At 34.6% G+C, this 115343-nt stretch carries 102 protein-coding genes and 2 tRNA genes (1 of these 104 cut by a window edge); 41 read left to right on the top strand and 63 right to left on the bottom strand.

Going from position 1 to position 115343, the window contains the following annotated elements; all coding sequences use genetic code 11:
* Positions 1-148: 148 nt before the first annotated feature.
* Genes BC952_RS00995 through trmB form a run of 3 tightly spaced genes read right to left on the bottom strand, consistent with a single transcriptional unit; the run spans position 149 to position 1896 of the window.
* Positions 149-478, bottom strand: coding sequence for an MGMT family protein (locus tag BC952_RS00995; protein ID WP_121363874.1), 330 nt, complete (start codon positions 476-478; stop codon positions 149-151).
* A 50-nt stretch (positions 479-528) separates the two neighbouring features.
* Positions 529-1164, bottom strand: coding sequence for a LysE family transporter (locus BC952_RS01000; RefSeq protein ID WP_121363875.1), 636 nt, complete (start codon positions 1162-1164; stop codon positions 529-531).
* Positions 1165-1218: 54 nt separating this feature from the next.
* A complete protein-coding gene (gene trmB, locus BC952_RS01005) occupies positions 1219-1896 on the bottom strand; it encodes a tRNA (guanosine(46)-N7)-methyltransferase TrmB (protein ID WP_121364896.1) in 678 nt (225 codons plus the stop codon).
* Between the two features lie 341 nt (positions 1897-2237).
* Here trmB and BC952_RS01010 point away from each other — a divergent pair, with 341 nt between their 5' ends.
* Entirely contained in the window at positions 2238-3848 is a 1611-nt protein-coding gene (locus BC952_RS01010; RefSeq protein WP_121363876.1) for a L,D-transpeptidase family protein, read from the top strand.
* Positions 3849-3850: 2 nt separating this feature from the next.
* Here the strand turns inward: BC952_RS01010 and BC952_RS01015 are convergent, their stop codons facing one another.
* Positions 3851-4360, bottom strand: coding sequence for a nuclear transport factor 2 family protein (locus BC952_RS01015; RefSeq protein ID WP_121364897.1), 510 nt, complete (start codon positions 4358-4360; stop codon positions 3851-3853).
* Positions 4361-4373: 13 nt separating this feature from the next.
* On the bottom strand, positions 4374-6830 hold the full coding sequence (locus BC952_RS01020) for an AsmA family protein (protein ID WP_121363877.1): 2457 nt from the start codon (positions 6828-6830) through the stop codon (positions 4374-4376).
* A 498-nt stretch (positions 6831-7328) separates the two neighbouring features.
* Between BC952_RS01020 and BC952_RS01025 the strand changes: the two genes are divergently transcribed.
* A complete protein-coding gene (locus BC952_RS01025; protein WP_121363878.1) occupies positions 7329-8912 on the top strand; it encodes a L,D-transpeptidase family protein in 1584 nt (527 codons plus the stop codon).
* Between the two features lie 92 nt (positions 8913-9004).
* Here the strand turns inward: BC952_RS01025 and BC952_RS01030 are convergent, their stop codons facing one another.
* From BC952_RS01030 to BC952_RS01085, 12 genes are all read right to left on the bottom strand, one after another.
* Positions 9005-9319, bottom strand: a complete 315-nt coding sequence (locus tag BC952_RS01030) for an HPF/RaiA family ribosome-associated protein (RefSeq protein WP_091255890.1) — start codon at positions 9317-9319, stop codon at positions 9005-9007.
* Between the two features lie 135 nt (positions 9320-9454).
* On the bottom strand, positions 9455-9889 hold the full coding sequence (locus BC952_RS01035) for a very short patch repair endonuclease (RefSeq protein ID WP_121363879.1): 435 nt from the start codon (positions 9887-9889) through the stop codon (positions 9455-9457).
* Positions 9890-9900: 11 nt separating this feature from the next.
* Positions 9901-10674, bottom strand: a complete 774-nt coding sequence (locus BC952_RS01040) for an HNH endonuclease (RefSeq protein WP_121363880.1) — start codon at positions 10672-10674, stop codon at positions 9901-9903.
* On the bottom strand, positions 10675-11580 hold the full coding sequence (locus BC952_RS01045) for a DNA-binding transcriptional response regulator (protein ID WP_121363881.1): 906 nt from the start codon (positions 11578-11580) through the stop codon (positions 10675-10677).
* A complete protein-coding gene (locus tag BC952_RS01050) occupies positions 11577-13955 on the bottom strand; it encodes a sensor histidine kinase (RefSeq protein WP_121363882.1) in 2379 nt (792 codons plus the stop codon). Before BC952_RS01050 ends, BC952_RS01045 begins: the two co-directional genes overlap by 4 nt.
* 4 nt (positions 13956-13959) lie before the next feature.
* The gene (locus tag BC952_RS01055; protein WP_121363883.1) at positions 13960-15177 is read right to left on the bottom strand and encodes a DNA cytosine methyltransferase; all 1218 of its coding nucleotides are present in this window, start codon (positions 15175-15177) and stop codon (positions 13960-13962) included.
* A 353-nt stretch (positions 15178-15530) separates the two neighbouring features.
* Positions 15531-17633 (bottom strand): prolyl oligopeptidase family serine peptidase, encoded by a 2103-nt coding sequence (locus BC952_RS01060; RefSeq protein ID WP_425269342.1) that lies wholly within the window; start codon positions 17631-17633, stop codon positions 15531-15533.
* 675 nt (positions 17634-18308) lie between these two features.
* Positions 18309-20516 (bottom strand): TonB-dependent receptor, encoded by a 2208-nt coding sequence (locus tag BC952_RS01065; RefSeq protein ID WP_121363885.1) that lies wholly within the window; start codon positions 20514-20516, stop codon positions 18309-18311.
* A 111-nt stretch (positions 20517-20627) separates the two neighbouring features.
* Positions 20628-20975: a hypothetical protein gene (locus BC952_RS01070; RefSeq protein ID WP_121363886.1), complete on the bottom strand. Its 348-nt coding sequence runs from the start codon at positions 20973-20975 to the stop codon at positions 20628-20630.
* Between the two features lie 101 nt (positions 20976-21076).
* Complete coding sequence (locus BC952_RS01075) at positions 21077-22066, bottom strand: aspartate-semialdehyde dehydrogenase (protein WP_121363887.1); 990 nt, start codon at positions 22064-22066, stop codon at positions 21077-21079.
* A 213-nt stretch (positions 22067-22279) separates the two neighbouring features.
* Positions 22280-22696, bottom strand: coding sequence for a large conductance mechanosensitive channel protein MscL (mscL, locus tag BC952_RS01080; RefSeq protein ID WP_091172689.1), 417 nt, complete (start codon positions 22694-22696; stop codon positions 22280-22282).
* A 93-nt stretch (positions 22697-22789) separates the two neighbouring features.
* A complete protein-coding gene (locus tag BC952_RS01085; RefSeq protein ID WP_121363888.1) occupies positions 22790-25231 on the bottom strand; it encodes a bifunctional UDP-N-acetylmuramoyl-tripeptide:D-alanyl-D-alanine ligase/alanine racemase in 2442 nt (813 codons plus the stop codon).
* A 222-nt stretch (positions 25232-25453) separates the two neighbouring features.
* On the opposite strand from BC952_RS01085, the gene BC952_RS01090 reads away from it, so the two are divergent.
* Positions 25454-26059, top strand: coding sequence for a hypothetical protein (locus BC952_RS01090; protein ID WP_121363889.1), 606 nt, complete (start codon positions 25454-25456; stop codon positions 26057-26059).
* On the opposite strand, the gene BC952_RS01095 is transcribed toward BC952_RS01090, so the two are convergent.
* The 5 genes from BC952_RS01095 to BC952_RS01115 all read right to left on the bottom strand — a co-directional run bounded on the left by BC952_RS01095 (position 26054) and on the right by BC952_RS01115 (position 30337).
* Complete coding sequence (locus BC952_RS01095) at positions 26054-26668, bottom strand: porin family protein (RefSeq protein ID WP_244200074.1); 615 nt, start codon at positions 26666-26668, stop codon at positions 26054-26056. The genes BC952_RS01090 and BC952_RS01095 overlap by 6 nt on opposite strands.
* Before the next feature lie 521 nt (positions 26669-27189).
* Positions 27190-27276, bottom strand: a tRNA-Ser gene (locus tag BC952_RS01100).
* A 61-nt stretch (positions 27277-27337) separates the two neighbouring features.
* Positions 27338-28366 carry an asparaginase gene (locus BC952_RS01105; RefSeq protein ID WP_121363891.1) on the bottom strand — a complete coding sequence of 343 codons (1029 nt, stop codon included), beginning with the start codon at positions 28364-28366 and terminating at the stop codon, positions 27338-27340.
* The gene (locus tag BC952_RS01110) at positions 28356-29492 is read right to left on the bottom strand and encodes a 1-acyl-sn-glycerol-3-phosphate acyltransferase (RefSeq protein WP_121363892.1); all 1137 of its coding nucleotides are present in this window, start codon (positions 29490-29492) and stop codon (positions 28356-28358) included. Before BC952_RS01110 ends, BC952_RS01105 begins: the two co-directional genes overlap by 11 nt.
* A gap of 65 nt (positions 29493-29557) precedes the next feature.
* Positions 29558-30337, bottom strand: a complete 780-nt coding sequence (locus BC952_RS01115) for a TatD family hydrolase (RefSeq protein ID WP_121363893.1) — start codon at positions 30335-30337, stop codon at positions 29558-29560.
* 137 nt (positions 30338-30474) lie between these two features.
* Between BC952_RS01115 and BC952_RS01120 the strand changes: the two genes are divergently transcribed.
* The gene (locus BC952_RS01120) at positions 30475-30915 is read left to right on the top strand and encodes a retropepsin-like aspartic protease (protein ID WP_121363894.1); all 441 of its coding nucleotides are present in this window, start codon (positions 30475-30477) and stop codon (positions 30913-30915) included.
* Between the two features lie 55 nt (positions 30916-30970).
* On the opposite strand, the gene odhB is transcribed toward BC952_RS01120, so the two are convergent.
* The gene (gene odhB / locus BC952_RS01125) at positions 30971-32209 is read right to left on the bottom strand and encodes a 2-oxoglutarate dehydrogenase complex dihydrolipoyllysine-residue succinyltransferase (protein ID WP_121363895.1); all 1239 of its coding nucleotides are present in this window, start codon (positions 32207-32209) and stop codon (positions 30971-30973) included.
* 82 nt (positions 32210-32291) lie between these two features.
* A complete protein-coding gene (locus BC952_RS01130) occupies positions 32292-35066 on the bottom strand; it encodes a 2-oxoglutarate dehydrogenase E1 component (RefSeq protein WP_121363896.1) in 2775 nt (924 codons plus the stop codon).
* 120 nt (positions 35067-35186) lie between these two features.
* On the opposite strand from BC952_RS01130, the gene BC952_RS01135 reads away from it, so the two are divergent.
* Positions 35187-35729 carry a hypothetical protein gene (locus tag BC952_RS01135; protein ID WP_121363897.1) on the top strand — a complete coding sequence of 181 codons (543 nt, stop codon included), beginning with the start codon at positions 35187-35189 and terminating at the stop codon, positions 35727-35729.
* 42 nt (positions 35730-35771) lie between these two features.
* On the opposite strand, the gene BC952_RS01140 is transcribed toward BC952_RS01135, so the two are convergent.
* Together BC952_RS01140 and BC952_RS01145 are read right to left on the bottom strand one after the other, a co-directional pair.
* Complete coding sequence (locus BC952_RS01140) at positions 35772-36125, bottom strand: hypothetical protein (RefSeq protein ID WP_121363898.1); 354 nt, start codon at positions 36123-36125, stop codon at positions 35772-35774.
* Between the two features lie 157 nt (positions 36126-36282).
* Positions 36283-37257, bottom strand: a complete 975-nt coding sequence (locus tag BC952_RS01145; protein ID WP_121363899.1) for a polyprenyl synthetase family protein — start codon at positions 37255-37257, stop codon at positions 36283-36285.
* A 211-nt stretch (positions 37258-37468) separates the two neighbouring features.
* Between BC952_RS01145 and BC952_RS01150 the strand changes: the two genes are divergently transcribed.
* From BC952_RS01150 to BC952_RS01170, 5 genes are all read left to right on the top strand, one after another.
* On the top strand, positions 37469-37990 hold the full coding sequence (locus tag BC952_RS01150) for a YceI family protein (RefSeq protein ID WP_121363900.1): 522 nt from the start codon (positions 37469-37471) through the stop codon (positions 37988-37990).
* Positions 37991-38145: 155 nt separating this feature from the next.
* On the top strand, positions 38146-38742 hold the full coding sequence (locus BC952_RS01155) for a TetR/AcrR family transcriptional regulator (RefSeq protein WP_121363901.1): 597 nt from the start codon (positions 38146-38148) through the stop codon (positions 38740-38742).
* Positions 38743-38744: 2 nt separating this feature from the next.
* Complete coding sequence (locus BC952_RS01160; RefSeq protein WP_121363902.1) at positions 38745-40085, top strand: TolC family protein; 1341 nt, start codon at positions 38745-38747, stop codon at positions 40083-40085.
* A gap of 5 nt (positions 40086-40090) precedes the next feature.
* Complete coding sequence (locus tag BC952_RS01165) at positions 40091-41152, top strand: efflux RND transporter periplasmic adaptor subunit (protein ID WP_121363903.1); 1062 nt, start codon at positions 40091-40093, stop codon at positions 41150-41152.
* Between the two features lie 69 nt (positions 41153-41221).
* Positions 41222-44395 carry an efflux RND transporter permease subunit gene (locus BC952_RS01170; RefSeq protein WP_121363904.1) on the top strand — a complete coding sequence of 1058 codons (3174 nt, stop codon included), beginning with the start codon at positions 41222-41224 and terminating at the stop codon, positions 44393-44395.
* Between the two features lie 712 nt (positions 44396-45107).
* Here BC952_RS01170 and BC952_RS01175 read toward each other — a convergent pair.
* The 16 genes from BC952_RS01175 to aspS form a co-directional block, all read right to left on the bottom strand.
* A complete protein-coding gene (locus tag BC952_RS01175) occupies positions 45108-46478 on the bottom strand; it encodes an NADH-quinone oxidoreductase subunit N (protein WP_121363905.1) in 1371 nt (456 codons plus the stop codon).
* Positions 46479-46491: 13 nt separating this feature from the next.
* Positions 46492-47934, bottom strand: a complete 1443-nt coding sequence (locus BC952_RS01180; RefSeq protein WP_121363906.1) for a complex I subunit 4 family protein — start codon at positions 47932-47934, stop codon at positions 46492-46494.
* A gap of 9 nt (positions 47935-47943) precedes the next feature.
* A complete protein-coding gene (nuoL, locus tag BC952_RS01185) occupies positions 47944-49827 on the bottom strand; it encodes an NADH-quinone oxidoreductase subunit L (RefSeq protein WP_121364898.1) in 1884 nt (627 codons plus the stop codon).
* A 6-nt stretch (positions 49828-49833) separates the two neighbouring features.
* Positions 49834-50154, bottom strand: a complete 321-nt coding sequence (gene nuoK / locus BC952_RS01190; RefSeq protein WP_066079401.1) for an NADH-quinone oxidoreductase subunit NuoK — start codon at positions 50152-50154, stop codon at positions 49834-49836.
* 1 nt (position 50155) lies between these two features.
* Positions 50156-50668 carry an NADH-quinone oxidoreductase subunit J family protein gene (locus BC952_RS01195; RefSeq protein ID WP_113664537.1) on the bottom strand — a complete coding sequence of 171 codons (513 nt, stop codon included), beginning with the start codon at positions 50666-50668 and terminating at the stop codon, positions 50156-50158.
* Positions 50668-51213 (bottom strand): NuoI/complex I 23 kDa subunit family protein, encoded by a 546-nt coding sequence (locus BC952_RS01200; protein ID WP_091172451.1) that lies wholly within the window; start codon positions 51211-51213, stop codon positions 50668-50670. The genes BC952_RS01195 and BC952_RS01200 overlap by 1 nt, the downstream gene beginning before the upstream one ends.
* Before the next feature lie 115 nt (positions 51214-51328).
* Complete coding sequence (nuoH, locus tag BC952_RS01205) at positions 51329-52381, bottom strand: NADH-quinone oxidoreductase subunit NuoH (protein WP_121363907.1); 1053 nt, start codon at positions 52379-52381, stop codon at positions 51329-51331.
* Positions 52374-53423, bottom strand: coding sequence for an NADH-quinone oxidoreductase subunit G (locus tag BC952_RS01210; RefSeq protein ID WP_121363908.1), 1050 nt, complete (start codon positions 53421-53423; stop codon positions 52374-52376). The genes nuoH and BC952_RS01210 overlap by 8 nt, the downstream gene beginning before the upstream one ends.
* An 18-nt stretch (positions 53424-53441) precedes the next feature.
* Complete coding sequence (nuoF, locus tag BC952_RS01215; protein WP_121363909.1) at positions 53442-54809, bottom strand: NADH-quinone oxidoreductase subunit NuoF; 1368 nt, start codon at positions 54807-54809, stop codon at positions 53442-53444.
* A gap of 1 nt (position 54810) precedes the next feature.
* A complete protein-coding gene (locus BC952_RS01220; protein ID WP_121363910.1) occupies positions 54811-55341 on the bottom strand; it encodes a complex I 24 kDa subunit family protein in 531 nt (176 codons plus the stop codon).
* Positions 55342-55390: 49 nt separating this feature from the next.
* On the bottom strand, positions 55391-56629 hold the full coding sequence (locus BC952_RS01225) for an NADH-quinone oxidoreductase subunit D (protein WP_121363911.1): 1239 nt from the start codon (positions 56627-56629) through the stop codon (positions 55391-55393).
* A gap of 35 nt (positions 56630-56664) precedes the next feature.
* The gene (locus BC952_RS01230; RefSeq protein WP_091172435.1) at positions 56665-57186 is read right to left on the bottom strand and encodes an NADH-quinone oxidoreductase subunit C; all 522 of its coding nucleotides are present in this window, start codon (positions 57184-57186) and stop codon (positions 56665-56667) included.
* Between the two features lie 3 nt (positions 57187-57189).
* Positions 57190-57738: an NADH-quinone oxidoreductase subunit B gene (locus BC952_RS01235; protein ID WP_066335808.1), complete on the bottom strand. Its 549-nt coding sequence runs from the start codon at positions 57736-57738 to the stop codon at positions 57190-57192.
* Positions 57739-57820: 82 nt separating this feature from the next.
* On the bottom strand, positions 57821-58186 hold the full coding sequence (locus tag BC952_RS01240; protein ID WP_113636412.1) for an NADH-quinone oxidoreductase subunit A: 366 nt from the start codon (positions 58184-58186) through the stop codon (positions 57821-57823).
* 287 nt (positions 58187-58473) lie between these two features.
* Complete coding sequence (locus BC952_RS01245; protein ID WP_007137066.1) at positions 58474-58668, bottom strand: cold-shock protein; 195 nt, start codon at positions 58666-58668, stop codon at positions 58474-58476.
* A 132-nt stretch (positions 58669-58800) separates the two neighbouring features.
* Complete coding sequence (gene aspS / locus BC952_RS01250; protein ID WP_121363912.1) at positions 58801-60546, bottom strand: aspartate--tRNA ligase; 1746 nt, start codon at positions 60544-60546, stop codon at positions 58801-58803.
* 227 nt (positions 60547-60773) lie between these two features.
* On the opposite strand from aspS, the gene BC952_RS01255 reads away from it, so the two are divergent.
* Positions 60774-61121, top strand: a complete 348-nt coding sequence (locus BC952_RS01255; protein ID WP_121363913.1) for a toxin-antitoxin system YwqK family antitoxin — start codon at positions 60774-60776, stop codon at positions 61119-61121.
* A 225-nt stretch (positions 61122-61346) separates the two neighbouring features.
* Positions 61347-62063, top strand: a complete 717-nt coding sequence (locus tag BC952_RS01260) for a DsbA family oxidoreductase (protein WP_121364899.1) — start codon at positions 61347-61349, stop codon at positions 62061-62063.
* Positions 62064-62297: 234 nt separating this feature from the next.
* On the opposite strand, the gene BC952_RS01265 is transcribed toward BC952_RS01260, so the two are convergent.
* On the bottom strand, positions 62298-62957 hold the full coding sequence (locus BC952_RS01265) for a hypothetical protein (protein ID WP_121363914.1): 660 nt from the start codon (positions 62955-62957) through the stop codon (positions 62298-62300).
* Between the two features lie 403 nt (positions 62958-63360).
* On the opposite strand from BC952_RS01265, the gene BC952_RS01270 reads away from it, so the two are divergent.
* The 6 genes from BC952_RS01270 (at position 63361) to BC952_RS01295 (ending at position 67107) form a co-directional block, all read left to right on the top strand.
* On the top strand, positions 63361-64635 hold the full coding sequence (locus BC952_RS01270) for a Y-family DNA polymerase (protein ID WP_121363915.1): 1275 nt from the start codon (positions 63361-63363) through the stop codon (positions 64633-64635).
* Entirely contained in the window at positions 64626-65066 is a 441-nt protein-coding gene (locus tag BC952_RS01275; protein ID WP_091172423.1) for a LexA family protein, read from the top strand. The genes BC952_RS01270 and BC952_RS01275 overlap by 10 nt, the downstream gene beginning before the upstream one ends.
* A gap of 40 nt (positions 65067-65106) precedes the next feature.
* Positions 65107-65367 (top strand): AbrB/MazE/SpoVT family DNA-binding domain-containing protein, encoded by a 261-nt coding sequence (locus tag BC952_RS01280; protein ID WP_121363916.1) that lies wholly within the window; start codon positions 65107-65109, stop codon positions 65365-65367.
* Positions 65357-65680: a type II toxin-antitoxin system PemK/MazF family toxin gene (locus tag BC952_RS01285; protein ID WP_121363917.1), complete on the top strand. Its 324-nt coding sequence runs from the start codon at positions 65357-65359 to the stop codon at positions 65678-65680. The genes BC952_RS01280 and BC952_RS01285 overlap by 11 nt, the downstream gene beginning before the upstream one ends.
* Before the next feature lie 95 nt (positions 65681-65775).
* Positions 65776-66255 carry a hypothetical protein gene (locus BC952_RS01290; RefSeq protein ID WP_121363918.1) on the top strand — a complete coding sequence of 160 codons (480 nt, stop codon included), beginning with the start codon at positions 65776-65778 and terminating at the stop codon, positions 66253-66255.
* A 90-nt stretch (positions 66256-66345) separates the two neighbouring features.
* Positions 66346-67107, top strand: a complete 762-nt coding sequence (locus BC952_RS01295) for a hypothetical protein (RefSeq protein ID WP_121363919.1) — start codon at positions 66346-66348, stop codon at positions 67105-67107.
* A gap of 14 nt (positions 67108-67121) precedes the next feature.
* On the opposite strand, the gene BC952_RS14790 is transcribed toward BC952_RS01295, so the two are convergent.
* Complete coding sequence (locus BC952_RS14790; RefSeq protein WP_167445663.1) at positions 67122-67268, bottom strand: hypothetical protein; 147 nt, start codon at positions 67266-67268, stop codon at positions 67122-67124.
* A tRNA-Leu gene (locus BC952_RS01300) sits at positions 67232-67311 on the bottom strand. Before BC952_RS01300 ends, BC952_RS14790 begins: the two co-directional genes overlap by 37 nt.
* Positions 67312-67601: 290 nt before the next feature.
* On the opposite strand from BC952_RS01300, the gene BC952_RS01305 reads away from it, so the two are divergent.
* The 7 genes from BC952_RS01305 to bioB all read left to right on the top strand — a co-directional run bounded on the left by BC952_RS01305 (position 67602) and on the right by bioB (position 75285).
* Entirely contained in the window at positions 67602-68543 is a 942-nt protein-coding gene (locus BC952_RS01305) for a ribose-phosphate pyrophosphokinase (RefSeq protein ID WP_121363920.1), read from the top strand.
* 43 nt (positions 68544-68586) lie between these two features.
* Positions 68587-69198, top strand: coding sequence for a 50S ribosomal protein L25/general stress protein Ctc (locus tag BC952_RS01310; RefSeq protein ID WP_113636383.1), 612 nt, complete (start codon positions 68587-68589; stop codon positions 69196-69198).
* Positions 69199-69482: 284 nt separating this feature from the next.
* The gene (pth, locus tag BC952_RS01315) at positions 69483-70157 is read left to right on the top strand and encodes an aminoacyl-tRNA hydrolase (RefSeq protein WP_121363921.1); all 675 of its coding nucleotides are present in this window, start codon (positions 69483-69485) and stop codon (positions 70155-70157) included.
* Positions 70158-70310: 153 nt separating this feature from the next.
* Positions 70311-72344, top strand: a complete 2034-nt coding sequence (locus BC952_RS01320; protein WP_121363922.1) for a T9SS type A sorting domain-containing protein — start codon at positions 70311-70313, stop codon at positions 72342-72344.
* A gap of 97 nt (positions 72345-72441) precedes the next feature.
* Positions 72442-73371: a bifunctional riboflavin kinase/FAD synthetase gene (locus tag BC952_RS01325; protein ID WP_121364900.1), complete on the top strand. Its 930-nt coding sequence runs from the start codon at positions 72442-72444 to the stop codon at positions 73369-73371.
* Between the two features lie 94 nt (positions 73372-73465).
* Positions 73466-73921 carry a hypothetical protein gene (locus BC952_RS01330; RefSeq protein ID WP_121363923.1) on the top strand — a complete coding sequence of 152 codons (456 nt, stop codon included), beginning with the start codon at positions 73466-73468 and terminating at the stop codon, positions 73919-73921.
* A 278-nt stretch (positions 73922-74199) separates the two neighbouring features.
* Positions 74200-75285, top strand: coding sequence for a biotin synthase BioB (gene bioB / locus BC952_RS01335; RefSeq protein ID WP_091172407.1), 1086 nt, complete (start codon positions 74200-74202; stop codon positions 75283-75285).
* A 66-nt stretch (positions 75286-75351) separates the two neighbouring features.
* Here the strand turns inward: bioB and BC952_RS01340 are convergent, their stop codons facing one another.
* Both BC952_RS01340 and BC952_RS01345 read right to left on the bottom strand, forming a co-directional pair.
* Entirely contained in the window at positions 75352-79206 is a 3855-nt protein-coding gene (locus tag BC952_RS01340) for a T9SS sorting signal type C domain-containing protein (protein WP_244200075.1), read from the bottom strand.
* A gap of 237 nt (positions 79207-79443) precedes the next feature.
* Positions 79444-83604, bottom strand: a complete 4161-nt coding sequence (locus tag BC952_RS01345; protein WP_121363925.1) for a T9SS sorting signal type C domain-containing protein — start codon at positions 83602-83604, stop codon at positions 79444-79446.
* 402 nt (positions 83605-84006) lie between these two features.
* Here BC952_RS01345 and BC952_RS01350 point away from each other — a divergent pair, with 402 nt between their 5' ends.
* Positions 84007-84504, top strand: a complete 498-nt coding sequence (locus BC952_RS01350) for a regulatory protein RecX (RefSeq protein ID WP_121363926.1) — start codon at positions 84007-84009, stop codon at positions 84502-84504.
* Between the two features lie 24 nt (positions 84505-84528).
* Here the strand turns inward: BC952_RS01350 and BC952_RS01355 are convergent, their stop codons facing one another.
* The 8 genes from BC952_RS01355 to BC952_RS01390 all read right to left on the bottom strand — a co-directional run bounded on the left by BC952_RS01355 (position 84529) and on the right by BC952_RS01390 (position 91249).
* On the bottom strand, positions 84529-85683 hold the full coding sequence (locus BC952_RS01355) for a beta-ketoacyl synthase N-terminal-like domain-containing protein (protein WP_121363927.1): 1155 nt from the start codon (positions 85681-85683) through the stop codon (positions 84529-84531).
* A 91-nt stretch (positions 85684-85774) separates the two neighbouring features.
* Entirely contained in the window at positions 85775-87046 is a 1272-nt protein-coding gene (gene bioA, locus BC952_RS01360) for an adenosylmethionine--8-amino-7-oxononanoate transaminase (protein WP_121363928.1), read from the bottom strand.
* Between the two features lie 85 nt (positions 87047-87131).
* Entirely contained in the window at positions 87132-87749 is a 618-nt protein-coding gene (gene bioD / locus BC952_RS01365) for a dethiobiotin synthase (RefSeq protein WP_121363929.1), read from the bottom strand.
* Between the two features lie 55 nt (positions 87750-87804).
* Positions 87805-88419 carry a hypothetical protein gene (locus BC952_RS01370; protein ID WP_091172393.1) on the bottom strand — a complete coding sequence of 205 codons (615 nt, stop codon included), beginning with the start codon at positions 88417-88419 and terminating at the stop codon, positions 87805-87807.
* Entirely contained in the window at positions 88409-88912 is a 504-nt protein-coding gene (locus BC952_RS01375) for an RNA polymerase sigma factor (RefSeq protein ID WP_091172391.1), read from the bottom strand. Before BC952_RS01375 ends, BC952_RS01370 begins: the two co-directional genes overlap by 11 nt.
* A 7-nt stretch (positions 88913-88919) precedes the next feature.
* Positions 88920-89795, bottom strand: coding sequence for a TraB/GumN family protein (locus BC952_RS01380; RefSeq protein WP_121363930.1), 876 nt, complete (start codon positions 89793-89795; stop codon positions 88920-88922).
* A gap of 46 nt (positions 89796-89841) precedes the next feature.
* On the bottom strand, positions 89842-90042 hold the full coding sequence (locus BC952_RS01385) for a hypothetical protein (protein WP_121363931.1): 201 nt from the start codon (positions 90040-90042) through the stop codon (positions 89842-89844).
* Positions 90043-90115: 73 nt separating this feature from the next.
* Entirely contained in the window at positions 90116-91249 is a 1134-nt protein-coding gene (locus tag BC952_RS01390) for an aminotransferase class I/II-fold pyridoxal phosphate-dependent enzyme (RefSeq protein WP_121363932.1), read from the bottom strand.
* Positions 91250-91398: 149 nt separating this feature from the next.
* On the opposite strand from BC952_RS01390, the gene BC952_RS01395 reads away from it, so the two are divergent.
* The 3 genes from BC952_RS01395 to BC952_RS01405 are packed head-to-tail and all read left to right on the top strand — an operon-like array spanning position 91399 to position 92593.
* Positions 91399-91872, top strand: coding sequence for a hypothetical protein (locus BC952_RS01395; protein ID WP_121363933.1), 474 nt, complete (start codon positions 91399-91401; stop codon positions 91870-91872).
* A gap of 5 nt (positions 91873-91877) precedes the next feature.
* Positions 91878-92381: a DUF2975 domain-containing protein gene (locus tag BC952_RS01400; protein ID WP_121363934.1), complete on the top strand. Its 504-nt coding sequence runs from the start codon at positions 91878-91880 to the stop codon at positions 92379-92381.
* Positions 92382-92383: 2 nt separating this feature from the next.
* Positions 92384-92593: a helix-turn-helix domain-containing protein gene (locus BC952_RS01405; RefSeq protein ID WP_121363935.1), complete on the top strand. Its 210-nt coding sequence runs from the start codon at positions 92384-92386 to the stop codon at positions 92591-92593.
* A 164-nt stretch (positions 92594-92757) separates the two neighbouring features.
* Here the strand turns inward: BC952_RS01405 and BC952_RS01410 are convergent, their stop codons facing one another.
* The 7 genes from BC952_RS01410 to BC952_RS01440 all read right to left on the bottom strand — a co-directional run bounded on the left by BC952_RS01410 (position 92758) and on the right by BC952_RS01440 (position 103901).
* A complete protein-coding gene (locus BC952_RS01410; protein WP_121363936.1) occupies positions 92758-93039 on the bottom strand; it encodes a FoF1 ATP synthase subunit delta/epsilon in 282 nt (93 codons plus the stop codon).
* Positions 93040-93119: 80 nt separating this feature from the next.
* Complete coding sequence (atpD, locus tag BC952_RS01415) at positions 93120-94631, bottom strand: F0F1 ATP synthase subunit beta (protein ID WP_073352327.1); 1512 nt, start codon at positions 94629-94631, stop codon at positions 93120-93122.
* A gap of 251 nt (positions 94632-94882) precedes the next feature.
* Positions 94883-96433 (bottom strand): SGNH/GDSL hydrolase family protein, encoded by a 1551-nt coding sequence (locus BC952_RS01420; protein ID WP_121363937.1) that lies wholly within the window; start codon positions 96431-96433, stop codon positions 94883-94885.
* Between the two features lie 29 nt (positions 96434-96462).
* Complete coding sequence (locus tag BC952_RS01425) at positions 96463-99222, bottom strand: TonB-dependent receptor domain-containing protein (RefSeq protein WP_121363938.1); 2760 nt, start codon at positions 99220-99222, stop codon at positions 96463-96465.
* 399 nt (positions 99223-99621) lie between these two features.
* Complete coding sequence (glmS, locus tag BC952_RS01430) at positions 99622-101469, bottom strand: glutamine--fructose-6-phosphate transaminase (isomerizing) (RefSeq protein ID WP_121363939.1); 1848 nt, start codon at positions 101467-101469, stop codon at positions 99622-99624.
* 9 nt (positions 101470-101478) lie between these two features.
* The gene (gene bamH / locus BC952_RS01435; RefSeq protein ID WP_121363940.1) at positions 101479-103074 is read right to left on the bottom strand and encodes a BamH family beta-barrel-assembly machinery protein; all 1596 of its coding nucleotides are present in this window, start codon (positions 103072-103074) and stop codon (positions 101479-101481) included.
* A gap of 20 nt (positions 103075-103094) precedes the next feature.
* Complete coding sequence (locus BC952_RS01440; RefSeq protein ID WP_091172376.1) at positions 103095-103901, bottom strand: glycogen/starch synthase; 807 nt, start codon at positions 103899-103901, stop codon at positions 103095-103097.
* A gap of 108 nt (positions 103902-104009) precedes the next feature.
* On the opposite strand from BC952_RS01440, the gene panC reads away from it, so the two are divergent.
* From panC to BC952_RS01500, 12 genes are all read left to right on the top strand, one after another.
* Entirely contained in the window at positions 104010-104858 is an 849-nt protein-coding gene (gene panC, locus BC952_RS01445) for a pantoate--beta-alanine ligase (RefSeq protein WP_121363941.1), read from the top strand.
* Between the two features lie 14 nt (positions 104859-104872).
* On the top strand, positions 104873-105223 hold the full coding sequence (panD, locus tag BC952_RS01450; protein ID WP_121363942.1) for an aspartate 1-decarboxylase: 351 nt from the start codon (positions 104873-104875) through the stop codon (positions 105221-105223).
* 265 nt (positions 105224-105488) lie between these two features.
* Positions 105489-106694: an alpha/beta hydrolase gene (locus tag BC952_RS01455; protein ID WP_121363943.1), complete on the top strand. Its 1206-nt coding sequence runs from the start codon at positions 105489-105491 to the stop codon at positions 106692-106694.
* Positions 106695-106698: 4 nt separating this feature from the next.
* Positions 106699-108060, top strand: coding sequence for a DNA repair protein RadA (radA, locus tag BC952_RS01460; protein WP_121363944.1), 1362 nt, complete (start codon positions 106699-106701; stop codon positions 108058-108060).
* A gap of 34 nt (positions 108061-108094) precedes the next feature.
* The gene (locus BC952_RS01465; protein WP_121363945.1) at positions 108095-108934 is read left to right on the top strand and encodes a helix-turn-helix domain-containing protein; all 840 of its coding nucleotides are present in this window, start codon (positions 108095-108097) and stop codon (positions 108932-108934) included.
* 88 nt (positions 108935-109022) lie between these two features.
* A complete protein-coding gene (locus BC952_RS01470; protein WP_121363946.1) occupies positions 109023-109571 on the top strand; it encodes a YbhB/YbcL family Raf kinase inhibitor-like protein in 549 nt (182 codons plus the stop codon).
* Between the two features lie 4 nt (positions 109572-109575).
* The gene (locus BC952_RS01475; RefSeq protein WP_121363947.1) at positions 109576-110022 is read left to right on the top strand and encodes an OsmC family protein; all 447 of its coding nucleotides are present in this window, start codon (positions 109576-109578) and stop codon (positions 110020-110022) included.
* A 10-nt stretch (positions 110023-110032) separates the two neighbouring features.
* Positions 110033-110434, top strand: coding sequence for a GlcG/HbpS family heme-binding protein (locus BC952_RS01480; protein WP_121363948.1), 402 nt, complete (start codon positions 110033-110035; stop codon positions 110432-110434).
* Between the two features lie 172 nt (positions 110435-110606).
* Positions 110607-111131, top strand: a complete 525-nt coding sequence (locus BC952_RS01485) for a hypothetical protein (protein WP_121363949.1) — start codon at positions 110607-110609, stop codon at positions 111129-111131.
* 117 nt (positions 111132-111248) lie between these two features.
* The gene (locus BC952_RS01490; protein ID WP_244200076.1) at positions 111249-111653 is read left to right on the top strand and encodes a hypothetical protein; all 405 of its coding nucleotides are present in this window, start codon (positions 111249-111251) and stop codon (positions 111651-111653) included.
* 44 nt (positions 111654-111697) lie between these two features.
* Entirely contained in the window at positions 111698-112138 is a 441-nt protein-coding gene (locus BC952_RS01495; protein WP_121363950.1) for a hypothetical protein, read from the top strand.
* A 203-nt stretch (positions 112139-112341) separates the two neighbouring features.
* Positions 112342-114309 (top strand): transglycosylase domain-containing protein, encoded by a 1968-nt coding sequence (locus BC952_RS01500; protein WP_121364902.1) that lies wholly within the window; start codon positions 112342-112344, stop codon positions 114307-114309.
* Positions 114310-114357: 48 nt separating this feature from the next.
* On the opposite strand, the gene BC952_RS01505 is transcribed toward BC952_RS01500, so the two are convergent.
* On the bottom strand, positions 114358-115343 hold the 3' portion of the coding sequence (locus BC952_RS01505) for an aldo/keto reductase (RefSeq protein WP_121363951.1). It continues 52 nt past the right edge of the window; only the last 986 of its 1038 coding nucleotides appear in the window; its start codon lies off the right edge, out of view; its stop codon occupies positions 114358-114360.

Genomic DNA, 115343 nt, shown 5'->3' on the forward strand with positions numbered 1-115343 from the left:
TTTCAGATTACAAAGATACTATGAAAAGTTCTTATTATAAAGGATTTGTATCGCATTTATTGATCCGCAAATTGAGACTGATTATTGGCGAATTTTAAAGTTTTTATATAAAAAATTTCTTGTGGCAACGATCTGGGACTGCAGTGAATTATTCAAGTCGAACCATTGGTTCCCAGAAATGTTTTTCGAAATCTACAATTTGGTTATCCACCACAACAATTCCTTCGTTTTCTAATAGCTGTTGCATCAGATTAGTACCGTCAAAATGCAATTTACCGGTGAGCAAGCCCTTTCTATTCACCACACGATGCGCCGGAACATCGTCCAGATTATGAGATGCATTCATTGCCCAACCCACCATTCGAGCAGAACGAGCCGTTCCTAAAGCCTTTGCAATAGCCCCATAAGATGTTACTTTTCCGTACGGAATTTGTCTGGCTATGGCATATACTCTTTCAAAAAAATTATCATTCGACATGGTTTCTAAATCTAATAAAAAGACATTCTATTATCACTTTAGTTATAAATCTACTTCAAATAATAACGAATAATATTAATTAAAGTAATCAAGGAAATCAAACCAGTAATGCTGCCTATGATGGTATTCATATTACGCATCAAATAATCTGTTTTGTCCTGTATTTTCTGAAAGAAAGTAATATAAAAATAAAAAACAACAAAAGACCCCAATACTACCCCTGTTACAAAAATAAAAACATGGGTCATATCAAAATAAAATAAATTGTATGAGGCTAATGTGACACTTACAAAAACATAGTAAGGAATAGGGAAAAAGTTAAGAGCCGAAAGCAACATTCCTAAAAAAAAGCGTGTGGTCGTACTCTTTTTTTTAATCTTCTCTTTTTTCTTTTTGGGCTTTTTTGCAATCAGTAAAAAATAGACAGTCAAGACTGCAAATATCCCAAAGCCAACTTCACGCAATAAAACAATCACATCAGGACGCTGTTTGATGAATTGCGCAAATAATAGAGCAAGTGCTGCCTGAAAGAAGATTACAATTACCGCACCTAAAACAAACCAATAAGCACTTTTCTTTCCTTCCTTGATATTCACTTTAGCTGCTGTCATATTGATCAACCCAGGTGGCGTAATCCCTACAAAAGCAGTAATAAAACCCAATAACAAAGAAGTGATTAAATTCATAGGCAAAGTGCAAATATTCAAAAAAAGGAACTTATTCCAGATATAAATGTAAATTTATTCTTTAATTTTAAATCGAATATACGTAATTGCTTTGTTAACTTCCAAATATTGTTTTTCATAAAATGTCTGAAAAGCAGTCACTTCCTCCGGACTACCCTCGTTTACATACACATTATGATTGGCATATAAAACTTCGTGTCCTTCTCCATGCAATAACCCCAGTGTATAGCCGTGCATGAATTCACTATCCGTTTTTAAGTTCACAACACCATCTTTCTTAAGGATTTTTTTATACAACTTCAAAAACTCCGAATTCGTCATTCTGTGTTTCGTACGTTTGTATTTGATTTGTGGATCCGGGAAAGTAATCCAGATTTCGTCCACTTCATTTTCAGCAAAAATATGGTTAATCAATTCGATTTGGGTTCTAATAAAGGCCACATTATGCAATCCGGTATCTACAGCCGTTTTTGCACCACGCCAGAAACGGGCTCCTTTAATATCAATTCCCACAAAGTTCTTATTGGGATATCTTTCGGCAAGACCCACAGAATATTCTCCTTTTCCACAGCCTAATTCCAGCACTAATGGATTTTCATTTTTGAAGAAATCCGAATTCCATTTCCCTTTCAACGGAAATAAATCGCCCACCACTTCTTCTCTTGTTGGTTGAAAAACATTGTTAAATGTCTCGTTTTCCTTGAATCTCTTTAATTTATTTTTACTTCCCACTTTTTTAGAATATTTCGGCAAAATTAAGGAAATATATAAGACTGGATGACCTACAGAAGAAAAAAAACACGCTAGAACTGTTGATATTAAAAAATTATTTAATTAGCTGCCTTTTCTAACAATGATATCTTTAACTGGCGCATTGATTTCACTGAATAAATTAAAAGAATTGTTTACAATTAATGGCTTTTCTAATTTGACATCAATCAGAAACTAGATTACCGTGGTATTGAAAACAAATAGTATTAATATTAGTTAATATTACTGAAATAGAGTTAATTAAAGTTATATTTTTATCCATACTATCTATTTTTTTTACCTTTATAGAAAATAATTTAGCCATGAAAAACTTCGTTTTATCGGTTGCTGTTATTTTATTTGGTTTTTCATTTGCCAATGTTTCCAGCATTAGAAATAAAAACCTGATGGCTGACAAAACTTTTCCTACCCAAGAATTAAAAGAATCAATATTTGATAAATCAAAAATAGCCATTGACAGCACGATTGTTTACCGTTTTTTTAAGAAATATAATAATTTAAAAAAATACAAATCAGATGTTATTGCTTTATACAAAAAACGAAATTACAATGCTATTTGGCATGACCACGAAGGACTTATCGAGTTTGCCAATTTGCTATATTCTAAAGTAAATCTATTGGAGGAAGAAGGCTTAAAATCACGTCTAGCCTACAAAGACAAGATTGACGGGATTTTTAGCGACGCATCCGTCAATGATTTGTCCCAAACCGACACAGAACTGCTTTTGTCCTCCATGTACGTGTTTTATGCTAAAAAAGTATATGACGGAATTGATGCTGAAAAAGTCAAAGAAATGGGATGGTTTTTACCTCGAAAAAATCTGTCGTACGAGAATCTATTGGATTCTTTATTAGTTGATCCTGAATTATTACGTAAAAATGAACAACGGCTCTTTGGACAATATTACAAACTGCGCGATGTTTTAAAAAAATACCGACAAATACAAAAAAACGGAGACTGGAATCCCATAGCAATCGATTCTTTGGACAAAACATACAAACCAAGTGATAGCGCAACAACCATTGGACAAATCAGGCAGCGTCTTGCCATTACCGGAGATCTAAAAGCCGATTCAAAAAGCAATGTCTACGATGCCGAATTGATGGCTGGAATAGTGAATTACAAAAAACGAAATGGCTTCAATATAGATTATCTGATTGCCTCTAAGCATATTCAACGCATGAATATTCCCATCGAAAAACACATTAAAACCATAATAGCCAACATGGAACGCTGTAGATGGATTGACCCAGCATTAACAAAAACGGACGAATACATTATTATAAACATCCCTTCGTATCGGTTTTTCTTTAAAAAAAATGGTAAAAACGAATTGGAATCCAAAGTTTTTGTAGGCAAAAATATGACCGAAACTATTGTTCTTAGTAGCAGTATTAGCAAAATAGTATTCAGTCCGTATTGGAACATCCCGAAAAGCATCATTGAAAACGAAATAAAAGATGCGATGGCTCTGGATGAAAACTATCTGGCCAAACATAATATCGAATGGAACAAAGGGAATGCAAGGCAAAAACCGGGACCTAAAAACTCCTTGGGACTGATTAAATTTGTGTTTCCAAATTCAGAAGACATCTATTTACACGATACACCATCTAAAGATTTATTTCAATACGAGTACCGAGCATATAGCCACGGCTGCATCAATTTAGAGAAAGCAAAAGAATTGGCACTGTTGATTTTAAAAGACGACCTCGATTGGCCTGTCGAACGCATCAATGAAGCAATGAAAGGAGAAAAGGAAACAGTGTGCATCCTGAAAAAGAAAATTCCAATCCACATTGGATATTTTACCGCTTGGGTTAATGATTCCGGAGAAATAAGTTTTTATAACGATATCTATTTAAGAGACGACCGCCTAGCCGAATTGCTATTCGCCGATGACATTAAATAAAACTATTGTTTGGACTGTAACGTTTTTATCATCGCATCTTCCAGAGAAGTCTTAACTTTTATGACTTCATTCGAATTTTCATTTGGAATCGTCATCGACAAAACGTACTGTTTTATTTTCCACTCGTTCCCTATTTTTACCAAAACACCTGAACCACGACAAATTTTCATTTGGGTATTCAACAACTCGTCAAACCAAGCCGTTTTACCTGTTGCATCAAAATAAACATGACGTTCCAGAGCCGTAAAATTCCACGCTTTCCCTTTGTCAAAATGCGGTTTTGCATACGCTTGAAAAGCTTTTTTATTCCAATTCTCAGTCGCATCAGTACCAATGAAAACAGCATCATCAGCCATTAACGCGAAATAATCCTCATAATTGGCATTTGCTGCAGCTTTGTGCCAAGAATCTAATGTGAGATTGATATTTGCTTTTGAAATTGTTTGGTTCTCCATCATGCTTTTGCAACCTGATAAAGTGAGAACGATAAGAATTGCTAGTAGTTTTTTCATGTGATTTAGGTATTTATTCATGGTTTTTATTCCATCTGATTTTTATTTTTCCATCAACGTCAACCGCCAGTAGATGCAATACAATTCCTTTGGTTCTATTTTCAGCTCTCTCCTTTTTATCCGTGATACCCTCATCCTTTTTTGGATTTCTAAGCGGAATAGTCATCGCTAGATTTGTCCCTCTATTAAACGAATAAACGCCGTTTACATCTAAGTTTAAAACGCTGGAACTTACTTTCAAATCATTTACATGTACTAAATCGCCATTAATTTTAAAATTTCCTGACAAATCCCTAAACACTATATTTTTGACGTTCCTAAAAGGAAAAGCGAATTTCGCAATATTTGTGATGGGTTCAAAATCAATTAAAGCCCCTTGGATTACATCAAATTTTGCAGCTCCGGAAAGCGAGTTTGTTTTTAATTGCCCGCCGGAAAGCAGCGTTCCTTTCAATGATGCCGAGGCAGACAGAAATCCTTTTATATTTTTAGGTTTAAAGGATTCAATCCCAAAATTATTCAACGAAGTCAGGAATCGGGCAATATCCACCCGATTGATTTTTGCATTGGAATCCAGAAGGAAGTTCTCGCCATTTGGAGCCAATTGTCCGTCAAAAGAAATCGTTCCACCAGAACTTTGAACCAATCCATTTTTTACAATTAATTTATTGTTCTGCAATAAAATCGTGGCTTTCGCATTAGTCGCCTCGAGTTTACTATACACCATTTTATCCGCTTTAACATGTAACGCCATTTGGCTTTTTTCAATCACGGAATACAATTCATCTGAAAAATCATCTTTTTTATTCTTGGTCTTTGGAGCTTTTTTTCCAGTACTTGTGAAAATACCCACAAACTGTTTCACATCTAGAAAAGGCGCATAAATATCCCAATTAACAAGCATTTTTTCAGGATTTTCATAATACAACGTCAGGAAATTATCAATTTTACCTTCCATAAAAACCGAGTTGCGACGGTCTTTAAAATTAATTTTCTTAATCAATAAAGCTTGTTCTGTAAAATCAAGCTGAATGTCTGTTTTTACGAAAGTCAAATTCCGCGGACCATAATTTACCGTTGCATTTTTAACGGCTACACTTCCCGTGAACAACGGTTTTTGTATTTTTAAATCTCTAATGTCAAATTTGAAATCCAAATTCACTTTGGCCTGACCATCAGAAAAATGCATTAAATCCTCATTGACTATCTCATTCAATCTGGAAACTGGAAAATCCGATTTAAAAGTTCCTGCCGCTGTGGTTTTCTCAAAATTAGAAATGATTCCGATTGGAATTGTAAACGGAATGGTTTTATATTTTCCCGAAAAATCCGTCAAAGTAATCGTCGAATTACTGTCGTTACAGCCCGCTCCTTTTTTATATTGATTGGTGAATGTGGCACCAAAACTACAATCAGTGATGATTCCGTCCGGTATCGTGAGTTCATTATTTTTTATTTTCGTAGTCACCACAATCTCCGGATCTCCTGCAGCATTCATGTCGCCCACAATTGTACAGCCCACATTTATCGACTTTTTCAAATCAAATTGATTGATTCGGTTGCTGATATTAGCACTCAATAATTCAGAAGCGTCTTTCCACAAAATGTTAGTTTTAATCGCAATATCAAAAGGAGACTTGTTTTTATCCAAACTGAAATGCGCGTTAATGTCGAAAAGTTCTTCTCCTATTTCAAGATTTTCGGTTGCTACACTAATTTGATTTTTTTGTTCCGAAAAGTCAACAGCCAAAACACCTTCAACGATTTTATCTTGGATAAAACTACCTCTTTTGGTATTGAAAGCCATGTTTTTAGCAAGCGTTTTCACATACAAATTAGTATGCCAATTGTCCCCATTAAAATCTATTTTACTTCGCAAAGCCAAAACATTAAAATCAAACAACTTATTACCCATTTGATTTTCTGAGATGAAATGCACTTGGTCTAAAACAATTTCATTAATGGTGGAAGTAGTCGAACTTTCTGATTTTTTGCCTTTTGGCTTTGGTCTAAAAATAGCGGTATTAACGATTCCGTTCTTTCCTTTAAACAAATGCAAAGTCGCTTTTTTAATTTCAATTTTATCAATATTAATTTCATTTGAAAGCAAATCCCAAAGATCAATCCGAATCTCAATTTGTTCTGCTTTAAGCAGCGTACGCTTGTGAACAGCCCACAAACTATCTTTCAATTCCACTTGACTTAACGCCAAAGTCATATTAGGAAAACCCTTTAAGAACTTATATCTAATATCGCCAATATCTATTTTTCCAGTAATATTTTCATTTATTTTAGCATTAATCTGGGTAATAATTTCCGTTTTATTATTGTTGAAATAAAGCGCCAAAAGCGCAGAAGAAAGCATAAAAAACGCAATTACTCCCAAAAAGAAAAAACCAATTCTCTTGATTATTTTTCTAAAACTCGCTGTTTTAAAATTTGTTTTTGCGTTCTGCCAAAATTGATTCATCTGAATTCCTTTACTGGTTTTAAATTAAAGATAGCAAAATAACTAGTTTCCCTACCGATTTGAATCTACAAAATGTGATTCGGTTTTTTAAACATTCTTTTGAGTAGAGTAATTTTTGAGGTATAAAACTTCAGAAAAAATTTGCAATAATTACACACTCAAAAAAAAGATACTAAACTCTAAATTAATGTCTTACTCTATCCAAATAAAAGATAAAAACAGCAAAATAACTACATTAAATAGGACTATTGTTTTCATAATTTTTGGATTTTTAAAATTAATTTGATGAGGAAAGATTAATGAGCGTTGTAATAAAAAATACACAACTGCCTTAATAATAATTACTTAGAATTAATGTTTCTTCAAAAAACGCTTTCAGATTAACGATAAATTTTCAATTGTCAAAAACGTCACCGACTTAACGCTAGTAGTACGGCACTAGTTTTGCATTATTTTTGCACCGCTTAAGATGAATTCTCAAGAATAAAATGTCAAACTATGAAAAAATTATTTTCACCAATACTAATTATTGTTTTTACAATACTATTTACAGCCGTTTCCTGTAAAAAGAAAGCAAATCTGTCAGAAAATCAGAGCAGTTCAAAAAATATAGAAAATGCCACTTTCGACAGTACGCAGGTAGCTACTTTTTTCGAAAAACATCCCAAATTAAAGATGTATCAGGCAGATGTTGAAAAACTATATCGCAAACATCAATTTCATTATATCTGGTATGATAAAGACGGTCTTAACGAATTTGCCGGAGTATTATACACAAAAATCAACAATTTCGCTCAGGAAGGAATTCAAACCGTTATTCCTTACAGCGATCAAATTGATGACATTTATGATGACACTAGTGACATTCAAAAAGCAGATCTTGATATCGAACTTTTAAGTTCAGCGTTGTATTTTTTCTATGCTGATAAAGTGTATGACGGTATCAGCACTCAAAAAACTAAGGATTTGGAATGGTTTTTACCTCGAAAGAAACAATCTTATGTTAGTTATTTAGATTCGCTTCTTATAGATCCTTCGTTAATAAACAAGGAAGAAAAAGGCGTTTTGAAACAATATTACTTGCTGAAAGACGCTTTGCAAGAATACCGTGTCATGCAGAAAAAGGGCGGTTGGAAAACCATTGCTTTGGACCCAAAGGTTAAATCGTATAAACCGGGCGACAGTGCTGCTATAATTGCGCAAATCAGAACACGATTATTGGTTACTGGTGACATTTCAAGAGATTCTAAAAGTGCTGTTTATGACTCAGAATTAGAAACATCCATTTTGAAATTCAAAAAACGAAGTGGTAATACTATCGACAAAACCATTCTGCCGGAACACATTAAATACATGAATATACCTGTAGCTGAACGTATCAAAACCCTTATGGTCAATATGGAACGCTGCCGTTGGATTTCGAATGATGTTACTAAATCAAAAGAACTTATTGTCGTGAATATTCCTGCTTATGAATTAACGTTTTTCAGAAATGGAGAACCTGAATTAATATCTAAAGTTGTAGTAGGGAAAGTTTTGCACAAAACAGTGATTTTTAGCGCCCCAATGAAACATATCGTATTCAGACCGTATTGGAATGTTCCAAAAAGTATTTTAAATAATGAAATACTGCCCGCCATTGAAAAGAACCCTAATTACCTGGAAGAACATGACATGGAATGGAAAGACAGTTATGTCAGACAAAGACCCGGACCTGAAAACTCATTAGGACTGGTGAAGTTTTTGTTTCCAAATTCAAATGCTATTTATTTGCATGATACTCCATCCAAAAGTTTATTTGGCAAGGAAGACCGCGCTTTCAGCCATGGTTGTATACGTGTGGCTAGACCAAAAGATCTTGCCAACGCTATCATGAAAAATGATAAAAAATGGAGTCCTGAAAGAATAGAAACCACGATGAACGGCGGCGAGGAATACTGGTACACGTTAAAGAATAAAATTCCCGTTTACATTGGTTATTTTACTGCTTGGGTAAGTGACGATGGTGTTGTACATTTTTATGAAGATGTATACAAAAGAGATGGAACTCTGGCTTCCTTACTATTTCAAAATCAAGCTTAGAGCGATTCAAAAGAATAAGAAGCAAAAAAAAAATGACACTGTCTTTATTCGACATTGTCATTTTTTTTTGGTATTTCCCAAAAGGCAACTATTTAATAGGTTTTCTTTTTTTCGAAAGTTGTTTCCAACACTTTTTTGATTTTGTCTAAGGCTCCGTGAAAGGCTTTTTCGGTAGTATCCGCATGATTGGTAACCGCTACAGGCTGCATGTTATTTGGTCTTGCTTCGATCAGGCATCGTTTGTCGTTTACGCCACCTTTATCGCTGTTTTCGTCACCAAGGTGTACTTCTAAACGGGTTATTTTATCTTCAAAACGTGCTAAAGTCGTTGCTATTTCATCCGCAATATACGCTTTCAAACGTGCGTGTCCTTCTACATTGTTGTCTGTGTTGATTTGTACTGTCATGTTTTTATATATTTAATGTTCTCTTTCAAATTTACAGATTGAAACACAAAAAACCGAACCAATTAATAAAACATTGGGAAAATAAAAGAGAGAAATTATTGTGTTGAGGAAGGGAATTAAATTCTGGTTTCAAGTTTAGGATTGTCTTTCCTGATTTTGTCTCGAAATAATTTCGGATTGGATTGTAGCTGCGCAATCTTCCAGATTTTTTTCTATTTGTTCACTCCAGAAACGAAGCACTTTCCAGTTTCGTGATTCGAGATAATTGTTGACTTCAATGTCTCTTTGGATGTTGCGTTCTATTTTCTTTTGCCAAAACTCTGTATTGGTTTTCACGCGGTCTTTTTGGGTTTCCCAATCTTTGCCGTGGAAGAATTCACTGTCTACAAAAATAGCAATTTTGAGTTTTTTGAATGTTAAATCTGGTGTCCCGAAAACAGTTCTGTTGTTTTTACGGTAACGATAACCAAGATTCCATAGCGCTTTTGCCAATCGGACTTCAGCTTTGGTGTTCGTGCTACGAATAGCTCGCATGATATTGCTTCTCTGTTCTTTGGAAATCTTTTCCATTGTGGAGATTATTATCTATCAAAGATAGTATCTAAATGGTATTCCAGAAATTCTTTCCGAGGCAAATATTTTATGGGATTCGTGATTTTTAGATTTTCAATAGAAGCAAAATGGCTTTGGTAAAAAGAAGTTTCTTTTTTCTTTTTTAAATTGGCGGACAATATCACTTGGTAATTTTGATTAATTCCTATTAATCCTTTATCGAAAGCTTTGTCGTAAAGTGCCGAAAGACAAATACCGTTCTCAGGATTTAATCTTTCATTTTCATTTTTTGACCAAGGAACAATATGGCTTGCCAAAAGCAACTCTGGAATATCGATTCCTGTTATGGCGCATTTTGTTGTGTAATTTGTTAAAACCATTTGTCTAAAAACCGATTGATTTACTCTCGTTTTTACTTCTCGAATGACCGTTTCCCCTTTTAATCCTTTTAAGTCAAAGAGAATATCTTGGTATTTGCTTTCTATGGAAGTATTTTCTTTTTGAGCGAGAATTTGTTCACTTAGAAAGACTAACTCTTCTTGGTTGTGGAAGAATTCATCCCAAATAGGTTTTACCTGATTCATTCCTCCTTTTAAACCACCAACCCCTCTTTCTTGATGATAGGGATCAACACTGGCAAAATTCCCCAACCGCATACCAATAGAACTTGGCGTTCTCCCTAAAAGTTTAGCGAGCTCAATAATTTCAGGAGTACGTTTGTGCATTTTACCAAAAGGTAATTTGAGGTACAAGTTAAATGCGAGAATAAGTTCTTCGCGTGTCCATAGGTTTCTTGGTTGCATTTAACCAATTTTAGATTGAAGATTTTCTAAATTTTCTTTATGAATATTTATATTTTTTCTTATATCTCTACATTTATCTTCATTAAAGTCAATTCCATCTTTTTTATCTATAAAATATTCTCTGCCAGTCCCTTCGTCTTTAACAAAAACAGCATGAGCAAATTCATTCCTAACTTTTATGATATTTATTCTAAATTCCTTAATGAAATTTGGCACACCAATAGAATCTGCTATTTCTTCAATTGCACTTGCCCTTTGAGATGAAGAAAAAAGTATAGGCTCAGACAATACTTTATTGAAGTTATTGTTTTTTTTATATCTCTGTGATTTATCTAGTTTTTCACTATGAAAGCTAATGAGTTCATCTAGTACTCTATCAATGATTTTTTGATGTTCAGTTTTACTAATATAGTTTTCTACTATTTCTAGCATTTGTGCATCAAGGCTACTTACCTCATTCATAATCATCCCTCGCATTGCAACAATATTCTGAAATTTTTTTATAGTTTGGTTAATTACTTCCAATATTTCATTCTCCAATTCTTTGTAGTCACCTCCTGTTAATTGAAAAAAAGTTATGCGATTATTACTATAAAGTTTTATGTCTTTTAAATCGCTATTTGCTGAATAAAAAAATATTTCTGTGAAATTATGTTGACTGTTTCTAATAAAATCAATTACTTGATTACCAAAAGTACCTTCATCTAAAGAATAATCAGTTATAATTATATCAAATTCTTTTTTAATAGAAAATATCTTCACAAACTCATTGTAATCTTCAGCTTCAATGATGTTGCAATTAAAATATTGCCCCAAAAGAAACTCTTTTGTTTCTGCTAATATTTTTTGAAAAGGACGTTCTTTAATTCTATCATCAACCCATAAAATATTGTAATCTAATTTCATAATGGAAATGTTATTATAAATTCAACACCTTTTTCAAAATCATTATTTATTCTTATTGACGCACCTAATTTTTTCAAGGTCTCTTTTGTTTGATAAAGTCCTATTCCTGAACCATTTGTTTTGGTATATCCAAAGTCAAATATTTTATCTTTAATCTCTTCGGGAATTCCGTCGCCATCGTCTTTAAAATAAAGTACAATATCGGATTTAGTTTTAACCCATTTAATAAATATATTTTTTGAATTCGCTTTTTTTGAATTACTAAATAAATTATCAAATAAAACTGTTATTTCTAATGGCCTAAACTTAATTTTATATCCTATATTTTCTAAAGGTTCAAATACTATTTTAATTGGTCTTTTTTGATGTATGAATGAATTGATTGGAATATAATTGTTTACAACATAATCATATGAAAACTGAACTATATCTTCTGTTATTCTTTCACTTTCCATGCTAAATCCAGCATTTGTTACAAATCTTGAAGCACTTAATATTTTTTTAACTTCTAGATTAATATTAAGAACTTCTTCAATTAATTTGTCTTTGGATAAATTGCTGTTTATTGATTTTACTAACTCATCAAGACTAAAAGTTATGTTCCCAGCAGTATGAACTATTTGATGCTGTAATGTTAATAAATCTTTTTTATCTCTATGGTTTATTGAGTTGTCAAATAGTTTTTTTGAAATTTCTTCATTTAATTCTTTTGAAAGTTTTTCGTTCTCTATTAACTTTTCAAACGCTTCTGCTTCTGCTTCATCTTTTACTTTACGAAGATCTTCAATTTTTTTCTCTGCTTTCTTAATTGTACTAATAACATCATCTTTATTAAAAGAATCAGTTTTTATTTGTTCGGTAAGATTGCTTAATACTGTATTTATAGAGTTTTCCGATTTTTTATTTAAAATGCTTAAAATTTCATCCGAAACCTCAAATCTTATAACATTTTTTGAATTTGTTAATCCGTTTAATAATTTTCTTAAGTTATCATTAATATCATAAATTTTCTCATTTTCTTGACCTTTGTTTTTTACAAAAATATTATCAAAATTGATAAATTCTTCTGGAGAAAGTGAATTTCCCCAGTCAGTAACATCGATAATATATTTCTCTAATTTTTTTAATGTTTCATAAAACCAATTTTCTAAATCAAAATAAGTTTCAGTTTTTATTAATCCATCGCCTCTACTGGATGTTTCTCGAAGATTATTATTTTTCCCTTCTATTGAAATATAACCGATAACTTCTCTAGTACCTAAATATCTACTATGTCCTTGGGCTTTTCTATTATCCATTTTTAATGGATCTTTAGCTCTTTCTCCATAAGGAAAAATCCTAAGACCATTTTTGTAAACAAAAATATGACCATATTCAACTGGCTGTAAACCCATTCTCCTACTAAAAGTTGATTTGGCAGATACATTCAAATAATAAATTGAAAAATTCAAGTCTGTAAAGTTTTCAAATGGATTTTCTTCAGTTACTGAATATACCATTTTACCCGCTTCAAATAAAGTTGTAATTATTTCAGAATCAGAAACTTTAGACTCAATGTAGGTAGTTTTTATACCTAAAGCATCAAAAATAAGATTTTGAATTTCTCCGTTTACGACCTTTATATATTTTACTAAATTTGGATCAATGGGACTTTTAGGATGATTTACTTGTTTCTTGTTTTTTAGAATCTGTTCTTTATCATTTTCAAGTTCTTCTTTAACTTTTAATACTATATTAAATGAATCATTTTCATTAATTGTATTAGGATTTATTAATCTTGAAAGAGCATCTTTTAACTGTAGAAATTTATCTCTATTCCATTTACTTTTTAGATTCGTAATCTCAAGAACAGTACCGTGTTCAATATCATAATGACTTTCTTCAATTGTTTCCTGTAATACTGTTATATTAACAAATTCATCTTTAATATCTCCTTCAAATTTATTCCAGTCAGTTATTAAAACTTCTACTTTTGGATTTAGTTCTTCTTTTATGGTTTCTAAATAAAGATTACTTCCAAGTCTATCACAAGAGAAGCGACCAATACCTTTAGCTCCTGCGTAAGCTCTTTTTACTTTAATTTTGTCTCTATAGTCATAATTATCTTCCTCTGTTCCTTCAATTTTTGCAGAATATGCTACAAACAACCATTTATTTATAAGATCGTCATAGTTCATTCCTTTACCATTATCCTTGATAATTATTTTTGCTCTACTAGAATAAATGTTTTCAAATATAATTTCAACTTTTGTTGCGTGAGCATCATAAGCATTTTTTACTAATTCAAAAACAGCAATAAAATCATCATTGATTAAATCACTTCCAATAATATTCTTTAAAGCAGAACTAACTTTGAATGATAATGGATTTTGCATTCTTTTAAATAAGTTGTTTTAGAATCAATCCACTTTGTTCACTAAAAAGTGGCGGAATTGCGTTTCCTATTTGTGTATATCTTGGTACTTCTTGCGTTCTTAATTTTCCACCTGTAGTATATTTCCCTTGAAATTTATACCAGTCCGGAAATGATTGAATACGTGCATATTCACGAACCGTCAAAATACGAGGTTCAGAATAATGAATATAATCATCTGGAAGAGTAGTAATTGTTGGAGTTTTATCAATACTATTCAGAGGAATAACTGTACGTTTTTTAATGCTATATTTCTCTTGAATTAATTTACTGATGTTTAAATTTCTTCTGTCTTTAGTTTCTTCAAGTATGTTTTGGAATCTTTCAATAATTATTGAAGAATGTTTTGGAAAACGGTGACTATCCGCTATTTTGTTCTCAACACCTTCACGCATAAGTTTTTGATAATTCCCTTTTTGCTTTCCGTAAACCCCAGATTGAAAACTTGGATATTCAGGAGTTTCTTCTAATCCATTTTTCTTAAATAAATCAGAAATTGCATCCTGAAGATTTGTCTTAACATTTAATCCTTTTTGTTTCAAAAAGTCAAATCGATTTTCTTCTAAAGAATCAAAAAAACTTTCTGCTTTTTCTTGTGTAGCATTTTTCAAAGTCTTTTTTATTCCCACAAGAATAAAACGGGTTCTTTTTTGAGGAACTCCGTAATCACCAAAATTAACCAACTGTCCTTTCACATAATATCCGGCTTCATCAAGTTTTCGAGTCACTTGTGAAGAATAAGCAACTCCTTTTTCTTTATTTTTCTTAAATTCCATTGTAAACCCCTTCACATTTTCAAAGAAAATAATTTTAGGTTCAACAATTTTAACAAAATTAATATAAGAGTTTATAAGGTCATTTCTTAAGTCAAACTCATTTCGCTTTCCTGCCATAGAAAAGCCTTGACAAGGCGGTCCTCCCGCTATCATTGTCACTTTTCCTTTGAGTTTTTCTAATTTAGAATTGTAGCTATCAAGTACTGAATTTATCTCTAAAGCCTTTGTAGGCAACCATTTTGGCCAATCAAAATGATTTTTATTTTTAATTAAGTTGTGTTCTAAGGTTTTAAACGCATCAGGACTTTTCTCTACAGCAAAAATGCCTTGCCATCCTGCTTGATGCAACCCTAGTGATAATCCGCCACAACCCGCAAAAAGATCTATATAGGTAAATTTATTTTTCATGAAAATTTGTAAAGCATTCAAATTTATCAATAAAAAAAATATTAACCTGGATTTAATTCTAAAATCTTCTTATGTAAGTAAAATTTTATATGAAAATTTGATAATCACAAAAAAAACGCTACTCTTTCGAATAGCGTTTTTTAAACTTTTTATCAATTTATGATGTGATTGCTTCGTTTCTCGCAATGACAATCTTCTGAGGAATCAAATGCCCTAGCCCTGATAGCAGTAAAAATCCTTTATATCCGCCTTTTCGGCGGATATAAAGATTGTAACGGATAGCAGGAAATAGCTCCTCCCTTCTCCCGAAGTTTCGGGATCGCTCAGGGTAAAATCCTTATCTACAATTGTTGTTATTCCAACTCTGGCAATAACACCACTCCCATGTTGAATAAGGTAAAGGCCTGAATATCGACATTTTCCTGAATGGTTGCCGCCACAGATTTTCCAGCGCCGTGTCCTGCATTGATGTCAATACGGATTAGGGTTGGGTTTGTTCCGGTTTGTTTTTCCTGTAATTCGGCAGCAAATTTGAAACTGTGCGCCGGCACTACTCTATCATCGTGATCGCCCGTTGTGACCATGGTTGCCGGGTATTGAATCCCTTTTTGTATGTTGTGTACGGGAGAATATCCCTTGATGTAGTTGAACATTTCCTTGCTGTCCTGCGCCGTTCCGTAATCATACGCCCAACCTGCTCCTGCAGTAAAGGTGTGGTAACGCAACATGTCCATCACTCCCACTGCCGGTAAAGCAACTCGCATCAAATCCGGACGTTGCGTCATGGTAGCACCCACAAGCAATCCTCCGTTTGATCCACCACGAATGGCCAAGTATTGTGAAGACGTATATTTTTGAGCAATCAAGTATTCAGCCGCTGCGATGAAATCATCAAATACATTTTGTTTTTGCATTTTGGTTCCCGCATCGTGCCATTTTTTCCCGTATTCGCCACCACCACGTAAATTAGGCACGGCATAAACACCTCCGTTTTCCATCCAAACGGCATTGGCAATACTGAAACTTGGTGTCAAACTCACGTTGAATCCTCCGTAACCGTAAAGCATCGTTGGATTTGTTCCGTCGAGTTTCAATCCTTTTTTGTGGGTTATAATCATCGGGATTTTGGTTCCGTCTTTAGAAGTATAAAATACTTGTTTAGACTCGTATAGTTCGCTGTCGAAATCTACTTTTGGTTTTTCATACACAGCCGAAGTACCTGTTGCTGGTTCGAATGAAAATATAGAACCCGGAGTGATGTAATTTGTGAAAGAATAATACAATGTTTTTTCTTTCTTCTTCCCGCCAAAACCACCGGCAGTTCCTACGCCAGGCAATTGGATTTCACGTACCAGTTTCCCGGAATAATCATATTGTTTCACCACCGAAACGGCATCTTTCATATAATTAGCAAAGAAATATCCGCCACCTGTTGATGGAGACAACACATTCTCCGTTTCTGCAATAAAATCTTTCCAGTTTTCCGGTTTCGGGTTGCTGACGTCCACGGTAACGATGCGTTTGTTGGGCGCATTCAAGTCGGTTTCTATGAATAATTTTCCGCCTTCGTTTTCGATGATATTGTTGTCACTTTTAAAATTGTCCACAATAGTCACAATAGGACTGTTGGGCTTTGTCAAATCTTTGATGTACAACTCGTTTCCGTAGGTAGAATTAGACGCTGTGATAACCAAATAACGATCATCTTCGGTCACGCCACCGCCTACATAACGGCGTTTTTGGTCGGCACCAAAAATCACTTTATCGTCTTTTTGTGCGGTTCCTAACTTGTGGAAATACAGTTTATGTTGGTCGGTTTTTGCCGATAATTCGCTTCCTTTTGGTTTGTCATAACTGGAATAGTAGAAACCTTCGTTTCCTTTCCAAGAAACTCCGCTGAATTTCACATCGACAATCGTGTCTTCAATAATTTTTTGGGAAATGGCATCCATGATAATTACTTTTCTCCAGTCGCTTCCGCCTTCTGAAATGGCATAGGCAACTTTAGAACCGTCTTTGGAGAAATCCAGTCCGCCAAGCGAAGTGGTTCCGTCCTTAGAAAAAGTGTTTGGGTCCAAGAACACCGTTTCGGTTCCTTTGGCGTCTTTTCTGTACAACACCGATTGGTTTTGTAAACCGTTATTTTTATAGTAATACGTGAAATTCCCTTCTTTGAAAGGCGCGCCTATTTTTTCATAATTCCACAGTTTTTCCATTCTTGCTTTTAACACATCACGAAACGGAATTTGTGCCAAATAACCATAAGTCACTTCGTTTTGGGCTTTTACCCAAGCACCCGTTTCAGCAGATTTGTCGTCTTCAAGCCAGCGGTACGGATCCGGAAGCTTGGTATCGAAATACACATCAACCGTTTCCCCTTTGGTGGTTACGGGATAAGTTACCTGTTTTGGTTTTTGGTTTTGGCCAAAAGTCGCCATTGCAGAAGATACAGCCATTATTAAAAAAGTTTTTTTCATATGTTAATATTTATTGTTTTTCATAGGTCATATGTAATTGTTTCACCTGTTCGCTATGCTCGAGTTGCATATCATAATTGGTGCTTGCGACCCAATTACCATAATGCTCATTTCATTAGATTCTGTTTTAGGTTGTTACAAAAATAAGGAAATAGTTAGTGTTGTAAAGATGGGAAAGTCTTAAATAAAACCAAAAAAAACGCTACTCTTTCGATTAGGATTTACTTTCAATAAGAAAACCACTGCTACTTATATGCTGATAAAATTAAACATATAAGTCATGTAAGTTAAAAAAGCTTGATTAATAAATAATTGATTTTAACGACAATACAACAACTACTTATATGACTTATATGTTAAATAATTAAATACTTAGGTCATGTAAGTTAAAAACGCTTCTATTTTTAATAACATTAGCTTTCAACATGAAAACGACAATTGCTTATATGCATTATATGTTGATTAAAATTAAACATATAAGTCATGTAAGTTAAAAAGCTTGATTAATAAATAATTGATTTTAACGACAATACAGCAACTACTTATATGACTTATATGTTAAAAAAAATTAAACATATAAGCCCTGTAAGTTAAAAACCAAAAAAACGCTACTCTTTCGAATAGCGTTTTTGTTTTTTTGCTGAAACAAATGAATTACAAATTAAAATTAACACCCAAAACGATGTTTCTTCCAATGTTTGGAATGCCATCTGTTTTTAGACGGGAAAGATGCGCAATGTATCTTTTATCAAATAAATTATTCCCGTTGATATTGACATCAAAAGCGGTTTTACCCAGTTTTACTGTTCCGCCAAAACCTAAATTCACTAAGTTATACCCATTCGTTTCTGTTTCAAATCCACTTACATTTTTTTGATTGAACGTGCTGGAAACATTCAAAGTTGCAAAACCATCTTCCAACCAGTTTTTGATTTTGAATTCGGTTCTAATGGTGTTATTCCAATTGTTAGCAGGGATTAACGGCAAGTAATCTCCGTTTTCTTTCTCGCCGGTTACGGTTTCGAAACTGGTTTCAAAATGCAACCAATCCAATGGATGCGGATGAAAATGCAATCCGATTTCACCTCCGTATAATTTGGCGTTATCCTGAACATAATCAAAAACGGCATTTTCGTCAATCACTTCTCCTGTTGGCGAAGTGTAGATATAATTGTTGATGTGATTGTAAAATCCGTTTACAAAAAACTCAAAATGATCCGTTTTGTATTCTAAATTCAAATCCGTCTGTACGTTTTGCTCCGTTTCTAAATCGCTGTTTCCTACTTCATAGCGATTCGTTCCTTCATGCACTCCATTTGAAGTTAACTCAGCTAGATTTGGCGCCCTAAATCCAGAAGCAACATTCAAACGCAATGTCAAATCATCGGCAAGATTGGTTTTGTAACCCAACGACGCATTAAAACTGTCGTATGATTTATCGATGGCTTCAAAAGAACCTTCTTCTCCGGCAATTCCCTGTGCATCCGTAGTAATATTTCTATTGTCGAAACGCAATCCGGCTTGCAACACATTTGTATTCCACTCATAATTAGCTGTTCCAAAAACACCAAAATCATTCGTTACCGCATCCGGAATTAAATATTCTTCTCCTGAATTTGTGTTGGTTTGGTGCATTCCCTGAACGCCCAGAATGGTTTCTATTTTTCCCATTTTTGGTAAATGGTATTTTGCATTGTAATTAAATGTCTTCAGTTTCATGTGTAAAACGGCCACATTGCTGTCTTCAAACTCACTTCGATCATTAGCAACATACCCTAAATCAAGATCCAGTTTTGATTTTTCGAAAAAGAAAACATTGTTTAAACTCAATAAATGATTGAAAACACCTTGTTTTGGAAATCCGGTTTTCTTGCTAGTAGATTGGTCTGCTATCCCATCTTCCGGAATTCCTAAATCCAATTCATTGTAATTGTAACGCAATACACTTGAAAATTTAGCATTGCTGTAGCCAATTCCTGTTTTAAAATCGGTTTCATTGTAACGGGTATTTGTTACTCGGTCACCATCTGCAATTTTATAATCAGAATGCGTATTGTAACTTCCGCGAGCCATGAATTTCCAATTGTCAGTAGATGTTTTCAAACCCAAAGAAGAACTGCTTCCGGCAGTATTCGAGAAATATTTTTGACTGAAGTTCGCTTTAAAAGTATTCGCATCGGCAAATTTTTCTGGGTTAAAATACAAAACACCACCCAAAGCATCGGAGCCGTACAACAACGAAGCCGGTCCTTTGATCACCTCAACGCTTTCTATTCCTGAGTCGTTCAATCCCAAACCGTGTTCGTCACCAAACTGTTGATTTTCTATTCGAACGCCTTGCGAATACACCAAAACACGATTCCCACTCAACCCACGAATTACTGGTTTCCCAATAGATGTTCCGGTAGAAACCTGAGAAACTCCCGGAATAGTAGCCAATCCTTCGATTAAAGTAGCGGTCCCTTTTCGTTGCAAATTTTTGATACTTTCGTGCTCCACTTTCATCACGTTTTGTGATTGAATTTTATTGAAAGCGGTGGAAACAATAACTTCGTCCATTTCGAAAATTGCTTCTTCGAGAATAATATCAAGTGTGTTTTCTTTTTGAAGACTGTTTATGGTTTTATTTTGAGTTGCAAATCCTACGAACGTAAAGCTGATTTTTAAGTTTCTATTTGGCAGATTTGAAAAAGTATATTTTCCGTTTTCATCTGTTGTGGTTCCTTTATGCAATTCTGATGCATAGACTGAAACGCCTTTTATGGGTTGGTTTTTTAAATCGGTCACGGTTCCCGAAAGGGTATTTTGCGCTTGAAGCATCGCCGAAAACCCCAAAAATAGGGCTATAATAAATTTTTTCATTGAAAATGATTGTATAGTTTTTCCTCTCCCCAGCCCTCTCCAAAGGAGAGGGAGCCGAGGCTGGAATTATTTAGTAAATAAAAAGAGATTCGTGCTGAAATAAATTCAGCTTTAACTATTTACTGGTGGACCTCGAAGGGAATACAAACTGCCGGAGAACGAAATAACTGTTTCCGCTGCAGTAAAAAAATAAGGGATTTCTTCAATAGTGGAGTACAATTGATAGGAGAAATCTTTTGGGGTAATGTAACTTCCAAAAGCAAATTCACAAACATAACAATGCTCTAATTTGTGATGTTGGTGCGTGATTTCAGTATCTGTAACATTGTATTTATGGTGACACTGCTTTTGCGTAAGCTGTTTTTCTAAATGCTCATACGTATGCCAAGACTGGAACAGCATTGAAAACAATACTGTAACAACCAGAGAAAGACTTAGTATGAGTTTATTCTTTTTCATTCGAGCCAAAGGTAATAAAAACAAGAAAAAAAGAAAACCATTTGTGTCACAAAATATATTTTTGCGAAACAAATGGTTTCATTTTAAAAATAAAAATTGATTTACACCAATTTAGCTGCAATCAAATATTCAGCAATTTGGATTGTGTTTGTTGCTGCTCCTTTTCTCAAGTTATCTGCAACAATCCACATATTCAATGTATTTTCCTGGCTCTCGTCACGACGAATTCTACCTACAAAAACCTCATCTTTTCCTTGTGCGTACATTGGCATTGGATACGTATAAGTATCGTTATTATCCTGAACTACTACGCCATCGGTATGATGCAAAATGTTTCTTACCTCGTTTACGTCAAAATCATTTGAGAATTCTACGTTTACCGCTTCACTGTGACCGCCCACAATTGGCACACGAACCGCAGTTGCTGTAATGGCAATCGTGTTGTCACTTAAGATTTTTTTGGTTTCACGAACTAGTTTCATCTCTTCCTTGGTGTATCCATTTTCTTCAAATGAATCACATTGTGGAATCGCATTTCTATGAATTGGGTACTTATAAGCCATTTCACCTTGAACACCTGCGTATTCATTTTCCAATTGTTGTACTGCTTTTACGCCAGTTCCAGTGATGGATTGGTACGTAGAAACAATCACACGTTTGATGTTGTATTTTTTGTGCAAAGGGGCCAAAACCAATACCATTTGTATCGTAGAACAGTTAGGATTTGCAATGATTTTATCGGCTGCAGTCAATTCAGCTGCATTGATTTCCGGAACGATTAATTTCTTGGTCGGGTCCATTCTCCAAGCCGAGGAATTATCGATAACCGTTGTTCCTGCTGCCGCAAATTTTGGAGCCCATTCCAGTGAAGTGTCGCCACCTGCAGAGAACAAAGCAATATCTGCTTTCATATCAACAGCCGTTTGCATGCCTACTACTTTATATTTTTTGCCCTTGTATTCAATCTCTTTTCCTACTGATCGCTCAGAAGCAACCGGAATTAATTCTGTTACAGGGAAATTTCTTTCTGCTAAAACTTTCAACATTACTTCGCCAACCATTCCAGTAGCGCCTACAACTGCTATTCTCATCTTATATTTTTATTATTGAATATTAAATTTGAAATACAAAAGTAACTAATATTAAAACCAAAACAAGCGGCTTCACAAAAAATAACAAAATGTTATAAATACAACAAATCATTATTTCCTATTATTAAACAAAAAGAAAAACCGCCTCAATTACGAAGCGGTTTAGTCCTGAAATGAATTCAGGATAAATTAGAATATATAGTGTAGCGGAAATTACTTTTTCAATAAATCTCTTATCTGAGTCAATAATTCTTCTTGTGTTGGTCCAGCCGGAGCAGCTACAACAACCACTTCTTTTTTCTTCGCTTTCTCAGCAGCTCTTAAAATCACAAAAACAAAAAATGCGATAATAACAAAGTTAATAATTGCTTGCACAAGATTTCCATAAGTGATAACTGCCGCTCCTGCTGCTTTTGCTGCAGGTAAATCAGCATAACTATTACCGTCTAAAGTGATGAATTTCTGGGTAAAATCGATTCCACCAGTTATCAAACCTACTATTGGCATAATGATATCATCCACAGCGGATCCAACAATTTTACCAAATGCACCCGCTATAACAACAGCAGTTGCCAAACTTAAAACGTCTCCTTTCATTAAAGAAGCTTTAAAATCACTGAAAAATCCCATAATTTATCTTTTTAGGTTAAAAATTCATTTCTTCATAAGCGAATTTAATAAAAATTTTAACATAATTAACAGTCATTTCCTCTAGTTTAGCTGTTAGCGATAAAATACCCGTTTCACACGCTGCGAAATACTGGTGAGAATTTCATAGGGAATGGTATTTAATTTTTCGGCGATAAAAGATACCGTTGGGTTTTCCCCAAAAATAAGTATAGAATCGCCCTCTTTACATTCGATTCCAGTAACATCAACCATAAGCATGTCCATGCAAATACTTCCAACTATATATGCTTTGGTATTTTTTATCATTACAAATCCTAATCCATTTCCCCAACCTCTGGAAATTCCATCGGCATAGCCAATAGGAATAGTGGCAATTTTTGTTGGTTTTTCGGCTATAAACCGGCGGCCATACCCTACACTTTCTCCAGCTGCAATCGTTCTTATTTGCGAAATCACCGATTTCAGCGTACCCACATTTTCGAGTTGTTTTTGTTCTTCGGCGTCATTTGAAACGCCGTACAATCCAATTCCCAATCGGACCATATCATATTGTGAATCTGAAAAATTACTGATTCCCGAGGTATTTAAGATGTGTCGCAAAGGTTTTATATGCAACTCAGACATCAATTTTGATGATAATTTTTCGAATAAATTAATTTGTGAATGAGCAAAATCTATGTGTTCGAGATCATCACTCGTGGCCATGTGTGACAGAATACTTTTTATTTGAACTGTAGTATTTCCTTTCAGCGCGGCTATTAGCTCATCAATCGTGTTTTCCTCAAAACCCAGTCGGTGCATTCCCGTATCAAATTTAATATGAATTGGGAAGTGCTCTAAATTTTTCTGTTTCGCTATTTTCAAAAACGCATAAAGTCCTTTCAAGCAGTAAATTTCCGGTTCTAATTGATTTTGGATGATGGCCGAAAAACTCGTATTCTCCGGATTCAGCACCATAATAGGCACCTGAATCCCTCCATTTTTCAATGAAATCCCTTCATCGGCAAAAGCCACTCCTAAATAATCAACCTTATGATATTCCAGTAATTTGGCAATTTCGAGTCCACCATTTCCATAACCAAATGCTTTTACCATCACCATAATTTTCACTTTTGGCTTTAGCTTTGATTTAAAAAAATTCAAGTTGTAGCTGATTGCATTTAAATTGATTTCCAAAACCGTTTCATGTGTTTTCTCTTCTAGCAAATACACAATTTCTTCAAACTGAAACGATCTCGCACCTTTTATCAAAATGGTTTCATTACCAAAATCGAGGTTTTCAAAATCAGCTACAAAGGCAGCAGTATTTTCGAAAGTAATACAATTCGTAAATTTATTTTTAAATGCCGAAATGGTTTCTCCAATACCAATAACGCGGTCAATTTTATTGGAAATAATCAACTCAGAAACTTTAGCGTAAAGCGCCTCCGTAGACAAGCCACTTTGAAAAATATCAGACAAAATCACCGTTTTTTTCTTGTATTGTTTTTGACTTTCTAGAAAATCCAGTGCAATTTTCAACGACTGAAAATCCGAGCTGTAACTATCATCAATAATACTGCAATTATTGATTCCATTTTTGACTTTCAAGCGCATTTCAACCGGATACAGCAATTCCATTCGGTTTTGAATGGTGGCTGCATCGTATTCAAAATACAACAAAACCATCAAACAAGAGATGGCATTTTCGACCGAAGCCTCGTCTTGAAAAGGAATTTTTATTTCAAAATGGTCCTGACCGAATTCAATATTCAAAACAGTCTTTTCTAAGACGCTTTTTTTAGCAACAAAAACAGATGCAGTTTTATCCACAAAACTCCAGGAAAACGTTTTGATTTCCGGATTGATACAAGCGTCAATAATTTTATTCTTTTGATAAATTAAAACGCAGGAATGTTCAAAAAGCTTTAATTTTTCAGTTATTTTTTCTTCTGTAGTTGTAAACCCTTCATCGTGTGCAGTTCCAATATTCGTGAGAATTCCAATGGTTGGCTTAACAATCTCCTCCAATTTATCCATTTCAGAACGAGTGGAAATACCCGCTTCAAAAATCCCTAAATTGTGTTTTTCATTAATCGCAATAACGGACAGCGGAACACCAATTTGGGAATTATAACTCTTTGGACTTCGGATAACGTTATAATCAGGACTCAATAAAAAATTGAGCCATTCTTTTACTATTGTTTTACCATTGCTTCCAGTCAGCCCGATAATAGGGAAATCAAAAAGACTGCGATAGTTGGCAGCAAATTGTTGTAAGGCGATAAGTGTATTTTCAACAACATAAAAATTAGCGTTCTCCTTACAATCATCCGGAATATGGGTCACAACAAAGTTTTGAACGCCATTATCAATTAAATCTTTGATATAAAAATGTGCATCAATGTGAGCGCCAACCAATGCAAAGAACACCGTATGAGGGCCGTTCTGCAATGAACGACTGTCTATAGAAACACTGTCTAAGGTTACATTTTCTTGATTACTAATATATTTTGCGGTGATTCTTTGAAGGCTATTTAAGATTTTTTGACTCATGGAAATAAAAGAGATTGAGGTGAATTTCTTTTCTGGAAAAAATATTTATTATAGTTCTTATTGCTCTATAACTTTTCCAAAAATACCACTTCTTTTCAAAACGAGAACCCAGTTATACTATAATTATGAGTACTATCGTTTATAAAACATAAACAAACAACAGGATTATACGACACTGTTTTTGACAGATTGCTTATATTTGTTTTTGAAAAAAAATAACTCTTGAAAAAAATTCTTCCCTTTTTCTCTTATGTTTTCCATCCGATATTTATACCGGCAATGGCCACCTTATTCTATCTTTTTTTGAATGGAACTGAATTTGTGAGCCAAGAAAAACTACTTGTTTTTTTTCAAGTTGTGATTGTAACCTTATTTATTCCTGTGTTAGCATTCTTACTTTTGCGCGCAACAGGAATTATAGATTCTATAATGGTTTCCCAAACATCCCAGCGCAAAATCCCATTAATTCTGCATTGTTTTTTGATTATCTTATTAGTTCGAAATAACATAACCATAGATCGCTATCCAGAGTTGCACTTTTTCTTTTTGGGAACACTATTAAGCACTTTATTGGCACTCATTCTAGTGTTTACCAATATAAAAGCGAGCCTTCACATGATTGCGATAAGTTCGATAACAGTATTTATTATTGGGTTGAGCATGCATCTTCAAATTCAGATTACATTTACCATTGCAGTACTGATGCTTTTAAATGGTTTTGTAGCTTCTTCCCGCTTGGAGATGAAAGCACACACCTATCCAGAGCTAATTATAGGGTTTGCCTTGGGAGCAATTTCACAGTTACTGTTGTTAATTTTATGGCTATAAAATGTAAAATATAACCCCAATATTCAATGCTTTCATGTTAATAGATTCATCATTGATTTTTGCAGATTTAAACAATGAATTCAATCCATAATAAACGTACACATTTACCGTATTATAGCCTGATGATATATAAGCCCCATACTGTAATTTATTAAAATCTTTATTCCCAGAAACAATGACTTTGTCCTGACCGTTATTGTAAATAGATCTGTCATAAATTAAATAACTGAACTTCATTCCTCCATAAATTCTCCAAAATTTATGACTTCCATAAGTGGATGTTCTCCATCTAAACTCAATAGGAACATCAACTAATAATTGAGAAAACTTATTTTTATCATACTCCGTTTCGGAATCGATGAAAGTATAAACCGGATTTTCAGCCGATGATGAAATAGCAAGATTCTGATTATAATTATTATAGGTTAAACCGATACCGGATGCTATTGCGATAGTTCTATTTTTATTGATGGGCATATCTCTTAAAAAACCCAATGATAAACCCGAAGAAAATTTACTTTGGGACAACCCCGACGGCTTATGCATCAATGTATTATAGGTTATTGAAAAATAAAACTGATCTTCTCGATACAAGGAGTCAACTTTCATAACGAGAGTATCTTGAGTTGTTGTATTTTCTTGGGAAAAAACAGTAGCAACCATTAGCATTAGAAAACAACTAAGAAAAATTCGCATATTTTTTTGGATTTAAATTGTTTAATGGTCGTTCAAAACACATTTCAGGTTTCAATTTTCATTATAAAGCTACAAATATACCATTTTGATGCTTTTTTGATAAGTAATAACAACAAATAATACGTTTTGAAACTACAGTACTGAAAACTGTTACAGATTCCAATTAATAAACTTTTTTACTTGACAATTCGTATTGGGTAACTACTATTTATTTACAAAAAATAAATGCATTATTCCGCCACAGATTTACGGATTTTTTAATAGCAAAATTAGTAACAACTGCATTGATCCCAAAAAGGGCGGGTCACAAAGAAAGTAATGCTTGGCATTTCATGCATGACACTTTTTTGTTTTATACCCTTAGAAAAACTAAAAAGTTTGCGGCGCTATAAAACAAAAAATGCTCCCCTTTCAGGAAGCATTATTTTTTTTTGCAGAGAGGATGGGATTCGAACCCACGATGCAGTTACCCACATACTAGCTTTCCAGGCTAGCTCCTTCAACCACTCGGACACCTCTCTATTTCATTTGAGGTTGCAAATAACAATAAAAAAAATGAGTTAGAAAAGTAAAATCTAACTATTATGCTATTTCACCTCGCAAACCAGTTTCAAAAATAGTTTTAAAGTCTTTTTGATCTATTTTTTGGCCTAACAAATACATTAATTTAGTGATTGCAGCTTCAGTTGTAATATCCTTTCCGGAAATCACTCCAATTTCCTTCATTCCTGTACTGGTCTCATATTGCCCCATACTCACGCTTCCACCTGCGCATTGAGTAACATTGACAATGTATAAACCTGAGGTAATTGCTTTTCTTAATAGGTTTAAAAACCAATCTTCCGTAGGAGCATTTCCAGCTCCGTACGTTTCTAAAACAATTCCTTTAAGATTTGGAATATTTAAAATAGCGGCTAAAACAGCTTCGCTAATCCCTGGAAACATTTTTATAATCGCAACGTTGTTATCCAAGTTTTTATGAACCTTGAATTCTTTATTTTCGTTTTTAGGCAGGAATAACTCGGAGTTTAATTTTAAATGCACGCCAGACTCCACCAATTCAGGATAATTTGGTGAGGTAAATGCTTTAAAATGTTCCGCATTAATCTTTGTGGTTCTATTGCCTCTATATAATTTATATTCAAAATAAAGACACACTTCGCTGATAACTGGTTCATCATTGTTTCGCAAAGATGCAATTTGAATAGCAGTAATTAAGTTTTCTTTAGCATCGGTACGTAAATCCCCTATTGGTAATTGAGATCCGGTAAAAATCACGGGTTTCGATAAATTCTCGAGCATAAAACTCAACGCCGATGCCGAATATGACATGGTATCGGATCCATGAAGCACCACAAATCCGTCAAATGAAGTGTAGTTATCCTCAATAATGGTTGCCATTTTAGCCCATTCTTCAGGATTCATATTCGAGGAATCAATTGGATTTTCGAAAGAAATGGTTTCGATTTCACAATCCAATTGTTTCAATTCTGGAATGCGTTGTAATAATTTACTAAAATTGAAAGCTTTGAGCGCTCCCGTCTCAAAATCTTTTCTCATACCGATGGTTCCGCCAGTATAGATTAAAAGTATTTTGGCTTTATACAACATCGTGATATTTTAATTTATTCACAACCGGATTAGCATACATCGCTAGAAAACCGTCTAAGGCAACAGGATTGTCATGATCAATTCGCATTTCAAGTCTGCGCTCGAATAATGATTTTTCATTTTCGGTATACAAATGTGAGAAACGATTAGTCTTATTTACAATATCAAAGGCGATGAAATTTGTTGGCCACAATTTATAATTGCTCAATATGGCATCGTCAATGACTTGTGCCAAAGCAACAATTTGCTTATTGGAACTGTCATTTTCAGTTTTGATGGCTTCAATTTCTGTATCTAAAACTTTGCCTACATGAATGTGGATTCTTTTCTTTTGTCCCAAAGCACCGCTAAGAATCGTCATGAAATCTTCATTTTTCTCTTTAACGTATACTTCATTGTTGGCTTCAGCCATTAATTGAGGCATTTTCAAAGCGTCAGTAGGATCGTATTCATAAGAAATAGAAACGGGTACAATTTTTATCTTTTTGAAATAATCCATCAGGTTTTTTTCATCAGAACCCATTCCAAGCATTTTCAAAACACCAGGATTGGTCTCATCATTACCGTCTTTTGTTCTTCCTTCGCGTTGCGCAATCCAAACGGAACGGTTTTCATGCAGCAATAAATTCCCAATATATTCTGCCAATAGCTTTGAACTTTGCAGCATTTCCCTTGGCGTTAAGCCACGTTGCACCAGAAAGTTCCGGTTCAGTTTTGCTAATGTATTCAAAAAAGCTTTTTTGACTAAATTATCGCCAATCGCTGAAGCAGTCATCACTAAACCATGCTCAAACAAAGCCGTATTCAACAACGTTGTGTCTAAAAGAATATCGCGATGATTGGATATAAATAAGTAAGAAGTATTGGGTTCTAAGTTTTCAAAACCGGAAGTGGTCAATCCTTCAGAGCTTTTCTCGAGCACTTTTTGTACCGATTTGTAAATGAAATTACACTGAAAATCACGAATAGAATGCGTTTTGCGAAGTTGTTCTTTCCAAACTTCATCCGCAACATCCGGGAAAGTAAAATTCATCAATGCTTTCATCATGGGATGATTAACTACATTATGAAGTGCTTCGTTTATTTCGGAATCATAAAATGGCCGAATAGCATCAAATTTCTGCATTTTGGTTCTCAATTTTTGTGTGGGCAAATGAACAAAAAAAATATCAAAATAAGGTAAATTCTACTTTAAATCCCAAAAATAGCTTTAGAATTCTCTGTGGTGACCGCCGCAATTTCATTTGCCGAAAGGCTATAAATTTGCGCTAACTTATCCACTACATTAACGATGTAACTACTTTCGTTTCTTTTACCTCGAAAAGGAACTGGGGCTAAATAAGGAGAATCTGTTTCCAGAACTATGTGTTTTAGGTCTATTTGGTTCAGAAACTGGTCGATTTTTCCGTTTTTAAAAGTCGCTACACCGCCTATTCCTAACTTCATGTTATACGAAATCGCTTGCAAAGCTTGCTCATAAGTTCCTGTGAAACAATGAAAAATACCAAATAATTCAGGTGATTTTTCTTCCTCCAAAATTTCAAAGATTTCATCAAAAGCTTCCCGGCAATGAATCACAATAGGCAATTTGTACTGTTTCGCTAATTGTATTTGCCTTTTGAAAGCGATTTGTTGCTGTGGCAAATGGGTTTTGTCCCAATACAAATCGATTCCTATTTCGCCAACCGCATAGAATTTTCTTTTGGCCAATTCATTTTCCACATGTTGTAATTCCTCAACAAAATTGTCTTTTACATACGTTGGATGCAATCCCATCATCAAAAAAACATTTTCAGGATGATTTCTCTCCAATTCATACATTGCTTCCGTGCAAGTAGAATCGATTGCGGGAATAAAAAAACGCGAAACACCAGCATCAATAGCGCGTTGTATCATTTCGTTTCTATCTTGATCAAATTCCTCTGAGTATAAATGGGTGTGCGTATCGGTAATTGTACTATTTGTTTCCAAGTGTAAAGTTTAAGGGTACAAAATTACAAGAATAAAACTTGTCGAAAAAATGGTTTTAAAAAGATTCGTTGGATTCGTTCCATAACTCCATGTATCTTTGTAAAACAGAAAAAATTACTGAAATAAATTCGGCATAAATGAAGAACCTCCACGATATCCTTAAAAAAGAAAACTACAAAAAAGTAAAATTTAAAATTACTAAAACACAACATCTTTTGATAAAGGCGAAAATCAATGGTGTTTCAGGGAATTTTATTCTGGATACAGGCGCTTCAAACAGTTGTGTAGGATTTGAAAGTGTCGATTTGTTTCTCTTGGAAGCAAAAAAATCCAAAACGAAAGCCGCTGGTGCGGGAGCCACCGGAATGTTTACCCAACTGGCTTTAAAAAATCAATTGCAGCTTGGTTCTTGGAAGGATTCAAATTTTGAGATTGTTATTTTTGATTTGTCTCATGTAAATGAAGCGCTAACACAGCACAAAGCAAAACCGGTCCATGGAATTATAGGTGCTGATATCTTGATGAAAGGAAAAGCGATTGTGGATTATTACAATCATTATCTATATTTGCTGAAATAAAAAATCCTATTTAGAAAAACTAAACAGGATTTTTTTATATTCTAAAACCTTAAAACTATAGTTCTAAAGCTTTTTTAGGATTGTTATCCATCAATAATTCCATTGGGTTTTCTAATGCTTCTTTTACAGCTACTAAGAAACCTACAGACTCACGACCATCAATAATTCTGTGGTCATAAGAAAGTGCTACATACATCATTGGGTGAATTTCCACTTTTCCGTTTACAGCAATTGGACGATCGATAATGTTGTGCATTCCAAGAATTCCAGATTGTGGAGGATTGATGATTGGTGTACTCAACATACTTCCAAAAACACCACCGTTAGTAATCGTAAACGTTCCTCCAGTCATATCATCCACTGTGATTTGACCATCACGCGCTTTGATTGCTAATCTTTTAATATCAGCTTCAACTCCACGGAAAGTCAAATTCTCTGCATTACGAACTACAGGAACCATTAATCCTTTTGGTCCTGAAACTGCAATTGAAATATCGCAAAAATCGAAAGCAATCTTATGATCACCATCCATCATTGAGTTTACATCTGGGAATAATTTTAACGCTCTAGTTACTGCTTTAGTAAAGAAAGACATGTATCCTAAACCAATTCCGCCATGTTTTGCTTTAAATGCATCTTTGTACTCATTACGCAAGGTGTTGATTGGCGTCATGTTTACTTCGTTGAAAGTAGTCAACATCGCTGTTTCGTTTTTAGCAGCAACTAATCTCTCAGCCACCTTACGACGCAACATCGATAACTTAGTACGCTCCGATCCACGAGAACCACCTGTAGGCGTCCCCATTGAAGGCGCTGCATTTACGGCATCATCTTTAGTGATTCTTCCGTCTTTTCCAGTTCCTGTTATAGAAGCTGGCGCTATATTTTTCTCGTCTAATATTTTTCTTGCCGCTGGAGATGGAGTTCCTGAAGCATAAGTCGCTGCTGGAGCTGCTGCTACCGGTGCCGCTTTTGGCGCTTCTGCTTTAACTTCTGCTTTTGGTGCTTCAACTGTTTTTGTAGCTTCAGCAACTGGCGCATCACCTGATGGTTTTACTCCGTCAGTATCAATGTGACAAACTACTGCTCCTACTGCTACTGCATCTCCTTCTTCTGCTTTTAAAGTAATGATTCCGCTTGCTTCTGCTGGCAATTCTAATGTTGCTTTATCAGAATCAACCTCAGCAATTGCTTGGTCTTTTTCTACATAATCTCCGTCTTTTACCAACCAAGTTGCAATTTCAACTTCCTTTATAGATTCCCCTGGTGATGGGACTTTCATTTCTAAAATCATCTTTTTTTTGTTTAAGGTTTGAATTGTTTAAAGTTCAAATTCACCCGAGAGCAACTTTAAACCTTAAACTTTAAACTAATTTTTATCTGTATAAATTTTTATCAAAAACCATTCGTAAAGCATCAGCCTGACGGCGTTTTGCTCTTGTATAACTACCAGCTGCTGGAGCTGCGTATGCTTTTAGTGAAGCCAATCTCCATTTTACTAAATCGAAATTCATCAACATAAAGCTATATGCTCCCATGTTTTTTGGTTCTTCTTGTGCCCAAACATAATCATCAGCGTTTGGATATTTAGCAATAATTTCTTTTAATTGTTCCACTGGCAATGGGAATAATTGTTCGATTCTAACAACCGCAACATCATTTCTACCCAGATTTTCTCTTTCGGCGGTGATGTCATAATAGAATTTTCCGGTACAAAAAACTAGTGTTTTCACCTCGTCTTTATTCACTGTTTCATCATCGAATGTTTCTTGGAAACTACCTGTTGCAAATTCTTCAACTGAAGAAACCACTCTTGGATCACGCAATAAACTCTTTGGTGTAAACACAATAAGCGGTTTACGGAAGGTTGTTTTCATTTGTCTTCTCAACAAGTGAAAGAAGTTGGCAGGTGTTGTACAATCCGCAACATACATATTATGTCTGGCGCAAAGTTGTAAATAACGCTCCATTCTGGCTGATGAATGTTCAGCTCCTTGTCCTTCATATCCGTGGGGTAATAATAAAACAATACCGTTCTGGTTGTTCCATTTATCTTCTCCACAAGAAATGTATTGGTCAATCATAATTTGAGCTCCATTACTGAAATCTCCAAACTGTGCTTCCCAAATGGTTAGTGTATTTGGGTTTGCCAAAGCATATCCGTAATCAAATCCTAACACTCCATATTCAGACAAAAGAGAATTGTAAATATTGAATTTTCCGGTTGCACCTTCTAAATTACTCAATAAAGTAACTTCTTCTTCTGAATCTTCCACTTTTACAACGGCGTGACGGTGAGAGAATGTCCCACGCTCCACATCTTGTCCGGAAATACGAACATCGTATCCTTCTTTTAAAAGTGAACCATACGCTAAATGTTCGGCCATAGCCCAATCCAGCTTATTCGTTTCGAAAAACATTGTTTTTCTATCGTTGATCAGTTTTTGAATTTTGCTTATGAATTTTTTATCTGTTGGCAAGTTACAAATTACATTTGCTACCTCAGTAAGTCCTTCTTTTGGGAAAGTAGTGTCTACTTTTTTAAGCATTTCAACATCAGAAACCTGCTCAAAACCTTTCCACTCATTTTTCATGAACGGGGTAATAATAGTCAAATCTTTTTTACGGGATTCTTCTAAGTTAATTTCAAGGTTTGATTTGTATTCTTGCTCCAAGCCTTTTACAAAAGTGTTGTCAATTACTCCGTCAGCAAGTAATTTCTCCATGTAAATATCTCTTGGATTCTTGTGCTTAGCAATGATTTTATACAATACCGGCTGTGTGAAACGAGGCTCATCACCTTCGTTATGTCCGTATTTTCTATATCCTAATAAATCGATGAAAACGTCACGTCCAAATTGCATTCTGAAATCCAAAGCAAATGACATTGCGTGAACAACAGCTTCAGCATCATCCGCATTTACGTGCAATACTGGCGAAAGTGTCACTTTAGCAACATCCGTACAATAGGTAGAAGAACGTGCATCAAGGTAATTAGTAGTAAAACCAACTTGGTTATTGATTACAATATGGATAGTTCCTCCGGTTTTGTAACCGTCCAACTGTGCCATTTGCACAATTTCATAAAGAATTCCCTGACCAGCAATTGCGGCATCCCCGTGAACGGCGATTGGCAATACTTTAGAGAAATCGTCTGGGAAATATTTGTCTTGTTTCGCTCTTGTAATTCCTTCGATTACTGCACCTACAGTTTCAAGGTGCGAAGGATTTGGAGCCAAATTGATATTGATTTTTTTACCTGTGCTAGTAACTTTATCAGCGGTAAGTCCTAAATGGTATTTTACGTCTCCGTCAAAATATTCCTGGTCATAATCCTTACCATCAAACTCTCCAAAAATGTCCTGGGTTGATTTGCCAAAAATATTTGCCAAAACATTCAAACGGCCACGGTGTGCCATTCCCATAACAAATTGCTCTACTCCTTTTTCGGCTGCTTTTTCAATTAAAGCATCCAAAGCCGGTATGATTGATTCTCCACCTTCAAGAGAAAAACGTTTTTGACCTACATATTTAGTATGCAAAAAGTTTTCAAAAGAAACAGCTTGGTTTAATTTATTCAGAATCGATTTCTTTTCTTCCAAAGAAAATTTAGGTTGGTTGTCATTATAACCTAATTTTTTCTGAATCCACTCTACCACTTCCGGTTTACGGATATACATATACTCCACCCCAATGTGCTGGCAATATATAGTATCTAGGTGTGTGATGATTTCCTGAAGCGTACAAGGCTGAATATTAATCACCTTAGCGGCATCAAAAACAGTATTCAAATCTGCTGACGAAAGTCCGAAATTCGTGATTTCTAATGTTGGCGATGTTGTACGTCTTTCTCGAACCGGATTTGTTTTAGTGAACAAATGACCGCGAGAACGATATCCATCTATTAGCTTTAATACGTTGAATTCTTTTTGAAGCTTTTCAGAGACCAAACTTACATCCGTATTATTAGAGGCAAAATTTGCTATTTGTTCAACAGGGTTTTCCTCATTGTAAGTCGTCATTCCAAAGTCGAAACCCTGAAAAAAACTTCTCCAACTTGGCTCTACGCTATCTGGATTCTCTAAATATTGATCGTATAATTGTGCGAAAAATTCTGTGTGTGCTGCGTTTAAAAATGAAAACCTATCCATAATATTTAGTGAATATACCTTTTTTGTTAAAATAGTTTGGCAAAAGTACGATAATACAATAAATTTATAATTTATTTTAAGATACTTTTACATTGAATATTGTTAAAAAACCAAAAACTTATGACAAAGAATGGCTTTTTGAATCATTCCAAAATCTTTTTGGCGCTAATTGCTTTGTTTTTTTCAAGCTGTGTATTTGCGCAACAAAATGATATGCAACCAGAAATGGAAAATCAGTTTTGGCGAAATGTGCAATTTGGAGGTGGAATCGGATTAGGTTTTGGTTCTGGCTACACGGATATTTCTTTGGCACCAAGCGCCATTTATAATTTCAATGAATATGTAGCTTTAGGCGTAGGTTTACAATATAAATATTTAAAACAAAGAGATTTTTACGCTTCCCATTTGTACGGCGGTAGCGTTATAGGTCTTTTTAATCCGATACCTGAAATCCAACTTTCGGCTGAACTGGAACAATTAAGAGTCAATGTAAATCTGGATGGATCCAATACTAATTCACAGGATTACTGGAATACCGGATTATTTATTGGCGCAGGTTATCGATCCGGAAGTGCGACAATTGGTGCCCGCTACAATGTTTTGACTGACAAAAATAATATTTACGGCAGTGCCTTTATGCCATTTATTCGAGTGTATTTTTAAATCCTATTTCTTAATATTTAAGGAATCCAAACTGAAAAAATATTAACGATATTTATTCCTGAACCAAACTTTTTGCCATTCTCTTTTTAGAATCAGAAAAGCGACTTGTTCCGCCAGAATTACTAAATCAGAACCATCTAGTTTTTTTATTTCTTCTTCGGAAACATCAATTATGTACAATAAATTGAGATATTCAGCAAATTTATACTGAATGAGTCGGTAGATTTTTTCATGAAGCTGTAACTTCAATTCAGCAGGAGAAATACTCAAAGGAAAATCGATTGCTTCGTTAGCCAAATTAAAATCCTTATTCATTTGTTCGATTAATTTCAAGTATAAATTTTCACCTTCGGCTTCAGTAAGTAGTAAATCGGTATTTTTTGGAACTATAAACATTTGATTTCAGATTGTTGATTAACGAATTTAGATTTTTGATTTTAAGAAACTCTCTAAATGTTTGATTTTTTTGAATTATACTGATTCTTGAAATAAACCATTATTTACCCGAAGCAAAACTTCTGCGATCAAAAATCGTTAATCTACAATCAAAAATCTAAACTTTCCTTCCCATTAAGTTCTCACCAAAAGCCTTCAACATTTCTTTTTTCTCTGTGCTGATATTCATTTTATCCAAAGTTTGAAAAGCCTTAAACGTAAAATCCTGTATCGCATCCTGAGTTGCTTTTGAAGCACCAGAACTATTGAACAACGCTTTTACACGTTCAATTTTATCGGTATTATCTTCTGGCTGAATCGAAAATAAGCTTTTCAATTCCTGCGCTTCTTCTTCATTTGAAAATGCAACTGCTTTGAGATACAAATAGGTTTTTTTGTTCTCAATTATATCACCGCCCACTTGTTTTCCAAAGGTTTCCGGATTACCAAAGGCGTCCAGAAAATCATCCTGCAACTGGAAAGCTAAACCTAAATTTAATCCAAAATCATAAATTAAATTAGCATTTTCAACAGAAGTTTCCGCAATTATCGCCCCCATTTTCATAGCTGCTGCCACTAAAACTGCGGTTTTATATTGAATCATTTTCAAATATTCCGCAATGGTTACATCGGTGCGCTCTTCAAAATCAACATCCCATTGTTGCCCTTCGCAAACCTCGAGTGCCGTTTTGCTGAACAACTTTGCTAAATCCCTAAATATTAGAGGCTCGTATTGTTCGAAATATTGGTACGCTAAAATTAACATTGCGTCGCCTGATAAAATTCCAGTGTTTAAATTCCATTTTTCATGCACGGTTTCATGTCCTCTGCGCAAAGGAGCATCATCCATAATATCATCATGTACCAACGAAAAATTATGAAAAACTTCGACAGCCAAAGCAGCAGGAAGCGCTTTCTTGTAATCTGCATCAAAAACCTCCGCACTCATTAAAGTAAGCACCGGACGCATTCTTTTTCCGCCAAGATCTAAAATGTAATGTATAGGCTCATATAAATTTCTAGGTTCTTTGGTTTCGTATTGTGATTGCAAATAATCCGAAAGGAACTCCTGATACTGAAAAATGGTATGCATAAAATAAATTTTCGGCTAATTTACAGTATTCAATTTGCATTACAAACTCCGTTTCATTATCAAATGTTAAATAAATAAAAATACAGTGGAAACTATTTTGGTATTCAAAGTTTCCGTCTTACATTTGCACTCGAATTTAACAATTCAAATCCTTACATACTTTTTTAAATGATTGCGAAATCAATTAAATTTTAATACACCCGAATGAATTATGAAAACTAAATGGACAATTGACTCCAACCAATCTGATGTTTTGATTAAAATGAGGCATTCAATTATTGCTTATTTAGCGGGAACCATCAACAAATTCAACGGGCATATCGATATTGAAAACAATGAAATTGAAGACGCCTCTATCGAATTTTCATTGGATGTAAACAACAAGGACGGAAAACTGGAACAAATAGACACGCATTTAAAAATGAATGACCTGTTTGATGTCACTGAATACCCTATTATTAGTTTTAAGTCGACTTCATTCGAAAAAGTAAATAAAAACATCAATTTCTTGAAAGGGAATTTGACTATCAAAAACATTACAAAAGTCGTGGAATTAGATGCGGAATTCATCGGAATAAATGCTTACAATGGCGATCAGAAAGCAGCATTTGAAATAACAGGTAAAATTAACCGTAAAGATTTTGGACTAACCTTTAATTCTTTCAATCAAACCAATGGCTTGGCTTTAGGACAAGATATCAAACTGATTGCTAATCTTGAATTTACGGTTTAACTAATCAATCTAAACTAAATGTTAAATAATTACAAATTAAAAGGAAACTATTTTAGTCTTCAAAGTTTCCTTCTTACATTTGCACTCGATTTGATTAGTCCACCTTCACAATAGAACTTAATTAAAACATACTGAAACTATTTCAGCAAAAAAAGATGAAAGAAAAAATTATAAATAAAGCAAAAGATATGTTTTTGAGACTTGGTTTCAAAAGCATAACAATGGATGATATTGCTGGTGAAATGTGTATATCAAAGAAAACAATTTATAAATATTTTGCCAATAAAGAATTGTTGATACACGAAAGCACACAATTGCTTCACAAGGAAGTTCACGAAATCATCACCGAAATTATCTCTCGAGATTACAATGCAATAGAGGAAAACTTCCAGATTAGAAAAATGTTTGCTGATATGTTCAAATCTACGGACACCTCTCCTATTTATCAGCTAAAAAAGCATTATCCAGAAGTATATGAAAAGGCTTTAGAGTATCAAGTTCAAGAATGTGAAAGCTGCTTTAAACAAAACATTGAAAAAGGAATTGCTCAAGGCTTGTACAGAAAAGATATCAATATTGACGTCTATGTTAAACTTTATTACGCTTTAATTTTTACCATTAATGAAAATACCCGTTCCGAAAGAGAAGCTGCGGCCTTAGAAATGGAAGCACTAGAATACCACACCCGAGCAATGGCGACAGAAAAGGGAATTGCCGAATTAGAAAAAAACTTACTTAACCCAATTACATAACAATGAAAAAAACAATTCTTTTTATAATCTTAACATTTACTCTTGGCGTCAATGCCCAGGTAGTAAGAACACTTACGCTCAAAGAGGCAATAAATTACGCTTTGGAGAATAAAGCCGATGCCAAAAAAGCAAAACTGCAAGTGGAGAACAGCGAATACCAAATTCAAGAAGTGCGCTCCAGAGCGTTGCCACAAATATCAGCAAACGGAAATTTGACTTACAATCCTGTGATTCAAACTACTGTAATTGACGGAGCTGGATTTGGACAACCAGGAACAACTATTCAGGCCGCTTTTGGACAAAAATGGGTTTCAACAGCAGGTGTTTCTTTGACTCAAGCGATTTTCGACCAAACGGTTTTTACCGGTTTGAAGGCGGCAAAATCTACTAGAGAATTTTACCAAATCAACAACCAGTTGAGCGAAGAACAAGTAATTGAACGCGTAGCCAATAATTATTACCAAGTTTATGTTCAAAGACAAAAACTGACAGTTATTGATAGTACTTACAAAAATACCAATAAAGTAAAAGACATTATCAAAGGGCAATTTGACAACGGATTAGCTAAGAAAATTGATTTGGATCGAATTTTAGTAAAGATTTCAAACATCAATACGCAACGTCAACAAGTGCTGAATGCGGTACAAATTCAGGAAAATGCGTTGAAATTTTACATGGGAATGCCGATAGAAACTCAAATTGAGATTCCACAAACTGCATTTGAAGTAGGACCACAAGCACTATCTGAAATTCCAAATACATCTAACAGAACGGAATATTTGCTTTTGAAGAAACAAGAACAACTTTTATTTTATCAAAAAAAGGCTGTTGAAGCTTCTTATTACCCAACATTATCATTGAACGCCGGATACAATTATATCGGTCAAGGTCCAAAAATGCCTATTGGAGGGAAACCTGCTGATGGAGTTTATTGGTCAGATTTCTCTTCGATTGGATTGAATTTGAAAGTGCCAATTTTTACTGGATTTGGTACTCGTGCCAAAGTAAGACAAGCCGATATTGAAATTAGAACTGTTCAAGAAGATTTAGTTGACACTAAATTGGCGCTTGATCTGGCTTTCGCCAATGCAAAAACGCAAATTGATAACAGTTTAACTACCATCAACAATCAAAAAGAGAATGCACAATTAGCCAAAGAAGTTTTAGACAATACTAGAAATAATTATGTTCAGGGATTAGCTTCTTTAACTGACTTATTGGATGCTGAAAACTCTTTGACGGAAGCACAAAACAACTATACATCGGCCGTACTGGAATACAAACTGGCAGAAATACAATTAATCAAATCAAAAGGAGAATTAAAATCACTTATAAATAACTAACTAAAATGAAAAAAAACATACTAATCGTTGTAGCAATCGTAGCCAGTTTAGGCATTATCGGATATGTATTAATGAATAACAAAAAGGAAAACGAAGCAAAAACTGCTATTGTAGCGGAGAAAAATGCCAGTATTTCTGTTAAAGTTGCAACGGTAAAAACCGAAGAAGTTTCCCTTGATTTTGTAGCCAATGGAAATTTTGCACCGCTACAAGAATTGAGTTTTTCTGCTGAGAAGCCAGGAAGAGTAGTTCGTGTTTTAGTTGATGAAGGGGACAGAGTGCGTATTGGTCAAACATTGGCAATTGTAAGAAGCGAACAAATCACAGCTGATTTACAAACTGCACAAGCATCCTATCAAAATGCTTTGACCGACTACAGTCGTTTTGAAAATGCTTTCAAAACTGGCGGTGTGACTAAACAACAATTGGATCAGGCAAAATTGAATTTAGTAACTTCAAAATCAAGATTGCAACAAGCAAAAGTGAATATTGGCGATACGAATATCAAAGCGACAATCAACGGAATTGTGAATAAAAAATACATTGAGCCAGGATCTGTTCTTGGTGCGGGAACTCAATTGTTTGACATTGTAAATGTGTCAAAATTAAAATTGAAAGTAAATGTAAATGAAAATCAAGTTGCAGGTTTAAAAGTAGGAACTACCATTTCTGTAAAAGCAAGTGTGTATCCAGATGCAACATTCTCTGGAAAAATCTCGTTCATCGCTCCTAAAGCGGACGCAAGTTTGAACTTTCCTGTAGAAATAGAAATTGCAAATAATGCAGCAAATGATTTGAAAGCCGGAATGTACGGAACTGCTGAATTTTCTGCAAATCAAGGAAAACAATCGTTGATGATTGTTCCTAGAAATGCATTCGTAGGAAGTGTAAGCAGCAACGAAATATTTGTAATCGAAAATGGAACTGCTAAACTGAAAACGGTTACTGCAGGAAGAATTCTTGGTGATAAAGTAGAAATTTTAAACGGACTTTCAGAAGGTGAAACTGTAATTGTTACCGGTCAAATCAACCTTCAAGACGGATCTAAAGTGGATATTATAAAATAAGTCTCAAAGTCGAAAGTCTTAAAGAAACTGATTCAAGTCCAAAGCTTTAAGATATAAAAACATAAATATATGAAATTAGCAGAAATATCCATAAAACGTCCTTCCTTAGTCATCGTATTGTTTACGATACTAACCTTAGGAGGATTGTTCAGTTACAGCCAGTTGGGCTACGAATTGATTCCAAAATTTGAAACCAACGTGATTTCGATTGCAACGGTTTATCCCGGAGCATCACCTAGTGAGGTCGAAAATACCGTTACCAAAAAAATTGAAGACGCGATTTCCTCTTTAGAAAACATAAAGAAGATCGACTCTAAGTCCTTTGAAAGTTTATCCTCGGTTTCGATAACACTGACATCAAATGCTGATGTTAATATTTCGATGAACGATGCGCAGCGAAAGATAAATGCCATCATCAATGACTTACCGGATGATGCGGAAGCCCCTTCCCTAAACAAGTTTTCTTTGAGCGATTTACCAATTATGACCATTGGTGCGAACGGAAAAATGGATGAAGTTGAATTTTATGACCTAGTTGATAAAAAATTAGCGCCCGTATTATCTCGTGTACAAGGAGTCGCACAAGTAAACATTACCGGTGGACAAGAAAGAGAAATTCAAGTCAATCTTGATGCTGTAAAAATGCAGGCTTACGGACTTTCGGTACCGCAAGTACAGCAAAACATTTTATCCTCCAACTTGGATTTCCCAACCGGAAACATTCAAACTCGGGAACAAAAAATATTAATCCGCTTAGCTGGAAAGTATAAAACCGTTGAGGAGTTAAGAAACTTAATTGTGTCCTCAAGAGGTGGAATCCAAGTTCGTTTAGGCGATGTTGCAGATGTACAAGACACGCAAAAAATTACGGAGAAAGTGGCTCGTGTGAACCAGAAAAGCGCAATTATTTTACAAATTATTAAGCAATCTGATGCCAACGCAGTTGCGGTAAGTGAAGAATTGGTAAAAACCATTGCGAAACTGGAAAGAGAATATAAAACTTCCGAATTAAAACTACAAATTGCCAAAGACAGTACCATTTTTACCCTTGAAGCAGCTGATGCCGTAGTGCACGATTTACTTATTGCGGTACTTTTAGTAGCCTTTGTCATGTTATTCTTTTTACACAGTATTCGAAACTCATTGATAGTAATGATTTCGATCCCAGCATCGTTAATTGCTACTTTTATTGGAATCTATTTAATGGGTTATACGTTGAACTTGATGAGTTTATTGGGACTTTCACTTGTTGTAGGAATTCTGGTAGATGATGCTATTGTGGTTCTAGAAAACATTTACAGGCACATGGAAATGGGCAAAAACAAAGTTCGAGCTGCCTATGATGGTACGGCCGAAATAGGTGGAACTGTAGTATCAATTACGCTTGTAATTGTAGTTGTATTTTTACCAATTGCATTGAGTTCTGGTCTGGTTTCTAATATTATTACGCAGTTTTGTGTAACAGTAATTATATCTACTTTACTATCATTAGTGGCATCATTTACTATTATCCCTTGGTTATCATCTAGATACGGAAAATTAGAACATATTGAAGGTAAAAACTTTTTTGGAAGAATCATTCTTGGTTTTGAAAGTTATTTAACCCGTTTCATCAATTGGATCTCTGGATTACTGACATGGTCTTTGGATCATTACAAAACAACACTTGCCATTGTTTTAGTTTTATTCTTCAGCTCAATTGCATTGGTACCAGCAGGATTTATTGGTGGGGAGTTCTTTGCAGCATCGGATAGTGGTGAGTTTTTAGTTCAAATCGAAATGCCAAAAGATGCATCTTTAGAACAAACCAACTTCATGACGCAAAAAGCAGAGGCCTTTTTAGACAAAGAAGATTTTGTTCACAGTCAATTTACTATTGTGGGTCAAACTAGTGGTGGTATGGGGGCTTCACAATCAACTGCTTATAAATCAGAAATTAACGTGAAAATGGTTGAATTAGACCAGCGAGATGAACCTGCAAATGTTTACGCTGCAAAAACCAAACGTAAATTAGAAAAATTATTAGTTGGCGCAAAAGTAAAAACGGTTCCCGTAGGTATTTTAGGAACAGCTGAAGATGCTACTTTAGGACTTATTGTAACGGGTCCAGATGTAGCAAGTGCTATGAAATTTGCTATTGCTGCCGAAAAAGAATTGCGCACTATTCCTGGAGCCACAGAGATTGAATTATCGGTAGAAGACGGAAATCCTGAAGTTAGCGTAAAAGTAGACAGAGATAAAATGGCCGCACTTGGTTTGAGTTTACAAACGGTGGGTATAACCATGCAAACGGCTTTTAGCGGAAATACCGACGGGCGTTTTAGAGCGGGCGAATACGAATACGACATCAATATCAAGTACAATGCTTTTGATAGAAAAAGTATTGCTGATGTAAGCAACTTGATCTTCATAAACGACTCTGGTCAACAAATCGAGTTAAATCAATTTGCAACCGTTACGGAAGGTTCTGGTCCAAGTCAATTGGAACGTAGAGATAAAACAGCGTCTGTAACTGTTAAAGGCCAAAATGTTGGTGTCTCTTCTGGAACGATAGTATCACAATGGGAAGAAAAAATTGATAAATTAAAGAAACCCGTTGGTGTAGACTATATTTGGGGGGGACAAAAAGAGAATGAAACTGAAGGTTTTGGAACATTAGGAATTGCTTTATTGGCTGCTATTATCTTGGTTTACCTTGTAATGGTTTCGTTATATGACAGTTTCGTGCATCCATTCGTAGTATTATTTGCTATTCCGCTTTCATTTATTGGAGCATTACTAGCATTAGCATTAACGAATAACACCTTGAACATCTTTACAATTCTTGGAGTCATCATGCTTATTGGTCTGGTATGTAAGAATGCGATCATGCTTGTTGATTACACCAACCAACGTAGAGCCGCTGGTGAAACCATTAGAACCGCATTAATTCAAGCGAATCATGCGCGTCTTCGTCCAATTTTAATGACAACAATTGCAATGGTTTTTGGTATGTTCCCAATTGCATTAGCTGCTGGAGCTGGAGCCGAATGGAAAAATGGTTTGGCATGGGTAATTATTGGTGGATTAATAAGCTCCTTATTCCTAACCTTGATTGTCGTTCCAGTAATTTACGAAATCATGGAGAAGCTAATTGCTAAATTCTCTAAAGGAGAAAAAGTTGATTACGAAGCGGAAATGGTTGCTGATTATGACCACATCGAGTTAAGCGAAGATGGTTTTAATCCAAAACATACGGTATAAAACGTAATTATTTAAAATGTAAAACCTGTTCATTTGTTTGAACAGGTTTTTTTATTTATGATTGAAAAGATAAATCTTGAGGATAACTTGTTCAAGCAGAAATGCAATAAAAATTAATATCGCAGTTGAGTGTTCATTTAGAAATATAATTATTTCACCATTTATGTTTATTTACAAAGTGTTTTTAAAACATTGTATATTTTTCGATTAGAAATATTATTCCTTAATTTTCAATTAAAAACACATTCCATCAAGCCCAACAGAGGAAAATATCGATTACTATTTCTAGTATGTTTTACTAAAGTGTTATATCATTTCAATTACCCGCCTGTTTGCGAATCTTTCCTTATCGAATAATCAACTTTAAATTGCCAATTAAAAAGCGCCTTATCCGCATCTCAATACTCTTTAAGCCATCTTTAAAGCAAAGTAACTAGCATTTCTGGTTCAAACCAAATTGTATAATACTCCAGCGCTAACATGATTTAATTTTATTATAAAATCAAAGTTGGATTTTGATTAGTTTACTATTTGATGGATTAAGAATCTCTCTTAAATCCAAATAAAATAAGTTTGCACATCCAAAATTTAAGGTAAATTGAGAATATTTTAGATTAAAATATATCATCTTACTCTTAAAAATAAAGGTATATCATAGAAAAACCATCAAAATTGCTCTTGATGGTTTTCTGTATATTTTTAAAACTTTGGTTTATGCCAATAAATCCAACACAAATGAAGGGTACAAACCTAATGCGATATTCAATACAATTGCAATAACAGCAACAGCATAAATAATAACGGGAGTTCCTTTTCGTTCTTCATTTGGTTCTTTGGTATACATCGCCAAAATTAATTTGAAGTAGTATCCAACGCTAATAATAGAGTTCACTACTGCTACGATTACTAAAGCCAAGTAACCCGCTTGAATCGTTTGATTGAACAAAACCAACTTAGCAAAGAATCCGGCAAAAATTGGAATACCAGCCATCGAAAGTAAAGCTGCCGTAAGAATAGCTGCCAACAATGGATTTGTTTTTCCTAATCCATGGAAATTAACTACATCTTCGTTATCTCTATTTTTACAAACGTATAAAATTACACAAAAAGCGGCAATTCCAGATAAAGAATACGCTGATGCATAATACAACAAGCTTCCTGCTGATGTAGACAAACTCAATAAAGTCATCAACATAAAACCAGCATGAGAAACCCCTGAAAAAGCCAACATACGTTTCACATTCGTTTGTCTCAATGCCATAATATTACCAACGGTCATCGAAGCCATAGAAATAATAACTACTACCATTTTGAATGACTCTGAAACATCAGCATTCATTACTGATAATAATTTATACAAAGTTGCCATAGCAACTACTTTGGCTAAAGTACTCATCAATGCTGTTGTCAATGCCGGAGAACCTTCGTAAACGTCAGGTGCCCAGAAATGGAATGGAACTGCAGCTACTTTAAATAACAATCCGATAGTTACCAATACAATTCCGATTGGGAACCAAACCGGTAACTCAGCTGATTGTGATAATTCACTGATTTCCGTAACATCAAAACTTCCCATAGCTCCGTAAATTAAACAGATACCAAAAAGAATAATTCCCGAAGCAAAAGATCCCATCAAGAAATACTTCATTCCCGCTTCGTTACTTTTTAAATTCATACGATCACTTGCCGCAAGAATATACAGCGCAATTGATAATACTTCAATTCCTAAAAAGAACATTGCTAAGTTTCCAAAAGAAACCATTGCTACTGCTCCTGCCAATAAAAATATTTTTATGGCAATATAATCAGAGATTTTAGATTGATGATTTTCGTAAAAATTATGTCCCAAAGCCACCAAGAAAATGGTAAGCACAATAAACAAAGACGAAAAGGTACTTGAAAATTTACTCACAACAATCATGTTATTGTAGTAACTCTCCGTAGAATTAAATTCAGATATCGTTAAACCCAACACTCCCAATAATCCAAGTATTGTTATTGGAACAATGGCTTTCCTTAAATTAAAAATTTCAAATAAAAGGCATAAAACACCTAATCCTATTATAGCTATTAATGTATTCATTTTTTTATTTGACTTAGTTAATTCGGTTTATTTGAGTTAAAATTTCTTCCAGACTTGGCGTAATCAAATCGGTAATTGGTTTTGGATACATCCCAAAAAAGAACAAAACACCAATTATAAGTACCAATGTTATTCCTTCATTGACAGTCACATCAGCAAAAGGCTTTGTATTTGTTTCTCCCAACATCGCATGTTGAAACATTTTCAACATATAATACGCTCCTAAAATTATGGTAGTTCCTCCTAAAATGGCAAACCAAATATTAATTTGTGAAAGACTGTATAAAACGGTGAATTCTCCAATAAAGTTAAAAGTAGTAGGCAAAGCAACAGATGCTAATACCAAAATTAAAATCATCGAAGTGAATTTTGGTGATTGCGTACGGATACCGCCCATTTCAGCAATGGCTCTGGTTTCGTATCTTCTGAAAATAATTTCAGCTGCATAAAACAATCCAACAACTACAAATCCGTGTGCAATCATTTGTAAAACTGCTCCACGCAATCCGTCTAAAGTCAAAGTGTACGTTCCTGCTGCTATTAATCCAACGTGTGCCAAAGAAGAATAGGCTAATAATTTCTTTAAATCTTTCTGTTTCAAAGCAACTATAGAACCGTAAATAACACCTGCAATTCCAAGTCCTATGAAAATATACATGTACTCTTTGGCTGCCAATGGCGCCAATGGCAATTGCCAACGAATAACACTATATAATCCCATTTTTAGCATGATACCAGACAAAAGCATTGTCCCAACAGTTGGTGCTTTTTGATACACATTTGCTTGCCAAGTGTGAAAAGGAATTAATGGAATCTTAATCGCATATGCTAAGAAGAAAGCCAAGAATATCCATAATTGCTCGTTTGCTGTTAGATTCAATTTGTATAAATCTTCTAATAAAAGGCTTCCTGCTTTTTGATACATGTAAACAAAAGCCACTAACATAAATAAAGAACCTGCTAAGGTGTAGATAAAGAATTTAACTACTGCTTTTTTGCGTTCTTCTGTGTCTCCGTTACCCCAAATTAAAGCGATAAAGTAAATAGGAATCAACGATAATTCCCAGAAAATGTAATACAAAAGACCGTCTGATGCCAAGAATGTTCCTGCCATTGCAAACGACATAAACAAGATTAACGCATAAAATGATTTTGAATTTTTATAGTCATTTCCAAAAGAGGAAAATATAATTATTGGAGTCAAAACTGTGGTCAATAAAAGCATTGCCATTGATAATCCGTCTGCTTTTAGAGCAAAAGAAATATTAGGTTGCGTAATCCACTGATTGATGAAACTGATATTTTCACCTAAATTATAGTGATTTAATAATACAATAGAAGCGCCTGCAGCAGCTAATCCAAAGAACAAAGCCACTTTTGAAGCCAGTTTATCGCCTGCAAGAAAAGTTGCAAACGCACCAACCAAAAGTATAATTAATATTAGAGATACATTCATAGTATAAGATTATTGAGCTAAAAATAAATAAGAAACAATGGCACAAAGCCCTAATACGAAAACAAAAAGATAAAGACCAATGCTTCCATTTTGAATTTTCTTTCCTTGGTAACTTATTTCGTTGGTAACTTTTCCGAATCCAAAAACTAAAGCTGACAAACCTGTTTCTACAGTGTCTCTGAAAAAACGAGACAAGAAATTAATTGGTTTAACAAAAATAACGTCATAAAATTCATCAACATAATATTTATTGTAAAGCACTCTAGAAAATCCTGTGATTGCAGCATCTTCAGTCGGAACTGTATTTTGTTTGATATATTTGGCGTAAGCAATACCAATTCCTACTAATCCACCCACAACAGCAATAGCCATCAAGATATATTCAGTAGTTCCTAAATGGTGTTCAGCGGTTGCTAATTTTGGTAAAATTGGAATCAAATATTCATTCAACCAACTGTTTCCTGGTAAACTGATCAAACCACCGATAGTTGCCAAAATTGCTAAAACAATCAAAGGAATAGTAATCAAAGAAGGACTTTCATGCAAATGGTGTTTTTGTTCTGCGGTTCCTCTGAATTCTTGGAAGAACGTTAAGAACATTAAACGGAACATATAAAAAGCAGTCATTATAGAAGCAACCGAAGCCACAACCCATAACGGAATATTATGATGGAAAGCCACTAATAAGATTTCGTCTTTCGAGAAAAATCCTGAGAATAATGGTACTCCAGAAATCGCTAATGAAGCAATCAACATCGTAGCAAAAGTAATTGGCATTGCTTTTTTCAAGCCGCCCATATTTCGCATGTCTTGTTCTCCGTGCAAAGCGTGAATTACAGAACCTGAACCCAAGAACAAACAAGCTTTGAAGAAAGCGTGCGTGATTACGTGGAAAACAGCCACTTCATAAGCGCCTAAACCTAAAGCCAAAAACATTAATCCCAATTGAGAAACGGTAGAATAAGCCAATACTTTCTTGATATCATTTTGAACCAATCCAATCGTAGCAGCAACTAAAGCAGTAACAGCTCCAACTATAGCAATTATCGATTGCACATCTGGAGTCAAATCAAATAAGAAATTTAATCTTGTAATCATAAAAATTCCCGCAGTAACCATCGTAGCCGCGTGAATCAATGCCGAAACTGGTGTTGGACCTGCCATCGCATCCGGTAACCAAGTATACAATGGAATTTGTGCTGATTTACCACAAGCTCCAATGAATAAAGCGAAAGCAGCAACAGAAAGCCAATACATATCAAGATTCGTTGCACCAGCAATAGCCGTTTTTAAAGTAGCATAATCTAAAGTTGAGAATAAATTTCCAAGAATGAAAATTCCAACTAACAACCCTAAATCACCGATTCGGTTCATGATGAATGCTTTCTTTGCAGCGTCATTGTACTCTTGGTTTTTATGCCAAAATCCAATTAACAGATAAGAACAAAGACCTACGCCTTCCCAACCAATGAACAATACTAATAAGTTACTTCCAATTACTAATGTAATCATGAAGAATATAAACAGATTTAAATACGCGAAAAACTTGTGCATATTTTCATCATCGTGCATGTAACTGATGGAATACAAATGAATCAAGGACCCAATTCCAGTTACGAAAAGCAACCACAAAATAGACAATTGGTCTAATTGAAATCCAAAATCAACATTGAAATTACTGATTTGGATCCAGTCAAAAAGTGAAATACGAATTCCTTCCGGTTTTGCCGCTATTCCCCCAAAGAAGTAAGCAGTTGCAATAAAAGAAACCAAAACCGAAAGCGTTCCTATTATTCCGGAAAGTGATTTTCCAAGGCTTTTGCCAAAGAAAACATTGATTAAAAATCCTAAAAAAGGAGCGAGAACTAAAACTAAAGCTATATTGGTATTCATTTCCATTTATCCTTTTAAGTTTTTTAAATTATCGATAGTAATTGAACCTAAATTTCTAAAGATAGAAACCAGAATCGCCAATCCTACCGCAACTTCTGCCGCAGCAACAGCCATCGAAAAGAACACAAAAACTTGTCCTTGCGCATCTTGATGATAGGTCGAAAATGCTACAAACAATAAGTTTACTGCATTCAGCATAATTTCAATTGACATAAATACGATAATGGCATTTCGTCTGTACAACACTCCGAAAACGCCAATACAAAAAAGTATTACGCTTAGGAATATATAATTTTCAATACCAATGTGGTTTAAAATATTGTTCATCTTATTTTTGCAATTTTTCTTTTTTAGACAATAAAACAGTTCCAATCATAGCAACCAACAGTAATATAGAAGCAAATTCAAACGGAACCATATATTCATTCAGCAAGATTTTACCCAATACTTTTATAGACTGATAATCTTCACCGGTAGTTACGTATTCTCCAACAATAGGTTTTGAATTGATAAAAATGGCAATCAAAACTAAACAAATCAAACAAAAAGAAACAATAGCTCCTAATCGCGTAATTCTTGGTCGGTGTACTTCTCTTTCCTCATTTAAATTCATCAACATGATGGTGAATAAAAACAAAATCATAATTGCTCCAGAATATACAATAATATGGACTATCGCCAAGAATTGAGAATTCAATAATAGATAATGACCTGCAATCGAAAAAAAACAAATCACTAAATAGATAGCGCTGTGAATCGGATTTCTGCTAAAAATTGTCAAAAATGCGGTTGCTAATGTGATAGCAGCCAATACACAAAAAATTATAAGTATCGTAGACATTAGTTAGCGTTTTTAAGTTGAGCGTTTTTCATTGCCATTTCAAGCGGCATGACCAATTTATCTTTTCCAAAGATAAAATCTTCTCTTTCATAACTGGAAGGAACCAATACTTTAGAAGTCGTCAGGTAAATTGCATCTTTCGGACAAGCCTCTTCACACAATCCACAAAAAATACAACGCAACATATTGATTTCATAAATCGACGCATATTTTTCTTCTCTGTACAAATGTTTTTCATCTGCTCTGCGCTCTTCAGCTTTCATCGTAATCGCTTCTGCAGGACAAGACAACGCACATAAACCACAAGCCGTACAGTTCTCACGACCTTGCTCATCACGTTTCAACATGTGCTGACCGCGATACACCGGACTCATTTCACGTACTTGCTCCGGATATTGAATCGTTACTTTTCTGGTGAACAAATGCTGAATCGTAATTATCAAACCTTTGACAATCGCAACAAGATACATTCTTTCCCAAAAAGTCATCTCCTTGTTAGAGACCTGCTTTTTTCTTCCCGATAAGGATATACTTTCTATTGACATTTTTTATTTTTATTTGAAGCTTAATCCTGCTATTCGTTTCAATCTTTATTGTTTTCAAAGAAAAAACAATAAAGGATTTCCACTGCTATCAGGGCTAGGGCTTTTTCGGTACTAATTAAAATCCTAAATAAGTAGCAATTTCTGCTCTCAAAATTACAATTCCAGTAATTATAATATTAATGATTGACAATGGAATTAAAATTCTCCAACCCAAATGCATCAATTGATCGTATCTGAATCTTGGAATAGTCCAACGAACCCACATATAGAAAAAGATGAATCCACATAATTTGATAAACAAAGCACCAAATCCTAAAATGTTGGCAATATTTACACCCCAATTTTCAACCACCCAACTCATTCCAGGATAATTATATCCTCCAAAGAATAAAACCGCCAAAATCGTAGAAGAGATAAACATATTCGCATATTCAGCAAATAAGTAGAATCCCATTTTCATAGATGAATATTCGGTGTGATATCCTCCAATTAATTCACTTTCGCATTCCGCTAAGTCAAAAGGAGTTCTGTTTGTTTCTGCAAAAGCACAAATTAAAAATATAATAAAAGATAATGGTTGGTAGAAAACATTCCAGTTCATACCTGCTTGTTGCGCCGAAATTTCCCTTAAACTCAACGTTCCGGTCATCATTAACAAAGCAATCATCGAAAGTCCCATGGCAACTTCATAAGATACCATTTGCGAAGCAGCACGAACCGCACCCATCAAAGAGAACTTATTATTAGATGCCCAACCACCAATCATTATTCCGTAAACACCCACTGAAACAACTCCAAAAAAGTATAATAATCCTATGTTTAAATCAGTTGCCTGCAATAAAATATCTCTTCCAAACAAATGCAGCCTGTCTCCCCAAGGAATTACGGCACTAGTCATTAAAGCGGTACTCATTGCGATTGCAGGACCTACAAAAAACAAAAATCTGTTAGGAGTATTTGGTTCAAATTCTTCTTTAGAAAATAATTTCAAACCATCAGCAAGCGGTTGAAACAATCCGAAAGGACCTGCTCTGTTTGGTCCAACACGATCTTGAAGCCAAGCGGCAACTTTTCGTTCAGCCCATGTGGAATACATTGCCATCAACATTGTCAAAGCAAAAACTGCAATAATGATGACACTTTTTTCTATGATAAATACATTATCCATTATTACCCAAGTTTTTTTGATTAATAATGTCTTCTTCTGTCAATGGAATTTCGACCATGCTTATTTTCTTACGGTCTTCTTCTCTACCTAAAAGGATATTTTCTTCAGTAGCGATTTCCACTTTTTGTAATTTTCTGTTGTATTTATTTTGGTTGATAACCGAATCTTTTTCAAATGCTCTTGGTCCTTCAATAGTCCAATCTGCAATGTCTTTGTGGTCAAAACGACATCCATTACAAATAAATTCATCCACTTCATGGTACTCATCTTTTCTTCCGGTAACACGTTGGATTTCGTCACCAAACATCCAAACAGTAGTTTTCCCAGAACAGGTAGGGCAATCTCTATGCGCATTATAAGGCTTGCTGAACCAAACTCTAGATTTAAATCTAAATGTTTTATCAGTTAAAGCTCCTACTGGACAAACATCAATCATATTTCCAGAAAACTCATTATCAACCGCTTTCGAGATACAAGTTGATATATTAGAATGATCTCCTCTATCCATTACTCCGTGTACACGATCGTCAGTCAACTGATCTGCAACCATTACACAACGGTAACAAAGAATACAACGGTTCATGTGTAATTGAATATTTGGACCAATATTTTCTGGCTCAAAAGTTCTTTTTTCTTCGATAAAACGAGTTTCTGATTTCCCGTGCTCAAAGCTTAAATTTTGCAAATCACATTCTCCTGCCTGATCACAAACAGGACAATCTAATGGGTGATTAATCAATAAAAATTCCGTTACAGATTTTCTGGCTTCGGTTACTCTTGGTGAAGATTTGCTGTTCACTTCCATTCCGTCCATACAACCGGTTACACAAGATGCCATTAATTTAGGCATTGGTCTTGGGTCGGCTTCACTTCCTTTGGAAACTTCAACTAAACAACAACGGCATTTTCCACCGCTACCTTTTAGTTTAGAATAATAGCACATCGCTGGCGGAACTACTTCTCCACCTATCATACGTGCTGCCTGCAGGATTGTTGTTCCTGGTTCTACTTCTATGCTTTGACCGTCTATGGTTACTTTCATTTTCTGAAATTCTTGACTTTATACGATTACTTTAGAAACTAAATGCTTTACTTTTTCAAAAGGTTCAGCAACAAAATGATTTCTATGTTTTATTTTTTCCGGGAAACGAATATGGTATTCAAACTCTTCTCTAAAATGACGAATTGCTGCTGCCACTGGCCAAGCTGCTGCGTCACCTAAAGGACAAATGGTATTTCCTTCAATTTTACTTTGAATGCTCAAAAGCAAATCGATATCTTCTTCACGACCGTGACCATTTTCGATTCGGTGCAATACTTTTTCCATCCAGCCTGTTCCTTCACGACACGGAGAACATTGTCCACAACTTTCATGGTGATAAAAGCGAGAGAAATTCCAAGTATTACGAACGATACAAGACGTATCATTATAAACGATAAATCCACCTGATCCTAACATAGATCCTGTAGCAAATCCACCGTCACTTAATGATTCGTATGACATCAAACGATCTTCACCGTTTGCCGTTTTATAAATTAAATTCGCAGGTAAAACGGGAACAGAACTTCCTCCCGGTACAAATGCTTTTAAAGGTCGGTCAGAACTCATTCCACCTAAATATTCATCAGAATTCATGAATTCGTAAACACTTAAACCCAATTCAATTTCGTAAACACCTGGGTTTTTGATATGCCCAGATGCTGAAATTAATTTGGTTCCTGTAGAACGACCAATACCAATTTTAGCATATTCTGCACCTGAATTATTTACAATCCAAGGCACAGCGGCAATTGTTTCTACATTATTTACAACCGTTGGATTTGCCCAAAGTCCTGAAATAGCAGGAAAGGGTGGTTTGATACGAGGATTTCCTCTTTTACCTTCCAAGGATTCGATTAATGCAGTTTCTTCACCACAAATGTAAGCTCCGGCACCACAATGAACATAAAGTTCTAAATCGTATCCTGAACCTAATATATTTTTACCCAAAAATCCAGCAGCTTTTGCTTCATTAATGGCTCTTTCCAATATTTTATAAACCCACATGTATTCTCCACGAATGTAGATATAAGATAGGTTTGCACCCAATGCATAACTGGAAGTAATCATTCCCTCAATCAATAAATGAGGAATAAATTCCATCAAATAACGGTCTTTGAAAGTTCCCGGTTCAGATTCATCCGCATTACAAACTAAATGTCTTGGTTTTCCTGATTTTTTATCAATAAAACTCCATTTCATTCCTGCTGGGAAACCTGCTCCACCACGACCACGTAATCCTGAAGTTTTCACTTCTTCGACCACTTCGTCTGGCGTTAATGTTTTTAAGGCTTTTTCTACTGAAGCATAACCACCGTTTTGACGGTACACTTCGTAGGTTTTAATTCCTGGAATATTTATTTTATCTAATAATATTTTTTGTGACATATTATTTATCGTGTAATATTATTGTATCGTTTTTGCAATCTTCAATTAACTGGTCGATTTTTGCTGCTGTCAAATGCTCTTTGTAAAAATCGCCTAATTGCATCATCGGAGCGTAACCACAAGCACCTAAGCATTCAACTCCTCTAACTTCAAAAAGACCGTCTGGCGTAGGCTCCCCTACTTTTACACCTAATTTCTCACAGGTATAATCCATTAAATCCTCTACTCCATTCAAACAACAAGGAGAAGTTTGACAAAATTCAAACATGTATTTTCCAACTGGTCTTTGGTTGTACATCGTATAAAACGAAACTACTTCGTAAACTTCAATTGGTTTAATCAAAAGGATTTCGGCTACTTTATTCATTAATTCAATACTCAACCAATTCTCGTGAGCATCTTGAACTTCATGCAAAACAGGCAATAATGCCGATTTTCTTTTGTCTTCAGGATAATGACTGATTAATTCATTGATGCGGGTCATCAATGCTTCGGTCATATTTATTTCTTGTTTGTGATAAGTTCTTTCCATTTTTTTTAAATCTGAAATCTAAAATCGTTAATTAACAATCTGATATCTTTTAAGCGTCTAACTCTCCGGCAATAACATTTAAACTTGACAAAATAACAATTGCATCCGATAGTAATGAACCTTTAATCATTTCTGGATACGCTTGGTAGTAAATAAAACAAGGTCTGCGGAAATGCAATCTATAAGGAGTTCGACTTCCGTCAGTAACCAAATAAAAACCTAGCTCTCCGTTTCCACCTTCAACAGGATGGTATATTTCAGCAACTGGAACAGGAACTTCACCCATAACAATTTTGAAATGGTAAATCAATGATTCCATACTTGTGTATACATCTTCTTTTGGAGGAAGGTAATAATCCGGAACATCAGCATGAAAGTCATTCCCTTCCGGCATTTTTGCCAATGCTTGACGAATGATACTCAAACTCTCCCAAACTTCGGCATTACGAACACAAAAACGATCGTAAGTATCGCCTGATTTTCCAACAGGAATAATAAAATCAAAATCTTCGTAAGAAGAATAAGGTTGTGCTACACGAACATCATAATCAACACCTGCAGCACGTAAATTTGGACCTGTAAACCCATAAGCCATAGCTTGTTCAGCAGTTATTGCTCCAACATTTACAGTTCTGTCAATAAAAATTCTATTTCTTTCAAATAAGTTTTCAAATTCTTTCCAAGCTGCTGGAAATTCTTCTAAAAACACATCTAATTTTCTAAAAGCTTCTGGTGACCAATCTCTTTCGAAACCACCAATTCTTCCCATATTCGTTGTTAAACGCGCACCACAAATTTCTTCGTAGATTTCGTAAACTTTTTCTCTAAATTGGAACACGTATAAAAATCCGGTATACGCTCCGGTATCCACACCAAGGATTGAATTACAGATAATATGATCCGTGATTCTTGCCAACTCCATTACGATGACTCTCAAATACTGTGCTCTTTTAGGAACTTCAATATCCAATAATTTTTCTAATGTCATCCACCAACCCATATTATTTATTGGAGATGAACAGTAGTTCATTCTATCAGTAAGAGGCGTGATTTGGTAAAAAGGACGATTTTCGGCGATTTTTTCAAAAGCTCTGTGAATGTAACCAATGGTTGGTTCCGCTTCCAATATTCTTTCTCCATCCATCAACAAGATATTTTGAAAAATACCGTGTGTAGCTGGGTGAGTTGGCCCTAAATTTAGGATCGAAAGCTCGCTTCCATCTTCATTTAGTTGTTCTTTTATTCTTTTAGCATAGCGATGCTCTGGTGGTAATAATAGTTCTGACATTTATTTAATGTGAAAAATTATAATAGTGTGTGTTTTTAATAATTGTCTGTTGTTCTTCCAAAGAAACGGTCATCTTTATCAGTTCTTCCGCTGTCTTCCATTGGAAATTCCTTACGCATTGGAAAAGAAATCATTTCATCCATATTCAAAATACGTTTCAATTGTGGATGACCAATAAAGTTTATCCCATAAAAATCATACGTTTCTCTTTCCATCCAGTTAGAACTTAAGAAAATATTTGATATCGTTTTTATTTCTGGATTTTCACCGTTGATAAACGCTTTAATTTTAATCCTTTTGTTTTCGTACCAATTATGTAGATGATATACCACTGCAAATTGATGGTCAACATCATTGTCAGGATAGTGAATCCCGCACAAATCAGTTAAAAAATGAAAACGTAATGTTGGGTCATTTTTCAAAAAAAGAATGACCGCCGTAATTTTATCAGCAGCAACTTCAAATGAAAATATATCTTTTTCCTGATTGAATTCAAAAACAGCTGAATCAAATGTTTCAACTAATTTTTCTTGGATTTGTATCGTTTCTAGCGCCATTATTTATTTGATGTTATAAGAAGCTAATAATTCTTGGTATTCAGGAGAACTTCTTCTTCTTACTGATTCCGTTTTAACCAATTCTTGCAATTTCATAACACCGTCAACAATTTGTTCTGGTCTTGGCGGACAACCCGGAACATAAACATCAACCGGAATTACTTTATCAATCCCTTGCAAAACAGAATAAGTATCAAAAATTCCACCAGATGAAGCACAAGCTCCAACAGCGATAACCCAACGAGGTTCTGACATTTGTTCATAAACCTGACGTAAAATTGGCGCCATTTTTTTCGAAATCGTCCCCATTACCATTAGCATATCCGCTTGACGAGGAGAAAAACTCACTCGTTCCGAACCAAAACGTGCCAAATCATAATGCGAAGCCATCGTTGCCATAAATTCAATACCGCAACAAGATGTTGCAAAAGGCAAAGGCCACAATGAATTTGCACGAGCCAATCCCACAACATCGTTCAGTTTTGTAGCGAAGAAACCTTCACCAACAACACCTTCCGGAGGGGCAACCATATTTATATTTGAATCACTCATTTTGTATTTTTTTTGAATTATAAATTCTGAATCAATAGTAAACCTATTTTAAAATTCAAAATTCAGCATTTAAAATAAATCTTTACTCCCACTCTAACGCTTTCTTTTTGATGATGTAAAAGAAACCCACCAAAAGCAACATCATAAAAATCACCATTTTCACCATTCCTTCCATTCCCAATTCCTTGAAGTTGATTGCCCATGGATACAAGAAAATCACCTCAACATCAAACAAAACAAACAAGATGGCTACTAGAAAATATTTAACTGAAAAAGGAATTCTCGCATTTCCAACAGATTCAATACCACATTCAAAGTTTTTATCCTTTGCTTCAGACGAACGTTTAGGACCTAATTTACCTGAAACCAATATAGTACCAACAACAAAACCTACAGCCAAAATAAACTGCATGAGAATTGGAATATAATTTAATTGATCCGATTGCATATTGTGTGTTTTTTGATTAAGAGTAAGTCGCAAAGATAACTTTCAAATTATTAAATAACAATTAAAACTTAAAAATACATCCTAACTATATCGATGTAAATTTACAATTTTTATTAATTATAAATAAGAAAAGGCCATTTTCTTAAGATGTGTTTAACGTTTATTTTATTTAACAATCTTAAATACTACGCTTATTTTTTCGGATTTTATAGGTACAAAAAAAAACGTTCCGATATAAATCGAAACGTTTTTACCATTCGTAGGCAAAAAAAATTAATTTTTTATGCTTAGATAACTGCTACTTTCGCAGCAACTTTTCCTTTTCTTCCTTCTTCTTCTTCATAACTTACTCTGTCACCTTCGCGTAATTCTTCCGCGTTGATTCCTGATGCATGAACAAAAATGTCTTTTCCTGTTTCTTCGTCTGTAATGAATCCGTAACCTTTAGACTCATTGAAAAATTTAACTGTACCTGTACGCATTGTAATTGTAATAATAATTTATAATGAAGCAAATGTAATATTTAATATAATACGAAATGCTATCTTCTGTTTTTATTTTGTAAAAATATTGATATTCAACGTTTTCTAACAAATTATTCCGACCAACTACAACTAAGCTAATTTTATATGCAGCTCTTTTAACTGTGATTCATCAATTACAGATGGCGCATCGATCATAACATCCCTTCCGGAATTGTTTTTTGGGAAAGCGATAAAGTCCCGGATTGTTTCTTGCCCTCCAAGAATAGCAACCAATCTATCCAATCCAAAAGCTAAACCTCCATGAGGTGGCGCACCAAACTGAAATGCATCCATCAAGAATCCGAATTGCGCTTTCGCATCTTCCTCTGTAAATCCCAAATACTTAAACATTAATTGTTGTGTAGCTTTATCATGAATACGAATTGAGCCTCCGCCAATTTCATTTCCATTCAAAACCATATCATACGCATTGGCACGAACTTTCCCTGGGTCTGTTTCTAATAAGTGCATATCTTCCGGTTTTGGAGAAGTAAACGGATGGTGCATCGCATGGTAACGACCACTTTCTTCATCAAATTCCAATAATGGAAAATCAACCACCCAAAGCGGCGCAAATTCAGCTGGATTTCTTAATCCTAATCGAGTTGCTAATTCCATACGCAATGCACTTAATTGTGCACGAGTTTTATCAGCTGGACCAGAAAGTACAAAAATCATATCTCCGGGTTTTGCACCAGTGATTTTTGCCCATTGTGTTAAATCGTCTTGATCATAGAATTTATCTACGGATGATTTATAGGTTCCATCTTCATTACATTTTACATAGACCATTCCGGATGCACCTACTTGAGGACGCTTAACCCAGTCAATTAATCCATCAATTTCCTTGCGAGTATAATTTCCAACTCCAGGAACTGCAATACCAACCACAAATTCCGCAGCATTAAAAACCGGAAATTCTTTGTGTTGTGCTACTTCATTTAATTCTCCAAACTCCATTCCGAAACGGATATCCGGCTTGTCATTTCCGTAGGTTTTCATCGCATATTCATAGGTAATTTTTGGGAATTTCTGTACTTCTATACCTTTTATTTCTTTTAATAAATGTCTTGTCAATCCTTCGAAAACATTCAAAATATCTTCTTGTTCCACAAAAGCCATTTCGCAATCGATTTGTGTAAATTCCGGTTGTCTGTCAGCACGTAAATCTTCGTCACGGAAACATTTCACGATTTGAAAATATTTATCCATTCCACCTACCATCAACAATTGTTTGAACGTTTGCGGAGATTGCGGCAATGCATAAAACTGTCCTTCGTTCATTCTGGAAGGGACCACAAAATCTCTAGCCCCTTCGGGAGTAGATTTAATCAAATACGGCGTTTCTACTTCACAGAAATCCAAATCCGAAAGATATTTACGCACTTCCATGGCTACTTTATGACGAAACATCAAACTATTTTTCACCGGATTTCTTCGAATGTCAAGGTAACGGTATTTCATTCTGATGTCTTCGCCACCATCCGTTTCATCTTCAATTGTAAAAGGAGGCGTAAGTGAAGCGTTAAGAATAGTAAGTTGAGTAACTAAAATTTCTATTTCACCGGTAGCCATGTTTTTATTTTTGGCTTCACGCTCAATAACAGTTCCTTTTACCTGAATTACAAATTCACGACCAAGAGTTTTAGCCAGTTCAAAAACTGATTTTTCTGAACGACCTTCGTCGAAAATTAATTGCGTAATTCCATAACGGTCGCGTAAATCAACCCAGTTCATAAATCCTTTATCACGTGATTTTTGAACCCATCCCGCAAGTGTAACTTCTGTATTAATATGTGAGGCATTCAATTCGCCACAATTATGACTTCTATACATTATTCTAATTTTAGATTGTTTTGCCTTTTAGGCTCGGGTGCAAATTTAGGACTAATTATGAATAATGAATTGAGAAATATCATTTTTTAGTGCGAGATTATTATTGAAAATTTAATTTCCAATGTTAAGTTTTTATTCAATGTTACTAAATTGTTAACTTAAAGTTCTATTAATGTAAAATCTTTTATATATTTGTTAAGCTATTATGAATTTAAAATCTAAACGATATGAAAAAATATATAATTTTAACCGCATTACTCTTCTCAGGAATAGCATTTGCTCAAGAAAACAATCCAAAATTAGAAGCTGTAGGTGAGTTAGTAAAAACAACTTACTACTTTGAAAACGGAAAAGTACAACAAGAAGGTTTCTTTAAAAATGGAAAACTGGAAGGAACTTGGACTTCATACGATACAAATGGAAACAAAAAATCTATTGGTAATTATGAAAATGGTACTAAAACCGGAAAATGGCTTTTTTGGAATGACAGTAACTTAAGCGAAGTAGATTATTCTGATAACAGAATCGCTTCTGTTAAAACTTGGAAACAAGACGCTTTAGTAACTAGAGACTAAAAAAACATTTATTAAAACATAAAAGGCTTCCAATATTAGTATTTGGGAGCTTTTTTTATGCCCAATTCTTACTGCTTTAAAGAAACACTAGCAATTGAGAACTCCGAAGACCAACCATTCGCCTTTCCTAATAAAAACCTAAAATAAAAACAGCTAAAATAACATTTGCTTAATTTTGCGTCCTAACAACCCCTTTGGCCTAGCCAAAATAAAAGCAATATGGAAATGGGAAATGAATTAAAAATACAAATTTGGTCGGATGTAATGTGTCCTTTTTGCTACATTGGAAAAAGAAAATTAGAAGAAGCGTTATCCCAATTCGAGAATAAAGACTCTGTTGCTATAGAATGGAAAAGTTTTCAGCTAGACCCTAGCTTTTCAGCAACACCAAATGAGAGCATTATTGACCATCTGGCCGAGAAATACCAAAAAAATACAGACTGGGCTAAAACTATGGTACAAAATATGACGCAAAATGCAAAAGCATCAGGATTAGATTTTCATTTTGAAAAAGCAATTCTTGCAAATTCATTGCATGCACATCGTTTGTTGCATTTAGCAAAAAAGCATCATCTTTCCAACCAACTAGAGGAAGTACTATTCAAAGCATATTTAACTGACGGTAAAAATGTAAATGATTTAGTCACCCTGAAAGAATTAGGTCTGGAAGTGGGTCTGGAATTCGAAGCTATTGAAGAAGTTTTAAACTCTAATATGTATGCCGATGCCGTACAGCAGGACCAGGAAGAAGCTCATGCTATTGGCGTAACTGGCGTTCCGTTTTTTGTAATTGATAATAAATATGCTGTTTCAGGCGCACAACCTTCTGAGGTATTTCTGAAAACTTTAGAAAAAGCATGGGAAGAAGGTCAATTTCGTTCTAAAATCATCCTGCAAAACACAACTGACGGAACTAGTTGTGGAATTGACGGCTGTGAATAAAACAAGTCTCACTAAACGATTTAATTCTGTAAAATAGATTTCCCGTTTGAATATTCTGAGTGATGATGATTTGTAAATTGCAGGAATTAGCCCTGATAGAAGCGGCATCCTTTTTAGAAGACTATTTTTCCTAGCCTTCTAAAAAGATACAGCCGATAGCAGGAAATAGCTTCAAACAAAAATCCCGCTGATACGAATATCAACGGGATTTTTTAAACCAATCATTTAAACAAACTAAAATCTTTTATTAATGCTGATATCTACACTTCCTACTACTCTAGCATCTTGTTTTTTGACTTTTGGGTCATTCGTTCTATAGTAATAGTCATCTTGATCGCTTGAATTTTGGCCATTTCCATATTCATAATCGTTGTTTTGGCTGTATTCGTAGCTTCTACCACCTTTTACAGCTCCTATTGTATCAACAATTTGACCACGAAGGTTGTAGACAATCTGTAAACCCCCTACTTGTTCTAATGCATAACGATTGTACGTCATGTAAACAGACCCAATTCGTTTTACTCTGTCGTTAGCATCATAGTTAATAAACACATTTCCCACTTGTCTAACTCGACCCCTGTTATCGTGTTCTACCTTTACACCATAATTCCCGTTTCGAATATTGGCTGGCGCACCATACGTTTTGTTTACACCATTTTTTCTGTTTGATTTGTAATACACATCTCGACCAGTTGTAGGGCGAGTATTAAAATCCAATTGTCCGTCAGGGAACACGAAGAACTCAATTCCTCTTTCTGTAAAAACAATTGGGTCGGCATTTCTAAAATCTACTGGAGATCTTCTTTCGACAGAAAAATCGATTTTTTCTGCTGCGTTTGCTACACTACCTCCAAATACGAAGATACTAGCTACTAAAAAGGTAATTTTTTTCATGATATATCTATTTTGAATTTTGCCTACTCTTGAGCTTTTCGGCTTTCGCTTTTTTACTTATTTGATTAAGTATATTCAAGTAGCATGCCAAAGATTTGAATCATGGCTTTATGGTTTTAAAGCATTAATCCACTTTTAGAATTTAAAAAACTGGAATACAGCTATTTATTTATTTTAAAAACCAACAATAAATACTATTTCATGAAAAAATATTAAGTATTTTTTAATACAAATCCCATCTCATTGCCTATTTTTTGTTGTTCTTTTGGATAAAAAAACACTTCAAAAAAGAAAACGAACCTAATTTTTAGCTCCATTTTTTATAAAAAATATTTATCAACATTGCTTTAAAATTAACTTTTGTTACTTAGACGCAATCATCGATATTGAGTAATTTTGTATCATGTACGCTTTAGTCGATTGTAACAATTTTTATGCTTCCTGCGAACGTGTTTTTCAACCGAAATTCAACGGAAAACCGGTTGCGATATTATCAAATAACGATGGCTGCGTGATTTCCAGAAGCAATGAGGCCAAATCCGCGGGAGTTGCTATGGGCGTGCCAGCATTCCAGATTAAAGAATTGGCAAAAGAAAAAAATATACAGATCTTTTCGTCAAATTATGCATTGTACGGCGATTTAAGCAATCGCGTAATGGCAATTTTAGCTCAGTTTACACCTAATGTAGAAATTTATAGTATCGACGAAGCTTTCCTAAATTTTGATGGTTTGACTATTTCTGACTATCATGATTATGGAATCCAAATGAAAACCCGCGTACAAAAATGGGTTGGAATTCCCGTTTGTATTGGTTTTGCTCCCACAAAAGCATTGTCAAAAGTAGCCAATAAAATCGCTAAGAAATTCCAAGACAGAACACAAGGCGTTTATGTCATTGATACCGATGAAAAACGCATCAAAGCCCTAAAATGGACTAAGATTGAAGATGTTTGGGGCATTGGCTATCGGATGAATAAAAAGATGAAAGCCAAAAACATTGTAACTGCTTTAGATTTTATTGCACCACAACATGAAGCTTGGATCAAAAAAGAAATGGGTGTGATTGGTTTACGTTTAAAATACGAACTCGAAGGAAAATCAGTTTTAGATTTAGAACCTATTGCTGACCAAAAGAAAAGCATAGCAACCACCCGAAGTTTTCCAAAACAAATTGCTGATTTTGATTTGCTGCGCGAACGTGTAGCGACTTTTGCAGCAGTTTGCGCAGAGAAATTGCGAAAACAAAACTCCTGCTGCCATACTATTATCGTGATGTTAGTGGTTGATAAACATACGGTTAAAACCTCAAAATACTATTTTAACATGGCGATTACATTGCCTTATGCATCAAATTCTACCTTGACGATTTCGAATGCAGCCATAGATATCTTGAAAAAACTGCACAAAGGAAATGAAACTACAAAATTCAAGAAAGCAGGTGTAATCGTTACTGCGCTTATTGATGAAGACAAAAAACAACTACAATTATTTGACGAAGAGAATCCAAAACATTTAGCGCTAATGAAAGTGATGGATCGTCTCAACAATAAAATTGGAGATAAAAAAATAAAATTAGCCACACAAAACTTAGGCTTAACATGGAATATGAATCAAAATCATTTGTCGTCTAAATACACCACTAATTTCAATGAGATACTCGAAATCAAATGTCAATAAATAAAGATCAAAAACTAACATTTTTCAATCCCAATTTTGATAGTAAAATCAAAATTCCATTCATGAAAGGTGGCGTTTCGGCAGGATTCCCGTCACCGGCAGCTGATTTTATGGAAAACAACATTGACTTAAATAAAGAGTTAAGCGAAAATCCCCTGGCTACTTTTTACATCAAAGTCAAAGGCAACTCGATGATTAATGCCGGAATAAACGACAAAGATGTCTTGGTCGTTGACAGAAGCATAGAACCAAGAAATAATGCTATTGCAATTTGTTTCATAGACGGAGAATTTACCGTAAAACGGATACAAGTAGCACAAGACTGTTTGTACTTGATGCCTGAAAATCCCAATTACCAACCCATAAAAGTAACAGAGGAAAACCAATTAATCATCTGGGGAATGGTTACTTATGTGATAAAAAAAGTATAAAACCACAAAAAGTAACCACAAAAGTAATTACATTTGTTAGATGATAAAAGTCCGCCAAACACAAATTATAAAAATAGGCAATTCTAACGGGATTAGAATTCCTAAAGACTTCCTTAATGCATTAGGAACCAAAGAGGTTGTCTTAGAACTATCAGACAACACTTTAATTATTAAGCCCATAAAAACTACCACACCACCACGAAGCGAATGGGAAAGCATCCTAGCTAAAATGAAAATAGAACCCGAAGACGATTTCAACGATTTTGATACCACCCTCACAGATGGCATAGATGATTTATAAAAAGTGGGATATTGTATTGGTCGATTTGAACCCAACTAAAGGAAGTGAAATATCAAAAATAAGACCGTGTTTAGTAGTTTCTCCGAACAGTGTCAATACATACATGAACACTATTGTTGTAGTCCCGTTTACCTCAAAACCCAAAGGATATCCGTTTAGAATACTGACAAATCACAAAAACATTGAAGGCGAATTGTGTTTTGATCATATTAAAAGTATTGACAAAAGCCGTGTTGTGAAAACTGACGGCAGCATTGCAAAAACGTTGCGAACAGCTATAAATAATTTGTTGTTTGAGTTTTTCAACGAGTAAAATATCTCAACATTCACCTCCTTTACGGAAAACCTCAAAGTGAATGATTTTTAATGGGTTACATTTGGATATTATTAATCTAAATCTTTAAAACAATGAAAAAAATGTTATTGTTCCTGATATTTATCACAAATATTTCATTTTCTCAAAACAAAAACTTCACAATTGAAGACAAATTAATTTTTTGGAAATTAGTTTATGAAGATTCAACAAATATCTCCGAATTAAAAAACAATCCACGTTTAGAATTTATTACAGACTCAACAGGATACATTAAAAAGACAAATTTCAATGATAAAAAGGTTAGACAATTGATTGCAGAATTTAAAGTTCAATCTAAAAAAGGAAAATACCGAGTTTCTGTTTGTAACATTAAATTCTTTACAGAACCAATTGGAATTAATTCAGGAATGTTTAGTACTCAAACAATTTCAGAATATACAATTGAAGAATCTTTAATCAAAAAGAATGGTACAATAAGAGAATCATATCTTGGGTACAATTTGACCGAAGCTCTTAACCCTCATTTTACAGAATTATTTACCATTAAGAAAAGAATTAAATCGGATTGGTAAAAAGAATAAATCTGATGAGATTTCACTGTAATCAAATATTAAAATAAAGCCTAGTCCTACAATTATCTTTCCCCTTAATGTAAAGTCACAATGGAAATATTCAAATGGTTATTTGGTAAGGATAACAAAGATGTCAAAAAAATTGAAAGGAAAGAAAGTAATGATTTCAAAATTACAGAAGCTGAAAATGAAGCACTATGTCCATATTGTAAAAATTCATTAATCAAATTTCCATCTAGAAAGACAAAATGCCCACATTGTAACAACTATATTTTTGTACGGAAATTAAATGATTATAGACTTAAAACTCTTGTTACCCAAGAGCAAGTAAAAGAACTTGAAATAGAACAAAGAAAGAATTATTCAAAGAATAGTAGACTAAGAAAACTAAAGGAATTCGGAGTTACAGAGGATGAATTTATCAAAAGAAAAGATGAACTTTATTTAAAGTCTGGAATAGAAATCAATGAGGACAATGCCTTTTGGTCTATTTTTAATGAATTATTGATTAAAAATGTGGCTGATTTTAATCAACTGAGAATAGATTATTATTCAATGGCAATTTTTCTTCACGAAGAGGGGAAAGATAATTTTAAATTATTACAACTAAGCGCAAAAGCTACATTAGACAGTTTTCAATTAAGTAATTTAGAATTTAAAGTTCAAATTGTTGGGTGTTCAGATTCGTGCGAGACTTGTAAAAAATTGAATGGAAAAATTATGTCGATGGAAGAAGCATATTTACTCCCTGTACCTTGCAGAAAATGCACTCATAGAATTGGATTTTGTAGATGTTTATATTGCGCGGTGTCCAGTCGAGATAGTGAAGGAATGTTAATACTTAAAAAATAAAACATCGTCCACAATTATTTTTCTAGAATTGCCTCAGAATTGCATTCGATAGCAACAAACAACATATCCCTAAATCCCTTGTGACGCAAAACCAAAAAAACCGCTTCTTTCGAAGCGGTTTTTGTACCCGGAGCCGGAGTCGAACCGGCACGGTTTCCCACAGGTGTTTGAGACCAGCGCGTCTACCAATTCCGCCATCCGGGCTTAGCAGACATGAAATAACGACAGTTATTTCAACGCAATAAAAGATGTGATTGTGTTTAAATCAACCATCAATTCCTTTAACACGGTGCAAATGTAAAAAATAATATTAAATGTTCAACAAAAAATACTTAATTTTTTCCTTTCAGAGTTGAATAAATTTTATAAATTTGCACCTCGTTAAAAACACAACACACAACTAACTACACCCGAGGCAAATACGCACACAAGGCTTTAATCAATAGACAAAGCTAAACTGTATGGAGCGCAGCGGAATAAAAACAACAAATTAAATGTCACACCTAGAACCAGAAGCTAAAATTTTTGCTTGTTCACAAAGTGTATATCTTGCTGAGAAAATAGCAGAGCAATACGGAATCCCTTTAGGGAAAATCACCATGTCAAAATACAGCGACGGTGAATTTCAGCCTTCTTATGAAGAATCTATCAGAGGATTACGTGTTTTTATCGTTTGTTCGACTTTTCCAACGGCAGATAATCTGATGGAATTATTATTGATGATTGATGCTGCAAAGCGTGCTTCGGCAAGACACATCACCGCAGTAATTCCTTATTTTGGTTGGGCAAGACAAGACAGAAAAGATAAGCCAAGAGTTCCGATAGGAGCTAAATTAGTGGCTAAATTATTAGAAAGTGCTGGTGCAACAAGAGTAATGACTATGGATTTGCACGCCGATCAAATTCAAGGATTCTTTGAAAAGCCAGTTGATCACCTTTTTGCATCGACAATATTTTTGCCATATGTAAAGAGTTTAGGATTAGACAATTTAACAATTGCTTCTCCGGACATGGGTGGTTCTAAAAGAGCTTACGCTTATTCTAAATTTTTAGAATCTGACGTAGTTATATGTTACAAACAAAGAAAAGAGGCCAACATTATTGACACCATGGAATTGATTGGTGAAGTAAAAGGTAAAAATGTAATCTTAGTAGATGACATGATTGATACCGGAGGCACTTTGGCGAAAGCCGCTGATTTAATGATGGAAAAAGGAGCATTGAGCGTAAGAGCGATTTGTACCCACGCAATTTTATCTGGTGATGCTTACGAAAAAATAGAGAATTCTAAATTATTAGAATTAATCGTTACCGATTCTATTCCGTTGAAGAAAGAATCAAACAAAATAAGAGTGTTGAGTTGTGCGCCACTTTTTGCTGAAGTTATGCACATGGTACATCATAACAATTCCATTAGTGGAAAGTTCATAATGTAACCCCAAACAAGTAATATTATTTAATAACTATATTTTTTTTACAATGAAATCGATTACAATTAAAGGATCAGAAAGAGAAAGCGTGGGTAAAGTTGCGACTAAAGCCCTACGTAATGCTGGATTGGTTCCTTGCGTATTATACGGAGGAAATCAGGCAGTTCATTTCTCAGCAGAAGTTATGGCTTTCAAAAACTTGGTTTACACTCCAAACGCTCACACAGTTGAGATCGATCTTGGAAAAGGAAAATCATTTAACGCTATTTTACAAGATATCCAGGTTCACCCGGTATCTGACAAGATTTTACACATTGACTTCTTTCAATTATTTGATGACAAAGAAATCACTATGGAAGTTCCTGTAAAAGTAGTTGGAACATCTAAAGGAGTTCTTGCTGGTGGTGTTTTACGTTTGAACACTCGTAAACTTAAAGTAAAAGCTTTACCAAAAAATCTTCCAGATTTTATTGAAGCTGACATTACTCCACTTGAAATGGGAAACAAATTGTACGTTACTAAATTAGTGAACGACAACTACAAATTGATTCATCCTGACAACACTGTTGTTGCTCAAGTAAGAATCTCTCGTGCAGCTATGAAAGCAGCTCAAGAAGCAGCAAAAGCAGCGAAAGCTCCTGCAAAAGGAAAGAAAAAATAATATTTTTTCAATCATTCAAGAAAGCATCAGTTGTAAAACTGGTGCTTTTTTTTGCGCATTACTTTTTGTCATTGCAAGGAATGAGAAATCTCATTATCCTGTTTTAAATTATTAGGAGCACCACTACTCCTTTTCATAACAACTTTGCTCCTGCTGTCCGTTATATCCACGCAAAAAAGCGTGGGATGTCACTTCCATCAGGGCTATTCAGAACTATTTTACCCTCAATAACGATTTTCTAAAAATCTAATAATCAAATACTCTAATTAGTTTACTTTTGCAGTATGATAAAATGGATTTCAAATTTATTCTCGTCAACAAAAACAGAAGACAATACAGATTACATTAAACCAGAGGTTCACGAACACCAAAAAAACAATATAGAAAGCGTGAGTAATAAATTTTTAATAGTCGGACTCGGCAACATTGGTGCTGAATATGTAAACACAAGACACAACATCGGTTTCAAAGTTGTGGATTTCCTAGCTCGCAAAGAAGCCGTCTCTTTCGAAACAGTAAAACTGGGCGCACTGGCCCAATACAAATTCAAAGGAAGAACTTTTCTGCTTTTGAAACCCAACACTTATATGAATTTGAGCGGGAAAGCCGTTCAATATTGGATGGAAAAAGAGAAAATTCCATTAGAAAATATTTTGATTATTACTGATGATTTGAATTTACCTTTTGGAACAATCCGAATCCGACAAAAAGGAAGTGACGGAGGACACAACGGACTTAAAAACATCAATCTTGTCCTAAATACTCAGAACTACCCAAGATTCCGGTTTGGGATCAGTGATGAATTCAAAAAAGGGAAACAAGTTGATTATGTCCTGGGAGAATGGGATGATGCTGAAAAAACCGCACTTCCGGAACGACTGGAATTGGCTTCAGAGATTATAAAATCTTTTGGAACAGCCGGATTGGAAAACACCATGACCGCATTCAACGGGAAATAAAAGATTCATAATGTAAATGAAAAAGAAAAATTATCTAATTTTATCCAATCACATTACTTTTTAAATTTCAAGAAAGCACTATCTAAAACCATAATTAGATTCAAAACAACTCATTACAAAAGCAGATTCATTTACGTCCAAAAAACTGATATTATGAAAAAAATTACTTTTCTATTATTACTCTCATTATTTTCAATCAACTGCACTTTTGCGCAGGCGACTACTACTAATGAGATCCTGCTTTTTGGTAAAAATAAAATCACAAAACAAGGTTCCGTAATTCGCTGCGCATCTACGGAATATGAAGAATACTTGAAATCCAAAAATCCAAACGTACTATCGACATCTGAATTTGAACAATGGATAACACCAAAGATCATACTTGAAAAAAACAAAAAAAAGAATACCTCAAAAGGACTCAAAACAAATGCAGTCATCACGATACCTGTTGTGATTCATGTAATTCATAGTGGTGACATTTTAGGCGTTGATGAAAACATATTTGATGAACAAGTAATTTCGCAAATCCAAGTCCTTAACGATGATTTCAGAAGGAAATCAGGCACTCCTGGTTTTAATACCAATCCCGTTGGAGCTGATGTAGAAATTGAATTTGCACTTGCAAAGCAAGATCCATCTGGCGTATTATCAAATGGGATAAATCGTGTAAACTTAGGACAAGAAAGCTGGTCAACTACTGATATAAATGACGTTTTAAAGCCCCAAACACAATGGAATCCTGAAAAATATCTAAATATTTGGGTGGTGAATTTTAGTAGAACCGATTTATTAGGATATGCACAATTCCCAAGTGGCTCAGGACTTTCTGGATTAAATCAAAACGAAGGATCAGCAAATACTGATGGCGTAGTAATTGGCTATAAATTTTTTGGTTCTTCAGATTATTTTCCTAACGGAACGTATTCTTCCAATTATGACAAAGGGAGAACAACTTCACACGAGGTAGGACATTGGCTAGGATTGCGTCACATTTGGGGAGACGGTGGATGTGATGTAGACGATTTTTGTACAGACACTCCAAATGCAGGACAAGAAAACGCAGGATGCCCAACAGGAGTAGACTCTTGTCCAACTTCGCCAGGAATGGATATGGTTGAGAACTACATGGACTATACTTATGATGCTTGTATGAACATTTTTACTGCAGATCAAAAAACACGCATGATTACCGTTATGAACAACTCCATCAGAAGAGTCTCATTACAAACTTCAGACGCTCTTACTCCCGGAGTAATTTTTGAAAGTGATGCCTCCACTATGATTGTTAACTTAAACATTAATCCATGCAGCAATACGTTCTCGCCAATAATAAAAATTGTAAACAAAGGGAATGCAACATTGACTAAAGCATCTTTTACTTATGGAATAGACAACAACAATTTACAAACATTCAATTGGACCGGTAATCTTACGAACAACGAATCACAAAATATCACACTAAACAGTTTGACTACAAGTGGCGGTAATCATAATTTTAGCACTAACATAAACAGCGTGAATGGAATAACAGATCAAAACAATGCCAATAACACTGAAACCTTAAATTTTGATATTGTAAAGAATTACGCAAACAATACCGTGAACTTCACATTACAAATAGATCGCTACGGAACTGAAACCACATGGAAACTAACAAATTCAGCCGGATTGACATTGTATGAAGGAGGTCCATATACCAACACTGCTAAAGACATCGCACTTCCAGCACCATTCAAAACAAGTTTTAATATTGCTAGTAACGACTGCTATACTTTTACAATAATTGACAAGGAGGAAGACGGAATCTGTTGTGATTACGGAAATGGATCTTATACAATAACGACCCCTACAGGAGAAATAATTGCAACTGGAGGGGAATTTGGAGCGAGTGAATCAAAAAGCTTTAGAATTGGATCATTATCAATCGCTAATGTAGAAAACTTAAATTCGGTTTATCTTTATCCGAATCCCACCTCAAATATATTAAACGTAGCTGTTGAAAATAAGTTAGAAACTCCGGAAGCCTATACTATTATCAATACTTTAGGTCAAATTATAAAATCTAAAAAAATCGAATCAACTGAGGATCTTCAAATAAACGTCTCCAATTTATCTCAAGGTATTTATTTTTTAAAATTATCAAAAAGTCAATCCGAAACCAAAACAATTCGATTTATTAAAAAATAAAAATTATTTTATAACTAAAAAAGGATCGAACTTTTCGATCCTTTTTTAGTTATATCAAATAGATACCTTAAATTTGCGCTTTTATAAAACACTTGCTTTGAAGATTTTTCATTCTATAAACGATTTCACTTCCACAAAAAAAACAATCCTAACGTTAGGAACCTTTGATGGAGTTCACATTGGTCACAAAAAAATTCTGAATAAACTAACCCAAAACACGGAGAACGAGAAATACGAAAGTCTGGTACTTACGTTTTTTCCTCATCCAAGGATGGTTTTACAGGAACATTCTGATATAAAATTACTCAACACTATAACTGAGAAAATTGATTTGTTGGAAAAAATTGGCATAGAAAATCTTGTGATTCATCCTTTTGACGAAACTTTTTCGAGATTGACTGCCGAAGAATTTGTAAGTACTATTCTCGTTGATCGATTTCATATCCAAAAGATAATTATTGGTCACGATCACCGCTTTGGAAGAAATCGAACTGCAGATATTGATGATCTTATCGCTTTTGGAAAGCAGTATGATTTTGAAGTAGAACAAATATCAGTTCAGGAAATTAATGAAATATCAGTAAGCTCAACAAAAATCAGAAATGCATTATTAGAAGGAAACATGGCATTGGCCAATGAATATTTAGGATACGAATACGTTCTGACCGGAATCATCATCAAAGGAAAACAATTGGGAAGAACCATCGGTTTTCCAACGGCTAATTTAAAAATCGAAGAAAATTACAAACTGATTCCACAAAATGGAGTTTATATTGTAAAAAGCATAATTAATGAACAAACCGTTTTTGGAATGATGAACATTGGATTTAATCCTACTGTTGACGGACAAAAACAATCCATTGAGATTCATTATTTTGATTTTAATGCTGATTTATACAATCAAAAAATCAGCGTTTCAATACTACATAGAATTCGTTCCGAACAAAAATTTGAATCGGTTGAGTTACTGAAAGAACAACTTGAAAAAGACAAAAAAACTACACTCAACTACTTGAATAAATTTTAATTTTTTAATAAAACATTACTATTTTTTCTGTAAATTTGAAGGTAATATTCTGTTTATCATTTAGATATACTTTCTAACTTTTAAAAATAGTCGTATGAAACTTCCAAAAGAAATAGTAAACGGATTCATTATTTTCATCGGCATTGGCCTTTATTTCTTATTAATGGAACTTTTAGGCCTTGCCGATATGTATTTCCTGCGTCTGTTCAATGTCCTATTTGTATTTTACGGAACTAATAAAACGTTAAGAAGTAATTTCGCCGAAGGTAAAATTATACTGGTTTCTAATGCAGTCTCTGCTCTGTTTACATCGCTTTCAGGAGTGTTTTTGAGCATTGCTGGGTTAATTATTTATAGCTATATAAAAGGAGGTGACATTTATATTGAATCGTTATCAAAAACATTCTTATTTGGCGGCAATCCATCCGTAATGACGTATTCCATTTCTCTGTTATTTGAAGGAATCGTATCTGCCGTAATCGTAACCTTCATGCTTATGTTATACTGGGACACTCGCTATTCTTCGGACAAGCATGGCGCTGAATCTTAAATTTTTATCCTTACTTAATTCCAATACCACTTCCCAAACGAGCATCTCCTATTGTTTTTACGGCGTTTATTTTTTTATGTTTTATAAATTATATATTCCTTCTGTTTAATAAATACCTTCGGATAAAGTAATTGAATAACACTTTATAAAATTCTGAAACGCCCGCATACAACAGCCTACCTTTAACCAAAAAATATTTTACAAAAGGCTTTTCAATAGTATTACATTGGTTCTTTAGAACAATTTAACTACTTTTGACCCATCAAAAAATCGTATCAATGAGTATTACAAAACACAATTGGACCAAAGACGAAATTATCGCAATATATAATAAACCTATGATGGATTTGCTTTACGAAGCAGCGTCTATTCATAGAGAGCATCACGATCCTAACGTGGTTCAGGTTTCTACTTTACTTTCTATAAAAACAGGTGGATGTCCAGAGGATTGTGGCTATTGTCCACAAGCCGCAAGATATCATACTGAAATTGAAGGGAATGATTTAATGTCAGTTAGCCAAGTGAAAGCGCAAGCTTTGCGAGCAAAATCAAGCGGATCATCCCGTGTATGCATGGGAGCGGCTTGGAGAAATGTAAAAGATGGCCCTGAGTTTGACCAAGTTCTTGAAATGGTTCGCACCATAAACAAACTGGATATGGAAGTGTGTTGTACCCTTGGGATGATCACTGAAAATCAAGCACATCGTTTAGCAGAAGCAGGTTTATATGCCTACAACCACAATTTAGATACCTCTGAAGAATATTACAAAGAAGTAATTTCAACCCGCGGATTTGAAGACCGTTTGCAAACAATAGAAAATGTTCGTAAAACAAACGTTACTGTTTGTAGCGGTGGAATAATCGGGATGGGAGAAAGCATTGAAGACCGAGCAGGAATGCTTGTAGCACTTTCTACGTTAAACCCACAGCCAGAATCAGTCCCGATAAATGCCTTGGTTGCCGTTGAAGGAACTCCGATGGAAGAAGAAAAACCAGTTGAAATATGGGAAATGATACGAATGGTGGCAACAACCAGAATCATCATGCCGGAAACCCAAGTACGTCTTTCTGCAGGAAGAATGAACATGAGCCGTGAAGGTCAAGCCATGTGCTTCTTTGCCGGTGCCAATTCAATTTTTGCGGGAGATAAGTTATTGACTACTCCAAATCCTGATGTAAATGAAGACATGAAAATGTTTGAGATGTTAGGTTTAAATCCACAAAAACCATTCACAAAAGTTTCTCAACCACAAACTGTTGAAGCGGAAGATTCTCAATTTGCTCCATTAGGTGAAAAACCAAAATGGTCAAGACCAGGACACACTATCGAGAGAAATCTTGAAGCATCCGGTAAAGAAAAATAAACTTTATTTTGAATAAATATACAAAACCATCTTGGCTCACAAGATGGTTTTTTTATGCTTCTTTCTCTAATACATTATTTTGTTGGTAACAGATTGGCCATTCTGCAAAAGTATTTTCACCAACAAGACTTGATGCCCAATAAGCAAATTCAACACTGATAAATACGTAGCGTTTATTTCTTTTTTTTGATATATTTTTCTTCCTGACAAATTGTATATTGCAACCTCATCAATGGATTCCTTGGTTGAATTAATTTGCAACATCATGTTTTTACTTGATACAAACACGAATTCTTTATTATTAGTAAACTCCAGCGAAGTCAAGGTTTTATCTATATAACGCAATATAAAACGATCATCAAATGTTCCTACAGTAGTATTAAAAGCATAACTCCCATTTGTTATATCAACAATACTATTATTAAATTTATCCTCAATAAAAACATTTTGATTTGCTAGAAGACCATCCACATGATCAATTTTAATCTTAAAATCCCCTGCTATCTTAACTTTGAAGCCTAATTTTATTTCGTCGGTTTCACTAAATGGCAATGATCTTCCTTGAATTACTAAATTCTTATGTTGATTAATACTATAAAAATCTAAATACTCATTCCCATCAAAACTCTCTCCATCAAAGGAACTATCAAAATCATTAGTCGCTCCGGATGCATATCCTATTAAAACCTGTTTGAAAGCACCTTCCTCATTAGTCAAATTCAACCACATACGATGTTTCTCAATCTCATTTAATTTTAATTTTTTAGGTGAACTTGATTTAAAAAAATTCGAATTTTGCCCAACCACGCGCATACTGTTGTTAAAAATGGCTGATCCTCCACCATTAATACTGGTCACAAAAAAGGATTGACCAGCCGCTATTTTACCATCAGGAATTGTATTATTAACACCCAAATTTGTAGCTTTTGTTCCTGCTCCACCTAATAAATTATAGGACGCATAATCATTTGATGCATATGCATTATTTGTAATTGGCGTATTATGTGTCCAAAAATATAGTGTCCCATCAATGATTTTTTCATTTAATTTCAAAAAGAGGTTCGTATCTATAGCCGATGGATAGGGATTTCCTATGAGATTTGAAGTATCTGTTATACTTATAGGAACTGAGACAATCCCATTATTAGGAATGCCTGAAAAAACCCCTTCATAAATAGCTGGAACTGTTGTTGAAAAACTTTGAGGACCTCTTATGATATATCCTTTACCGGACTCCATTACGTTCATTGGTGATTCATTGCTCCATGAATCAGAAGCTGCATTAAAGGAAAAAAACTTATCCGAAAGGGTATCAGGAGAGACATCAATCAATCTTTGGCCAGAAACGGGAGAAGACCAATAGGTATAATCAAATTTGACTATTGGAGTTGTTTCGCGTTTATAGACAACTAGCCCTGTATTTGTTATTTGATCCTCAGATTGAAAAAGTGAGGCATTATTTTCCAAAATTAATGTTCCCAAACCCGAATAATCAAAAACTAAACCCAACGTATTTCCATTTGGAACACCAACACTAATTCCTGAACTGATAGCACATGAACAAGCATTCACAGAATTTAAAACAGGATAATTTCCATTGAAAACTATTCTTTTTTCTGAAGAAGGCAAACCATTATTCCAGACTAAACCATCCCAAACAGTAGTATCCAAACACAAAAGTAACCGAGCAGCCCGGTGTTTTGTCACACCCGAAACAGAATTGAAATTGCCTGCTATCATGACTTTATTATCCGGAGTAAAACACATGCTATACAGCGGACTATTTAAATTAGCCGAGAAAGTACCATCAAAAGCACCAGCGGGCAAAAGTCGAATCATCCGTTTTACAGAAGTTCCGCTGTAAGTACCAGAGAAAGTTCCACCTACCAAAATCCGTTTATCCGGCTGAATTAAAATAGCTCTGACATCTCCGTTACTAAAGCCAGTTCCAGCAGCAAAACCCGTATCTAAACTTCCATCAGAATTCAATCTTAGCATTCGTTTTGCTGCAGATCCATTATAATTTAAAAAGGACCCTCCAATTAATAACTTCCCATCTGATTGTATGGTTATACAATACACATTTTTATCAAAACCTGAACCTGTAAAAAAGCCATTATCCACACTACCATCCACATTTAATCGTACGATACGATTTTGGACAATTCCATTAAAAGTCAAAAAACGACCGCCTAAAACTATTTTTCCATCGGGCTGAACAATGACGGACTCGACGATTTCATCAGCCCCCAAACCACTATTAAAGCTCGAATCAAGAGTTCCGTCCGAAAACAAACGTGCTATCCTATTTACCGACACTCCGTTACACTTTGTAAAATTGCCTCCAACGATGATTTTCCCATCTGCTTGTAAGGCTATTCCATAAATTTGACTGTTAAAACCCAAACCTGTATTAAAAGAAACATCAATGGAACCATCTGATAAAATTCTGGTAATTCTATTCACTAAAACCCCATTATAATTCAAAAAATTACCTGCTATTATAATTTTATTGTCAGGCTGGACAATCGCATTTTTGATTAATCCATCAGCGCCAGAACCAGAAACATTAAAGGACGGATCAATTGAACCGTTATTTAATAAACGTGCTATTTTTGGAGCGCTGAACCCATTAAATTTAGAAAAATTACCAACCACAATAGTTTTAGTATCGGATAAAGAAATGACCTTATAAACGGAATTGTCAAAACCAACACCAGCAGTTAAATACCCAATATCTAAAGCCCCAAAAGCATCAACTTTCGCTAACCTGCCTTGATTTTGGGAATCAAAAATAGAAAAAGAACCTCCAACATACCAGGAACCACTTAATTCTGGTGCTATAGTGAGAATAGTTCCCGAAGATGGCCCTGAGCTACTATCAAATGTTAGATTTATAACACCATTGGGTTCTAACAGTACCAATCGGTTTACGGCTATTCCATCATAGGTCCCGGTAAACGAACCACCTAAAATAATTGAACCAATAGTACTGATTTTGATAACTGAAACACCTCCATTACTAAAACCTAATCCAGCAATGAAACTGACATCAATAGAACCGTCATCATTTAAACGAAGTATTCTGTTATTTGGAAGATTATCGTATTTTGTGAAATCACCTCCAATCAAGATTCTTCCATCCGTTTGAACGGCCAGAGTTTTAATATCATCATCAAAACCAGTTCCGGTAACAAAAGTTACATCATTACTACCGTCCCCATTTAATCTAATTATTTTATTTGAAAGGATTCCATTGAACAAAGTAAATGATCCACCAAGAATTATTTTACCATTAGATTGAATTTGTATGGCATAAATAATACCATTGGCACCAGTTCCGGTTACAAAGGTGGTGTCCAAATTTCCATTGGCTAAAATTCGTGCAATTCGAGTTACATTATTTCCGTTATAATTAATAAAACTACCGCCTATAATAATACTCCCATCAGATTGCAGCGCAAGACTATAGATTACTCCAGAACTAGAAGCAATACTGGTATTAAAAGTCATATCAAGAGATCCATCAGTATTTAACCGAAGTAGTCTGTTAGTAGTTTGACTATTAAAGAGTGTAAATGAACCGCCAAGGAGTATTTTCCCATCTGGCTGAATCAAAGAACAATATACTTTTCCATTAATTCCAGTGCCTAAATTAAAACTAGAATCTTTAGTACCGTCCGGAAGCAATCTACATAAGTAAGGAGTAGCAGCACCATTAAAATTTAAGAAATCGCCTCCTACAATTAATTTTCCATCAGATTGAATCGAAACAGTTCTGACGGTATTATCAAAACCATCTCCTAATAACCCATCATCATAGGTGTTAAAAGTGGCATCAACTCTCCCTTCTTGACAAGAAGCTGGATTAAAAATGGAAAGACTAAACACAACAACGAAGCAAAGAAGTTTTGATTTCAAATTTACAATGGATTTAAGATTTTGCTAACTACACTAATACGCACTAATACAAGTGTTTACTAATTTCACATAAAAATATAGACAATCCTAATTCTACGCAATACCCACATTTAGTGATATTTAGCCTAAACCGCCAAATTATTTATATTTCTCATTTTTAACTCCATTTTAAAAAAAAATCCCATTCTGTTTTCATCAGAATGGGATTTAATAAAAAATTAAAAATACTATTTAGTGCTAATAACTAACTTTTTTAGCTACTACCTGGCCATTAGTTAAGACAACTTTTACGATTACAATTTGATTCTTTAATGTAATATTTGAAGTGCGGAATTCATTTACATCCTCAAGTGTTTCTTCAAATACTTTTTTACCCAATAAATCAAATACTATCACCCGTTTCATCGTTTCAAATTCAGATTTAATTTTTAATTCGTTCTTCTCTTTAAAGACTACAATTGTTTTTTCTTGGCTTTCAAAATCACCCGTTCCAAGTGTTTTATCATTGTAACGCAACACAAAACGCTCATTAAAAACTCCTTTCTCAGTTGTAAAATTATATGGTGATTCTTTTAAATTATGTATAATACCTAGCATTTTATCTTCAAGAAATACGTTTTGAGTTGTCAAGAATCCATCTGTTTGAAAAATAGTAATAGTGAATGCTCCTGCAATAGTTGTTTTATAACCCAACGGTACCTGATCACTTTGTAGAAATGGCAGAGCCCTCCCTTGAATTACAAAGTTTTTATCCTCAAATACACTATAAAAATCAACAAATGTATTCCCATCAAAACTTATTCCGTCAAATGTTCTCTCATACTCATTTGTTGCTCCCGTTACGTAGCCTATTAGTGTTTGTTTAAATGCACCTTCTTTATTTGAAAAATTCAACCACAACCTGTTTTTATCAAAACTTGCATTCTTTTTTGATTTTGAGTTAGACCTAAAAAATTGTGAATTTACGTTTCCTATCAATCGCATCGTATTAGTAAAATTAACCGTTCCAGGTACAATACTAGTTGCAAAAAAACCTTGACCAGAAGCAATTTCCCCTGAAGGAATTGTAGGTATAGGATTAACATCACTAGCTGCAGCGGTCCCAACTCCTCCCAATAAATTATAGGAAGCATAATCATCTGAATCATAAATATAGTTAGAACCACTTGGAGCTATATCCGTATTATGGGTCCAAAAATATAGCGTTCCGTCTAATACGTCTTCATTCACCTGTAAAAACAAGTCTGCATCCAGCGCAGATGGATAAGGATTCCCAAGAAGATAGGAAGCTTCACCTGTTGCCGTTATAGCAACTGGAATAGTTCCATTGTGTGGCACGCCAATAAAATTAGCACGATAGGTCCCTATTGGATTTGGCGCATAATGATTTTGTGGTCCACGAATAATGTACCCAACACCTCTTTCCATTACTTTTGATGAATTTTCCTGTTTCCAGTTGTTGTTAACAGCATCAAAAGACATGTACTTATCCCATAAAGTATTTGGAGATGTATTGTATAAAGTTTGTGAAGAAACAGGTGAAGACCAATAGGTATAATCGAATTTATCTACAGCTGTCACTGTTTCCCTTTGATAGGTTATATTTCCCGAGTTTATAGTAGGGTCTTCATTAATTTGAACTAAGCTTGCGTTGTTTTCGAAGGTTAATGTACCACCAGAAACTTTTAATTCATTAGTCAAGGTCAAGGTCTTATCAGACCTAACAATTACATTTCCTAAAGTCACCTCACATGAACATGCAACTAAATCTGTAGTCTGGCTATAATTTGCATTAAAAATAAGCTTTTTATCACTATTCGGCAATCCATTTGACCAAGCACCATTCCAAACAGTTTCTTGTAAAGAATCAATTTTTACTACTACTGGATTAGAAGCAGAACAACCATCAATTGATACCGAAAAAGTATATGTGCCCGGTGCCAGTCCTGAAACAGTGGCTGAAATCCCTGTACCTGTAATTGTTGCTGTAGAAGTACCACTTTGCATTAAAGTCCAAGTCCCTGCTGACGGCAAATTATTTAAAATCACACTGGCGATAGGAACGTTGCACGTTACCGGCGTAATTGTTCCTCTTGTTGGCGCAGCTATATTTGCTGTACCAATGTTTATTGGAGAACTTAACGAACAACCTATTGCATCTGCATAATTCAAAATATATGTAGCCGAATCTAAACCGGTTCTATTTAAAGTGGTTGCACCATCTGTCCAAGATAAATCTAATATATTTACATCAACTACATTAGCCCCTGATTGATACAAATCAATTGTTTTTGAATAAATTAAATTATCAGATGAGTCAAACAACTCCAATAGCATATTTTGCCCTCTTTGTGAACAACAATCAGTGCGATTGTAGATTCTTATATTATCTAAATTTTTTCCTGATCGCAAGTCTATTTGCACCCACTCATTAATGTTGGATGATGCACTATGCCAAAAAGTATTTCCTGTTATGACACCATTATTTATGTTTGAGGGTATGTAATTAGGCCCGGAGCTATTCTGCCATACAGATGATCCTGTTGCAACAGACCCTAATGACGAAAGAGCAACATTAGTGCCTGTAAAAACTTCGAGAGCTTGAATTTCTGCCACTTGTTGATAAGCATCAACATTATATTTCTGGGTTAATTTAATGTAACGTATATTTGTTAATCCTCCTGAAAGTGTAGGGAAAATAGAACCATTATTTGCCGTAGAACAGGTTTCGTCAACTTTGTTTGGAGTGATTGTTGGAGTACTATTTACTGTAATTGTTGTAACCGCTGAATTCACAAATGCACAACTTCCACTTTGAACTACTGCTCTAAATTGTGTTGTTGCATTAAGTACTCCTGATGTATAGGTTGCTGAAGTATTTACTATATCTGTCCAAGTTGAAAATGGACTTACAGATGATTGCCATTTTGTTATTGTTCCTGTGTACCCTTCCAAAGTCATCATTCCACTAGTGCTTCCTGAACATATTGTCATTCCTCCTGTAACTGTGCCTCCAACTGGTGTTGAATTTAAGTTTATTTGAATTACAGCCGATGTACTCGAACATCCCCCTGAAGTTACAACTCTTCTGAACCAAGTATTTTGTGCTAAAGTGCCAGAAACATAATTAGTCTCATTATTAATTCCTGCTGCAGCTGCAAAACCTGAAGTTGCACTACTAGTACTACTTTGCCACTGGTAACTATAAGTACCCGACCCACCTGAAGGTATACTACCTGTAATAGATACAACACTTCCATTACAAATAGGTTGGACATATGAAGCTACCACATACAAACGCTTTGGCGTACCACTACATGGATCTGTAAAAACGCCATTCGTAGCGGGAATAGCACGGTTGTTATTTCCTAACAAATAACTCTCTGTTACAGATTGACTTGTTAAAGCGTTACAATTACCCAATACAAAATCAGGGGCTGCTCCATTAGGAGTTCCATAACTAGCAAAATTCACTGTAGAAAAATAGGTTCCTACAGGAGCATTAAACACAGCATTTGCATTTTCTGTAGCTGTAACACTTACTTGTCCTGAGGTACCGTTTGTGTAATTTAAGTTATTTTCACTTATACCAAGACTTACAGTAAAACTAGAAGTACTTGTTGCTGTCCCACCAGGAGTAGTTACTGTTATAGCTCCAGTAGTGGCTGTCGCAGGTAATTGAGCGGTTATTTGTGTGTTACTATTTACTGTATATGAGCTCGCAGGGATACCATTAAAGTTTACGGCAGTTGCTCCAGTAAAATTTGTACCAGTAATGACTACTGAAGATCCAGATGCAGCACATGCTGTGTTTGGTGTAAAGTTTGAAATAGATGGTATTGAAAAACCCGTCAAAGTAATATTATCAACTATCAAAAATGTATTAATATTAGGATTATTGTTGGATTTGTAAATATAAATCCAAACAACTGATCGGTTATTAGTAGCAGCAGGCAATACAGCACTATTAATTCCTCCTCCAGTCGTTGGAACATAGGCAGGTGCAACAGTAGATATTGTTGCACCATTATCTATACTGTAACGAATATCGAAACTATTTATATTGGTATTATTTGTACTATTACAGTACGAAAAAGTCATGTTAGTGAATCCCGTAGTATTAACTGCTATTCGATAATAATCATTAATATTCCATCCATTAGCCGCTAGTGATGATGACATCCCAGTTCCACAACTATTATAATTTGCATATTGAAGGTTCTCTAAACCAAACTGAGCAATTATTGGTGTACCAACTGTATTATTTATATTTGGGGTAGTTGCTGTTTCAAAATTAAATTGAAAAAGAGTTGTTTGTCCACTAGACACAATGGATAACAACATAAAAAAAATAAAAAGAAGAAATTTTTTATGTAGTAAAAGTAATTTTTTATTCATGTGGTATTATTTTTATATGTCTTGATGCTAAATTCAACAACTTCTCTTTGATTTTATCAAAAAAAATTAAAGAAATGAGCTAACATGGCAATATCGTTCCGTATTTTAAATAAAGCCCAATTTAATCGACCAAATACAAAATAATCTGTCAAAATACACTTTTACAACCAAGTGAAATCTTTTGGAATTCATCTTGAAAACAAACTATTTCTTAGCCTGAACTTCCTCTACGACAACCTCTTTTGCTGAAAACTTAATTTCCTTTTTTATCATAAGAAACAACAAAAAATAAATTCATGTTTACCACTTGGATCACAATGGATTTAAAGCCTTATTTTTGAAATTGAATTCCGTATCTATTTTACAAATTGAAGCACAAAGAATCATTTTAAAATCAAAAAAATGAACCCAGTTTACTCCATAAAAGAAGCCATACATAAAATAGAACATTTTTGCGCCTATCAGGAGCGCTGTCACGAAGAAGTAGTTCAGAAATTAAGGAGCATGAAAATGGATCCTGATGAAATCGACACTATTTTAGTTCATCTGATCAAGGAAAATTTTCTAAATGAAAGTCGTTTTGCCTGTAGTTTCGCTAGAGGAAAGCACCGAATTAAATTTTGGGGAAAAATCAGAATTGTCAACGAATTGAAATTTCGAAAAATTACACAATACAATATAAATCTGGCACTCAAAGAAATCTCAACCGAGGAATATCTATCCACTTTTCACACGCTGGCAAAAAGAAACTGGGAATCCGTGCGAGAAACCAATTTGATAAAAAAACGTAAAAAATGCTGCGATTATTTATTGCGCAAGGGATTTGAGAGCAATTTGGTTTATGAAAAAATTAAAGAGCTGGAGAATTTGAACACAGATTACAAGGATTTAACGGATTAGCACCCATTTTAAACTTTTTAATTCTTACAAACTTAAAAGAATACTCACCGCATTCCCCCCAAAACCTACCGCATTAATCAGTACTTTTTTAATAGATTTTGTTTGTATTTGTACTTCCGCAAAGGGTACTCCGATAAATCTATTGTGTTGCATCATCATAATAGCAAGTTCCATACTCAAAATCCCTGATGCTCCAAAAGTGTGACCAATCTTCCATTTATTGGTAGTCAATAAAGGCAGGCTTTCGCCAAAGATTTTTTCTATCGCTTTATATTCTGTCAAATCACCTTTTATGGTTCCCGGTGCATGCATCACAATGACATCTACTTCGGACAAATCAGTATTTTGCAACGCCATTTTCATGGATTTCTGAAAACAACTCGCTTCTGCAGAAATAGAAATATTATGTTCCAATATCTCCGTAGCATAACCAATTCCTTCGATGTAAGCCAAGGCATTCGCTTTTTTCCCTATTTCGAGACAACACACAGCAGCGCCTTCGCCAAGAATCATGGTATTTTGCTTTTTGTCTAAGTCAAGAGCGCGATTGGGATAATCCTCGTTACTATTCGAATAAATTTTCAAAGCGCGCATTTGGGCAATCGTAAAATCAGTTAATGGAGCTTCACTTCCACCAACCATAAATTTATCAGCCATTCCAGCACTTAACCAAGCCACACCATTTAAAACTGCATGCAAAGCTGTCGAGCAAGTTATAGAGTGCGAAATTTCAGGGCCGGAACTTTGCAAATCATGACTCACCCACGAGGAAATATTCCCCAAAGTTGTCGTAGGAGAAGCCAGTGTATGTGCTTTCCCCGTTTCTAAATAGTCGCGATAGTGTTTTTCGAATAAATCAGTGGCACCGCGAGACGAACCAATGTTGATCCCGAAAACATCGTTTTGTGTCCAACCCGCATTTTGCATAGCTTGACGCGAAGCTGCCATAGCATACAAAACTGACTTATCTAAAGACTTATACTTAATATCTGACACTCGTAAGTCAGCAACTACATCTTCAGAGTCTGTATCCAACTTAGCAACAAAAGTTTTCTTATCGTCTAAAATATGTTCAGTAAAACAATGATTGTGATTGAGATAATTTTCCCAAATTATTTTTGAGTCAGCACCCAACGGTGAAATGGAAGCTATAGCGGTTATGGAGATTATTGTTGACAAGATATTTATTTTTATTACAAGGAGATTAACAAACAAAATCGTTGTTGATCTTCGTTTTTCTCTGAATTTCTGTGAAAAAAATTATGCGAATTTAAACTATTTCTAACGCCTTTTCAACCACCTGATATACTTTTTGCAATTGCTCATCAGTTATGATGTAAGGGGGCAAAATGTATACTATATTCCCAACAGGACGCAGAATCACTCCATTTTCTATAAAAAAATCATAGAGTTTATTGCGCAAAGTTCCATAGTAACTGGCTGAACTTTCGGTTTTTATTTCTAAAGCAAAAATGACTCCCAACACACGAGTTGTAACTACTTTTGGATGATTTTTTATATGTTCTTGAAATTCCAAATGATTTTGATTGACACGGACTATATTTGTTTGCATTTCATTGGTTTGCAACAACTCCAAACTAGCCAAAGCCGCAGCACAACCTGTTGGATTAGCTGTAAAGGTGTGTCCATGAAACAATGCTTTATTAATATCGTCATCATAAAAAGCATCGAATAAATCCTGAGTAAAAGTCGTAATCGCCATAGGAATAGTTCCTCCCGTCAACGCTTTGGACAGACACATCATATCTGGTTTTTCCACCAAATAATCCGTCGCAAAAGTTTTTCCCGTTTTTCCAAAGCCGGTCATCACTTCGTCAGCAATCGTGAGCACCTTATTTTCTTGACAAATTCGGATCAATTTATCTAACGATTCCGGCTCATACATTACCATTCCCGCAGCTCCCTGAACCAAAGGCTCATAAATGAAACCGGCGCAATTGTTGTTTTCTATAACTGATTGTAACGCATCATAACTTTCCTGCTCCTGTCCTTTAACCGGAACTGGAATCCGAACCACGTCAATAAACATTCCCTGAAAAGCTTCTATAAAAAACGAGATTCCACTTGCTGCCATAGCACCAAAAGTGTCGCCGTGAAAAGCATTTTCAAAAGCAATTATCGTAGTTCTCTTTTCTCCTTTATTGAAAAAATACTGCAAGGCAACTTTAATCGCTACTTCAACAGCCGTAGACCCATTATCAGAAAAAAATATCTTTTGTTGGTTTTTAGGTAAAATTTCCATCAACTTCTCGGCTACCAAAATAGCAGGTTCGTGTGTAAAACCCCCAAACAATACATGTTCTAATGTGGTAAGTTGTTTGTAAATTGCATCAGCAATAAATGTATTTGAATGCCCATAAGGATTCACCCACCAAGAAGCGATTGCATCAATATATTCCTTATTATTTTCGTCCCAAAGCAAAGCGCCTTTGCCCTTTTTGATGGCAATTGGCAACGCTGCGGTTTTGTGTTGGGTATACGGATGCCAAAGATATTGGCGGTCTCTATCAGTTAATTTCATTCTGCAAAGATAAAATAAGCAAGATACAAGAAGCGAGAAAAACGCAAAAAACAAGTGTTGATTCTTTCTTCTTGATTTTCAATTTTTAAAGACTCAATAGATTTTCTCTAAATCGGTCTGCGTATTCTTTGATTACATTTTTATCAAAATACGGCTCTTGTTCTATTCTTCCAAAGCATTTTATACCAGTTTTACTCAGAATTATTTCTTCAGTCGCTTTGTTTTCATCGCCAGAAAAAACTATTCCCGCGACTGCGATTTTTCTGTTTTGCAAGGCTTCAATGGTCAGCAAAGTATGATTGATGCTTCCTAAATAATGTCTGGAAACCACGATAATTTTATAATCAGGCTGAATCAAATCAACAACACAATCCTTTGAATTTAGCGGAACAAAAACACCTCCCGCACCTTCAATGACCAAATGATTCTCTGTTTTGGGTTCAGTCATTTTCTGTAAATCAATAGTAGTTCCGTCTCGTTCAGCAGCGAGATGTGGACTTGCCGGCGTAATCAAAGCATAACTATTCGGATGAATTACCGTCTTTTTATTAGATAAAAAACATTTGATTTTATGACTGTCCGAATTATCTAAATCGCCGGCTTGGATTGGTTTCCAATAATCAGCTTCTAGTGCTTCGGTGATTATGGCAGATACAATGGTTTTGCCGACATCGGTTCCTATTCCGGTTACAAATATTTTCATAGTACTTAGATTTGAACACAAAAGTAAAAAACCCATCGGTAAGATGGGTCATTTATTATTCTTCTTTTAGTTCGTCTAAAACTTTTCTAATTTCTTTTGCATACTTTCCGTAGAAAAAATGAACCCACCATTCTGCCATTAATCCCATAAACAAAATAAGAACGGAAATTATCACGAATATAGCAATCATTAAAGTATTACTTAAATCTGATATTTTCATTCCAGGTGTTGTGGAAGCCACATAAAAAGTAAATCCTACTAAAAAAAGAACTACAAACGGTGTAAGAGCAAACGTAAATGTTTTATACAATTCCATGTTTAATCTCACATCAAAATACGTTTCATACAAACTATCTTTTGTTCTTAAAGTGATATTATTAAGTCTTTTATAAAACAAATACAACTTCACCAAATAGTAGACGCAAACTGCAAAAAACATACTATACAATAAGTAAAAAGGAGCCAACCATTTTTCAGGAAAATGATATATGATAGGTGCAAACCCACAAAGAATAACAGTTAGCGATTGATAAATGAGTTCTTTTTTAAGATTTTTTTTAATCTTATCCAAGGGCGTATTTGCCGTTTGAATTTTTTCTAAATTATTAGGGAGAACAACATTCTCATTGTTATCATTATCCCATGCTGATTGTATATCGTTAAAATCCATATCCCTGATTTTTAATTATTTCTCTTAATTTTTCTTTTGCTCTATTTAATTTCACTCTGGCATTCCCTTCTGAAATACCTAAATTGTCTCCTATTTCCTTATGCGAAAAACCCTCTAGTTGATAAAAAATGATAGCCTTGTCTATTTTTTCTAATTTCTGAACTGCTTTGTAAAAATGTTCAATTTGGCTTTCCTTAATTTCTGAATCATCAGTTTCTTCTTTAATATTTTCAGATGCTATTTCATATTTATCGACTTTCCTTTTTTCTTTCTTTAGAAAAACGATAGCTGTATTAATGGCCACCCGATACATCCAAGTCGAAAACTGGCTTTCGTTTCTAAACGAATCATACGATTTCCAAAGTTGACAGACAATCTCCTGAAACAAATCCTGTTGATCATCATGATTATCCATATACATTTTAGAAACTTTATATAAAATCCCTTTGTGTTTTTCAATCCGGTTTAAAAATTCTGGTTCTTTCTCTTTCAAAATGGTATTAGTTCAGAATAGGTTTAACGATATACCCTTTTTTTCTCAATAAATTGATCACTCCTTGTTCATCTAATAAATGAGCGGCTCCTACTGCAAAAAAAGTGCTTTTATCTTTCATCATATCTGGCATTTTTACAGCCCAGTTTTCATTTCTGACATCTAACAACCATTTTCTGGCATTTTCATTCATCACTTTTGGAGCCGTAATATCTTTATATAATTCCGGAAGGTTTTCTTGAATGTAATTTTGAACCATCTTTTTTGTAGTATCGTCATTGGATTCCTGTAACATTGTAATCATCTCCACATCAGAATAACCTTTGCTTAAGAAATCCATTTGTGATTGAAGTGTTTCAAATCCAGTAACACTTTTATCAGATTCTTTAGCCATTGCAATAAATTCCATTTCATAGCTTTTAATATCAGCGCACCCAAAAGATTTCATCGTAATTAAACTCATTACTGTCATTAAACTAAACTTGTCAACTTGTTTGACTGTCATTCCAGTTCGCTTTTGTAATAAAGCATCAAGGTCATTCAATTGTTCTGGGCTCAATGTTTTACTTAATGGATCTTTTCCATAGGCCAGTTGTTGGGCAGCGCTCAATTCCTTTGGGTCTGATAAATTAACCTCTAAAACTAAATTATCAGAAGCAGTAAAAGCTTTCTTGGCTTTATCAGATAGAAAATAATCATTCCCACAAATCATGTGAATCGTGCCATATAAATACGAAGATTTCGACAATCCATTTCCTGAAATTTCCCATAAAAGAGATTTATCATTTGAATTTACTGATGTAGCTTTTTTTGCTTGTGCAAAAACTCCGCTGGAAATTAACAATACTGCTACTACTGCAATTGATTTAAATAATTTTTTCATAATAATTTGATTTTTGATTGATTTAGATGATTGAAACTCGTTAGAATTATTTACTATATTTTGTTCTTAAAACAGAAAATACACCTGCCAAAAAGAAGCAAGACATCATCAATAGCATATCCAAATTTGGTTTGTCATAAACATATTGGTTTACTATAGCGTAGCCAAGTCCAATTGAACTGATAAAGATCATAACAGGTCCGAAATCATTTCTCTCGCTAAATTTTTTTGTGGTTTCTGTTTTCATAATGGTTTTATTTATTTGATTACCATTCGTAAGTAATTAAATAAGCAAAACGTTACAAAAAAAATTAATTTATTTAAAGAAGTGAGTAAATACAATGCATGACAGCCGAAATTTCCTCTTGCGAATTATAACTGTGCAAACAAAAACGCAGTCTTTCCTGGCCTTCTGGGACAGTTGGAGACAGTATCGCTTTAACATCAAATCCTTTTTCTTGCAATTGATTGGCTATGGATTTAACCTTTTCATTTCCAGGAATAATAGCAGATTGTATGGCTGATTTGCTTCGGACAAAAAGAGACTTTAAACTCAACAGATTTTTCTGCTGATTAAAAAAAACAATATTTTCTCTTAATTTTAAAATTGAAGCAGAATCTTTTTTTAAATGCTGGTAAGCAATCAAAATCGTAGCAACGGAATGTGGCGAAAGCCCTGTGGTATAAATAAAACTTCGGGCAAAATTCACCAAATAATCCTTCAATTCAACCGAACCTAAAATCGCGGCTCCATGACAACCCAAGCCTTTCCCGAAAGTCATAATTCGGGCAAAAACGTGATCTTGCAACCCCAGCATTTGAACGAATCCTTCTCCTGAAGAACCAAAAACTCCCAAAGCATGCGCTTCATCAACAACAAGATAACAATTGTGTTTACTTGAAACCGAAACCAATTCTTCTAGATTTGGACAATCACCATCCATCGAAAAAACAGATTCAGTGACAATATAAATAATGGTGTTTGGATTCCTTAAAATCAACTTTTCTAAATCTTCAGGATCATTGTGGTTGAATTTATAGGCTTTGGCATTCGACAGTTGAACTCCGTCCCGAATGGAAGCATGACACAATTCGTCGTATAAAATCAAATCGCCTTTTTGTGGAACTGCACTAAAAAAACCAACATTAGCATCGTAACCCGAATTAAAAATCAATGCCGCTTCTGATTGATGGAACTTAGCGATAAAGTCTTCTGTTTCTTGATACAATTTATGATTTCCAGATAATAATCGGGAACCGGTTGCCCCGTTTTTTTTATAATTTCTGTCTAAAATAAATTGGTGCGTTTCGTCAAAAATATTTTCTGACTGAGACAATCCCAAATAATCATTCGAAGAAAAATCAATTAAATTATTACGAAAAGATAATTTCCGAAGCGCATTGTTTTGCATGCGGATTTCAAGTTTGGCAGTGAGATTTTTTGGGAACGTCATAAAAACAAAGTTAGGAAAAAAATGGGTTAAATAATGGCCCACGGATTAAACAGATTAGACAGATTTACATTAAAATTAAAAATAATTATTGTTTTTAGTTGTTTTATTATTGTTTATCAATAATTTTTATATATTTACAAGAAAAAAGTATGAGAAAAATTATTATTTTAAATTGGGTTTTAAAAATATTTATAGGATTATTGATCTTAGCTATTCCAATAGACGAATGTTTACGGTACAACATGTCTAGCGAAGTCATAACTTTAATGTACAAGAATTCAATTTTTGGAATTTTTAGTCCTTATGTAATGTTAGTGCGTATTGCTATTTTAATACTCGCACTTTTTAACATACAAAAAGGGTTACAAGGATTTATTAAAGAAGGTTTTTTTAATTTCAAAAGCTCAGAACGATTTAACAGAAGTGGCTATCTTTTATTATTATTAAGTGTTTCTGGAATTATAATTAGACTGCTTGGTGTGAATCAATCGCCAGAAGATCAAATACTATCTGATATAATTATGTATTTATTATTATTAGCAATTGGCTTTGGGCTATTAGCTTTTTCTGATGTTATTAAAAAAGGAAATATCATCGAGACGGAAAACAATTTAACAATCTAAATAATATGAGAAAATTAAATTTATTGAAAGCAATTATTGATTTTGTTTGGATTTTGGCTTTAATCACTATTCCGTTTTTATTATTATTTATAGGATATTTAACAAGTTCAAATGAGCCGTTTGATATTCCAATAAAGATGAATGGGGTCGAAATTACTGTTTTAGACCTCAATGCTAAAATTGTTTTATTTTTTACAACATTATCATATATCGTAGTTATGTATGGTTTATATCTTTTTAAAAAATTACTCCAGTTATTTAAGTTAAAAATAATTTTTGATGACCAAATAATTTTTCATTTTAAAAGAATTGGAAACTTATTGATAATTTCTGGATTTTTGTCTGGTCTTCCTGCTTTCTTTTATAAAGTAGCACAAGGTGAAATAAAAATAGAGATTAGAGCAAATCCTTTCCTATATCTTATTTCTCTTGGATTGTTTTTTATGGTTTTGAGTGAAGTTTTTAAAATTGCTAAAACGATGAAAGAAGAAAACGAATTAACGATTTAAATATGGCTATTATAATCAACTTAGACATAATGCTCGCCAAGCGAAAGATGCGTTCCAATGAATTAGCGGAACGAATGGGAATTACCACTGCAAACCTTTCTATATTAAAAACAGGAAAAGCAAAAGCGATTCGGTTTTCAACTTTAGAATTGATCTGCGAAATACTAGAATGCCAACCCGGAGATATTATGGAGTTTACAAAAGACGAATGATTTCTTGTTCTCTGTATTTTAGCCCAGATGAAAACGGCATCCTTTTGTAAAACTTAAAGCCTTTGGCTGGAAATTTTACTAAAGATATAGTGGACAGCTGGAAATAGCTCCAAAAAAAAAGCCTCACAAATTGCGAGGCTTTCATTTATATATCGGAAATCATCTTAGTCAACTAAAACAATAACTTTATTGTCTTTCATTTCAATTGTTCCTGAATTGATAGCAAGTGTATAATTTTGAGCATCCAGCTTCGTGAATTTACTTGCTACTTCTTTTGCAAAAGTAAAGTTTGATGCTGTAATTTTTATTACACCTTTTTCTAAAATAGAAACAATTGGCGCGTGGTTATTCAAAATCTGAAAGCTTCCATCAACTCCTGGCAGTGTTACCGAAGTTACTTCTGCTGAAAACAATTTTGCTTCTGGTGAAACTATTTCTAATAACATATTTCTTTTTAGTTTAAAGTTTAAAGTTTAAAAGTTTAAAGTTACGAGTGAACCTTAAACTTTAAACTTTTAAACTTATTTTAAGCTTCCGCTAACATTTTTTCTCCAGCTTCGATTGCTTCTTCAATAGTACCTTTAAGGTTAAACGCTGATTCTGGCAAGTGATCTAATTCACCGTCAATAATCATGTTAAATCCTTTGATCGTATCTTTGATATCAACTAAAACTCCTTTTAACCCTGTAAATTGTTCAGCTACGTGGAAAGGTTGAGATAAGAAACGTTGCACACGACGTGCTCTTGAAACAGATAATTTATCTTCTTCAGATAATTCTTCCATACCAAGGATTGCGATAATGTCTTGTAATTGTTTGTATTTCTGTAAAATTTCTTTCACTCTTTGTGCACAGTCATAATGCTCATCACCTAAGATTTGAGGAGTAAGAATTCTTGAAGTTGAATCCAATGGATCCACTGCAGGATAAATACCTAACTCAGCAATTTTACGAGACAATACAGTAGTAGCATCAAGGTGAGCAAATGTAGTCGCCGGAGCTGGATCAGTTAAATCATCCGCAGGTACATAAACTGCTTGTACAGATGTAATAGAACCTTTATTTGTTGAAGTAATACGCTCTTGCATAGCACCCATTTCAGTAGCCAATGTTGGTTGGTAACCCACCGCAGATGGCATACGACCTAAAAGTGCCGAAACCTCAGAACCTGCTTGTGTAAAACGGAAGATGTTATCCACGAAGAACAATACATCTTTCCCTTGATCAGTTCCTGCTCCATCACGGAAATATTCAGCGATAGACAATCCAGAAAGTGCTACACGAGCACGAGCTCCCGGAGGCTCATTCATTTGACCGAAAACGAAAGTAGCTTTAGACTCTCTCATTCCTGGCATATCTACTTTAGATAAATCCCATCCTCCATTTTCCATAGAGTGCATGAATTCATCCCCGTATTTTATAATTCCTGACTCTAACATCTCACGAAGTAAGTCATTCCCTTCACGTGTTCTTTCTCCTACTCCTGCGAATACTGAAAGTCCACCGTGACCTTTTGCGATATTATTAATCAACTCTTGAATTAATACAGTTTTACCAACACCTGCACCACCGAACAATCCAATTTTACCCCCTTTTGAGTAAGGCTCAATTAAATCAATTACTTTGATACCTGTGAATAAAACTTCAGATGAAGTTGAAAGGTCTTCGAATTTTGGCGCTTGTCTGTGAATAGACATACCGTTTTCACCTGTTTTTGGCAAGTTTCCTAAACCATCAATGGCATCTCCAATTACGTTGAATAAACGACCGTAAACATCAGCACCGATTGGCATTTGAATAGGATTCCCTGTTCCAACTACTTCATAACCTCTACTCAAACCATCTGTTGAGTCCATCGAAATGGTACGTACTGTGTTTTCACCAATGTGAGATTGTACTTCTAGCACTAATAAAGTACCATCTTTTTTTGTGATTTCTAATGAATCATAAATTTTTGGAAGTTCAACATCCTTACCGTTGAAAACTACATCAACTACTGGTCCAATGATCTGGGCAACTTTTCCTATTACTTTCGACATTACTTATGTATTTATTAAATAGCTATTTAGGTTTATGAAATAATACCAATCGAAACGTATCGATTAAATGCTTTTTTCAGTGTGCAAAGATAATTTTTTAAAATATAAAATCAATTATTTTTTATAAAAAATGGATATTTTTACTTCCTATCGAAGAAAAGGCTTTAAAACAATCCAGTAACAACAATATCCTCAAAAAAATAACCATCTGCATAAGCAGATGGTTATTCGTTATTATTTACTTTTAAATCTTATAAAGTTGCTGGATACAGTATTCGATACAAGCTTACATCTTTATTTTTGAAATTAGCTCCAAACTTTGCATTAATAGCACCAGTAAACAAATTAGCTATGATAGCATACCCTCTTGGACTTGGATGCACTCCATCTAAAGAGAACATTCCACCAGTTACAAACGCAGAAGTAACTTTGTAGTTATTGTAGATTATACCTCCATTTGCTAACTGATCAGTTACCCCTTTCAATTCAACAAATGCCAAACCTTTTGCATCCGCAACAGATTTTATAGTAGCATTGTAAGCATCTGTAGCAACTTTCACTTCAGCCACTTCAGCTTTAGTCAATACATGTACATCTTGCATTGGATATGTTACACCAAAAACATTCAATGGCGCAGGAACTCCTGCAGGTGCAGATGCAATAACAGTTTGAGCAGTAAGCACTACAAGATCTTCTTTTGTAGCTTGTCTTGCTTGACCAAAAACTTGACCATAAAAAGCTGCCGTTGGAGCTCCTAATGTAGGGGTAAACGCAGCAGTTAATTGCGCAGAAAGATTAGGCAAACTCTCATCAAGAATTAATAATGGGTTTGCAGCAGTAGTAGACAATAATTCTATTCTCGATCCCGCACCAAATGCCGTTAAAGCTTGCTTCAAAGGACCGTATAACTGCGCATTCAAACCTTGTATAGTAGCTGTCCCTACAGCAACATTTCCACGACCTAAAACTGATGCAGTCAATGGATTAAATGGAACAGTTGTAAAATATGGCAAAGCAGTTACATAAGGTAAATTCGCTACAACACCTTTAGCACCTTTGGCTGTCATTGCATCAACGATGCTGTTATAAGCACCAGCAAACACCGCAGGATCTGTAATATCATTACTTGCATAAGTCGCAGCATTCATATTACCCGTTTGGTTTCTACCCGAACCTCCTGAAGTAGCATAACCTAATACATCATTTCCACCTATCCATAAAGAGAAAAAAGTAGGATCTTGAGCAACAGCATCAGCTACTACAGATGTTGTCGCCGATGTTGCAAATCTCGCAAAATACGGATTCGCCTGACCTGTAGCTACTCCAGCCACATTTCCATAACCCTGCGCAACTAAATGGTAACTTTTTGCACCTGGCACACCTAGATTACTGAATGGACCTGCTAGTTTTGTAGTAACTTCTGTTGATGGTCTTCCTGTAACTGGAGCAGGCGCAACACCATTAAAAAATAAGCGCTGGTTTAAAATCACATTTCCACCAAATAATAAACCACCAACATTGTCAGCCATTAAAGGCGTTTTAAATTCTCCTCCACCCGTTAATGCAAATTGTTGTCCTATAATATTAGCATATGAACCTTTTTGACCTTCAATAAACAAGGCATTATCACTAAAACCCGCGGCATAAGAATCTCCTAATGCTACATATTTTGTTACTACTGCCAATCCCGCAGTTAAAGGCTGCCCATCAGATGAGTTAGCGTCAGCTATTACTTCATCTTCATTATTACACGCTACAAATGCCAATGAAGCAAATAGTAGCCATTTGAAATTTTTTATCATTGTTCTTTGATTTTAGTTTTAATAAAGTATTACGGGTTGATTGTCCATGATGCAAAATATTGTTGACCAATTAGACCAGCTCCTAATACTTGACCATATTCTTTACCTCCAATATTTGAAGCACCTATTTTTAAAGTTGATTTCAAAGAAGGGAAGTTATAATTTAATTGTGCATCTATAACTGTTGCCGCCTCAATGGTACCATCAGCAAAAGAAGACTGCCACAAATACTCACTGTTCCATCTACCACTCACATTAAATCCAAAATTAGGGAACAATTTTTCGTTACCAATAGATGCTTTTACACGGTGTTTTGGCGTATTAAAACCAGCCTCAAAACTAGGATCTTTAGATTGATCAAATTTAAATTCAGCGTAATTATAGTTAGCTCCTATTTCAAAATCTTTGTATACTTTTCTAGACAATCCTATACCAAAACCGATAGATTCAATTTCAAGTGGTGTATTTGTGTACAATTGAAAAACTCTTGTATTACCATTTTGCAAAGCATGAACCGATTGTTGCCCTCCAGCCGTTGCTAAACCACCTTCGTCTGTAGCTGTTCCATAAAGCGGAGCAACAACATTAAGATTACCGATAAAGTTGTTGTAAATATTATAGTATCCGTTAATATCAATAGAGGTTTTATTGATAAACGAACGGTATCCAAGTTCAAAAGCTTTCACTTCCTCAGGCTTCACTAATCCTGCATTTGTTTTTCTTAGCAATACTGGATTAGCTGCCGCCGCAAAAGCCGCTACTGAAGACGCTGTATACGAATTATTATAAGCATTTGTTCCATTAATTGTTACCGTACTTCCACCAGCAAAAGCTTGACCTACTGCACCATTTATTGGTAAAGTTTCTACAAATCGAGTTAGGTTGTCTGGTGCTGATCCTAATAAGATAGCACTACCGACATTGAAACCTATGTATTGATCCTGTGTAGTTGGGTTTCTAAAACCAGTTTGGAAAGAACCTCTAAAATTATGGTTCTTATTTTGACCGCCTGAATAAACAAGCGAAACCCTTGGAGAAATATTCCCATCAAAATTTTGCGCTTTATCATAACGAATAGATCCTGTAAATTTCAAACGATCGTCCATCATTTTTTTCATCACTTGCGTGTATGCTCCGTATTCATCGTACTTGATAGGCCCATTAGCATCTGTGTAAATACGACCAAATGAATTTAACTCATATTGTCTGTAGGAACCTCCAACTTGAATTTCAGCAAATTTGATTAAATCTTTAAAATTATAATTTACATCTGAGTGATAAATTCTCGAATTGTCAACTAATTTAGAACCTGTTAACACACTCGCTTCGTTTGTAACTTGGTTAAAAGCATTTTTAAACTCAGGAGTTCCTGGCAAGAACCTTCCTTGATCTGCTCTTGCTCTAGCCGCTCTGTGCGCATCTGCTGGCAACATACCACCCAATGTTGATTGAGCAAATGTAGTTCCATATTCTGTAAACCATTGTTGATCTGACTTCCATTTACGATTTATATTGATACCTGTAAACAACATGTCATAAGATTGCCCACCATCCTCAGTAGTAGTATATCCTCTCAAAAAGAAATTTTTCCCTTTGAATTCAATTTTATGCTGTTGCATGAAAAAGTTATTCAAATAGTAACGGTTAGCTCCTTGGTATACAGTATTACCGTAACCAAATTTACTTTGCCAAATAACTTCTAATCTTTCGTCACCGAAAGGACGAACATGCAATGACAAGTCAATTTTTGTGTTTGAAACTTTATTATCAGTTAAATCCACCTCATTGTACCCTGTTCTTGAAACTTTATCACTAGGTAAAGTAGGTGCAGGAATAACTGTTGACACTTCGTCACCATAAACATTGATACCATCATACCCATAATGAGTTCTATCTCGACCTGCTACAGTTTTATCATCATAATTAACAGCATGCCATTCTGTACCTCTCATGTAAGCAAAATTAGCTTTACCTGCTATATACTTGTTGAACGCTTTAGCCATACGAACTCCATAATCTAAATAATCATTTGTACCTGCCGCCTTTTGAGTGGTTTGCCCAAATTTTGCGTAAGCTCTTATTCCTTGGCTAGTAAACGGACTCTTACTAGTCATAAACAAAATTCCATTGAAAGCATTTGCGCCATATAATGCTGAAGAAGCTCCTGGTAATAATTCTACACTTTGAACATCTATTTCAGACACCCCAATTAAATTTCCAAGCACAAAGTTCAACAATGGCGAGGAGTTATCCATACCATCAACTAATTGCATAAAACGAGTATTTGCAACTGTTGCAAATCCACGCGTATTAATCGATTTGAAAGACATACTTGAAGTATTCATTTGTACTTCTTTCATGTTTTCTAATCCATCATAAAAAGAAGGAGAAGCTGTTTTCTTAATTTCAACTATTCCCATTCTTTCAATAGTCACGGGAGACTCCAAAACCCTTTCAGGTGTTCTCGAGGCAGAAACCACTATTTCATCCAGTTTATTTTCTTCCCCCTCAAGTTGCACAAGAACTTTTTGAGTACTGGACGAAACACTTACTTTTTGAGATTCAAACCCAACACTCGTGACTTCTATCACGTAAGGCGGCTTTCTTGATGATTGCAAGGTAAAAGAACCATCAAAATCGGTAGTTGTTCCAGAGTTTTCGCCAACAATCTTAATATTGGCACCCGGAACCGGTTGATTGTTACGGTCTGTAACTGAACCTGAAATTGTATTTTGAGCGAAAGATATGCCGCAAAAAAACAATGTCATAAAAAGTAAATACATTCTCATTTGGTTGATTTTTATTAGTTAATGACGCCAAAGTACAAATATTTTTGATATCAATAAAAAATCACAGAAAAAATTTCATATTTATCATTTAATTTGCCTCTTTTACACTTATTGCATATTTTATATTTCATTTATTTATGTTAAAAAATAGAGTCTAAAAAATGGATATCATTATGCATGCATATAAAAAATACATATATCTTAAAATAATTATTAATTTTTAGATATTTGATAAAAGTGATGTAAACGGCGAAATTTATTCTTTTTTTAGGCTTTTTACAAGAGCGAGGGCTTGTTTACAAACTAAAAAAGCCTCGAAAGAAAACTCTCGAGGCTGATTATTAAACAATATGACTTCGTATAAATCTCTTTAACAGAAAACTAGACAATAAACTAAATTTATTCTACGGTAACTGATTTTGCCAAATTACGAGGTTGATCAACATTACAACCGCGCATAACAGCAATATGATAAGACAACAACTGTAATGGAATAGTAGTTATCAATGGAGATAAAGCATCTGAAGTTTCCGGAATTTCAATCACATAATCTGCTAATTCACGGACTTGAGTATCACCTTTAGTGACAACTGCAATAATTTTTCCACTTCTCGATTTGATTTCCTGAATGTTACTTACAATTTTATCATAATGACCTTGTTTTGGGGCAATAACCACTACAGGCATATGTTCATCAATCAATGCAATAGGACCGTGTTTCATTTCCGCTGCAGGATAACCTTCAGCATGAATATAGGAGATCTCTTTAAGTTTTAAAGCCCCCTCAAGTGCTACTGGAAAATTATAACCTCTTCCTAGATACAAACAATTAGGAGCATCTTTGAATACCGAAGCAATTTCTTTTGCTCTTTGGTTTGTCTCTAAAGCCTCTTTCACTTTTTCAGGAATTATTTCTAACTCTTGTAAATACATGTGAAAGTCTGACACAGACATTGTGCCTTTCGCTTTCGCTAAACGCAAAGCAATCATTGTCAGAACAGTGATTTGAGTAGTAAACGCTTTTGTAGAAGCCACACCAATTTCAGGTCCCGCGTGAGTATATGCTCCTGCATGAGTTTCTCTGGAAATGGAAGAACCCACTACATTACAAACACCAAACACAAAGGCTCCATTTTCTTTGGCCAATTTTATTGCGGCCATCGTATCAGCTGTTTCACCTGATTGTGATATTGCAATGACAATATCCTTACTGTTTATTATCGGATTTCTATATCTAAATTCTGATGCGTACTCTACTTCAACTGGGATTCGAGCAAACTCTTCAAATATATATTCTGCTACTAAACCTGCATGCCATGACGTACCACAAGCTACAATTATTATTCTGTCAGCATTTAAGAATTTTTCCAGATTATCTTCCACACCTGCCATCTGAATGATACCCTCATTGGCATGAAGCCTTCCACGATAAGTGTCTTTGATAACATCCGGCTGTTCGTAAATTTCTTTTAGCATGAAATGATCATATCCACCTTTTTCAATTTGCTCCAGATTCATTTTAAGCTCTTGAATATAAGGATCAACTAAAGTATCATCTTTAATCTTTCTAACCTTCATTGCTTTATGCAATCTAATATTTGCCATTTCACCATCTTCCAGATAAATAGCATTTGAAGTATATTCAATAAATGGCGAAGCATCTGAAGCAATAAAATATTCTCCTTCTCCAACACCTATTGCTAATGGGCTTCCTAAACGAGCCGCTACAATTTCATTTGGTGTCTTTTTATCAAAAACAGCAATAGCATAAGCCCCAACAACCTGGTTTAAAGCTACCTGCACTGCTTTTCCAAGCTTTAAATTATCTTTTTTCTGAACTTCTTCAATAAGATTTACCAGTACCTCAGTGTCTGTATCAGAATGAAAAATATATCCTCTTTTTATCAACTCCGCTTTCAACGGGGCATAATTTTCAATAATTCCATTATGAATTATTGCTAAATCCCCTGAATTTGAAAGATGTGGATGAGAATTCACATCATTAGGAACACCATGAGTAGCCCAACGTGTATGACCTATTCCAATTGTTCCGTTTGTTGTAATTTCTTCAGAGGCTCTAAGCTCAAGGTCTGAAACTTTCCCCTTAGTCTTACAAAGTTTTAGATTTTCACCGTCAAATAACATGACACCCGCACTATCATAACCTCTATATTCAAGTCTTTTTAATCCTTTAATTACTATAGGATAAGCTTCTCTATAACCGATATATCCAACGATTCCACACATAGTTTTGCCTTAATTAGGTTTTGTATAATAAATTTCTAATTTCAATCTTTTGTCATAATTAGCTGAACCAATAGGAATATTAGTACCAAACAAAATAGTTCCTAATGGATTCATGACTGATGCTTTTGGCGCTTGAGAAGTAAAATCGTTTGCGGTTTTTAATTTATACGAAGTCATTTTATTTATATCTTCAGTAACAACAACTCCTAATTTTACATTAGTTGAATCAGCATTTCTTATCAGATTCCGTACTTGATTTGTAATTCTAACTTTATAAGTCAAACCTCTGCCATTGGCAACAGCGGCTTTGTTTAAAACTCCATCAAATATTAATTTTGATTTTTTCGCGTCTAAACTTGTAGTTTGATCATTAAAATAATCTACAACAGGTCGGTTATTATTTAAATCATACAAATAGATTCTATTAGGCTCGTAACTTCCTGCCATTGCACTGGCATCAACATGAAAAACCAAATTAGCCTCATTAATCAACCAACCATTATTTCTAATTGTTTCTAATTCGCCTGCAGTACTGAAAAGATCAAGTATTACCATTGAACCTTCACCACCTTTTAAATACAATTTTTCATCTCCTAATGTTACATTTGGACTATTTGTAGCATTTGTATAAGCCGCATTTACATTACTTTGATCCAGCAAACTGACTGTATTACCTGACATATTAAGTACTATAGATTTGTCTACTCGGCTAACAGTGGTAACTCCTGTGGTCGTAGTAGATAAATCTTCTTTGTATTTAATAGTAATTTGTCCAGATGCAAAATTCAATACTGCTAGATTACTTGGACTGCTCCCTGACTTTTCTACTTTAAAATACAACCCTCTGAAATAATCTTTAAAAACATCGTTGGTTGCTAATTTACCGGAGGCAACAGCATCAATAATTTTTGTTTTGAAAAAAGTTTTATTCAAATTCAGACGCATTCCAGGAACCTTTCGTGTCTTTGTAACCTTGCCATCCGCATCGGTTGTTGATTCAACATATTCCGCTTTATCAAAGAAGAAGGCATCGTTTTGAACGGCATCAGCAGCATCATTTAAACGATTTCCAACTTTACGATTGTTAAAATCACTATTCTGATCGGTAAAATAATTTTGAGCTTGTTGAAATCCACCTACCGGATCCAAATCTCTCATAAAATAACCGGATTCATAAACACTAAGTTTGATTTTAGCATCACTTGACCCATAAATAGAATCTAATTCATATACATTATTCCCATCAGTGTCTGTTGATTTCAAAGTACTAAAATACGGGATGGTCAACACTACACTTTCAATTTCGGCATTTGCTCCAATAGTTGGGTTAACACTTGACAACACTAATTGTGTCGCAAAATTCGCAGTCGTAGTTCCAAAGGCGGGATCATCCAGTAATCCCAATGCATTTACTTCAAGACCATTGGACTGAATAGGTCCAATCTTCTGATTATAGGCAATTACGTTTGAAGTATATTTATTAAAATCAAAATGATTTTCACCAATTAATTCATCTCCAATGCCATTAAATTCTTTGTCACATGAACAAAGAAGAACAATACAGGCTAAGACCAGTGTGCTTTTTAAAAAAAAATTATTGTGCATATTTAAAATAAAAGTTTAATTTACAGAACCTCGTTTTTATAGAAATTAGTGTACGCCTCAGCGAATCTATCTTTTGGGGTGAAAGGTAAAAAAGGTTTACCCGAAGACTCTATAAATTTTGTTAAACTTGGAGATAGGTTTTCTGAAGCAATAATAACCGCGTCAGAATGCATTACCGTTGTTCTGATGATATTTTCGTAATCTGGAATAGCCAGGTCTACAATTGCTTCATCCGGCACGCCGTCAAATTTAACTTTATTAATCATTTCGACATCCAGAGTCCCTTCGAAAGACTGACTGTAAACAGAGGTAACAATTTTAGTTTCTGAGAATAAGGCTTCATTTTTATAAAAATGTTTCATGTAAATAGGCAACATAGCCGCCATCCAACCGTGAACATGAATAATATCAGGAACCCAATTCAATTTTTTTACAGTTTCTACAACTCCTTTTGCAAAAAAGATAGCTCTTTCATCATTATCTGGATACATAACACCCTCTTCATCCGCGAATGTAGCTTTTCTTTTAAAATATTCTTCATTGTCAATAAAGTAAACCTGAATCCTTTCTTTAGGAATCGACGCTACTTTTATTATCAAAGGCATATCTAAATCATTTACCACCAAATTCATCCCAGAAAGCCTAATTACCTCGTGCAACTGGTGTCTTCTCTCGTTAATATTTCCATACCTTGGCATAAAAATTCTTATCTGTCCACCTTGATCATTAATCATTTTTGGCACGTCATAAGACATTAAAGAGACCTCATTTTCAGCGAGATAAGGCACCACTTCAGATGATACATATAATATCCTCTTATCTTTCATATTGTAATTTACTTAATTTATTGGCAATAAAAACCAAGCAAAATTACAAAAATTTATGCAGTTATTAACTAAAATATTAAGTTTGCATCTAATTTAAACAATACCACCATGAATATTTTCTATGGAAAAGCGGCTTTGAGAGAGTATTTGAAATCGATCAAAACTTCAAATTCCACCATTGGATTTGTTCCAACTATGGGTGCTTTACATCAAGGACATTTGGCTTTAATGCAAAAATCTCTTTCGGAAAACGAATATACTGCTGTGAGTATTTTTGTAAATCCAACTCAATTCAACAATCCTGAAGATTTGGCAAAATACCCAAGGACATTAGCCGAAGATGTAGAAAAACTTACTGCTTTAAACCCAAAGATCATTTTATATGCTCCAACTGTTGAAGACATTTATGATGGTACACCACAATCTCAATCTTTCAATTTTGATGGACTTGAAAATCAGATGGAAGGAAAATTCAGGCCAGGCCATTTTGACGGAGTTGGCACTATAGTAAAACGTCTTTTTGAAATTATTGAACCTACAAGAGCCTATTTTGGTGAAAAAGATTTTCAGCAATTACAGATTGTCAAAAAAATGGTGGCAAAGAACAAGTTGAAAGTAACTATAATTGGCTGTCCCATTTTCAGAGAATCCAACCAGCTTGCAATGAGTTCCAGAAACGAACGTTTATCAGCATTAGAAAGAGATGAAGCAGCAATTATCTATAAAATCCTCACCCAAGTAAAAGAAAAATTCACATCTGATAGTCCTTTGACAATTTCAGAATGGGTCCAAAAAGAATTTGAGAATAACCCCAACTTTACATTGGAATATTTCGTAATTGCTGATGAGGAAACGCTCTCAGAATGTACACTGAAAAATAAAAATAAAAAATACCGTGCTTTTATTGCCGTATTAGTCAACAATATTCGTTTGATTGACACCATTTCATTAAATTAATTTACTTTTGTAGCATGCAAATTCAAGTATTAAAATCAAAAATTCACCGAGTAAAAGTAACAGGCGCCGATTTAAATTATATCGGAAGCATTACCATTGACGAATCACTACTAGACGCTTCTAACATTATTGAAGGCGAAAAAGTCTCCATTGTTAACATCAATAATGGAGAGCGTTTTGAAACCTACGCTATTAAAGGCGAAAGAAATTCAGGCACCATAACGCTTAATGGACCCGCAGCAAGAAAAGTCCAAAAAGATGATATTATCATTATCATTTCTTACGCCACATTAGAATTTGAAGAGGCTAAAACATTTAAACCTTGGGTTATTTTCCCAAATGAAAATGACAATTCTTTGACGTAATTGTAATAATTACGATAGAATTCATATCGGAAATCAGTGTTGCTATAATCAAAAAAGTACAAGCTTATATCTAAAGCTTGTACTTTTTTGTATATATAACAAAGCGAACTTTGGAAAAAACAAATATGAATCCTACATAATTTTTAATGTATAAATTTTAATTAATTCGTTTACGTAAAGAAAAAGAGATTCGCCTGTAGAAAAAATTATTTACTATATTGGCCATCTATTTGACAACCTAAATTATTAAAAATATTCATTTCACATGAAAAAATTCTTCCTCATTGTATCATTATTATTCTGTGTAACCACGTTTTCTCAAGTAAGCACAGACACTATAGCATCGCAGCATTTAGATGAAAATCGGATCATCACAGTTTCATTACCGGCTTCTTATCAAAAGAATAAAGAGAAAAAATACCCCTTACTTGTTTTACTCGATGGGGATTATCTTTTTGATGCCTTTAACGGGGCACTATCCTATGGGAATTATTGGGATGAAATGCCCGAAACCATTATTGTGGGAATTCATCAAAATAAAAATAACGAACGGGAATTTGATTGCGAAATTGACGATGCAACTGGATATCCCATAGAAAAAGGCACTAAATTTTTTGATTTTATTTCTACGGAACTATTGCCTAATTTAGAAAAAAAATACAGAATTACCCCCTTTAAAACTATAGCCGGACATGACCTCACTGCCAGCTATTTAAATCTTTTTTTATACAAAGAAACCTCTCCCTTCAGAGCATATATATCATTAAGTCCAGAACTGGCAACCGGAATGGAAATGCAAATTGCAAAACAATTATCTAAAGTCAGCTCCCCAGTCTTTTATTACCAGTCCTATTCTGACAAAGATTTAAAAGAATACCAAGAAGGGATTAAAATACTACATTCCAATATATTAACTATAAAAAATGAAAATTTACATTATAAACAGGATCAATTTATTGGCGCATCCCACTACTCTTTAGTACTGCATTCCATACCAAATGCCTTATACCATTTATTTGAAACCTACAAAGCAATTTCTCCCTTGGAGTACAATGAAAAAATCGTAGTGTTGCCAAATGACTATGTTTCTTATTTGACAAAAAAATATGATGACATGGAGAAATATTATGGTGTAAGAACTCCTGTTAGAATTTCAGATTTTAATGCTATAGAATCCGCAATTTTAAAGAACAAAATGTACAATGAACTTGAAGAATTGTCTATTTTGGCAAGAAAAAATTACCCAAAAACAATGCTTGCTGATTATGAATTGGCGCTGATGTTTGAACAAAAAGGCGACTTAAAACGAGCCGCAAAATACTATCAAGACGCTTTTTTGAAAGATGAAATTGGACAGCTTACCAAAGATATGATGTTTGAAAAAACGGATTCTTTGAAGAAATCCTTTGCCAAAAAAGGAAAAGAAACAGAGCAATCCGAAATAACAGATGCCGTAGAAGAAAAAAAATAAGACAATGTCAAAAGTAAAAACAACTTTTTTTTGCCAAAACTGTGGAGCACAATATGCAAAATGGCAAGGACAATGTAATTCTTGCAAAGAATGGAACACCATTGCAGAGGAAATAATCCAAAAACAAGAAAAAGTAGCTTGGAAGAGCGAACCTACTTCCAGTAATAAAGCACCAAAACCGTTACGAATAAACGAAATTGATTCGGCTCAAGAAATCCGAATGGACACTACTGACAGCGAATTAAATCGCGTTTTGGGTGGCGGAATCGTTCCAGGTTCCTTAATCCTTTTGGGAGGCGAACCCGGTATTGGAAAAAGTACACTATTGCTCCAAATTTCTTTAAAGTTACCCTACAAAACTTTATATGTTTCGGGCGAGGAAAGTCAGAAACAAATAAAAATGCGTGCCGAAAGAATCACGCCGAGCGGAGACAATTGCTATATTTTGACGGAAACGAAAACACAAAATATCTTCAAGCAAATTGAAGCCATCGAACCGGAAATCGTCATCATCGATTCTATTCAAACCTTGCATACGGATTATATCGAATCCACTCCCGGAAGTATTTCTCAAATTAGGGAAACCACAGCTGAACTGATAAAATTTGCCAAAGAAACTAATATTCCCGTGATTCTGATTGGTCATATTACCAAAGACGGAAACATAGCAGGACCAAAAATCCTCGAACACATGGTTGATACCGTTTTACAGTTTGAAGGCGACCGGAATCACGTGTATCGCATTTTACGTTCTTTAAAAAACCGTTTCGGATCCACTGCTGAAATTGGGATTTATGAAATGCTGGGCAATGGTTTGCGCGAAGTCTCAAATCCATCCGAAATATTAATTTCACACAAAGACGAGGAATTATCCGGAACCGCAATTGCCTCCACTTTAGAAGGCATGCGTCCTTTGATGATTGAAATCCAAGCCTTAGTAAGCACCGCAGTTTATGGAACACCGCAACGCAGCACCACGGGTTATAATGCCAAACGACTCAATATGATTTTGGCAGTTTTAGAGAAAAGAGCTGGTTTCAGGCTTGGAGCCAAAGACGTTTTCCTCAACATAACCGGAGGAATTTCAGTAGATGATCCCGCAATAGATTTAGCGGTTGTAGCCGCCATTTTATCTTCGAATGAAGATATTGCAGTCAATAAAGATTTCTGTTTTGCCGGAGAAGTGGGACTTTCTGGCGAAATACGTCCTGTAAACCGTGTGGACCAACGCATTCAGGAAGCAGAAAAATTAGGTTTTTCGACCATTTTTGTATCCAAATACAACAAAATTGCGCTGAAAAATACCGGAATAAAAATCAGATTGGTTGCCAAAATTGAAGATGTAGCGAGTGAGCTATTTGGATAATTATATTTATTGTAGAAAAATTTTAAATCATAAGATGGAAATTCAATATTTACCTGAGCAGATAGAAACCAACAGCGATAGTGAATTACAAATGTATGAGTATTTTATTTCAAAAAGTATCAACAAAAACAAGGTACAACTTTCTAAAAATGTTTTTAGTTTTCTACTCAATGGCACCAAAGAACTCATCACTCAAAACCACACAACGCGAATCGAAAACGATAAATTTGTCATTATTAAAGCAGGTAATTGTTTGATGAGCGAAAGCATTTCTTTGAGTCAAAATTACCGAAGTATGTTGCTTTTTTTTTCGGACAAAGCCGTTGAAGACTTTCTAAAAAAATACGATTACAAGAACAATCATAAACAAAATAACGATCCTTTTATTATCACAGAATACGATCGCGTAATTCAAAATATTGTTAAAAGTTTGGTTCACCTTCAAACGCAACCTGTTGATTTTATCAACAAAATGCTACCGTTAAAATTTGAGGAAATCCTTCTGTATCTTGTGCAAATGAAGGGAATCGATTTTTTATTGAATTTTGTTCATAATCAAAACCCATCGGCAAAATCATTTGTAGATACGATGCACAAAAATGCATTGAACAATTTAAGCATACAAGAACTTTCCTTTTTGTGTAACATGAGCGTTTCTACTTTTAAACGCAACTTTGATAAAGAATTTCAAACAAGTCCAATTCGATGGTTTCAAGAAAAACGACTTGAACATGCTGCTTACTTGTTGCAAACCAAAAAAATGCGTGCCTCTGATGTGTACGAAGAAATAGGTTTTGAAAATTTATCGAGTTTTGTTCAAGCGTACAAAAATAAATTTGGAACCACTCCTAAACAATCACAAATTAATATTTGAACTTTTAGCAACATTTTTTGAACTTTTTAGTTTTAGAGTTTCCTGCCATATTACTGACTTTTGTAATGTAATTTTTAAAACATTAATCATGCAGAAATCAATTTTATTTTTATCAGCTGTATTACTTTTTACAGGTACTCTTTTTGCTCAAAAAACGTTTACGCTAAGCAGTAAAGATATGGGCGGATCCTTTACCATTCAGAATGAGTTTAATGGATTTGGCTGTAACGGAAACAATGCATCACCACAATTAAGCTGGGCAAATGCTCCAGAAGGAACCAAAAGTTTTGCTATTACGTGCTACGATCCAGATGCGCCTACAGGAGCAGGTTGGTGGCATTGGGTAGCTTTTAACATTCCGTCAAATAGTAATGAAATTGTTTCAAAAGCAGGAAATCCAGCCTTAAATTTAATGCCTGCAGGAACAATTCAAAGTACTACAAGCTTTGGCGCAACTGGTTTTGGAGGTCCATGTCCGCCCGTAGGCCACGGAATTCATACTTACATTTTTACAGTATACGCATTAAAAACAGATAATTTAGGACTAGATGCAACTGCTAATCCAGAATTAGTTGGTTATAATTTATGGGCCAACACCATTGCAAAAGCAACTATTGTAGCACACTATAAAAGATAAGACTATGGGAACATTACGAAAAGCGACCGCCACTTGGAACGGTACCGGATTAGAGGGAAAAGGAACTCTAAACTCTAAAAATCAATTTTTTAATAACACTCCTTACAGCTTTAATTCTCGTTTTGAAAACGTAGATGGCACACAAGGCACCAATCCGGAGGAGCTATTAGCAGCAGCTCACGCAGGATGTTTTGCAATGGCTTTGAGTTTTGCTGTCACTCAAGCTGGTTTTACTCCAGAAGTTTTACACGTTGAGGCCAAAGTAGCACTCGACGCTGATCGTGATGGATTTGAAATCTCAGTCATCAAACTTCATTTAACTGGTGAAGTTAGCGGAATGACCGAAGCACAATTTAATGAATTAGCCGAAGCAGTAAAACTTGGATGCCCAATCAGCAAAGCTTTAAGTGCAACTCCAATTGAATTAATTACCCAATTTACAACCAAATAAGTTTAAAAAGATGAACATTACATTACAACAAGCAGAAGCAGTTATTGCTGCAGCAAAAATCAAATCAGAAGAAATTGGAACTAAAATGGACATTTGCGTAGTAGACGCAGGTGCTAATTTAGTAGCATTCGCAAGAATGGATGGCGCATGGATAGGATCTATTGACATTTCATTCAAAAAAGCAAAAACATCAGCATGGTTCACCATGGACACTGCAACTTTAACTCCGTTGGTAAAACCTGATGCTCCGTTGTACAACATAGAGCACAGTAATGGCGGATTGATTACTTTCCCAGGTGGTGTTGTTATCAAAAACAATGATGGTGAGGTAATTGGAGCTATTGGAGTAAGTGGAAGTACCGTAGAAGACGATCATACTGTAGCAGAATTTGCAGCCAAAGCGATCCTGTAACCTACAAAACCAAATTTTTAAAGCCTAACAAACATTTGTTTTGTTAGGCTTTTTTTTTTGAAGTCTACAAGTTAGAAGAGTTCACTCGATTATGAATAAAACCGAATAAAGTATATATTTACCATGCTTATGCTCATCAACAAACTGAAATAAATTACGCTAATCCACTGCAATGAAAACTTACCAAGACCAACTACAAATTGTACATTCCTATCATGAAATAGGAGAAACGATTGCTGCAGCACAGTTCTTGATTGAAAAATACAGTTTAACACACCCTAACTTCAAAGGTTTTGAACTCAGAGAAAAAGCAAAGCCTAACTTTATTTTAATGACAACCGAAGGACCACTTGCTGGACCACAAATTATTCGGATTCCAGAAAACACTTTCGAATATCCGCTGCATTTAATGCTCAATCTACTGATGCATGAAATGATTCACGTGAGTCAGAAAACGAAAGAAAACTTAATTGAAGATAAAAATGAAAGGGAATGGCAAGCGTATTATGAAATGCTTTTTCATAAAAAATTTCCTCAAATTCCTGAACTTCCGGATTTCCACAAACGCTTCTTTGCAAAAAAAGCGTTAGAATACTTCAATAGAATGGGCGAAGGTTCTGAACTCCAATCAAAATACGCCAATCAAAAACTGGAAACAGACAATCTGCTGTCGTTTTTGGATGCAAAAACGAAATAAATCTTTTTCACAACCTTAGCTTCCTTTAACTATTTCTTATTTTAAATAAAAATAAAAAAATCAAGAAAGAGATTCATTATTTTCGTAACTTTATGTTTAACAACGTCTTACAGAAAAATGAAACCCTCACACCAAACTATGACTCATTTATACGAACACTTAGGTAAAGTGTTCTATTCTATTGCGGCCATAGACAAAACCATTCATAAAGAAGAAATCGAAAAACTGAAACAAATCATAAAAACGGAATGGCTTCCGCTGGAAAATAGTTTTAATGAATTTGGTGATGACACTGCTTATGAAATCGAAATTGTTTTTGACTGGCTTGTCGCCAATGAATGGGAATTGGAACAAGTGATTCCCGACTTTAAAATTTTCAGAGCAGAACATCAACACTTATTCACTCCAGAAATTAATGCCTTAATTCTAAAAACTGCCAACGCCATAGCTTTATCATTTTCAGGAAAAAACAAATCAGAACACGTTCTAATAAGTCAACTGAGTGCGATTCTGTTTCAATAAAAACCGCATAAAACAATCTACTTTAATTTTAAAATAGCAAAGACATGAAAAGACAAACTGGCATTTGGATAGATTCTTCAAAAGCAATAATTGTTGCTCTTGATGGTGATACAGAAAAAATTACCGAAATAGATTCTGAGGTTGAAAACAGCGTTTATCACAATAAAGAAGGTAATAAAGGCACTTTTTCAGCAGGTCATCACGGTGATAGCGATAAAAAATTTGACGACCGAAAAAAACAAGAGCTGGATTATTTTATAAAATCAGTGCTGTCGTATGTAAAAAAATCAGATGAACTTATTGTTTTTGGTCCTGCGCAAACCAAAACCAAACTGGAACAAAAATTAATGACAGATCATTTAATTGAACCGGGGAAACTAAAAGCGGTAGAAACCGCGGACAAAATGACGTTAAATCAAATTGTAGAGAAAGTGCGTAGGTTCTACAATCCTTATGAATACAAAGAACCAAAGCCAAAAAGCTAATTGACCGCAAAAAAGCAATTTAGAAACTACATCGCTATTTAAGTTGTAGTTTTTTTATGTTTACAATCGAACGTAATTATATTATTCATCAAAATTCTAAAGAAAACTATAAAAAACTTTCCTTTGGTATTATTTTGCTTTTCTTTATAGACGAGATTCTAAACTCCATTTATTTTAGATTTTATCAAGTATCCACATCATTTATGAGAACCGGAAAACAAAAAATAATCCTTGTTGCGAAAATACTTTTTGTATTATTTGCCGTCATGATTATTGCTTTTTACATATTTCGTGATGCCGTTTTACAACAAACCATCGCTAAGGTATCACACGAAATGGAAGTGGATTACAACAGTACTTTTTCAATAAAAAAAGCTTCTTTTGATGGACTATCGGGCTTGAATCTTACCGAAATAATTCTGGTCCCAAAAAATGCAGACACTCTTTTTAAAATTCAAAAACTAAAAACCAGTGTCAATTTATGGAAATTAATCACCGGCGACTTGCAACTTGGAACTTTAGAAATGCAGAATGGTTTTGTTCAATTTGTAAAAAAAGGAAGGTCGGGAAATTATGATTCATTTCTAAAAAAAGACAGTCAAACAGAAATTCGTGACGAAAAAAGAAATTACGCTCAGTTTGCCTACAGAATCATTTCAAAAGCGCTGAATTTAGTCCCAACGGATATGATCCTGGACAATCTTTCTTTCCGACTCAATGATAACGGGAAAAAAGCAACCATCGATTTCCAAAAATTACGATTGATCAACAAACAGCTCGAAACTTCGATAAAAGTTCAAACCAATACGATTTCACAACGATGGAAAATCAAAGGATTTGCCGATCCAAGAAACAAAAAAGCAGATATTCGCTTTGTAAATATTGATACTGGTGCCATCCAGATGCCGTATTTAGACGAGCGTTTCAACCTGAAATCAAGCTTTGACTCAATTAGATTGAATATTCAAAACATTGATAAAGACGGTGACGAATTGCATATTGATGGGTTTATGGCTATTGCCAATTTAAAAATCAATCATCCAAAAATTGCCAGTAAAGATGTAGTCCTACAGAATGCTAAATTTGATTACAGATTCTTATTGGGTTCTGATTTTATTTCGATTGACAGCAGCTCAACAGTTCAGTTGAATAAAATAAAATTTCACCCTTACTTGGCTTACGAAACCGAAAAAGATACGATTTACAAACTCAAGGTCAATATTCCAAAAATGAACGCGCAGGATTTCATTACTTCGCTTCCTGATGGTTTATTTACCCACTTTCAAGGAATGGAAGCGAGTGGTACTTTTGATTACAAATTGGATTTTGCCTTCAACCAAAACAAACCGAATCAACTGGTTTTTGACAGTAAATTGAAGAAAGAAAATCTGAAAATTACAAAATACGGAGAAGCTAATCTCAACAAACTTAATGGCGAATTTGTATATCGTGCTCTTATCAAAAATGTGTTGCAACGCCCGATTTTGGTTGGTTCTGCCAATCCAAATTATACGCCTTTAGACCAAATTTCACCGTATTTAAGAAAGTCGGTTTTAACAACAGAAGATCCTTCTTTCTTTTCGCACCGTGGTTTTATCAGCGAAGCATTCAAACAATCCATCGTAAAAAACATCAGAACCAAAAAGTTTTCACGCGGTGCCAGCACTATCAGCATGCAATTAGTGAAAAATGCTTTTCTGAGTCGGGAAAAAACAGTATCACGCAAACTGGAGGAAATTTTATTGGTTTACATTCTGGAAAATAACCGGATTGTAAGTAAAGAACGCATGCTTGAAGTGTATTTTAATATTATCGAATGGGGTCCAAATGTATATGGAATTGGTGAAGCAAGTCAGTTTTATTTCCAAAAAACACCTTCTGAATTATCGCTGAACGAATGTTTGTATCTCGCCCGAATTATTCCAAGTCCTAAGAAATTTATGTATCAGTTTAACGATCAAGGAATGTTGAAAGATTTTGCAATAAAACAAGAGTCGTTCCTAACAAATATCATGTTTCGAAGAGGACTTTTAACTCCAGAAGACACTATTTACAAGTCCTTACCCATCATAATTTCAGGACCTGCAAAATCTTTTATCAAATTCAAAGTACAAGATTCAACGCAAATAAAAGTGGATTCATTATCCGTTGATGATGAATTTGATCTTTAATTAAAAACAACCCTATCAGAGTTTTGAACTCTAATAGGGTTTATTACTTTACGGAGCCGGATCAGGAATTATAGCCTGAACTTCATCAATTGCTTTTAGAATTTCATCCGAAAGTGTAACCTGAATCGTATCAATATTTTCCTTTAATTGTTCCAATGTTGTCGCCCCAATAATCGTGCTAGTTACAAATGGCTGTTGATTTATAAATGCCAAAGACAATTCCGTCAAGGTCAATCCATTTTTCTTGGCTATCTCCTGATACAAACGAGTGGCTTCGGTACTTTGTGCGCTGTTATATCTGGAATACTGAGGAAACAATTTGATTCTGGCATTTGGATGGTCTTCACCTGTTAGGAATTTACCCGACAAAACCCCAAAAGCCATCGGCGAATATGCTAATAAACCAACATTTTCTCTCAGGCAAACTTCAGCAGAACCGTTTTCAAAAAGTCTGTTTAATAACGAATATGGATTTTGAATCGTTTTTACTCTTGGCAGATTGTTGTATTTACTCTCCTCCAGAAAACGCATGATTCCCCAAGGATTTTCATTTGAAAGTCCGATGTGGTTTATTTTTCCTTCTTTGACAAAACTGTCCAACGTTTCCAATACATTGTGAATGTTATCTTGCCAAGCATCATCCTGCACTTTGAAACCGCGTTGTCCAAAATAATTGGTTTTGCGTTCTGGCCAATGCAATTGGTACACATCGATATAATCTGTTTGTAAGCGTTGCAAACTATTATCCAATGCAAACTTTATACTAGCTGGCGAGAAATCTAATTTCTCTCTCATGTAGCCAAAATTCGGATTGGGTCCGGCAATTTTGGATGCCAAAACTATTTCTTCTCTTTTTCCTGTTTTTTTGAACCAGGTTCCAAGTATTTTCTCTGTACTTCCGTAGGTTTCCTCACGCGATGGAATCGAATACATCTCGGCAGTATCAAAGAAATTAACTCCATTTTCTAAAGCATAATCCATTTGGGCATGACCATCAGCTTCGGTGTTTTGCTCTCCAAAAGTCATCGTTCCAA

Source organism: Flavobacterium limicola (genome assembly GCF_003634755.1).
GTDB lineage: Bacteria > Bacteroidota > Bacteroidia > Flavobacteriales > Flavobacteriaceae > Flavobacterium > Flavobacterium limicola.

What these genes read in the sequence shown, in the direction of transcription:
- radA (WP_121363944.1), top strand. Translation starts at nt 106,699, where the DNA reads ATGTCAAAAGTAAAAACAACTTTTTTTTGCCAAAACTGTGGAGCACAA.
- BC952_RS01490 (WP_244200076.1), top strand. Translation starts at nt 111,249, where the DNA reads ATGAAACCCTCACACCAAACTATGACTCATTTATACGAACACTTAGGT.
- BC952_RS01270 (WP_121363915.1), top strand. Translation starts at nt 63,361, where the DNA reads ATGTACGCTTTAGTCGATTGTAACAATTTTTATGCTTCCTGCGAACGT.
- BC952_RS01350 (WP_121363926.1), top strand. Translation starts at nt 84,007, where the DNA reads ATGAACCCAGTTTACTCCATAAAAGAAGCCATACATAAAATAGAACAT.
- BC952_RS01220 (WP_121363910.1), bottom strand. Translation starts at nt 55,341, where the DNA reads ATGGAAAGAACTTATCACAAACAAGAAATAAATATGACCGAAGCATTG.
- BC952_RS01085 (WP_121363888.1), bottom strand. Translation starts at nt 25,231, where the DNA reads ATGAGTCAAAAAATCTTAAATAGCCTTCAAAGAATCACCGCAAAATAT.
- BC952_RS01260 (WP_121364899.1), top strand. Translation starts at nt 61,347, where the DNA reads ATGGGAAATGAATTAAAAATACAAATTTGGTCGGATGTAATGTGTCCT.
- bamH (WP_121363940.1), bottom strand. Translation starts at nt 103,074, where the DNA reads ATGCACAATAATTTTTTTTTAAAAAGCACACTGGTCTTAGCCTGTATT.
- BC952_RS01160 (WP_121363902.1), top strand. Translation starts at nt 38,745, where the DNA reads ATGAAAAAAACAATTCTTTTTATAATCTTAACATTTACTCTTGGCGTC.
- bioD (WP_121363929.1), bottom strand. Translation starts at nt 87,749, where the DNA reads ATGAAAATATTTGTAACCGGAATAGGAACCGATGTCGGCAAAACCATT.
- BC952_RS01035 (WP_121363879.1), bottom strand. Translation starts at nt 9,889, where the DNA reads ATGGAAAAGATTTCCAAAGAACAGAGAAGCAATATCATGCGAGCTATT.
- BC952_RS01390 (WP_121363932.1), bottom strand. Translation starts at nt 91,249, where the DNA reads ATGACGTTCCCAAAAAATCTCACTGCCAAACTTGAAATCCGCATGCAA.
- BC952_RS01295 (WP_121363919.1), top strand. Translation starts at nt 66,346, where the DNA reads ATGGAAATATTCAAATGGTTATTTGGTAAGGATAACAAAGATGTCAAA.
- bioB (WP_091172407.1), top strand. Translation starts at nt 74,200, where the DNA reads ATGAGTATTACAAAACACAATTGGACCAAAGACGAAATTATCGCAATA.
- BC952_RS01330 (WP_121363923.1), top strand. Translation starts at nt 73,466, where the DNA reads ATGAAACTTCCAAAAGAAATAGTAAACGGATTCATTATTTTCATCGGC.
- BC952_RS01095 (WP_244200074.1), bottom strand. Translation starts at nt 26,668, where the DNA reads ATGAAAGTTGACTCCTTGTATCGAGAAGATCAGTTTTATTTTTCAATA.
- BC952_RS01480 (WP_121363948.1), top strand. Translation starts at nt 110,033, where the DNA reads ATGAACATTACATTACAACAAGCAGAAGCAGTTATTGCTGCAGCAAAA.
- BC952_RS01045 (WP_121363881.1), bottom strand. Translation starts at nt 11,580, where the DNA reads ATGAAATTAGATTACAATATTTTATGGGTTGATGATAGAATTAAAGAA.
- BC952_RS01255 (WP_121363913.1), top strand. Translation starts at nt 60,774, where the DNA reads ATGAAAAAATATATAATTTTAACCGCATTACTCTTCTCAGGAATAGCA.
- BC952_RS01070 (WP_121363886.1), bottom strand. Translation starts at nt 20,975, where the DNA reads ATGAAAAAGAATAAACTCATACTAAGTCTTTCTCTGGTTGTTACAGTA.
- BC952_RS01285 (WP_121363917.1), top strand. Translation starts at nt 65,357, where the DNA reads ATGATTTATAAAAAGTGGGATATTGTATTGGTCGATTTGAACCCAACT.
- BC952_RS01055 (WP_121363883.1), bottom strand. Translation starts at nt 15,177, where the DNA reads ATGAAAAATAAATTTACCTATATAGATCTTTTTGCGGGTTGTGGCGGA.
- BC952_RS01380 (WP_121363930.1), bottom strand. Translation starts at nt 89,795, where the DNA reads ATGAAAAAATTATTTAAATCAATTGCAGTAGTAGCAGTATTGTTAATT.
- BC952_RS01200 (WP_091172451.1), bottom strand. Translation starts at nt 51,213, where the DNA reads ATGTCAATAGAAAGTATATCCTTATCGGGAAGAAAAAAGCAGGTCTCT.
- BC952_RS01410 (WP_121363936.1), bottom strand. Translation starts at nt 93,039, where the DNA reads ATGTTATTAGAAATAGTTTCACCAGAAGCAAAATTGTTTTCAGCAGAA.
- BC952_RS01150 (WP_121363900.1), top strand. Translation starts at nt 37,469, where the DNA reads ATGAAAACTAAATGGACAATTGACTCCAACCAATCTGATGTTTTGATT.
- BC952_RS01405 (WP_121363935.1), top strand. Translation starts at nt 92,384, where the DNA reads ATGGCTATTATAATCAACTTAGACATAATGCTCGCCAAGCGAAAGATG.
- BC952_RS01320 (WP_121363922.1), top strand. Translation starts at nt 70,311, where the DNA reads ATGAAAAAAATTACTTTTCTATTATTACTCTCATTATTTTCAATCAAC.
- BC952_RS01425 (WP_121363938.1), bottom strand. Translation starts at nt 99,222, where the DNA reads ATGAGAATGTATTTACTTTTTATGACATTGTTTTTTTGCGGCATATCT.
- atpD (WP_073352327.1), bottom strand. Translation starts at nt 94,631, where the DNA reads ATGTCGAAAGTAATAGGAAAAGTTGCCCAGATCATTGGACCAGTAGTT.
- BC952_RS01170 (WP_121363904.1), top strand. Translation starts at nt 41,222, where the DNA reads ATGAAATTAGCAGAAATATCCATAAAACGTCCTTCCTTAGTCATCGTA.
- BC952_RS01175 (WP_121363905.1), bottom strand. Translation starts at nt 46,478, where the DNA reads ATGAATACATTAATAGCTATAATAGGATTAGGTGTTTTATGCCTTTTA.
- BC952_RS01140 (WP_121363898.1), bottom strand. Translation starts at nt 36,125, where the DNA reads ATGTTTATAGTTCCAAAAAATACCGATTTACTACTTACTGAAGCCGAA.
- BC952_RS01145 (WP_121363899.1), bottom strand. Translation starts at nt 37,257, where the DNA reads ATGCATACCATTTTTCAGTATCAGGAGTTCCTTTCGGATTATTTGCAA.
- BC952_RS01290 (WP_121363918.1), top strand. Translation starts at nt 65,776, where the DNA reads ATGAAAAAAATGTTATTGTTCCTGATATTTATCACAAATATTTCATTT.
- BC952_RS01195 (WP_113664537.1), bottom strand. Translation starts at nt 50,668, where the DNA reads ATGTCTACGATACTTATAATTTTTTGTGTATTGGCTGCTATCACATTA.
- BC952_RS01440 (WP_091172376.1), bottom strand. Translation starts at nt 103,901, where the DNA reads ATGAAAGATAAGAGGATATTATATGTATCATCTGAAGTGGTGCCTTAT.
- BC952_RS01385 (WP_121363931.1), bottom strand. Translation starts at nt 90,042, where the DNA reads ATGAAAACAGAAACCACAAAAAAATTTAGCGAGAGAAATGATTTCGGA.
- BC952_RS01245 (WP_007137066.1), bottom strand. Translation starts at nt 58,668, where the DNA reads ATGCGTACAGGTACAGTTAAATTTTTCAATGAGTCTAAAGGTTACGGA.
- glmS (WP_121363939.1), bottom strand. Translation starts at nt 101,469, where the DNA reads ATGTGTGGAATCGTTGGATATATCGGTTATAGAGAAGCTTATCCTATA.
- BC952_RS01165 (WP_121363903.1), top strand. Translation starts at nt 40,091, where the DNA reads ATGAAAAAAAACATACTAATCGTTGTAGCAATCGTAGCCAGTTTAGGC.
- BC952_RS01310 (WP_113636383.1), top strand. Translation starts at nt 68,587, where the DNA reads ATGAAATCGATTACAATTAAAGGATCAGAAAGAGAAAGCGTGGGTAAA.
- BC952_RS01010 (WP_121363876.1), top strand. Translation starts at nt 2,238, where the DNA reads ATGAAAAACTTCGTTTTATCGGTTGCTGTTATTTTATTTGGTTTTTCA.
- BC952_RS00995 (WP_121363874.1), bottom strand. Translation starts at nt 478, where the DNA reads ATGTCGAATGATAATTTTTTTGAAAGAGTATATGCCATAGCCAGACAA.
- BC952_RS01180 (WP_121363906.1), bottom strand. Translation starts at nt 47,934, where the DNA reads ATGAATGTATCTCTAATATTAATTATACTTTTGGTTGGTGCGTTTGCA.
- BC952_RS01155 (WP_121363901.1), top strand. Translation starts at nt 38,146, where the DNA reads ATGAAAGAAAAAATTATAAATAAAGCAAAAGATATGTTTTTGAGACTT.
- BC952_RS01465 (WP_121363945.1), top strand. Translation starts at nt 108,095, where the DNA reads ATGGAAATTCAATATTTACCTGAGCAGATAGAAACCAACAGCGATAGT.
- BC952_RS01225 (WP_121363911.1), bottom strand. Translation starts at nt 56,629, where the DNA reads ATGTCAGAACTATTATTACCACCAGAGCATCGCTATGCTAAAAGAATA.
- BC952_RS01475 (WP_121363947.1), top strand. Translation starts at nt 109,576, where the DNA reads ATGGGAACATTACGAAAAGCGACCGCCACTTGGAACGGTACCGGATTA.
- BC952_RS01050 (WP_121363882.1), bottom strand. Translation starts at nt 13,955, where the DNA reads ATGCAAAATCCATTATCATTCAAAGTTAGTTCTGCTTTAAAGAATATT.
- BC952_RS01025 (WP_121363878.1), top strand. Translation starts at nt 7,329, where the DNA reads ATGAAAAAATTATTTTCACCAATACTAATTATTGTTTTTACAATACTA.
- BC952_RS01500 (WP_121364902.1), top strand. Translation starts at nt 112,342, where the DNA reads ATGAGAACCGGAAAACAAAAAATAATCCTTGTTGCGAAAATACTTTTT.
- BC952_RS01135 (WP_121363897.1), top strand. Translation starts at nt 35,187, where the DNA reads ATGACAAAGAATGGCTTTTTGAATCATTCCAAAATCTTTTTGGCGCTA.
- BC952_RS01395 (WP_121363933.1), top strand. Translation starts at nt 91,399, where the DNA reads ATGAGAAAAATTATTATTTTAAATTGGGTTTTAAAAATATTTATAGGA.
- BC952_RS01275 (WP_091172423.1), top strand. Translation starts at nt 64,626, where the DNA reads ATGTCAATAAATAAAGATCAAAAACTAACATTTTTCAATCCCAATTTT.
- BC952_RS01075 (WP_121363887.1), bottom strand. Translation starts at nt 22,066, where the DNA reads ATGAGAATAGCAGTTGTAGGCGCTACTGGAATGGTTGGCGAAGTAATG.
- pth (WP_121363921.1), top strand. Translation starts at nt 69,483, where the DNA reads ATGATAAAATGGATTTCAAATTTATTCTCGTCAACAAAAACAGAAGAC.
- BC952_RS01065 (WP_121363885.1), bottom strand. Translation starts at nt 20,516, where the DNA reads ATGAAAAAATTTATTATAGCCCTATTTTTGGGGTTTTCGGCGATGCTT.
- BC952_RS01130 (WP_121363896.1), bottom strand. Translation starts at nt 35,066, where the DNA reads ATGGATAGGTTTTCATTTTTAAACGCAGCACACACAGAATTTTTCGCA.
- odhB (WP_121363895.1), bottom strand. Translation starts at nt 32,209, where the DNA reads ATGATTTTAGAAATGAAAGTCCCATCACCAGGGGAATCTATAAAGGAA.
- BC952_RS01060 (WP_425269342.1), bottom strand. Translation starts at nt 17,633, where the DNA reads ATGGCTGTATCTTCTGCAATGGCGACTTTTGGCCAAAACCAAAAACCA.
- BC952_RS01210 (WP_121363908.1), bottom strand. Translation starts at nt 53,423, where the DNA reads ATGAAAGTAACCATAGACGGTCAAAGCATAGAAGTAGAACCAGGAACA.
- BC952_RS01110 (WP_121363892.1), bottom strand. Translation starts at nt 29,492, where the DNA reads ATGCAGAAATTTGATGCTATTCGGCCATTTTATGATTCCGAAATAAAC.
- BC952_RS01020 (WP_121363877.1), bottom strand. Translation starts at nt 6,830, where the DNA reads ATGAATCAATTTTGGCAGAACGCAAAAACAAATTTTAAAACAGCGAGT.
- BC952_RS01495 (WP_121363950.1), top strand. Translation starts at nt 111,698, where the DNA reads ATGAAAAGACAAACTGGCATTTGGATAGATTCTTCAAAAGCAATAATT.
- BC952_RS01265 (WP_121363914.1), bottom strand. Translation starts at nt 62,957, where the DNA reads ATGAAAAAAATTACCTTTTTAGTAGCTAGTATCTTCGTATTTGGAGGT.
- bioA (WP_121363928.1), bottom strand. Translation starts at nt 87,046, where the DNA reads ATGAAATTAACTGATAGAGACCGCCAATATCTTTGGCATCCGTATACC.
- BC952_RS01485 (WP_121363949.1), top strand. Translation starts at nt 110,607, where the DNA reads ATGAAAACTTACCAAGACCAACTACAAATTGTACATTCCTATCATGAA.
- BC952_RS01105 (WP_121363891.1), bottom strand. Translation starts at nt 28,366, where the DNA reads ATGTTGTATAAAGCCAAAATACTTTTAATCTATACTGGCGGAACCATC.
- panD (WP_121363942.1), top strand. Translation starts at nt 104,873, where the DNA reads ATGCAAATTCAAGTATTAAAATCAAAAATTCACCGAGTAAAAGTAACA.
- nuoF (WP_121363909.1), bottom strand. Translation starts at nt 54,809, where the DNA reads ATGTCACAAAAAATATTATTAGATAAAATAAATATTCCAGGAATTAAA.
- BC952_RS01230 (WP_091172435.1), bottom strand. Translation starts at nt 57,186, where the DNA reads ATGGCGCTAGAAACGATACAAATCCAAGAAAAATTAGTTGAAACATTT.
- BC952_RS01280 (WP_121363916.1), top strand. Translation starts at nt 65,107, where the DNA reads ATGATAAAAGTCCGCCAAACACAAATTATAAAAATAGGCAATTCTAAC.
- BC952_RS01400 (WP_121363934.1), top strand. Translation starts at nt 91,878, where the DNA reads ATGAGAAAATTAAATTTATTGAAAGCAATTATTGATTTTGTTTGGATT.
- BC952_RS01370 (WP_091172393.1), bottom strand. Translation starts at nt 88,419, where the DNA reads ATGGATTTTAACGATATACAATCAGCATGGGATAATGATAACAATGAG.
- BC952_RS01040 (WP_121363880.1), bottom strand. Translation starts at nt 10,674, where the DNA reads ATGCAACCAAGAAACCTATGGACACGCGAAGAACTTATTCTCGCATTT.
- aspS (WP_121363912.1), bottom strand. Translation starts at nt 60,546, where the DNA reads ATGTATAGAAGTCATAATTGTGGCGAATTGAATGCCTCACATATTAAT.
- nuoK (WP_066079401.1), bottom strand. Translation starts at nt 50,154, where the DNA reads ATGAACAATATTTTAAACCACATTGGTATTGAAAATTATATATTCCTA.
- mscL (WP_091172689.1), bottom strand. Translation starts at nt 22,696, where the DNA reads ATGGGATTTTTCAGTGATTTTAAAGCTTCTTTAATGAAAGGAGACGTT.
- BC952_RS01455 (WP_121363943.1), top strand. Translation starts at nt 105,489, where the DNA reads ATGAAAAAATTCTTCCTCATTGTATCATTATTATTCTGTGTAACCACG.
- BC952_RS01345 (WP_121363925.1), bottom strand. Translation starts at nt 83,604, where the DNA reads ATGAATAAAAAATTACTTTTACTACATAAAAAATTTCTTCTTTTTATT.
- BC952_RS01000 (WP_121363875.1), bottom strand. Translation starts at nt 1,164, where the DNA reads ATGAATTTAATCACTTCTTTGTTATTGGGTTTTATTACTGCTTTTGTA.
- panC (WP_121363941.1), top strand. Translation starts at nt 104,010, where the DNA reads ATGAATATTTTCTATGGAAAAGCGGCTTTGAGAGAGTATTTGAAATCG.
- BC952_RS01015 (WP_121364897.1), bottom strand. Translation starts at nt 4,360, where the DNA reads ATGAAAAAACTACTAGCAATTCTTATCGTTCTCACTTTATCAGGTTGC.
- nuoL (WP_121364898.1), bottom strand. Translation starts at nt 49,827, where the DNA reads ATGAATACCAATATAGCTTTAGTTTTAGTTCTCGCTCCTTTTTTAGGA.
- BC952_RS01235 (WP_066335808.1), bottom strand. Translation starts at nt 57,738, where the DNA reads ATGAGTGATTCAAATATAAATATGGTTGCCCCTCCGGAAGGTGTTGTT.
- BC952_RS01470 (WP_121363946.1), top strand. Translation starts at nt 109,023, where the DNA reads ATGCAGAAATCAATTTTATTTTTATCAGCTGTATTACTTTTTACAGGT.
- BC952_RS01420 (WP_121363937.1), bottom strand. Translation starts at nt 96,433, where the DNA reads ATGATAAAAAATTTCAAATGGCTACTATTTGCTTCATTGGCATTTGTA.
- BC952_RS01030 (WP_091255890.1), bottom strand. Translation starts at nt 9,319, where the DNA reads ATGACAGTACAAATCAACACAGACAACAATGTAGAAGGACACGCACGT.
- BC952_RS01120 (WP_121363894.1), top strand. Translation starts at nt 30,475, where the DNA reads ATGAAGAACCTCCACGATATCCTTAAAAAAGAAAACTACAAAAAAGTA.
- BC952_RS01240 (WP_113636412.1), bottom strand. Translation starts at nt 58,186, where the DNA reads ATGCAATCGGATCAATTAAATTATATTCCAATTCTCATGCAGTTTATT.
- nuoH (WP_121363907.1), bottom strand. Translation starts at nt 52,381, where the DNA reads ATGGATAATGTATTTATCATAGAAAAAAGTGTCATCATTATTGCAGTT.
- BC952_RS01305 (WP_121363920.1), top strand. Translation starts at nt 67,602, where the DNA reads ATGTCACACCTAGAACCAGAAGCTAAAATTTTTGCTTGTTCACAAAGT.